The sequence below is a fragment of the Streptomyces sp. NPDC048590 genome, assembly GCF_043199535.1.
Taxonomy (GTDB): domain Bacteria; phylum Actinomycetota; class Actinomycetes; order Streptomycetales; family Streptomycetaceae; genus Streptomyces.
In genome coordinates this window covers 438,906-553,323 of the sequence record NZ_JBICWC010000005.1, presented here as the reverse complement: position 1 = coordinate 553,323, position 114,418 = coordinate 438,906, and the positions used below count along the sequence as shown (strand labels likewise).

General features: G+C 71.2%; 96 protein-coding genes and 1 tRNA gene (2 of these 97 only partly in view). 33 read left to right on the top strand and 64 right to left on the bottom strand.

What is annotated here, in order from left to right; translation table 11 throughout:
* The 8 genes from ACGFNN_RS18335 to ACGFNN_RS18300 all read right to left on the bottom strand — a co-directional run.
* Positions 1-633, bottom strand: the 5' portion of a protein-coding gene (locus tag ACGFNN_RS18335; RefSeq protein WP_393557014.1) for an AAA family ATPase. It extends 420 nt beyond the left edge of the window; the window shows 633 of its 1,053 coding nt (coding positions 1-633); it begins with the start codon at positions 631-633; its stop codon lies off the left edge, out of view.
* Positions 630-2,051 carry a hypothetical protein gene (locus tag ACGFNN_RS18330; protein ID WP_393557012.1) on the bottom strand — a complete coding sequence of 474 codons (1,422 nt, stop codon included), beginning with the start codon at positions 2,049-2,051 and terminating at the stop codon, positions 630-632. The genes ACGFNN_RS18335 and ACGFNN_RS18330 overlap by 4 nt, the downstream gene beginning before the upstream one ends.
* A gap of 255 nt (positions 2,052-2,306) precedes the next feature.
* Positions 2,307-3,314, bottom strand: a complete 1,008-nt coding sequence (locus ACGFNN_RS18325; RefSeq protein ID WP_393557010.1) for a LacI family DNA-binding transcriptional regulator — start codon at positions 3,312-3,314, stop codon at positions 2,307-2,309.
* Between the two features lie 214 nt (positions 3,315-3,528).
* Complete coding sequence (locus ACGFNN_RS18320) at positions 3,529-4,617, bottom strand: pectinesterase family protein (protein ID WP_393557008.1); 1,089 nt, start codon at positions 4,615-4,617, stop codon at positions 3,529-3,531.
* A gap of 184 nt (positions 4,618-4,801) precedes the next feature.
* On the bottom strand, positions 4,802-6,256 hold the full coding sequence (locus ACGFNN_RS18315; protein WP_393557006.1) for a family 43 glycosylhydrolase: 1,455 nt from the start codon (positions 6,254-6,256) through the stop codon (positions 4,802-4,804).
* The gene (locus ACGFNN_RS18310; protein WP_393557004.1) at positions 6,238-7,221 is read right to left on the bottom strand and encodes an arabinan endo-1,5-alpha-L-arabinosidase; all 984 of its coding nucleotides are present in this window, start codon (positions 7,219-7,221) and stop codon (positions 6,238-6,240) included. Before ACGFNN_RS18310 ends, ACGFNN_RS18315 begins: the two co-directional genes overlap by 19 nt.
* Positions 7,222-7,485: 264 nt before the next feature.
* Positions 7,486-8,709, bottom strand: a complete 1,224-nt coding sequence (locus tag ACGFNN_RS18305) for a cytochrome P450 (RefSeq protein ID WP_393557002.1) — start codon at positions 8,707-8,709, stop codon at positions 7,486-7,488.
* Positions 8,706-9,995 carry a cytochrome P450 gene (locus ACGFNN_RS18300; RefSeq protein ID WP_393557000.1) on the bottom strand — a complete coding sequence of 430 codons (1,290 nt, stop codon included), beginning with the start codon at positions 9,993-9,995 and terminating at the stop codon, positions 8,706-8,708. Before ACGFNN_RS18300 ends, ACGFNN_RS18305 begins: the two co-directional genes overlap by 4 nt.
* Positions 9,996-10,245: 250 nt before the next feature.
* On the opposite strand from ACGFNN_RS18300, the gene ACGFNN_RS18295 reads away from it, so the two are divergent.
* From ACGFNN_RS18295 to ACGFNN_RS18285, 3 genes are all read left to right on the top strand, one after another.
* Entirely contained in the window at positions 10,246-11,151 is a 906-nt protein-coding gene (locus ACGFNN_RS18295) for a hypothetical protein (RefSeq protein ID WP_393556998.1), read from the top strand.
* Between the two features lie 115 nt (positions 11,152-11,266).
* On the top strand, positions 11,267-11,626 hold the full coding sequence (locus ACGFNN_RS18290; protein WP_393557098.1) for a helix-turn-helix domain-containing protein: 360 nt from the start codon (positions 11,267-11,269) through the stop codon (positions 11,624-11,626).
* Between the two features lie 87 nt (positions 11,627-11,713).
* Positions 11,714-12,124: a VOC family protein gene (locus ACGFNN_RS18285; RefSeq protein WP_362550476.1), complete on the top strand. Its 411-nt coding sequence runs from the start codon at positions 11,714-11,716 to the stop codon at positions 12,122-12,124.
* 55 nt (positions 12,125-12,179) lie between these two features.
* On the opposite strand, the gene asnB is transcribed toward ACGFNN_RS18285, so the two are convergent.
* Complete coding sequence (gene asnB, locus ACGFNN_RS18280) at positions 12,180-13,745, bottom strand: asparagine synthase (glutamine-hydrolyzing) (protein ID WP_393556996.1); 1,566 nt, start codon at positions 13,743-13,745, stop codon at positions 12,180-12,182.
* Between the two features lie 79 nt (positions 13,746-13,824).
* On the opposite strand from asnB, the gene ACGFNN_RS18275 reads away from it, so the two are divergent.
* Positions 13,825-14,586, top strand: coding sequence for an IclR family transcriptional regulator (locus ACGFNN_RS18275; RefSeq protein WP_393556994.1), 762 nt, complete (start codon positions 13,825-13,827; stop codon positions 14,584-14,586).
* A 70-nt stretch (positions 14,587-14,656) separates the two neighbouring features.
* Here the strand turns inward: ACGFNN_RS18275 and ACGFNN_RS18270 are convergent, their stop codons facing one another.
* Positions 14,657-16,705, bottom strand: coding sequence for an FG-GAP-like repeat-containing protein (locus tag ACGFNN_RS18270; RefSeq protein ID WP_393556992.1), 2,049 nt, complete (start codon positions 16,703-16,705; stop codon positions 14,657-14,659).
* Positions 16,706-17,006: 301 nt separating this feature from the next.
* The gene (locus ACGFNN_RS18265) at positions 17,007-17,843 is read right to left on the bottom strand and encodes a DUF6461 domain-containing protein (RefSeq protein ID WP_393556990.1); all 837 of its coding nucleotides are present in this window, start codon (positions 17,841-17,843) and stop codon (positions 17,007-17,009) included.
* Between the two features lie 348 nt (positions 17,844-18,191).
* Here ACGFNN_RS18265 and ACGFNN_RS18260 point away from each other — a divergent pair, with 348 nt between their 5' ends.
* Positions 18,192-18,845: a YceI family protein gene (locus ACGFNN_RS18260; protein ID WP_393556988.1), complete on the top strand. Its 654-nt coding sequence runs from the start codon at positions 18,192-18,194 to the stop codon at positions 18,843-18,845.
* Between the two features lie 39 nt (positions 18,846-18,884).
* On the opposite strand, the gene ACGFNN_RS18255 is transcribed toward ACGFNN_RS18260, so the two are convergent.
* A complete protein-coding gene (locus ACGFNN_RS18255) occupies positions 18,885-20,204 on the bottom strand; it encodes an aminotransferase class I/II-fold pyridoxal phosphate-dependent enzyme (protein ID WP_393556986.1) in 1,320 nt (439 codons plus the stop codon).
* 77 nt (positions 20,205-20,281) lie between these two features.
* On the opposite strand from ACGFNN_RS18255, the gene ACGFNN_RS18250 reads away from it, so the two are divergent.
* Positions 20,282-21,598 carry an MFS transporter gene (locus ACGFNN_RS18250; RefSeq protein ID WP_393556984.1) on the top strand — a complete coding sequence of 439 codons (1,317 nt, stop codon included), beginning with the start codon at positions 20,282-20,284 and terminating at the stop codon, positions 21,596-21,598.
* Positions 21,599-21,607: 9 nt separating this feature from the next.
* Here the strand turns inward: ACGFNN_RS18250 and ACGFNN_RS18245 are convergent, their stop codons facing one another.
* Positions 21,608-22,300 (bottom strand): hypothetical protein, encoded by a 693-nt coding sequence (locus tag ACGFNN_RS18245; protein WP_393556982.1) that lies wholly within the window; start codon positions 22,298-22,300, stop codon positions 21,608-21,610.
* A gap of 173 nt (positions 22,301-22,473) precedes the next feature.
* Here ACGFNN_RS18245 and ACGFNN_RS18240 point away from each other — a divergent pair, with 173 nt between their 5' ends.
* Entirely contained in the window at positions 22,474-23,274 is an 801-nt protein-coding gene (locus ACGFNN_RS18240) for an SAM-dependent methyltransferase (protein ID WP_393556980.1), read from the top strand.
* A gap of 39 nt (positions 23,275-23,313) precedes the next feature.
* Here ACGFNN_RS18240 and ACGFNN_RS18235 read toward each other — a convergent pair whose 3' ends face one another.
* Entirely contained in the window at positions 23,314-24,333 is a 1,020-nt protein-coding gene (locus tag ACGFNN_RS18235; RefSeq protein ID WP_393556978.1) for an alpha/beta fold hydrolase, read from the bottom strand.
* Positions 24,334-24,664: 331 nt separating this feature from the next.
* Here ACGFNN_RS18235 and ACGFNN_RS18230 point away from each other — a divergent pair, with 331 nt between their 5' ends.
* Positions 24,665-25,225, top strand: coding sequence for a YbaK/EbsC family protein (locus tag ACGFNN_RS18230; protein WP_393556976.1), 561 nt, complete (start codon positions 24,665-24,667; stop codon positions 25,223-25,225).
* A gap of 73 nt (positions 25,226-25,298) precedes the next feature.
* On the opposite strand, the gene ACGFNN_RS18225 is transcribed toward ACGFNN_RS18230, so the two are convergent.
* Entirely contained in the window at positions 25,299-26,825 is a 1,527-nt protein-coding gene (locus ACGFNN_RS18225) for a hypothetical protein (protein ID WP_393556974.1), read from the bottom strand.
* A gap of 684 nt (positions 26,826-27,509) precedes the next feature.
* Between ACGFNN_RS18225 and ACGFNN_RS18220 the strand changes: the two genes are divergently transcribed.
* Both ACGFNN_RS18220 and ACGFNN_RS18215 read left to right on the top strand, forming a co-directional pair.
* Positions 27,510-28,388 (top strand): septum formation family protein, encoded by an 879-nt coding sequence (locus tag ACGFNN_RS18220; RefSeq protein WP_393556972.1) that lies wholly within the window; start codon positions 27,510-27,512, stop codon positions 28,386-28,388.
* A gap of 119 nt (positions 28,389-28,507) precedes the next feature.
* Complete coding sequence (locus ACGFNN_RS18215; protein WP_393556970.1) at positions 28,508-29,311, top strand: N-formylglutamate amidohydrolase; 804 nt, start codon at positions 28,508-28,510, stop codon at positions 29,309-29,311.
* Between the two features lie 6 nt (positions 29,312-29,317).
* Here the strand turns inward: ACGFNN_RS18215 and ACGFNN_RS18210 are convergent, their stop codons facing one another.
* From ACGFNN_RS18210 to ACGFNN_RS18185, 6 genes are all read right to left on the bottom strand, one after another.
* Positions 29,318-29,752 (bottom strand): VOC family protein, encoded by a 435-nt coding sequence (locus tag ACGFNN_RS18210; protein ID WP_393557096.1) that lies wholly within the window; start codon positions 29,750-29,752, stop codon positions 29,318-29,320.
* A gap of 234 nt (positions 29,753-29,986) precedes the next feature.
* Positions 29,987-30,376: a D-ribose pyranase gene (gene rbsD / locus ACGFNN_RS18205; RefSeq protein WP_393556968.1), complete on the bottom strand. Its 390-nt coding sequence runs from the start codon at positions 30,374-30,376 to the stop codon at positions 29,987-29,989.
* A complete protein-coding gene (locus ACGFNN_RS18200; RefSeq protein ID WP_393556966.1) occupies positions 30,373-31,311 on the bottom strand; it encodes a ribokinase in 939 nt (312 codons plus the stop codon). Before ACGFNN_RS18200 ends, rbsD begins: the two co-directional genes overlap by 4 nt.
* Positions 31,312-31,332: 21 nt before the next feature.
* Positions 31,333-33,297 carry a substrate-binding domain-containing protein gene (locus ACGFNN_RS18195; protein ID WP_393556965.1) on the bottom strand — a complete coding sequence of 655 codons (1,965 nt, stop codon included), beginning with the start codon at positions 33,295-33,297 and terminating at the stop codon, positions 31,333-31,335.
* Complete coding sequence (locus ACGFNN_RS18190) at positions 33,287-34,882, bottom strand: sugar ABC transporter ATP-binding protein (protein ID WP_393556963.1); 1,596 nt, start codon at positions 34,880-34,882, stop codon at positions 33,287-33,289. The genes ACGFNN_RS18195 and ACGFNN_RS18190 overlap by 11 nt, the downstream gene beginning before the upstream one ends.
* On the bottom strand, positions 34,879-35,895 hold the full coding sequence (locus ACGFNN_RS18185) for a LacI family DNA-binding transcriptional regulator (RefSeq protein WP_393556961.1): 1,017 nt from the start codon (positions 35,893-35,895) through the stop codon (positions 34,879-34,881). The genes ACGFNN_RS18190 and ACGFNN_RS18185 overlap by 4 nt, the downstream gene beginning before the upstream one ends.
* Before the next feature lie 283 nt (positions 35,896-36,178).
* Between ACGFNN_RS18185 and ACGFNN_RS18180 the strand changes: the two genes are divergently transcribed.
* Positions 36,179-37,942: a hypothetical protein gene (locus ACGFNN_RS18180; protein WP_393556959.1), complete on the top strand. Its 1,764-nt coding sequence runs from the start codon at positions 36,179-36,181 to the stop codon at positions 37,940-37,942.
* A 55-nt stretch (positions 37,943-37,997) separates the two neighbouring features.
* On the opposite strand, the gene ACGFNN_RS18175 is transcribed toward ACGFNN_RS18180, so the two are convergent.
* A tRNA-Leu gene (locus ACGFNN_RS18175) sits at positions 37,998-38,085 on the bottom strand.
* Positions 38,086-38,267: 182 nt separating this feature from the next.
* Here ACGFNN_RS18175 and ACGFNN_RS18170 point away from each other — a divergent pair.
* Entirely contained in the window at positions 38,268-39,569 is a 1,302-nt protein-coding gene (locus ACGFNN_RS18170) for a DUF2254 domain-containing protein (RefSeq protein WP_393556957.1), read from the top strand.
* Positions 39,570-39,592: 23 nt separating this feature from the next.
* Here ACGFNN_RS18170 and ACGFNN_RS18165 read toward each other — a convergent pair whose 3' ends face one another.
* The 18 genes from ACGFNN_RS18165 to ACGFNN_RS18080 form a co-directional block, all read right to left on the bottom strand.
* Positions 39,593-40,663: a sugar phosphate isomerase/epimerase family protein gene (locus tag ACGFNN_RS18165; protein ID WP_393556955.1), complete on the bottom strand. Its 1,071-nt coding sequence runs from the start codon at positions 40,661-40,663 to the stop codon at positions 39,593-39,595.
* Between the two features lie 41 nt (positions 40,664-40,704).
* Positions 40,705-42,102 carry an alkaline phosphatase family protein gene (locus tag ACGFNN_RS18160; protein WP_393556953.1) on the bottom strand — a complete coding sequence of 466 codons (1,398 nt, stop codon included), beginning with the start codon at positions 42,100-42,102 and terminating at the stop codon, positions 40,705-40,707.
* On the bottom strand, positions 42,099-43,274 hold the full coding sequence (gene eboE / locus ACGFNN_RS18155; protein ID WP_393556951.1) for a metabolite traffic protein EboE: 1,176 nt from the start codon (positions 43,272-43,274) through the stop codon (positions 42,099-42,101). The genes ACGFNN_RS18160 and eboE overlap by 4 nt, the downstream gene beginning before the upstream one ends.
* A 1-nt stretch (position 43,275) precedes the next feature.
* A complete protein-coding gene (locus ACGFNN_RS18150) occupies positions 43,276-44,124 on the bottom strand; it encodes a TatD family hydrolase (protein WP_393556949.1) in 849 nt (282 codons plus the stop codon).
* Entirely contained in the window at positions 44,124-44,747 is a 624-nt protein-coding gene (locus ACGFNN_RS18145; protein WP_393556947.1) for an EboA domain-containing protein, read from the bottom strand. The genes ACGFNN_RS18150 and ACGFNN_RS18145 overlap by 1 nt, the downstream gene beginning before the upstream one ends.
* A complete protein-coding gene (locus tag ACGFNN_RS18140; protein ID WP_393556945.1) occupies positions 44,741-45,604 on the bottom strand; it encodes a sugar phosphate isomerase/epimerase family protein in 864 nt (287 codons plus the stop codon). Before ACGFNN_RS18140 ends, ACGFNN_RS18145 begins: the two co-directional genes overlap by 7 nt.
* Positions 45,601-46,635 carry an SCO3242 family prenyltransferase gene (locus ACGFNN_RS18135; protein ID WP_393557094.1) on the bottom strand — a complete coding sequence of 345 codons (1,035 nt, stop codon included), beginning with the start codon at positions 46,633-46,635 and terminating at the stop codon, positions 45,601-45,603. The genes ACGFNN_RS18140 and ACGFNN_RS18135 overlap by 4 nt, the downstream gene beginning before the upstream one ends.
* A 23-nt stretch (positions 46,636-46,658) precedes the next feature.
* The gene (locus ACGFNN_RS18130) at positions 46,659-47,777 is read right to left on the bottom strand and encodes an inositol-3-phosphate synthase (RefSeq protein ID WP_393556943.1); all 1,119 of its coding nucleotides are present in this window, start codon (positions 47,775-47,777) and stop codon (positions 46,659-46,661) included.
* A 91-nt stretch (positions 47,778-47,868) separates the two neighbouring features.
* Complete coding sequence (locus tag ACGFNN_RS18125) at positions 47,869-51,576, bottom strand: ThuA domain-containing protein (RefSeq protein WP_393556942.1); 3,708 nt, start codon at positions 51,574-51,576, stop codon at positions 47,869-47,871.
* Positions 51,577-52,034: 458 nt separating this feature from the next.
* A complete protein-coding gene (locus ACGFNN_RS18120) occupies positions 52,035-53,039 on the bottom strand; it encodes a sugar phosphate isomerase/epimerase family protein (RefSeq protein WP_393556940.1) in 1,005 nt (334 codons plus the stop codon).
* A 13-nt stretch (positions 53,040-53,052) separates the two neighbouring features.
* Positions 53,053-54,267 (bottom strand): Gfo/Idh/MocA family protein, encoded by a 1,215-nt coding sequence (locus ACGFNN_RS18115; RefSeq protein WP_393556938.1) that lies wholly within the window; start codon positions 54,265-54,267, stop codon positions 53,053-53,055.
* Positions 54,268-54,314: 47 nt separating this feature from the next.
* On the bottom strand, positions 54,315-55,352 hold the full coding sequence (locus ACGFNN_RS18110; RefSeq protein WP_393556936.1) for a substrate-binding domain-containing protein: 1,038 nt from the start codon (positions 55,350-55,352) through the stop codon (positions 54,315-54,317).
* Between the two features lie 75 nt (positions 55,353-55,427).
* The gene (locus ACGFNN_RS18105; RefSeq protein WP_393556934.1) at positions 55,428-56,480 is read right to left on the bottom strand and encodes an ABC transporter permease; all 1,053 of its coding nucleotides are present in this window, start codon (positions 56,478-56,480) and stop codon (positions 55,428-55,430) included.
* A complete protein-coding gene (locus ACGFNN_RS18100) occupies positions 56,477-58,000 on the bottom strand; it encodes a sugar ABC transporter ATP-binding protein (protein WP_393556932.1) in 1,524 nt (507 codons plus the stop codon). Before ACGFNN_RS18100 ends, ACGFNN_RS18105 begins: the two co-directional genes overlap by 4 nt.
* A 296-nt stretch (positions 58,001-58,296) precedes the next feature.
* A complete protein-coding gene (locus ACGFNN_RS18095; protein ID WP_362544489.1) occupies positions 58,297-59,478 on the bottom strand; it encodes an ROK family transcriptional regulator in 1,182 nt (393 codons plus the stop codon).
* A gap of 195 nt (positions 59,479-59,673) precedes the next feature.
* Positions 59,674-61,215 (bottom strand): ArnT family glycosyltransferase, encoded by a 1,542-nt coding sequence (locus ACGFNN_RS18090; protein ID WP_393556930.1) that lies wholly within the window; start codon positions 61,213-61,215, stop codon positions 59,674-59,676.
* A gap of 175 nt (positions 61,216-61,390) precedes the next feature.
* Complete coding sequence (locus tag ACGFNN_RS18085) at positions 61,391-62,068, bottom strand: GntR family transcriptional regulator (RefSeq protein WP_393556928.1); 678 nt, start codon at positions 62,066-62,068, stop codon at positions 61,391-61,393.
* Positions 62,069-62,143: 75 nt separating this feature from the next.
* Entirely contained in the window at positions 62,144-63,094 is a 951-nt protein-coding gene (locus ACGFNN_RS18080) for a beta-ketoacyl-ACP synthase III (RefSeq protein ID WP_393556926.1), read from the bottom strand.
* 184 nt (positions 63,095-63,278) lie between these two features.
* Between ACGFNN_RS18080 and ACGFNN_RS18075 the strand changes: the two genes are divergently transcribed.
* Complete coding sequence (locus ACGFNN_RS18075) at positions 63,279-63,407, top strand: hypothetical protein (RefSeq protein WP_393556924.1); 129 nt, start codon at positions 63,279-63,281, stop codon at positions 63,405-63,407.
* Positions 63,408-63,414: 7 nt separating this feature from the next.
* Complete coding sequence (fdhD, locus tag ACGFNN_RS18070) at positions 63,415-64,263, top strand: formate dehydrogenase accessory sulfurtransferase FdhD (RefSeq protein ID WP_393556922.1); 849 nt, start codon at positions 63,415-63,417, stop codon at positions 64,261-64,263.
* 132 nt (positions 64,264-64,395) lie between these two features.
* On the opposite strand, the gene ACGFNN_RS18065 is transcribed toward fdhD, so the two are convergent.
* Complete coding sequence (locus ACGFNN_RS18065; RefSeq protein WP_393557092.1) at positions 64,396-65,415, bottom strand: bile acid:sodium symporter family protein; 1,020 nt, start codon at positions 65,413-65,415, stop codon at positions 64,396-64,398.
* Positions 65,416-65,535: 120 nt separating this feature from the next.
* On the opposite strand from ACGFNN_RS18065, the gene ACGFNN_RS18060 reads away from it, so the two are divergent.
* The 3 genes from ACGFNN_RS18060 to ACGFNN_RS18050 all read left to right on the top strand — a co-directional run bounded on the left by ACGFNN_RS18060 (position 65,536) and on the right by ACGFNN_RS18050 (position 69,476).
* The gene (locus ACGFNN_RS18060) at positions 65,536-66,429 is read left to right on the top strand and encodes a LysR substrate-binding domain-containing protein (RefSeq protein ID WP_393556920.1); all 894 of its coding nucleotides are present in this window, start codon (positions 65,536-65,538) and stop codon (positions 66,427-66,429) included.
* A 226-nt stretch (positions 66,430-66,655) separates the two neighbouring features.
* Positions 66,656-68,455 (top strand): AMP-dependent synthetase/ligase, encoded by a 1,800-nt coding sequence (locus tag ACGFNN_RS18055; protein WP_393557090.1) that lies wholly within the window; start codon positions 66,656-66,658, stop codon positions 68,453-68,455.
* 184 nt (positions 68,456-68,639) lie between these two features.
* Positions 68,640-69,476 (top strand): aldo/keto reductase, encoded by an 837-nt coding sequence (locus ACGFNN_RS18050; RefSeq protein ID WP_393556918.1) that lies wholly within the window; start codon positions 68,640-68,642, stop codon positions 69,474-69,476.
* Positions 69,477-69,595: 119 nt separating this feature from the next.
* On the opposite strand, the gene ACGFNN_RS18045 is transcribed toward ACGFNN_RS18050, so the two are convergent.
* On the bottom strand, positions 69,596-70,339 hold the full coding sequence (locus ACGFNN_RS18045) for a class I SAM-dependent methyltransferase (protein ID WP_393556916.1): 744 nt from the start codon (positions 70,337-70,339) through the stop codon (positions 69,596-69,598).
* Between the two features lie 67 nt (positions 70,340-70,406).
* Between ACGFNN_RS18045 and ACGFNN_RS18040 the strand changes: the two genes are divergently transcribed.
* On the top strand, positions 70,407-71,369 hold the full coding sequence (locus ACGFNN_RS18040; protein WP_362544517.1) for a LysR family transcriptional regulator: 963 nt from the start codon (positions 70,407-70,409) through the stop codon (positions 71,367-71,369).
* A gap of 18 nt (positions 71,370-71,387) precedes the next feature.
* On the opposite strand, the gene ACGFNN_RS18035 is transcribed toward ACGFNN_RS18040, so the two are convergent.
* From ACGFNN_RS18035 to ligA, 3 genes are all read right to left on the bottom strand, one after another.
* Positions 71,388-71,693 carry a 4a-hydroxytetrahydrobiopterin dehydratase gene (locus ACGFNN_RS18035; protein ID WP_393556914.1) on the bottom strand — a complete coding sequence of 102 codons (306 nt, stop codon included), beginning with the start codon at positions 71,691-71,693 and terminating at the stop codon, positions 71,388-71,390.
* 177 nt (positions 71,694-71,870) lie between these two features.
* Entirely contained in the window at positions 71,871-72,614 is a 744-nt protein-coding gene (locus ACGFNN_RS18030; RefSeq protein ID WP_393556912.1) for a DUF1275 family protein, read from the bottom strand.
* A 296-nt stretch (positions 72,615-72,910) separates the two neighbouring features.
* The gene (gene ligA / locus ACGFNN_RS18025) at positions 72,911-75,016 is read right to left on the bottom strand and encodes an NAD-dependent DNA ligase LigA (protein ID WP_393556910.1); all 2,106 of its coding nucleotides are present in this window, start codon (positions 75,014-75,016) and stop codon (positions 72,911-72,913) included.
* Positions 75,017-75,254: 238 nt separating this feature from the next.
* Here ligA and ACGFNN_RS18020 point away from each other — a divergent pair, with 238 nt between their 5' ends.
* The 3 genes from ACGFNN_RS18020 to ACGFNN_RS18010 all read left to right on the top strand — a co-directional run bounded on the left by ACGFNN_RS18020 (position 75,255) and on the right by ACGFNN_RS18010 (position 77,969).
* Positions 75,255-76,175, top strand: coding sequence for a DUF1996 domain-containing protein (locus tag ACGFNN_RS18020; protein ID WP_393556908.1), 921 nt, complete (start codon positions 75,255-75,257; stop codon positions 76,173-76,175).
* 103 nt (positions 76,176-76,278) lie between these two features.
* Positions 76,279-76,845 carry a DUF305 domain-containing protein gene (locus tag ACGFNN_RS18015; RefSeq protein WP_393556906.1) on the top strand — a complete coding sequence of 189 codons (567 nt, stop codon included), beginning with the start codon at positions 76,279-76,281 and terminating at the stop codon, positions 76,843-76,845.
* 68 nt (positions 76,846-76,913) lie between these two features.
* Entirely contained in the window at positions 76,914-77,969 is a 1,056-nt protein-coding gene (locus ACGFNN_RS18010) for a LacI family DNA-binding transcriptional regulator (RefSeq protein WP_393556904.1), read from the top strand.
* A 21-nt stretch (positions 77,970-77,990) separates the two neighbouring features.
* Here ACGFNN_RS18010 and ACGFNN_RS18005 read toward each other — a convergent pair whose 3' ends face one another.
* Together ACGFNN_RS18005 and ACGFNN_RS18000 are read right to left on the bottom strand one after the other, a co-directional pair.
* Positions 77,991-80,291 carry an alkaline phosphatase family protein gene (locus ACGFNN_RS18005; protein WP_393556902.1) on the bottom strand — a complete coding sequence of 767 codons (2,301 nt, stop codon included), beginning with the start codon at positions 80,289-80,291 and terminating at the stop codon, positions 77,991-77,993.
* Between the two features lie 87 nt (positions 80,292-80,378).
* Complete coding sequence (locus ACGFNN_RS18000) at positions 80,379-80,795, bottom strand: hypothetical protein (protein ID WP_362672530.1); 417 nt, start codon at positions 80,793-80,795, stop codon at positions 80,379-80,381.
* 181 nt (positions 80,796-80,976) lie between these two features.
* On the opposite strand from ACGFNN_RS18000, the gene ACGFNN_RS17995 reads away from it, so the two are divergent.
* Together ACGFNN_RS17995 and ACGFNN_RS17990 are read left to right on the top strand one after the other, a co-directional pair.
* The gene (locus tag ACGFNN_RS17995; protein WP_393556900.1) at positions 80,977-81,753 is read left to right on the top strand and encodes an MBL fold metallo-hydrolase; all 777 of its coding nucleotides are present in this window, start codon (positions 80,977-80,979) and stop codon (positions 81,751-81,753) included.
* A complete protein-coding gene (locus ACGFNN_RS17990) occupies positions 81,753-82,397 on the top strand; it encodes a VTT domain-containing protein (RefSeq protein WP_362672555.1) in 645 nt (214 codons plus the stop codon). The genes ACGFNN_RS17995 and ACGFNN_RS17990 overlap by 1 nt, the downstream gene beginning before the upstream one ends.
* Before the next feature lie 29 nt (positions 82,398-82,426).
* Here ACGFNN_RS17990 and ACGFNN_RS17985 read toward each other — a convergent pair whose 3' ends face one another.
* From ACGFNN_RS17985 to ACGFNN_RS17970, 4 genes are all read right to left on the bottom strand, one after another.
* Positions 82,427-83,452, bottom strand: a complete 1,026-nt coding sequence (locus ACGFNN_RS17985; RefSeq protein ID WP_362672524.1) for an MBL fold metallo-hydrolase — start codon at positions 83,450-83,452, stop codon at positions 82,427-82,429.
* Positions 83,453-83,465: 13 nt separating this feature from the next.
* Positions 83,466-84,704 carry an aminotransferase class I/II-fold pyridoxal phosphate-dependent enzyme gene (locus ACGFNN_RS17980; protein ID WP_393556898.1) on the bottom strand — a complete coding sequence of 413 codons (1,239 nt, stop codon included), beginning with the start codon at positions 84,702-84,704 and terminating at the stop codon, positions 83,466-83,468.
* Between the two features lie 191 nt (positions 84,705-84,895).
* Positions 84,896-85,744 (bottom strand): SMP-30/gluconolactonase/LRE family protein, encoded by an 849-nt coding sequence (locus ACGFNN_RS17975; RefSeq protein ID WP_393556896.1) that lies wholly within the window; start codon positions 85,742-85,744, stop codon positions 84,896-84,898.
* Positions 85,741-86,514, bottom strand: coding sequence for an IclR family transcriptional regulator (locus ACGFNN_RS17970; protein WP_362544559.1), 774 nt, complete (start codon positions 86,512-86,514; stop codon positions 85,741-85,743). The genes ACGFNN_RS17975 and ACGFNN_RS17970 overlap by 4 nt, the downstream gene beginning before the upstream one ends.
* 216 nt (positions 86,515-86,730) lie before the next feature.
* Here ACGFNN_RS17970 and ACGFNN_RS17965 point away from each other — a divergent pair, with 216 nt between their 5' ends.
* The 3 genes from ACGFNN_RS17965 (at position 86,731) to ACGFNN_RS17955 (ending at position 89,546) form a co-directional block, all read left to right on the top strand.
* Complete coding sequence (locus ACGFNN_RS17965) at positions 86,731-88,227, top strand: bifunctional phosphatase PAP2/diacylglycerol kinase family protein (protein ID WP_393556894.1); 1,497 nt, start codon at positions 86,731-86,733, stop codon at positions 88,225-88,227.
* 96 nt (positions 88,228-88,323) lie between these two features.
* Positions 88,324-89,133, top strand: a complete 810-nt coding sequence (locus tag ACGFNN_RS17960; RefSeq protein WP_393556892.1) for a methyltransferase domain-containing protein — start codon at positions 88,324-88,326, stop codon at positions 89,131-89,133.
* A 59-nt stretch (positions 89,134-89,192) separates the two neighbouring features.
* Positions 89,193-89,546, top strand: a complete 354-nt coding sequence (locus ACGFNN_RS17955; RefSeq protein ID WP_362544568.1) for a VOC family protein — start codon at positions 89,193-89,195, stop codon at positions 89,544-89,546.
* A gap of 33 nt (positions 89,547-89,579) precedes the next feature.
* Here the strand turns inward: ACGFNN_RS17955 and ACGFNN_RS17950 are convergent, their stop codons facing one another.
* From ACGFNN_RS17950 to ACGFNN_RS17910, 9 genes are all read right to left on the bottom strand, one after another.
* Positions 89,580-90,491 carry an arginase family protein gene (locus tag ACGFNN_RS17950; RefSeq protein ID WP_393556890.1) on the bottom strand — a complete coding sequence of 304 codons (912 nt, stop codon included), beginning with the start codon at positions 90,489-90,491 and terminating at the stop codon, positions 89,580-89,582.
* Positions 90,492-90,583: 92 nt separating this feature from the next.
* Positions 90,584-91,672 (bottom strand): glutamate--cysteine ligase, encoded by a 1,089-nt coding sequence (locus ACGFNN_RS17945; RefSeq protein WP_393556888.1) that lies wholly within the window; start codon positions 91,670-91,672, stop codon positions 90,584-90,586.
* Positions 91,673-91,821: 149 nt separating this feature from the next.
* On the bottom strand, positions 91,822-92,055 hold the full coding sequence (locus ACGFNN_RS17940) for a DUF1049 domain-containing protein (RefSeq protein ID WP_362544577.1): 234 nt from the start codon (positions 92,053-92,055) through the stop codon (positions 91,822-91,824).
* 117 nt (positions 92,056-92,172) lie between these two features.
* The gene (locus ACGFNN_RS17935; RefSeq protein WP_393556886.1) at positions 92,173-93,960 is read right to left on the bottom strand and encodes a CocE/NonD family hydrolase; all 1,788 of its coding nucleotides are present in this window, start codon (positions 93,958-93,960) and stop codon (positions 92,173-92,175) included.
* A gap of 138 nt (positions 93,961-94,098) precedes the next feature.
* Positions 94,099-95,040, bottom strand: coding sequence for an LD-carboxypeptidase (locus ACGFNN_RS17930; protein WP_393556884.1), 942 nt, complete (start codon positions 95,038-95,040; stop codon positions 94,099-94,101).
* On the bottom strand, positions 95,037-97,022 hold the full coding sequence (locus ACGFNN_RS17925; RefSeq protein ID WP_393556882.1) for a prolyl oligopeptidase family serine peptidase: 1,986 nt from the start codon (positions 97,020-97,022) through the stop codon (positions 95,037-95,039). The genes ACGFNN_RS17930 and ACGFNN_RS17925 overlap by 4 nt, the downstream gene beginning before the upstream one ends.
* Positions 97,023-97,115: 93 nt before the next feature.
* Entirely contained in the window at positions 97,116-98,459 is a 1,344-nt protein-coding gene (locus ACGFNN_RS17920) for a M20/M25/M40 family metallo-hydrolase (protein WP_393556881.1), read from the bottom strand.
* The gene (locus tag ACGFNN_RS17915; RefSeq protein ID WP_362544592.1) at positions 98,452-99,285 is read right to left on the bottom strand and encodes a M55 family metallopeptidase; all 834 of its coding nucleotides are present in this window, start codon (positions 99,283-99,285) and stop codon (positions 98,452-98,454) included. Before ACGFNN_RS17915 ends, ACGFNN_RS17920 begins: the two co-directional genes overlap by 8 nt.
* A 189-nt stretch (positions 99,286-99,474) precedes the next feature.
* A complete protein-coding gene (locus ACGFNN_RS17910; protein ID WP_393556879.1) occupies positions 99,475-100,476 on the bottom strand; it encodes an aldo/keto reductase in 1,002 nt (333 codons plus the stop codon).
* Between the two features lie 124 nt (positions 100,477-100,600).
* On the opposite strand from ACGFNN_RS17910, the gene ACGFNN_RS17905 reads away from it, so the two are divergent.
* Complete coding sequence (locus tag ACGFNN_RS17905) at positions 100,601-101,494, top strand: LysR family transcriptional regulator (RefSeq protein WP_362544598.1); 894 nt, start codon at positions 100,601-100,603, stop codon at positions 101,492-101,494.
* A gap of 77 nt (positions 101,495-101,571) precedes the next feature.
* On the opposite strand, the gene ACGFNN_RS17900 is transcribed toward ACGFNN_RS17905, so the two are convergent.
* Positions 101,572-102,615, bottom strand: a complete 1,044-nt coding sequence (locus ACGFNN_RS17900) for a chitinase (protein ID WP_393556877.1) — start codon at positions 102,613-102,615, stop codon at positions 101,572-101,574.
* Positions 102,616-102,908: 293 nt separating this feature from the next.
* On the opposite strand from ACGFNN_RS17900, the gene ACGFNN_RS17895 reads away from it, so the two are divergent.
* The 3 genes from ACGFNN_RS17895 to ACGFNN_RS17885 are packed head-to-tail and all read left to right on the top strand — an operon-like array spanning position 102,909 to position 106,668.
* Positions 102,909-103,304, top strand: a complete 396-nt coding sequence (locus ACGFNN_RS17895; protein ID WP_393556875.1) for a hypothetical protein — start codon at positions 102,909-102,911, stop codon at positions 103,302-103,304.
* Positions 103,304-105,529, top strand: a complete 2,226-nt coding sequence (locus ACGFNN_RS17890) for a bifunctional polysaccharide deacetylase/glycosyltransferase family 2 protein (RefSeq protein WP_393556873.1) — start codon at positions 103,304-103,306, stop codon at positions 105,527-105,529. Before ACGFNN_RS17895 ends, ACGFNN_RS17890 begins: the two co-directional genes overlap by 1 nt.
* On the top strand, positions 105,529-106,668 hold the full coding sequence (locus ACGFNN_RS17885; RefSeq protein ID WP_393556872.1) for an acyltransferase: 1,140 nt from the start codon (positions 105,529-105,531) through the stop codon (positions 106,666-106,668). The genes ACGFNN_RS17890 and ACGFNN_RS17885 overlap by 1 nt, the downstream gene beginning before the upstream one ends.
* Before the next feature lie 43 nt (positions 106,669-106,711).
* On the opposite strand, the gene ACGFNN_RS17880 is transcribed toward ACGFNN_RS17885, so the two are convergent.
* Complete coding sequence (locus ACGFNN_RS17880) at positions 106,712-109,174, bottom strand: MFS transporter (RefSeq protein WP_393556870.1); 2,463 nt, start codon at positions 109,172-109,174, stop codon at positions 106,712-106,714.
* Positions 109,175-109,373: 199 nt separating this feature from the next.
* Positions 109,374-109,817, bottom strand: a complete 444-nt coding sequence (locus tag ACGFNN_RS17875; RefSeq protein WP_362544616.1) for an SRPBCC family protein — start codon at positions 109,815-109,817, stop codon at positions 109,374-109,376.
* Positions 109,818-109,963: 146 nt separating this feature from the next.
* Between ACGFNN_RS17875 and ACGFNN_RS17870 the strand changes: the two genes are divergently transcribed.
* A complete protein-coding gene (locus ACGFNN_RS17870; RefSeq protein ID WP_393556868.1) occupies positions 109,964-111,007 on the top strand; it encodes an Rv2578c family radical SAM protein in 1,044 nt (347 codons plus the stop codon).
* Between the two features lie 127 nt (positions 111,008-111,134).
* Positions 111,135-112,706: an alpha/beta hydrolase gene (locus ACGFNN_RS17865; protein ID WP_393556866.1), complete on the top strand. Its 1,572-nt coding sequence runs from the start codon at positions 111,135-111,137 to the stop codon at positions 112,704-112,706.
* 131 nt (positions 112,707-112,837) lie between these two features.
* Here ACGFNN_RS17865 and ACGFNN_RS17860 read toward each other — a convergent pair whose 3' ends face one another.
* Positions 112,838-113,884: an NAD(P)-dependent alcohol dehydrogenase gene (locus ACGFNN_RS17860; protein WP_393556864.1), complete on the bottom strand. Its 1,047-nt coding sequence runs from the start codon at positions 113,882-113,884 to the stop codon at positions 112,838-112,840.
* Between the two features lie 151 nt (positions 113,885-114,035).
* Here ACGFNN_RS17860 and ACGFNN_RS17855 point away from each other — a divergent pair, with 151 nt between their 5' ends.
* On the top strand, positions 114,036-114,418 hold the 5' portion of the coding sequence (locus ACGFNN_RS17855) for a helix-turn-helix domain-containing protein (RefSeq protein WP_393556862.1). Its footprint extends 481 nt past the window's final position; the window shows 383 of its 864 coding nt (coding positions 1-383); it begins with the start codon at positions 114,036-114,038; its stop codon lies beyond the right edge, outside the window.

The window sequence follows — 114,418 nt, the reverse complement described above, 5'->3', positions numbered from 1 at the left end:
CTCGTAACTGCCGTTCTCCAGAACATGGAGGAGGTCGTTGGGCAGGTCGATGTCGCTCTTGTCCAGTTCGTCGACGAGCAGCACCCTCGGCCGCCCGTAGGCCAGCAGCGCCGTCCCCAGGGGGCCGAGGGTGAGGAAATCCCCCAGATCGGGTGCGCTCGCCGGTTCGCTCCCCGGCTCGCGGGCCTCCCCAGCACGCCAGGCGGCGATGGCCTGCGCACGGCCGATGGCATCGTACTCGTAGAGACCGCCGCGGAGCGTGGTCCGGCTGACGATGCTCCATGGCAGGACCCGGCCGAGCCCGAGCTCACGGGCGATCAGATAGGCCAGGGTCGACTTCCCGACTCCAGGAGGCCCTGTGACCAGCAGGGGACGGCGCAAGAGGATGGCCGCGTTGACCGCGTTGATCTCCTCCTCGCGTAACTGCGGCCCCTCCTGGACGGTTCCCAGCCGACGGAGCGCCGCAGCTGCGTCATCCGGGGGGCTGGACTGGAGCGGGCTCCCGGAGAACACCCTCCAGGGTGGTGGCTGCGGGAGGTCCGGTGCGGCCCCTGCCGAGGGCTGCCCTGTCGCGTGAAACACCCTCCAGGAGGGGGGCGTGACGGACCGCGCTGCCGAGGCCTGCTCGGTCATGCTGTCAACTCCTCGCAATCTACAAGGCGGTTGGGATCATCCCACAGGAGGGCGAGGTGCTTCCCCAAAGACCAGTTGTCCCGGTCCATTCCTTCGGCCTTCCTGCGAAGCGCACTCACCTTGGACGGAATCTGCGACGGCGGGTGGGCGAGCAGCAGTGTCAGCACCTCGCCCGACAGGTCAGGACTGTCCGTCCTGCGGTCCCAGGCTGCAAGGCCCACCCCCTGAGCGATCGCGGTGACAAGTGCGTCCAGGCCAAGACCTGGCAGTGCGGGAACATCGAGAATGACCGCGGTGAGATCTGGGTTCGCTATCAGCTTGGCACGCCAGCGGTCGAGGCGCTCCCCTTCTTCGCCATGCCAGCGATAGGACTCGGCCACACCCGCGCTCCTGAGTTGTGTCCATCGTTCCCGCCACAGAGGCAGATATCCGTCCCTTCGCGCGGACCGCATACGCTCGAGCGAACGCAGATGCACGTGGTAGCGGAGGCTGAGCGGCAATGAATCCCCGCTCCACGTGCCCATCTCCAACCGGGCCATGTCGTGGTTGAGCAGGGTGAACGGCAGTACGAACTCCACTTGAGGGGGCGGCTCGTTCTCCATCACCGGCAAGCCCGACCAGCGTTCCTGGCCGCGACCGACGGCACGTTCGACCTCGCCCGCCAGGTTGTCGAGGGTGGTGGTGCGCACGTCTCCGGCGACCGGCTCCCAGTAACCTGGCGCGGCGTTGACCCAGTGACGTACGTAGATGTCCGCAGAACTGTCGTCAGCCGGCTCCACCATCACGACGAGACAGCGTGCCACCTCCGGATCCGCCATCGGCAGCGCGGCTATCGCACGCCTGCGCTCCCGTAACGCCTCCACCGCATCCGTTCCGGCCTCTCGGGCCCAGGCGTCCGACCATCCCCTGAGCCCGTCGCCCAGCGCCGCCTGTTCCAGGAAGGCGGTGATCTCGACCAGCACGAGCGCCGGTGGGAGCCCGTCGGCCTGCGTGTTCAGTCGGCACAGGTGGTCGAAGCGCTGGGCGGGCGTCTGCCCGTACGGCACATCGACACCCAGTTCATGGTTGAGCAGGGCGTGCAGCCGCCCGTCGTCCACTCTGCGCACATCGGCCAGGAGCCGGTGGATCTCCCGGACGGTTTCCTCGGTGAACTCCGGTGACACACCGTTCGGCTTCTCTTCCCCGTGGGCGATCTTCACGAGTCGGCCGAGTTCGGCCGCGTACTCGTGGCCCGCGATCACTTCCACCGCGGTGGACAACGCGCGGAGGCCGTGCTCGTACTTGAGGAGCTCTCTCAGGAAGGAGAGCATGTCGGTCCTGGGATTCTTGCGCAGATAGGTTATCTCCGCATCGAGTTGCTCAGCCGCGAAGGACACCAGCTGGGCACATTGATCCCGGTCCGTGACGAAGTCCTGCACACAGAGGAAGTTGACCAGTTCTCCGATCAGCCGCGTCCTCGACTCGTCGGGCCTGTGCGACCCGAGCGGTGCGAATACCATCACCGACCACCCCCGTCGAGCCGGTACCAGCTAGATGACAGATCGCGAAGCTACCACGCGGGATCTTTGCCAACCAGGCTCACTTCAGGGCGTGTTGATCAGTTGTGACACTTGCCCCGCCGCTGGTACACGGAGGTCCGGGCAATGCCTGCAACCGCAACGGGTGCGTCCCCCTCACACCGGAGCCGGCCCCGAGCTGGCACGCACCGTCAGAACCGGCTCCAGCAGCTCCACTTCGTCCTCCTCCCTGCCCGCGAGCTTCGCCATCACTTGTTCCACCGCCCGGCGCCCCATCTCCTGGGCCGGGATGGCGACGGAGGTGAGCCTCACCGATGCCTGCGTGGCCACCTGTTCGGGGCAGACCGCGACGACGGAGACGTCCTCCGGCACGGCGCGCCCCTGCTGCTGCAGGAGGTTGAGCAGCGGCTCGACCGCCGCCTCGTTCTGGACGATGAAGCCGGTCGTCCCCGGGCGTTCGTCGAACACGCGGGCCAGCGTGCCCGCCATCGCGGCGTATCCGCCCTCACAGGGCCGGTGCAGGATCCGCACCCCCGCCTCCTGCGCCTTCGAGCGGATGCCGTCCAGGGTCCGCTCGGCGAAGCCGGTGTGGCGTTCGTAGACGGCGGCCGCCTCTCCGATCACCGCCACCTCCGTGTGTCCGAGGCCGGCCAGATGGTCCACGCACAGCGCCCCGGTCGCCTCGAAGTCGAGGTCGACGCACGTGACTCCGGAGGGGTCGACGGGCAGGCCGATGAGCACGGCGGTCCGGCCGGAGTCCCGCAGCAACGGCAGTCGCTCGTCGTGGAGTTCGACGTCCATGAGGATCATGGCGTCGGCCAGGGAGCTTCCCGCGATGCGCCGGACCGCCGCCGGACCCTCCTCGCCGGTGAGGAGCAGTACGTCGTACCCGTGCGTGCGGGCGCTGGTGGCGACGGCGATGGCGATCTCCATCATCACCGGGACGTACATGTCCGTGCGGAGCGGCACCATCAGCGCGATGATGTTCGACTTGCTGCTGGCGAGGGCGCGCGCCCCGGCATTCGGGTGGTAGCCCAACTGCTGGATACTGTCCTCAACGCGCTCCCGGGTGGAGGCCGAGATCGACCGCTTCCCGCTGAGGACGTAGCTCACCGTGCTCGCGGACACTCCGGCGTGCTGGGCGACCTCGGCAAGCGTGACCATTCGGCTTCTCCCCTACGGATGGTGCCGCAGGGAGGGCGAGTGAAGCGCTTCGACAGCGCGGCGCTGCGCTCCCCTTCGCACTCTGACATGCACAGACATCGTGGAGCCTAGACTCGCTCACAGACACTGTCCAGAGTCGCGTCGAAGCGCTTCGACCCATGGATTCGGTCTCGGTGCCGACTACCCGCTCGTGCCGTTCACGGCCCAGCGTGGGTCACGACGCGGAGGGTGTCCAGCCTGCCAGCCAGTCGGCGGTCTCCTGCCCCGCCGCCTGGGAGTCGCTGAGCTGCGGACGGTTGCTGCTCGCGGCGCCGGAGCCCGGACCGGTGTTCTTGTACTCGGCGAAGCGGTCGTCCTTCCACGAGAATCCGCTCATGTCCGTCCAGGGCGCGGACTTGACCGCGGAGCTGAGCGTGGTCTGACGGAAGGTGGCCATCGGGTCGAGCGAGGCGTCACCACCCGCGTGCCACGGGCGGCCGAGGTAGAAGGACGATGCCGAGACGTCGCCGTTGACGGTGGACCCGGTGAACAGGAAGCCCTTGCGGTCCGCGGCCGTGCTGGGTGCGGCGATGTAGCCGGCGGAGCTGCCGTCCCATCGCTTCTTCAGGGTGATGACCGACGAGTCGATGACCGCCGTGGCGCGTCCGAAGATGAAGTCGACGTTGCCGACGACGACGGAGTCGGTCATGTAGACACGGCCCAGCGTCGACTTGGAGGCGGTGTCGAGCAGGAGGGTGTCCTGGTCGCCGTTGACGGCCACCGACTCGAGGAAGACCTTGTCCGCCGCGGTGCGCAGGGCGACGGCCTGGCGGTCGCTCATGCTCTGGTTGGCGGCCTCGTCGAAGTCGTTGGAGATCGTGAGGTTGCGGGCCTGGAAGCCGTTGCCCTCGGCGGCGACCGTCGCGCTGCCGCTCGTCCCGTAGTTGCCCGAGCCGTCGGGCTTCTTCGTACCGGACGCGTTGTTGTAGACGATCACGGTGTCGCTCCGGCTGGAGCCGGTGCCCTGAAGGGTGACGTTCTGCTTGTCGGAGGGGATCTTCACCAGCTCGCGGTACGTGCCCGGCTTGATGGAGACGACGACCCGCGCGGTGTTCCCCGACGGGACCGCGTTGACCGCCGCCTGCACGCTGGTGTACTGCCCGCTGCCGTCCTTGGCCACGGTGATCGTGGTCGCCGCCTCGGCCTCGGACACCGACCCGATGGTCCAGAGGGAGGCAGCGGCCAGAAGCGCCGCCGTCCCGGCGGACACCGCCTTGTGAGGGCCGCGGTGGCGGGGGGTGGTGGTGCGTCGACTGGCTGCCATGGGCTGATCCGTTCATCGGGAAGAGGTGGGGTTCCGGGAAGTAGTCGCCGCCGTCCCGCCGAAGGTTGCCGATGGGTTACCTCAGGGCCGCAAGGCGCCGGCCCGCGCTCCTGGAACGCCAGGGCCCTCCGGCGGCCTGGGTGGCTTCCGGAGGGCCCGTGGGGTCTCGTGAGGCGGGGAGACCTCAGGAGACCGGGACCAGCTTGAACTGCTGGCAGGTGTTGTTCAGCCAGCTCCACTGACGGACGTCGGCGCCGTCGGCGGATGAGCAGTCCGCCACGTCGGCGACCTTCCCGGTGGCCTGGTTGACGATGCGGACCCACCCTCCGGCCTCGGTGGTGACGAAACGGAAGCGCTGACAGGTGTTGTCGAGCCAGGACCACTGGCGCAGATCGGCGCCGTCGGCCGAGGAGCAGTCCGCCGTGTCGAGCACCTTGCCCGTGGCGGCGTTCACGAGGCGGCTGGTGTCGTCGCCCCGGTCCTCGACGCGCCACCGCTGCTTCGCGGTGCCGTCGCACGTCCACTGCTGGACGTTCGCCCCGTCCGTGGTGGCGCCCGCGCTCACGTCGAGGCACTTGCCCGTGGCCCGGTTGACCACGGTGTAGGCGGTGGGGGTGGTGGCCGCCTCTCCGGAGGGCCCGGCGAGAGTGGTGCCGAGCGCGACCGGGGTACCCAGGTTCGGGGTGCCGTCGGAGTTCCAGCCGAACTTCTGCGCCCTCGCCGTACGGCCGTTGTCGCACCCGCCGGACGCCGAGTCGTTGGCGTGGTACACGATCCAGCTCTCCGTTCCGTCCGGGGAGGTGAAGAAGCCGTTGTGTCCGGGCCCGTACACACCTGCGGCATCGTTCCGCTGGAAGACCGGGCTCGACTTCTTCGTCCATGAGGAAGCGGAGAGAGGGTTGGATCCGGTCAGCGTCAGCAGGCCCAGCTTGTAGTCGGGGGTCCAGCATCCGCTCGCGGAGTAGACGATGAACGTCTTCCCGCCCCGCTGGAGCACCTCCGGGCCCTCGTTGACCGTGCCGCCCGACTTCTCCCAGTCCCGGGTGGGCGTGGAGATCGTCGAGAACGAGCCGCTGAGGGTGTACGGGTTGGACATCGGGGCGATGACGAGGTTCTGCGTGCCGCCGCCGCTCGCGCTGCCCAGCAGGTACATCGACCCGTTGACCGTGAGGACGCTGGGGTCCAGCATCCAGCTGCCGCCCAGTTGGCTCTTGTACGTGTAGGGGCCCATCGGGTCGGAGCCCGCGCTCTGGAGCACGTGCGTGCGCTGCGTGGGGTTGTAGTCGGCGATGTTCTGCCCGGCCACGTAGTACAGGTACCAGCGGCCCCCCGAGTAGTGCAGTTCCGGGGCCCAGATGTTGCAGCAGCGCGACGCCGCGTCACCCTGCCACACCTGGACACTGGGCGCGGTGGCGAGCCCGGCCAGCGTGGGCGACTTCCGCATGGTGATGACGTCGGTCCAACTCGTGGACACCAGGTAGTAGTTGCCGTCGTGATACGAGATCCAGGGGTCGGCGCCCTTCTGCGCCTTGACCGGGTTGGTGAACGGACGGCCCTCGGCCGCCGACGCGGAGGCCGGCTGGCCGAGGGCGAGCGCCAGCAGCAGGGCGCTCAGCAGGGTCAGTAGGCGACGGGCCATCCGCTGCTCCAGTTCAGAAGGTTGACGCCGAGCTTCGGGGCGCCGTTGTCCTGGCCGTCGTAGTAGTGGTAGACGAGGAGGTCACCGTCGGAGTCCGCCAGGATCGACTGACCGCCGGGGCCGATGTAGCGGCCGTGGGTCTCCAGGACGGGGGTCCCCCCGTTGCTGAGCATGCTGACGCCGTTCTTGTCCTTGTAGGGACCAGTGACGCTGGTGGCCCTGCCCACCTTGATCTTGTACGTCGAACTGGTGCCGGCGCAGCAGGTGTCGTACGAGGCGAAGAGGTAGTAGTAGCCGTTCCTCTTCACGATGTACGGCGCCTCGACCGCCTTGGTCCCGGTGGGACGGGAGGCGAGGGAGCGCCGGGAGGTGTCACCGGAGTACTGCTTGCCGGTCGAGGGGTCGATCCGGATCATCTTGATCCCGGTCCACCAGGAGCCGAAGGACAGCCACCACTTCCCGTCGTCGTCCACGAACAGGTTGGGGTCGATGGCGTTGTAGTCGCTGGACGAGTTCGACGTGTAGACGGTCCCGTAGTCGGTCCAGCTGCCCGCCTGGCCCGTGGTGGATCCGGCGAGGCCGATGGCCGAGGTGTTGGAGCCGAACGAGGAAACGGCGTAGTACATCAGGTACTTGCCGCCGTGGTACGAGATGTCCGGGGCCCAGGGGTCGGATTCCGAGGAGTAGTTCTTCCACCAACTCGGCTTGGTCGTGAAGGCGTTCCCGGAGCGGCCGAAGGCGGTGCGGTCGGTGGAGGTGCGCAACTGCAGCCCCTCACCGGTCGAGTAGAGCAGGTACTGGCCCGAGGTGCTGCGGACCATGCTGGGGTCGTGGACGACGATGTCGCCGTTGACGACTCCCGGGTTGGGATAGGCGGAGGCGCTGCCCGGCACGAGGGCCATCAGCAGGGCGACCGGGATCGTTGCGAGGGTTCTCCTCAGAGTGCGGCTCACGAGGACCTCCATGCGGTCGGGGGTGGGGGTGTATCTCGCAGTCGCCGCCGCCACCGCCCAGGTTGCCGAAGGATTCCTCATTTCTCCGATCGATCGGACGGCGTCCGGGATATCGAACGCGAGTCCCCGGAGATCTGCCGGTCCGGGAACTCTGTCCGGCGCCCGACCACTCGATACCGGAGCTGGGCCGGGGCGTCCCGACGGTCACGCCGTACGCCCCGGAACCGGGTCAGGGCGTACGCGGAGACGCGCGCCACCCAGCCCCGCCCGTGCCGCTCAGCCGTGCAGCAGTACGGGGAACGCCTCCATGTCGTTCTGCGTCATGACCGGCAGTTTGCGGATCTCGTCGTCGGCGACCGCGAGCTTCAGGTCCGGGAACCGGCCGAACAGCGCGGGGAGCGCGATACCCGCCTCGACCCGGGACAGGGCGGCGCCGGGGCAGATGTGGGGGCCGTGACCGAAGGTCATGTGCCGGATCGGGGTGGGGCGTGTGACGTCGAAGGCGTCGGCGTCCTCGCCGTGCTGGGCGGTGTCGCGGCCGATGGCCCGGTAGGAGATGACCACCCCCTCCCCCTTGGCTATCACCTGGTCGCCGACCTGGATGTCCTCCGTCGCGAACCGCATCAGCAGGTGCGTGGTCGGGGTGTCCCAGCGCAGCGTCTCCTCGATCACCGTCTCCCACGAGATCTCTCCGTCGAGCACCTTGCGCAGCTGGTCCGGGTGGGCGAGCAGCGCGCGGACGGCGTTGAGGATGAGGCCGATGGTGGTCTCGTGCCCCGCTGCCACCATGGCCTTGAGGTTGCCGACGACCTCCTCCTCGGTGAGCGGCCGTCCGCCCTCCTCGGCGAGGATCAACGCGCTGGTGAGGTCATCGGTGGGGTGCGCCGTCTTCTCCCGGACGAGTTCGGCGTAGAAGACGTCGAGTTCGGCAAGGAGTGCCAGCCGGTCCTCCTGCGGGGTCAGCATCGAGAAGAACGCCTTGTACTGCCTGGTCAGCATGGGGTGCAGTTCCTCGTCCACCCCCATGAGCAGACCGACCACCTTCATCGGCAGGGGCTGGGCGAAGACCGCCTTGAGGTCGACGACTCCGTCCTCGCCCTGTGCGGCGAGCGCGTCGAGCAGTCCCTCGGTGAACTTCTCGATGTCGGGCCGGATGGCCTCCAGCCGGCGGGGGGTGAGCGCCTGGGACGTCTTCGTCCTGAGCCGGCGGTGCTCCTCACCGTCCACGGTGAACATCGAGCGCCCCGCGTCGATCATGCCGATCAGCGGCCAGTCGTGGGTGACCTCCCCGCTCTGCCACAGGCCCCAGGCGTCCAGGTCCTTCACCAGCCGCGGGTCGACAAGGAGCCGGCGGGCCTCGGCGTGACGCGTGACGGTCCAGGCGGGGACCCCGAGGAGTTCGATGCGGGCGAGCGGGACGGACACCCTCAGCCGCTCGGTCTCACCGTCGAGATCCTGGACGAGCGGGTCGATCACCACGGTCGCGTGCGGGCAGGTCACAGCAGGTCTCCTGTCGTCTGTACGGGAGTGAAGCGGACGGGAAGCGCGTTCATCCCGCGCAGGAAGGCGGAGGGCCGTCGCACCAGGTCCTCGGCGGGCACGGCGAGCCGCAGGTCCGGCAGCCGGTCGAGGATCACCTCGATGGCGGTGCGGGCGATGGTCTCGGCGATCTCCTGCGCCGGGAAGGGGCAGCGGTACTCCCCGTGGCTGAAGGCCAGGTGTGCGCCGTTGCCCGTCCGGTGCCCGGGGCTGCCGGGGCCAGTCCCCTGGCGGACCAGCGGATCGGTGTTGGCGGCCCCGAGGCCGAGCAGCAGCATGTCGCCGGCCCGGATGGTCCGGCCGCCGAGCTGGGTGTCCCGGACCGCCCACCGGCCGGCGAGGATCTGGGTCGGGGTCTCCTCCCAGAGCACCTCGTTCATCGCGTCGCCGACGCTGCGGTGGCCGCCGGCGAGCGAGTCGGCGAACTGGTCCTCGGTGAGCATCAGGCGCAGCGAGTTGCCGATCCAGTCGGCGGTGGTCAGGTGGCCCGCGGCGGTGATCGCCATCAGGTCGAGGGCGTACTCCTCGTCCGTGAAGGGTGCCGGATCGGCGAGCATCCGGGAGATGACGTCGTCGCCGGGAGCGGCCTTCCTGGCAGCCACCAGCCGTGCCATGTGCTCACCGAAGCGCCCGTACGCCTCCTGCGCACCGGGTCCGCCGTCGGCCAGGTCCTTCAGGACGCGGGCGATGTCCCGGCCCTCCTCGTCGGGGAAGCCAACCAGTCGGGCCAGGACGAGTACGGGGAGCGGTTCCGCGAACTCCGCGACGAGATCGGCGGACCCGCGGGCGCCGATGCCGTCGATCAGCCGGTCCGCCAACTGCTCGCAGTGATCACGGATTTCGAAGGGATCCGCCGCCTCGAGGGCGGGTACCACCATCTCGGAGTGCCGCCGGTGCTCGGCGCCCGCGGTGAAGTAGATCGAGGGCATGGGTTGCCCGACCATCGGGAGCAGTGGCCAGTCAGCCGGTATGTGCTCCCACTGGTTCCACAGGCCGACGTCCCGGGGAAAGAGTTCGCCGTCGCTGGTGACCTGGTGGAGCTCGCGGTATCCGACCACGAGCCAGGCCGGGAAGCCGCCATGGAGCTCGACGGGCACCACCGGCCCGTGGGACCGGCGCATCCGCCGGTACAAGGCCTGCGGCTCGGTGTGGAATTCGGGCCCGCTGAGTCTCACCGGCGCGTCGGCGTGGCGCACGGGGCAGCCACCGCCCGCTGCGGACGCGGCTGGTAAGGGCTGGGTCGTCATCGTACGGACTCCTGGGAGACGGCTTCGCGCGTTGCGGCCATACGATCAACGCGGCACCACTATAGGGAGGTTGAGTGAAGCTTTGGGCACTGTTCGGCGTACCGGGGCGGTGCCGCGAAATCCGTACGAGGGCTGTCGCACACGCGGCTCGACCGCATCTGCCGCGCCGGTGGCTCCCGGCGTCGGTGCCTCGGCCGGCGTACGGACGTGCCCGTCCCCGGCATCGTGCCCTGGGATAGCCTCACCGACCATGCGCATATCGGTAACCAGGCCCGCCATCGGGGCCCTCGCTCTCGCCACGGTCCTGCTCACGGCTGTCACGGGCTGTTCCTCGGAATCGGACGCCGGGGGTGGTTCATCCGAACTCCTGACCGGCCTCGGCGCTCTCGCCGGTGACGCCGACGCAAAGCAGCTGACCTTCCTCGACGCCGCCGCCGTGCGCAAGCTGAGCAAGGACGACCCGGAGCGGTTCGCATTCGTCTCCCGGCCCAGCAGCCCTCTGCTGGGCTCGTACGGCCCTGGTCTCCTGGGGAAGGAGTTCGAGGAGACCCAGATCGAGACCGCCGTGGACACCGCCGAGGCAGGGCACTGGGAGGGGTCGTTCGACACCGACGCGATCACCGCGTCGCTCAAGTCCAGCGGCTACACGAAGAGCGACAAGGACGGTCAGGAGGTCTGGTCGCATCCCGAGGGCAAGGGGGTGACGCTCAAGGTCTCGGACGACTCGATCTCCTACTCCTCCCTGGATTCCGACCCGATGGCCGTCGTCAGCCCGGAGGACGGTTCGGCCCTGGCCGACGACAGCGACTTCCGGAGCGCCGCCGAGTGTCTGGGAGACGTCTACCGCGCCGACTTCAACCGGCCGGGCTCCTCCGGCCCCGTACGCCTCGCTTCCGCCGGCCAGCAGGCATCCTCCCCCTCCGAGAACACGGAGGTGCTCTGTTTCGTGGTGAAGGACGACGCCGCCGCCGAGAAGCTGCGGACGGACCTGGAGCAGACCGTGAAGAGCGACGCGCCGAAGTTCGACGGCACGAAGGTGAGTGTGCGGAAGGGCGATCGGCCGGTCGTCCGGGCCGTGGTCCCCGACACCGCCGAGCAGCGGCCGGGCCGGCTGGTCGTCAGCGACATGGCGCTGTGGATGGCTGCGGCCGGGTGACCACCCGGCACGCCCCACCCACCGGGCGGGTACGGCCGGTCCGGGGCTCAGACACAGGCGATCGGTGTGGTGGGATGCCTGTGTGAGCCGCAGCGTCGAGGAGACCAACCGCCGGATGCTCCGGGCACGGGACGCCATGGACCGCGCGTACGCGCGGCCGCTGGACGTCCCGGCCCTCGCCCGGATCGCCCATGTGTCCCCGGCGCACTTCGCCCGCACCTTCCGCGCCACCTTCGGCGAGACCCCCCACCGCTATCTGCAGCGACGGCGTGTCGAGCGGGCGATGTACCTGCTGAGGGAGAGCGACCGCAGCGTCACCGACATCTGTTACGAGGTCGGCTTCGGCAGTACGGGGACGTTCAGCCGCACCTTCCACGCCATCGTCGGGCGGTCGCCGAGGGCCTACCGCAAGGAGGCGGCGGCCGTGGACGTACCCACGTGCTTCACCAAGGCGTGGACGCGCCCGAGCGCCTGAACACACCGGTCACGGCTGCTCCGGACGGGCGCTCATCGAGCAGTTCCGGATAAGTTTCCAGCGGCCCCGGCCAGTAGCGTGAGTCACATGTTCAACGCGATCACTCACTCCCAGATCTACGTTCTCGACCAGGACGAGGCCCTCGACTTCTACGTCGGCAAACTCGGCTTCGAGGTCAACGCCGATGTCGACATGGGGTTCATGCGCTGGCTCACCGTCAACGTGCCCGGTAGCCCCGACCGGCAGGTCCTCCTCGAGAAGCCCGGCCCACCGGCACTCTCCGAGGAGATCGCCGCGCAGGTGCGCGACCTCGTCACCAAGGGTGCGATGGGCGCGGCGCTGATCCTCACCACGGACGACTGCCGCGGCACGTACGAGGCACTGAAGGCCAAGGGCGTCGAGTTCACCGACGAGCCGACCGAGCGCCCGTACGGCATCGACTGCGGTCTGCGGGACCCGTTCGGCAACCACATCCGCTTCACCCAGCTGAAGGGCTGAGCGGCGCGCGGGTGGCCCGGGGCACCGGGCCACCCGACGCGAAGCCGCCGAGGGGTCACGCCGTCGCGAAGCGCGTGAGCACCGCCTCCGGCCGGACACCCGGGAGGGCCCTGCGGAAGGTGCGGTAGTAGCCGAGTTCCTCCTTGCTGCGGAGCTCCGGAGTGCTGTCGCCGGTCACCGCATCGGCGAACTCCGAGTCCGTGATCCGGCTGTTCCACAGCGGGCCCAGGAGTCCCTCCGCCCCACTGCCGGTACCGAACTGCTCCTTGCGCCGCCACAGCAGGTGGTCGGGCAGTCGCCCGGTGAACGCGCGCCGCAGGTGCCCCTTCTCCATGCCGTCCGCCTCCAGGCCCTTCATCCGGGCGGGAAGGGACATGGCGTGGGCCATGACGTCGTGGTCGAGGAAGGGTACGCGCGCCTCCAGGCCGTGCGCCATGGTCACCCGGTCGCACCGCTGGAGGTTGAGACCGTGCAGCGAGCCGACCGTACGCCGCAGTTCGGCGTCCAGGTCCTCGGGTGTGCCGTGCTGCTCGTGGTAGTAGCCGTAACCGGCGAACAGTTCGTCGGCGCCCTCTCCGGTCAGCACCACCTTGACGTGCTGCGAGGCCAGTTCGGACAGGAACCAGTTGGGCACGGCGCTCCGGATGAGGCTGGCGTCGAAGGACTCCACACAGGTGACCACCTCGTCGAGCACCGCGTGCGACGCCCCGGCGTCCAGCAGGGTCTCATGGTGATCGGTACCGAGGAAGGCAGCGGTCTCGCGGGCTGCCAGCAGGTCCGGTGAGTCGGCCGTTCCGACGGAGAAGGTCTTCAGCCGGCGGCCCTGCCCGGCGTAGATCTCGGCGGCGACCGCGGCGACGATGCCGGAGTCCAGACCGCCCGAGAGGAACACACCGACCTCGACGTCCGCCATCAGATGCCTGCGTACCGAGTCCGTGACCGCCTCGGCCGTCGCCTTCTCGGCGACCCGTTCGTCCACCGTGGTCCAGTCGGCCCCGGCGTCGTGGGCGGGCACCGGCTCGGCGAAACGGTTCAGGCCGTCCCGCGGTGACCACCAGTGGCCCGGCGGGAAGATCTCGGCGCGCGGCTGGACCTCCGGTGCGAAGGCCCGCAGCTCCGACGCGAAGTGCACGCCGGTCCCGGTGCGCGCCCAGTAGAGCGGCTTGATGCCCACCGCGTCGCGGGCGGCGACGAAGCCGCCGGAGGGGGTGGCGGCGCAGAGCGCCCACATGCCCCGGAGCCGGTGCAGTCCCCTGGGGCCGTCGGTACGCAGGACCGCTAGGGCGGCCGCCGAGTCCGAGGAGGAGCCGAAGGCGGTGGCGGGCATCTCGTGCCGCAGTGCCTCGTGGTTGTAGATCTCCCCGTTGCAGACGACCGACCAGTCGTCGTCGCCGTCCGTGCCCCCCAGGGGCTGGTGTCCGCCTTCGAGATCGACGATGGACAGGCGCCGGTGTCCGAGCCAGGTGTGGCCCCCTACCAGGCGCGTCCCACTGTCGTCGGGACCCCGGTGCGCGAGCCGGTGGAGCATCTCCCCCACCCCGGCCCGCGGGGGCGCACCGTCGGCGTCGGTAGCTGTAAGGGCGTGGTGACTGTCGATGTGTATGGCTGCGATTCCGCACATGACAACCGACCCTAGGCCGGTCCGTGCGAGGGCGACAATGCGAGTTGCTCCATACGCACGCTCGCTCCACACTGGTGACATGCCGAGCGAGAGTCTGAGCAGCGTCCACCGGGCGCTGGACGTGTTGCGCGCCCTGGGCCAGGGCCCCATGGGCGTACAGGAGGTGGCCGATGCGGTGGGCCGCGAGAAGACCCAGGTGTCCCGGACCCTGAAGGTCCTGGCCCAGGAGGGGTTCCTGGAACGGGATCCGCGCAGCCTGCGCTACCGCATCGGCTGGCAGCTGCTGGCGCTGGCGTCGTCGGCGGGTGAGGAGAGGCTGCACCGGGAGGCCCCTCCGGTCCTGCGTGAACTGGTGCACCAGGTGGGTGAGCCCGCGTATCTGACGGTGCTGTCCGGGCACGGTGTGGTGACCGTGCTGACCGAACGGACCTCACGGACGCTCCAGGCCCACGAGTGGGTCGGGCGCACCTCACCCCTGAACTGCACCTCCGCCGGCCGGGCGCTGCTGTTCGGCCTCACCGAGGAACAGGCGGCGACCCTGCTGGCGACCCCCGAGGGTGTACGCCTGCCGGGCACGGAAGCCGCGCCCCGGGATGTGCCCTCCGTGCTGGAGCGGCTGCGTACGGAGCGTGCGCGCGGCTATGCGGTGGCCGCCGAGGAGATGGAGCCTGGGCTGATCGCCGTCGCCGCCCCGGTGCACGACCACCGGGGCGACGTTGTCGCGGCGGTCAACGTCTCTGCGCCCGTCTTCCGACTGCCGCCGGATGCCATGCCACAGGTGGTGGACGCGGTGGTCGCCGCCGCCCATGGGCTGTCGGCCCGTCTCAACGGGGCAGGGTGACGGGCCTGCCCGCCCGGGTGTGGTGCTGCGCCCCGGGCGGGCAGAGCTCGGATGGAGAGCGTCGAGAACGTCAGGCGCACCTGCCGTTCAGCCAGGACTTCAACTCCTTCGGCCAGGTCGTGGCCATCGGCACCGAGGTGGTCGGCAGGCCGTACCTGCTCAGCCTGTTCAGCCACCCGGCGTAGTTGCCGGAGGCCGCCGGTGCGGGCTCCTCCCAGCCGATCGTGTCGACCCAGCGGGGGTGGTTCGTGAGCGTGTCACCCAGGCCCGCCGCCTCGATGCGCTTCTCGAGTTCGGCCTTCAGCTCGGTGTTGTCACTCCCCGTGTAGATCATGATCTTCTGCGAGCCGACGCGTTCCTTGATCGGGTCGATGACCTCGTGCCACGCGGTATCGCGGATCGACGCACTGCCGTTGAGCAGGGACTGCCCGGCCTCGCCCTTGAGCTCCACGAAGGCGGCCATGTTCTGGCTCTTGGCGCTGTCGAGCCACTCACGGAAGGTGTAGACGGTCTCTCCGGCGTACGGACCGTGGTCGATGGTCCGGCCCTTGAGCTGGTCGGTGCCGGTGGCCCACCAGATCTTCGTCACGTCGGCCTTCGGCCCCGTCAGGCCCCTGGTTGTGCTGTTGTGCCACATGACGCCCTTGGTGCCGTCCTTGGTGAGCTGGAGATCCGCCTCGACACCCGCCGCTCCCCAGCTCTTCTGCTGAGCGAGCGCCTTGGGGTTGTTCGGCTGGCGGACCTGGTCGCGTTCCCAGGCGTCCGCCGCTGTGGGGTATCCGCCGTGACCGTAGACCGTGGGGCAGACGGGGAGCCCCTCCGAGTGACGCTCGATCAGGCGCATCCTGTCGAAGGTCCAGCCGTTCTCCGTCTCCCAGCCGTGCAGGTCCCCGGCAAGGGTTCCGTCGCCCTGGGCGATGAAGGTGATGGTCTTCACCGTCGGCAGCCGAAGGTCGGTGTATCCGTAGACCGTGGCGAGGTCGTCACGGCCGTCGCCGTTGTAGTCGCCGGTGACGATCTTCATACGGGACCGCTCGTACCAGCCCGCCGGCCTGTTGAGGATTTCGTGGCGGTTGCCGAAGGTGCCCGCGGCGTCGGAGTCGAAGCTGATCAGCGCGTCGTGCCCGTCGGCGTAGTCGTACCAGGCCGCGATGGAGTCACGGCCGTCACCGTCGAAGTCACCGGAATGCATCGTCACCCGGCTGAACGTCCAGCCGGTGGCGGACTCCCAGCCGCGCACCGGCTCGCCGAAGCCGCCACCGGCCCTGCCCGCGAAGGACATCAGCGTCACGGTGCCGGAGGCGTAGCCGTACATGGCACCCAGGTCGTCGCGGCCGTCACCGTCGAAGTCACCGGTGGCGAACTTCATGCGCCCGACCTCCCACCCGTCGGCGTCGGTGCGCGCGAAGGACGAGAAGGGGCTTGCGAATCCGCCGTCGGTTCGGGCGAGGAACGTGAACAGCTTGTCGTCGCCGTTGCGGTAGTCGTACCAGGCCGCGATGTCGTCGCGGCCGTCACCGTCGAAGTCCCCGGCCTCGGCGGTGATGGCGTCGAAGGTCCAGTTGCCGGGGTCCACGCTCCAGGAGGTGAGGCGGGTGCCGAACTTCCCGTCACCCTTGCCGAGCCAGGTGAAGAGGGAGACCTTGCCGTCGTCGTAGCCGTAGAAAGCGGCTACGTCTCCCGTCCCGTCTCCGTTGAAGTCGCCGGTGACGTACTTCATGTGCTCGGCCCAGTAGTTGCCGTCGGCCGCCTCCCATCCCTTGACGGGCGCCGACAGGCTTCCGTCAGGGCCGGCCGCGAAGGTGTGCAGGGCGTCGCTGCCGTCGGAGTAGTCGTACCAGTCGACCATGTCGCTGCGACCGTCGCCGTTGTAGTCATGGCGAGCACCGTCGGCAGCTGCCCGTACGGTGGCCACGCCGGCCCCGCCGTCAGCCGGGTCGGCCACCGTGGATGCGACGCCGACCTGCGGGAGTTCGGCGGTTCCCTTCACCGCAGTCCTGCCCGGAGCGATCGCCGCCGTCTCATCGCGCGCCTGGGCGCTCGCACTGCCGGCGCCCGCCTGCAGACCGAGCAGGGCGCACACGACAGCGGCGCAGACTATGCCCGTGGGTCGTTTCATTCGGTTGTCCATCCCCCTTGTTGCTGCTCACTGCTTCTGCCACTCGGGGAGGAGAGCGCACCCACGACCGCGGATGACCCCTCGCTCAGCCGCCCTGAGGCACCCCGCCCCAGCGGGAGCACTCACGTTCGATTCGGCTGCCCCGGAGCCGATTTGACCACCTGTACGCCACAACTGGCCAGTGCTTCGGGTCTCCGTGTCCTGACGATGGCTGAAGACCGACTGGCACCTGTGTCCGCCACGGAGGTCGTGAGCATCCCCGGACGCCGACGGAGCCGCTCAGCCGCCGTGCGCCCCTCCGCTACTCACCCGGCTCACGAGCAGAAAGATCCATGGGGGACGGATCGTTGTAGGTGATGACGACGGGCGCGTCAGCCGCCGCCCGTGCGCGCTCGGAAGCCTCCGCGATCTCCGCGTAGGTCCATTCCTTGTACAGGCGCTCCCCGTTGGCGTCGGTGATGTCGATGACCAGGCCGGTCCACTCCTCTGCGGGCTGCTCGGGGACCAGCCCGAGTTCGTATGTGGCGTCGCGGAGGAAGGACTCGGTGACGCGAACGCCCGTGAGCCTCTCGGCGAGCGCGAAGACCGCCGCCTTCCCGTCGACGTCCGGGGCGCTCTCGTCGTGCTCTCCCTCGGGAGTCAGGGGGAAGCCGACTGCGCGCAGCAGCGGGACCAGTTCGTCGGGGGTGCTTCCGTCGCGCGCCGAGGGGCCCTCGAACGTCGTACGGAGCTCACCGTCCTCGAACCAGTGGAAGAGGTGGATGGGCTTGCCGCCGTTGCTCGAGTGCACCACGACCCGGCCGCCCTCCGACAGCGTCTCCACGCGCGGCAACCCCAGCCCGCCGTCGAAGCCGAGGACGACCGTCCAGTCACCGTTGCCGCCCGGAGCGCTGAAGGCGCCGGCGACGTAGGACTCGTCCCAGTAGTCGTAGCCGGTCTCGGCGCGGTGGGCGTCGTCCGCCTCGACCAGTCCGGCCGTGCCCTCCCCGATCCCGCGGGGCTCCGCCTCGACCGCGTGCAACACCTCGCGTGGGCTCCGCCCTCGAATGAGCGTCAGGGTGTACCCGCTCTCCCTCATGTGCCGGATGAGCTGCGAGGTACGGATCCAGGAATGATCTTGCGCGGTCACCGAGTTCATACGGCGCAGTGTGCCCGAGGCCACTGACATCGATGACCCTACCGGGTGACGCCGAGCTGGAGCAGCAGCTGCACCCGTACGGCCGCTACCTTTTCATCCGGCTCCCGCGCCGCGCTGACGACGGCGTGGGCATGGGTGTGATCGACCTCAGTCATCCGAGGGCGGGAGAAGACAGGCGAGTACGACGTGTCGCTCGCTCGCCCGAGGGCGCGGAGCGAGGTCCTGATGGAGGCGGGTATCCGAGGCGCTTGACGACCGTTTTCACCGTGTGAAGGTTTGTTCGACGTTGGTCGGGTTCGTTGATCAAGGGTTGTGGGGCCGCGTTACGGGCGGGTAACAACGTGCCTCATGAACCTCTTCAGCCGCACTTCTCTGCTCCGCCGCCCGGAGACCCGCCCGGAGACAGCTCCCTCCCCGGCGGCCGCAGGTACCGCGGTTCTGCCCGATCCCGGCCTGGCCGCCCTCACCGGCGAGTGGATGATCGACCCCGCGCACAGTCGGATCGGTTTCTCCGTACGGCACGCGATGGTGACCACGGTGCGTGGCGCGTTCCTGGAGTACGAGAGCCGCCTGTACTTCGACGGCCGCAACCCGGCGCGCTCCCGCGCCCAGATCTCGCTGTCCACGGCGAGCGTCGACACCGGCGTGGAACAGCGGGACGCGCACCTGACCGGCCGGGACTTCCTGGACGCCAGGAAGCACCCGCGTATGACGTACACCAGCAGTTCAGTGCAGCTCATCGGCAAGGACGTCTACCGCATGACCGGGGACCTCACCATCAGGGGCATCACCCGACCCGTCGTCCTGGACCTCACCTACATCGGCCATGTCACCGACCCCTTCGGGTACGAGCGCGTCGGGTTCGACGGCACCACCACCATCAACCGGTCCGACTGGGGTTTGACCTACAACGCCCGACTGGCCGAGGGTGGCGCCATGGTGAGCGAGCGCTTGCGCCTGCAGTTCGACATCGCCGCCATCCGCACACCTGCGGCTCCCTGACCGCTGGTCGTCCCCGGTTGCCCGCTCGCCGCCCGGGCCTCAACCGCCGTAGACCGCCTGCGACTCCGCGAGCACATCCGCGAAGTCCTGTGCCAGGCGCACCGCCTCGGCAGGCGTGAGTGTCGCGGTGGTGACGCGCACGGCGGGCGGGGACATGATGCGGAATCGGGTTCCCGCAGCGGTCCACCAGCCCCGCGTGCGCAACCCGTTGACGACGGAGGACTCGTCGCGGACGGGCACCCAGACATTGAGTCCGCTCACCCCGTGCGACGGGATGCCGTGCGCCGAGAGCTCCTCGATCAGCGCCTCCCGCCGGGTGGTGTACGTGTCGGACGCTCCCGCGACGAGCCGGGTCACGGCCGGATCGGTCAGCAGCCCCTCGACGGTCGCCTGGAGGATGTGACTGACCCAGCCGGAGGTGAGCAGCATCCGGCCGTCGTGACGCGCCAGCGTCGCGGGGTCGCACGCCAGGGCCGCCCAGCGCAGGTCGATCCCGAGGTGCTTGGACACCGTCCGCACATGAGCCCAGCGGGGCAGTCCGCCTGACGCGAGGTTCACCGCGTCCGCGCCGGCGATGTCGGCGTTGTGATCGTCCTCCACGACCAGCACGTCGGGGAAGTCGAGCAGTACGGCGAGGAGTTCATCCCGCCGGGCGGGGGTGAACCGGGCACCGTACGGGCTCTGACCCCGAGGACTGCACACCAGGGCCCGGGCCCCCGAGCGCAGGGCCGAGCGCAGGGCCTCCGGGCGGATCCCTTCGTCGTCGACGGTCACCGGCGTCATGCGCAGACCCAACGCAGGTACGAGGTCCAAAAGATGATGGAAGCCTGGGTCCTCGACGGCTACCGAGTCACCTGGCTTGAGCTCGGTGGACAGCAGCCTGGCGATGCAGTCCAGGGCGCCATGGGCGAACGTCACTGATTCCGCGGGCACTTGATCGCGGGCGAACCACGCGCGGGCAGCCTCTTCCAGCGAGGCGAGCCGCGGTGCGGCGCGGTGCGACCCGGGAACGGGTTCGAGTCGCCCAGGCGGGGTGAGCACGGGCAGGTGGGCGGGGTCGGGGTGCCCTCCCGCGAGGTCGCGAAGCCCGGCGGGGACCCGGGGTGGGCGCCGCGAGTTGACGGCGGGCGCCGTGGCGACGACCGTGCCGCCACGGCCCAGGGTCACGACCACTCCACGTCCGCGCAGTTCCTTGTAGGCGGCGGCCACCGTGCCCGCGCTGACCCCCAGAGCCTCGGCGAGGCGTCGGACAGGCGGCAGCGACGCGCCAGGCCGCAGCGTGCCGTCGGCCACCCCGCTTTCGACCGATGCCGAAATCTCTCTGGCTGTACCGCCGACGATCCCATATTGTTCTGCCACAGACCAAAGACTGTACCAATACAAAAGTTCCGTCAAGGGGGATCCCGTTGCAACCGAAACCACGTCGCCTGTCGCCCGTGCGGCGCTTCGCCATCCCGGGAGGGGCGGACGGACGGCGGATGCTGGTCGTCTCCGTCATCGACAAGATCGGCACAGGCCTGTGGACCGGCGCGGCGACTCTCTACTTCGTCTACGTCGCGCATCTGTCGGTCGCACAGATCGGCCTTCTGATGGGCCTGTCGGGCGTCGTCGGGATCGCGGGCCCCCCGCTCGGGGGCCGGCTGGCGGACCGCTTCCCCGTGACGCGCGTCCTGGTCGTAGCCCAACTGGCCCGGGGCGCGGCTCTCCTGGCCCTGCTGACGACGGACGACTTCCCGCTTCTGGTGGCGTTCTCGGCCCTCGGAGCACTGCCGGACCGCGCGTCGAGTGTGCTGACCAAACTGTTCGCGGCTCGCGCTGCCGGCCCGGAGCGCGTCCGCTACCAGGCGATCCAGCGCACCGCGGCGAACATCGGGTGGGCCGTCGGGGCCTCGGGCGCCGCCGCCGCGCTCACCGTGGGCAGCGCCACGTCCTACCGGGTACTGCTGCTCGCCAACGTCGTCTCCTACGCGGTAATGGCGATACTCACCCTGCGGTGCGCGGAGCCGCCCGCGCCCAGTCGCGTCGTGACCGGGACCGACCGCCCTGTGGCACGGGCCGGCGCCGGGAGCCCGTGGCGGGACCGCCGCTACCTCTCGTTCACGGCGACGGAGGTCTGGCTCTTCCTGGACGACAGCATCCTCCAGGTCGGCTTCCCCCTGTGGATCGTCCACGCGACCACCGCACCGGTCGGCCTGGCGCCGCTGGTCCTCGTTCTCAACAGCGCGCTGGTCGTCGCGCTGCAGGTACCGCTCTCCCGCTTCGGCACGACGACCGCGGCGGCTCGCCGGCTGCTCCTCCCGATCGGCGCCGTCCTCCTCGTGGGAGGGGCGGCACTCGCGGCCTCGGCATCCGGCGGCCCCTGGTTCTCCACCGCCGCCGTACTCCTCGCGGCGGTGGCGTTCACACTCGCCGAGATCCTGCACTCGCTCTCGTCGTGGGAGCTCTCGGTCGCCCTGGCACCCGCAGAGGCACAGGGTTCCTACCTCGGCGTGCACGGTCTTGCCCAGTCGGCGCAGCGCAGCCTCGGTCCCGTCGTCGTCGGGGCGGCCGTGAGCCTGGGCGCGATCGCCTGGCCGGTGCTGGGCGCCACGCTGGCGGTGACCTGTCTGGTGCAGCACCGCCTCGTCGGGCGTTCCGCCCGGACGGTCCCGCCGTGCCTCCCTCCGCCACCGTGCGCACCCGCGCCGGGGAACACACCGGCCGGACTTCGGCCGCGCGCGGGCGAGGAAGCCGAACTGCCTCGCACGCCCTGACGCAGGCGGTTACCCGATGTCGGCGGTGTCCAGCGTGTCCTTCGCCGGTGGAGCCTGGATCCCGAGTGGCTCGTCGAACGCGCCGAAGGTGGTCGTACTCCTGAAGTCGTCTCCCTTGTAGACGACTTGCAGGAGGTACGGCTTGCCTTCCGTGGCGACGTAGAAGGTGTAGGTTGCCTTCGCCTCGGTCACCTCCAGGCGCATGGCCCGGCGTCCGGCGACCTCGGCGGGTTTGCCTTTGACGGGAGTTCCGAAGGCACTGAACGGCCAGGTGCAGTCGACCAGGCCGTCCTCCGGCTTCGCGTCCGAGACCGGCGCCTTCGCCCAGCGCTTCTGCTCGCCGTTCGCGGAGGTGTCCCGACCGGACCATTTCTTCAGGTAGGCACGATCGGGGCGGACGTAGTCGGTGGCCCCGATGCGGATCTGTTCCAGCGTGCCACCCCCTTCGGACCAACTGACCTTGCTCGTGCACGTGCCGACGAGATCGGTGGTCAGACGACTGGAGCGCACCCCGCTTCCGGCTGTCCTCACCGACGAGAGGATCGTGACCGACTCCAGGTCGTTCATCGTCTCGTACGCCTCGTCCAGCATCTGATCCGCCGAGCGCTCCGCCTCCGACCCTCCGCCGGCGCAGCCCGTCAGCGCCGAGCCGAGCAACAGGCCTGCCACCATCACTGCCGCGGCATTCGAGAACGCGCGCACTCCGACCCCCAGTTCGTGAACGACTCAGAGTAGGGCACGGCCTTCCCCCGCCTCCTGGGCGGGCCACAGCCTCCCGCTCACGTAACTGACGGGTAATCAGAGAAGCGTCATCGGGGTACCGTTGCCGAACACGAGTCCGCCCTGGCCGTGCCGGTCGCACGAGGTGACGAACGATGAGCGATTTCCCGCAGCCCATGCCCCATCCCGCCGACGCGCACCCGGCTCGCGTCTACAACGTGTGGCTGGGCGGCAAGGACCACTACCCGGTGGACCAGGAGGCGGCCGAGCTGGCCGCCGCGGCCAATCCGACGATCGTGCCGTCGGTCCGGGCGAACCGGGCCTTCCTCGGCCGCGCCGTGCGTCACCTCGCGGCGGCCGGGATCCGGCAGTTCCTCGACATCGGTACGGGTATCCCCGCGGCGGAGAACACGCATGAGGTGGCCCAGCGGGCCGCCCCCGAGTCCCGTGTGGTGTACGTCGACAACGATCCGATCGTGCTCACCCATGCCAGGGCGCTCCTCGTCAGCGGACCGGAGGGCCGGACGGACTACGTACAGGCCGACGCGCGGGACGTGGACACCATTCTCGAGGCGGCCTCCCGCACCCTCGACCTGGACCGGCCGGTCGGCCTCATGCTGGTTGCGGTCCTCCAGTACATCAAGGACGCCGAGGACCCCTGGGACATCACCCGCCGTCTGCTGGAGCGCCTCGCGCCGGGAAGCTACCTCGTCCTCTCCCACCCGGCCGCCGATGTCACCGCCCCCGAGGTCGCGGAGTCGATGCGGATCTACAACGAGCGCGCCGCGAGCCACGCCTCTGCCACACCTCGTACGGACAAGGAGGTGGAGCGCTTCCTCGACGGCCTGGAGATCCTGGAACCGGGCGTGGTCACCCTGACCCGCTGGCGCCCCGAGCCGTCCGACACCCCTGACGACACGCTCCCGATGTGGTGCGCGGTGGCCCGCAAGGTGTAGCCGTCCCCGTAAGTGGGGGGAGGTACCAGCCGGGCGATCCTACGTAGCGCTGCGCTCGCTCGCCTCCCGCAGGTCCCGCTCCACCGCCCGTTCGAACGCGGGGTCGGCCGCACCGGCCGTGGTACCCGGGCGCCCGGCGCGGAGGTGTTCCCTCCAGCGTTCCTGACTCCAGTCCGCGGGGGCCGTGGTGTTCATGAAGTCCTCGACCAGGGCGCGGAAGCGCACAGGGTCGGTGTGGAAGGGGAAGTGGCCGGCCCCCTCGAAGATCTCCAGCCTGCTGCCCGGCATCGCCGCGTGGGCACCGTACGCGTGCTCCACCGGGACCACGCTGTCCCGCGAGCCCCAGAGCAGCAGGGTGGGCATGCCCTGGGCCAGGTAGCAACGGTCGAGCATGGTGACCACCTGGCCCCGCCAGTCGACCACGGCTCTCAGGGTGCTGATGAAGGCGCTGCGGGAGGTTCCGTCCGGGAGTGCGTCGACGAGGTCGACCAGTTCACCGGCGTCCTGTCCGAGATCGGTGTCGAGGATCCGCATCAGCCGGGTGAAGAGGCCGACCTGGCTGCGCATGCCGGGCAGGCGCAGGGTGGAGAGCATGAGGTCGGCGCCGGGCAGGGACACGGCGCGCAGCACCGGGTTGACCTCACGTCCCACCCCGCCGGCGCTCACCAGGATCAGCCGGTCGGTGCGTTCGGGGTACTGGTAGGCGAACTGCATGGCCACACCACCGCCGAGGGAGTGGCCGACCAGGGTGGCGCGTTCGATGCCGAGGACGCCCAGCAGGTCCCGGATGCCGTTGGCGTAGGCGGCCACCGAGTAGTCGGCCCGTGGTTTGTCGGAGGCCCCGTGGCCGAGGAGGTCGGGGGCGATCACCGTGTGGTTGCGGGCCAGCTCTGGGATGAGGTCCGCCCAGGTGGCGGAGGAATCGCCGATGCCGTGGATGAGGAGGATGACGGGCCCCTGCCCAGCCATCCGGTAGGCGCGGCGATAGCCGTGGATGATGCGATGCGACAGCCCCACACTGTGCTCGGCCTGTCGTCGCGATACTGGTGCGCCGGCCACGGCACCGCCTCCGTCTGCTGCTCCGACGATTCCCGAGCGAGGGTAGAGAACTCCCGCGCCGAGCGGATTACCGGGACGTTTCAGGCGGCACCCGGTGGAATCCGGATGGTGTCAGCCGGCCGGCTCTCGGCCCTCCCGGCATTGGTAGCACGCGTTCGGGCGGTCCTCGCGGACGACGCGCCCTATGATCATCGCGGTACCGGCCCACCGCAACGCCGGTGCACCGGGCACGGTTTCGCCGCTTCGCGGGAAGCCGTCAGGTGCGTCGGCCTCGGCGCGGCGGTGACCCCCGGCGGCTGCCGGGCGAAATTCCGACGGAGGACGGGTCCACATGACCGAACAGACCGGCTCCGGCCCGCAGGGCCAGGACGGCACGACCGGTGTCGACGCGTATGCGCGGCTCATCTCCCTGCTGGACGGGATCGGCGCACGCTATCGCGTGATCGATCACGCCCCGGAGGGCCGCACCGAGGAGGTGAGCCTTCTTCGCGGGCACCCGGTGGCACAGGGAGCGAAGTGCCTGGTCGTCATGGTGAAGACGGGCAAGCGCACCAAACGGTACTTCCTCGCCGTCGTCCCGGGCGACGCCCGCGTCGACCTTCCGCGGCTCAAGGCCCTGGCGGAGGGGAGCTATGTGTCGTTCGCGTCGGCGGACCGGGCGGAGGCGTTGTCCGGGAGCGTGAGCGGCACCATCCTGCCCTTCAGCTTCCATCCGGACCTCGAACTGATCGTTGATCCCGGCGTGCTGGAACATGCGGAGATCTACTTCAACGCGGCGCGGCTGGACCGTTCCCTGGCACTGAGCGCCGAGGACTACCGCGAGTACCTGAACAGCACCGGCGCGCGTGTCCATCCGGTCGCGGCGTCGGCCCCGGAGACAGCTGCCAGGTGACGCAGCGAGGCGCGTGATCGGCCCTGGCGCCTTCCCTGGTGGACGGGTCGGCGGGGTTCGCCGGCTCCCGGCATCACCCGGCAGGCGCCGCGGACGCCGCTGTCGCTTCCAGCGCCGGGCCCGGCAGCAGGCGAAGCAGGCGGGACTCACGCCCGAGCCGCAGCAGCATTGTGCGCGAGCCGTCGGCGGCTGAGGCGGTCTCCGCGTCCCCGGGCGACAGAACGGCGGTCGGCACCTCTCGTGCGAGGGCACGGAGTTCTTCGGGGGTGATGCCGGCGTCGTGGCCGTCGGTCTGCCGCGAGGCGCATCCCGCGTAGTAGGCGATGGGCACGGCGTCGTCTCCGCTGATCACGCACGGCGGGCGCAGGCCCAGGCCGTTCAGCGTCCCGGCGACCGCGGCGAACTCCTCGGTCGTGGCGCGGCTGGTGCGGACCACGTGGCTGAGCGTGGACAGCTGGACGGTGAGATGCGCCGCCATGGCCAGCGTCAGCGCCGCGAGGCCGGCCGGGCGGCGGGCGACCCGGGTCCGTGCGACGAGGTCGGCGAGGTACTCGGCGACCGGTACGGCCAGGAGGGCGTAGGCGGGGAGCAGGAACCGCGGTGCGGCGTACTCGACCAGGAAGAGGTACGGGACGGCCGTCGACGCGCCCGTCGCGGCGGCCAGGACCGCGGTGGTCCCCCGGCCGGCGCGTCGCGCCGCAGCGATCCCGCCGGCGACGAGAAGGGGCATCAGCAACCACCACACCGCGGTACCCGGGCCTTCCCAGCCGATGTCGCAGGGCCGGCACAGGGTCCGGCCCGCGAGCGCCCGGAGGTGGTCGTCGACGGCGAAGTTCCAGCCGAGTCCGCCCTGGATCTCCCCCGCGCGGTGCAGCCGGGCCGGGAGCCCTCCGTAACGGGCGTACGCCTCGGCGATCCACGGCGCGCAGCCCGCCACCAGCCCCGCGACCAGGGCGGCGGAAGTACGCAGCCGGCGCCGGCCGGGCAGCACCGTGGTGGCGAGCACCAGCGGCAGGGCGAGCCAGAATCCGTCGGCGGGCCGCATCAGGGCGACCAGGGCCACGGCGGTTCCCGACCCGGCGGCCGGCATCCGCCCGGTGTCCCCGCGCAGGGACCGTGCCACCCAGCCGGCCGCCGCCAGGGAGCCCAGGGCGCACCACAGGTTGGGCATGGCGGCGGGGCCGTAGAAGAGGGTGGGCCACAGCCCGGCGAACAGGAGGCCCGCACCCACGAGTACACGGGTGGGCAGGGTCCGGCGCCAGACCCACAGGGAGAGGAACAGCGCCGTGCCGGACAGCAGGGCGAGGTAGATCCGCAGGGCGGTCGTGGACGCCGTGAACATGGCCACGGGAGCCACCAGGTAGGAGATGCCACGGGCGCGGGGGGCGCTGAAGTAGGCGGGAGGAGCGTTGCCGCCGACCTGGCTGACATACACCGTCTCGTCCCAGGCGAGTCCGGAGCCCGGTACGACGAGGACCAGTTGGACGAGGACGAACGCGGCCGCGACCGCGGCCAGCGCCGGCAGCGGCCCCACCCGTCCCGGGGCCGGCCGGCCGGTCGGGGCAGGGGGACGCGTGATCACCGGCGGGCACTCGTGCACAACCGCTCCTCTCGGCTCCGGCGCCGCGGGACGGAGGAAGCGCGGCCTGGGGCCGCGGTGCTCGGCGTACGCACGCGGGGCGAACGCCGCCCGTCGCGGCACTGGGTCAACGAGAGGGCCGCCCGGGAGTCACCCGGACGCCGCCGGGCGTGAGCCGAAGAGGCCGGCCATACAGGCCGCGCCCGCCGTCGAGGCCGCAGGTGCCACCGCCTGAAGGGTGCTCAAGAGTGCTCCCGGTCGGGGATCGAGAACGACTGGACGGCAACGGTTTTTGAGAGAGCGGTGGTTCAGGACAGTGCGCTCGGCGGCAAGTCGAGGAGCGGCGCAGGGCGCGCCTCGGCCGTCCAGGCCCTGCCCTACGGCCCGACCACACGCGTGGGAGGCCGAGCCCGCTGACATGCCCGATGCCCTCCCGTCGGCCACACCCACTGCCGGGCATGCCTTCGATCCCGCACCGGGCACGGCCGGATGACTCACCGGCCTTCACCGTGCTCCAACAGAATGCCAGTCGTTGACTGGGTTCACAAGCTTTTTGTCCATGCACAACTTCGTAACGAAACGGCACCGGATCCGGTCGCAGAGCCTGGAACGGGCCGAGAATCCCCTGGGTACAGAACTGTCACATCCATGCCATACGATGCCCACACCTGTTCACACCTCCTTCCGTTTGAGGATGCCCACGTCATGTTTCTCGGTGTCACGTCTCGCTCAGCCCGCGGCATATCCGCCGCCGTAGCCCTGCTCGCCATCGGCGCGGTGGGCTGCTCCGACGCCATCGACAGCGCCAAGGCCGGCGCCAAGAAGGTCGTACGCCAGCGTTCGGTCTTCTCCCTCGACACGGGTGACTGCTACAACCCGAACAACGGGGTCACCGACACCGAGGAGGTCAGCGTCGAGGTCGTGCCCTGCGGGGAGGCCCACGCGGGCCAGGTCGTCGGCGACTTCAAGATCGAAGGGGAGTCCGCGTACCCCGGCGACGAAGGGGCGTCCAAGATCGCCGACAAGCGCTGCCCGGTCGAGTCGGGGAAGTTCATCTCCGACACGTGGGCGGTGCCGGAGGGTGTCGGGCTCTTCTACTACTACCCGACGAAGGAGAGCTGGGCGACCGGCGACCGCGCCGTGAGCTGCACCTACGCCAAGGAGTCAGGCACCTTCTCGGGCTCGCTCAAGAACGCCTCGCTCAACGCCGACCAGCAGGCCTACCTGAAGGGCGCGAACGCCGTCTACGACGCCCTGTGGGCCAACCAGCCGGAGGCGGAGCAGCCCGAGGACGACCTGGCCGCCTACAAGAAGCAGGCCAAGGCCGTCTCCACGGCTCTGAACTCGCACCTGACGAACCTGAAGACGGTGAACCAGCCGGAGACCTCCAAGCTCCGCGAGAAGCTCGGCGATGCCGCCAAGGCCTGGGAGGACGCCGCCTCCGCGGGCAGCACGGACGACTTCTACATCGCGTACGACATGGCGTTCACGGGCATCGACCCGAGCAAGACCGTCGAGGCGCGCAAGGAGCTGAAGCTCGCCACCACCGTCCCGGCCGACGACGCCGAGGTCTGGGCCGGCTGACCCGCCCGCCGCACGATCCGGCGCGCCCGACCGTCCCGCACGGCCGGGCGCGCCGGCGGTAGCCTGCCGGCCGAAGGCCCGGCGGGACACCGCGGGTTCGAGCAGACGAGGAGCAGCCGGTGAACCCCAGCCACCCCGCACCCTTCGGGCTTGTACCGGGAGCGGCCGGTTCGCCCGTCCTGCTGCACGTCCCGCACTCGTCGCGGACCGTGCCCCACGACGTACGTGAGGGCATCCTGCTGGACGACGAGGCTCTGGAGTCCGAGCTCGACCGGATCACGGACTCGCACACGGCCGACCTGGCCGCCAGGGCGTCGACCGCCTGCGCGTCGACGCCCTGGCGGTTCGTCAACGGCCTCTCCCGGCTGGTCGTCGATCCCGAGCGGTTCCCCGACGACCGGGAGGAGATGCTGGCCGTCGGTATGGGAGCGGTCTACACCCGCACCACCCTCCGAGAGCCGCTGCGTCCGCCGGGGGCGGATCCCCAGCCGCTGCTCGACCGCTGGTTCCACCCGTACGCCCGGGCGATGACCGCGGCCGTGGACGAGCGGCTCGCCGCCACAGGGCGCGCGGTCGTCATCGACGTCCACTCCTATCCGTCGGCTGCCCTCCCCTACGAACTGCACGGCACGGGGCCGCGCCCTCCTGTCTGCCTGGGCACGGACGGGTTCCACACCCCTCCCGGGCTACTGGCCCGGGCGGAGGCGGAGTTCGCCCGCTTCGGCGGCACCGAGCTCAACAGCCCCTTCCCCGGCACCTACGTGCCGCTGAAGCATTACGGAAAGGACGCGCGGGTCAGCGCTCTGATGATCGAGATCCGGCGCGATCTGTACATGACCGAGCCCGGCGGCCCCGCGGGCCCCGGGCTCGGCATGCTGGCTTCGGCGCTGGCAGCCCTGGTGGACGGGCTGACCGACGAGTGACCCGGACTACCGGGGGCGCGCGTAGGGCCGGGTCATGATCTCCATGTTGTGGCCGTCCGGGTCCTCGAAGTACGCGCCGCGTCCGCCGAAGAGCCGGTTGATCCGCCCCGGTTCGGTGTGCCGTGGGTCGGCGTAGTACGTGACTCCGAGCGCATCGAGGCGGGCGGTCATGGCGTCGAACTGCGCGTCGGGGACGAGAAAGGCGTAGTGCTGCGACTGCACCGGTTCGTCCCGCAGTTCGTAGTAGTCGAGGGTGACGCCGTTCCCGAGGTCGACGGGCAGGAAGGGCCCGAAGGGGGAGCCGACCTCCAGTCCGAGGACGGTGGCGATGAACTCGGCCGAGAGCCGGCGGTCCCTGGCGTACACGGCGTGGTGGTCCAGTTGGACGACATCGACGCCCCGCTCGTCCGTGTGTGCGTACCGCTCCCGTGTTCCTGACATCTGTGTCATGTCTCCATGTCGTCGATTCTGCTGGGACAGGGCGCCTCGTACGGGCGCCTGGCAGGGGAACACGACATGGCGGCGGGCCTCGCGCCCGCCTCGGGCTCACTCGGCAGCCGGGCGCCGCTCTCGTCCATGGCCCATGGCCGACCCGGCAGTCACGGTGGCGATCCTACCGGGCGGCCTCCCCGTCCGGGGTGCCTGTCAGCAGGACCACCACCGGTGTGGTCGCCGTCAGAAGAAGACCCCGCACCGCAGCAGGACGTTGGCGTAGGGGCGTGCCTCTCCTGTACGGACCACCAGACGCGCCGTGGTCGAGAGCGTCTTGAGCTCCTCGTGGGACACGTGTGCGAGCTCGGGCAACCTGTCGGCCAGGAGACGGGCCGTCTCCGGGTTGGCCTCGCACACCTCTTCGGCCGCAGTCGCGCCTTCCACGACCAGTTCCTCGAGCAAGCCCTCCAGGACCTCGGCGAAGGAGGGGGTGCCCGCCCTGAATGCCAGGTCGACCACCCGGGGCCCCGCCGGGACCGGCATGCCGACGTCACAGACCAGCACACCGTCCCCGTGGCCGAGTTCGGCCAGGGCACCCGCGAGACGGCGGTTCAGGATTCCGGATTTCTTCACAGCGCCGCCACCTCCTCACGGGTGGGGAAGGATGCCTGCGCGCCCTGCCGGGTGACGGCCGCCGCGCCGACCCGCACGGCGAACCCGGCGGCCGTGGCGAGGTCGTCGCCCAGGCCGAGGCGCCAGGCGAGGGCGGCCGTGAACGCGTCGCCCGCGCCGGTGGTGTCCACCGCGTCCACGCGCGGACTCGCCACGGTGACGGCTTCGCCGCCGCGCGTGTCGCAGACCAGCGCGCCCCGCGCGCCGAGGGTGATCACCACCGATCGGGGGCCGAGCGCGACGAGCTGCCGTGCCCATGCCTCAGGGGTGCTGCCCGCGCCTTCCCCGAGGATGGAACGCGCCTCGTGCTCGTTGACCACCAAGGGGTCGCAGGCGGCGAGCACCTCCTCGGGAAGCGGCGCCGGCGGAGACGGGTTGAGCACCAGGCGCGCGCCCGGCCGAACGGCGCGCGCCGTCTCCGCCACGGTCTCCAGCGGGATCTCCAGCTGTACGGAGACGACGCGGGCAGAGGCGAACAGCGCACCCGCGGACCGGATGTCCTGCGGCGTCAGGTGGGCGTTGGCGCCCGGTGAGACGACGATGCTGTTGTCACCGGACGGGTCGACCGTGATGAGGGCGACCCCGGTGGGCGCCCCGCCGGCCAGGACGCCTCCCGTGTCGACTCCGGCTTCCTGCTGCGAGGCGCGCAGCAGACGCCCGTGGGCGTCGTCGCCGACGCGGGCCAGCAGCGCCGTACGGGCGCCGAGGCGGGCGGCGGCGACCGCCTGGTTGGCGCCCTTGCCGCCGGGGTGGACCACGAGGTCCGATCCTAGGACCGTCTCCCCCGGTCCTGGCCGGCGTTCGACACCGACGACCAGGTCGGCGTTGGCCGATCCCACGACCAGGAGGTCGTACCGGGAGGAGTCGGCGGACGCGGACCCTTCGTTCCCGAGCATCTGGTCAGTTCCTTTCCGTGATCAGGAGAAGTCGGCGACGTTCTGCCGGGTGACGACCTTGACCGGCACCTTCACGGTGCTGTCGACCTTCTTGCCGTCGGCCGCCCGGAGCGCGTTGCGCACGGCGACCCTGCCCAGCTCCTCGGGCTGCTGTGCCACGGAGGCGTACAGCGTGCCCGCCTCGACGGCGGTGAGCCCGTCCGGGGTTCCGTCGAAGCCGACGACCGGGACGGACTTTCCGGCCTTGCCGCCCAGGGCCTTGACCGCGCCGAGCGCCATCTCGTCGTTCTCGGCGAACACGCCGTTGACGCCGGGGTGGGACTGGAGCAGGTTGGTCATGACGTCCAGGCCCTTGGTCCGGTCGAAGTCGGCCGGCTGGGTCGCGACGATCTTGATGCCGGGGTAGGCCTTGATGCCGGCGGCGAAGCCCGCCCCGCGCTCACGGCTGGCCGAGGTTCCCGCGGTGCCCTGCAGGACGATGATGCTGCCCTTGCCGCCGAGCCGGTCGGCGAGCGTCTTCGCGGCGAGCTTGCCGCCCGCGACGTTGTCGGAGGCGACGAGAGTGGCCGTCTCCGCCTTGTTGACTCCGCGGTCCGCGGCGATCACCGGGATACCGGCCTTGTCGGCACCGCGGACGGCGGGGCCGACCGCGTCGGAGTCGACCGGGTTGACGATGACCGAGTCCACACCCGAACTGGTGAAGTTCTCCAGCTGGTTGGCCTGCTGGGACGCGTCGTTCTGGGCGTCGGTGACGGTGAGGTCGACTCCCGCCTCGTCCGCCTCCTGCTGGGCGCCCTCCTTCATCTGGACGAAGAAGGGGTTGTTCAGGGTGGAGAGCGACATGCCCACCTTGGTGGGTCCCGCCGCGGTGGAACCGGACTTGAAGTAGGTCACGGCAGCGATGACGGCGGCCACGCAGACCAGCGCGATGCCTGCCTGCACCGCGCCCCTGCGGCCCCCTCCGGGCGCCCCCGGTGCGGCGGACGCACCGCCGGCGGACGCGCCCGAACCGGCCTTGCGGCGCAGTGTGTCCAGCAGCACCGCGAGGGCGATGACGACGCCGATCACGACCTGCTGCCAGAACGCGGAGACGGAGAGCAGGTTGAGGCCGTTGCGCAGCACGGCAAGGATCAGCGCGCCGATCAGGGTGCCGGACGCCTTGCCGACGCCGCCGGCGAGGCTGGCGCCGCCGATGACGACGGCGGCGATCGCGTCGAGCTCGTATCCCTGTGCGGCCTGGGGCTGCGCGGAGACGAGTCGGGAGGCCAGGACGATGCCGGCCACGGCGGCGAAGAGGCCGGACAGGGCGTAGATGGCGAGTTTCTGCTTCTTGACGCGCAGTCCGGAGAGCCTGGCCGCCTCCTCGTTGCCACCGATGGCGTACATGGAGCGGCCGATGTACGTCCGGGCGAGGACGAGGGCCGCTATCAGGCCCATGGCGATCATCACGAGGACGGGGACCGGAAGCCAGCCGCCGATCGTGTCACCGAGCACGGAGACGGAGTCGGGGAAGGGGATCGGCCGGCCCTGGGAGATGACCAGGGAGAGTCCGCGCGCCACCGAGAGCATCGCCAACGTCGCGATGAACGAGGGCAGTTTGCCGTACGCGACGAGGGCACCGCTGACGAATCCGCAGGCCAGTCCTGTGGCCACGGCGAGGACGACCGCCAGCCAGACCGGTAGTCCCGCGGACGTCGCCGACCAGGCGAGCACGGTCGCGGAGAGCGCGGCGACGGAGCCGACCGAGAGGTCGATGCCCGCGGAGACGATGACGAAGGTGACTCCGAAGGCGAGGATCGCGGTCACGGCGGCCTGGACGCCGACGTTCAGCAGGTTCTGCGTGGTGAGGAAGTCGCCGGAGAGCAGCGACATCGCCACCAGGAGGACGACCAGGGCGCTGAGTGCGCCGTTGTCGAGCAGCAGTCGGCGGAGGCCTTGTCCGGCGCTGCCCGCGCCTGCCTTGCTCGGGTGCGTGTCAGTGGCCACGGGGGCCCTCCTCCGGGGTCTCGGTGTGCTGGGTGTTCTGGGCGTGCTGGGTCTTGCCGGTGCGCGCGGCGCTATCGCCGGGTGCGGGTGTTCCGGGGCCGTTGCTGACGGCGAGTGCCATCACGGCGTCCTGGGTCGCTTCGTGGGCCGGTATCTCGCCGGCGATGCGGCCCTGCGCCATGACGAGGACGCGGTCGCTCATGCCGAGGACCTCGGGCAGGTCGCTGGAGATCATCAGGACGGCGTGTCCGGAGGCGGTCAGCTCGTTGATGAGCTGGTAGATCTCGACCTTGGCTCCGACGTCGATGCCGCGCGTCGGCTCGTCGAGGATCAGCACCCGGGTGTCGGCCAGCAGCCACTTGCCGATGACGACCTTCTGCTGGTTGCCGCCCGACAGGGTGCGGACGTGCTGGCCGAGGCCGGACATGCGTACGCCGAGCTGCTCGGCGATCCGCGCCGCGGCGGCGCGCTGCCCCTTGACGTCGACCAGTCCGGACCGGGTCGCCGAACGGAGCGTCACCAGACCGAGGTTCTCCTGCACGGAGGCGTCGAGCACCAGGCCCTGGCCCTTACGGTCCTCGGGGACGAGTCCGATCCCGGCGCGCATCGCGGCGGTCACGTCGTGCTTGCCCAGCCGCTCACCCCGTACGTCGACGGTGCCCGCGTCGTAGGGGTCGGCGCCGAACACGGCCCTGGCGACCTCGGTGCGGCCCGCTCCGACGAGACCCGCGAGGCCGACGACCTCACCGGCCCGCACGTCGAAGCTGATGTCGTGGAACACGCCGTCCTTGGTGAGTCCTCTGACGGAGAGCAACGGCTCCCCCGGGTGCGGGCGTTCACGTGGGTACTGCTGCTCGATGCTGCGTCCCACCATGAGCTGGACGAGCTCCGCCTCGGGTGTCGAGGCGGGTACCTGGTCGATGCTCCGACCGTCGCGCAGGACGGTCACACGGTCGCCGAGGGCGGCGATCTCGTCGAGGTGGTGGGTGATGAAGACCACGCCGACGCCGTCCGCACGCAGGTTCCGGACGATACCGAAGAGCTTGTCGACCTCCTCGGTGGTCAGGACGGCGGTCGGTTCGTCCATGATCAGCACTCGGGCGTCCAGGCTGAGCGCCTTCGCGATCTCGACCATCTGCAGCCGTGCGATGCCCAGTTCACGGACGCGCGCCCGTGGGGAGACGTGGAGGCCTACTCGCCGCAGCAGCACCTCCGCGTCCGCCTCCATGCGCCGCCGGTCGATCATGCCCAGCCGGCGCGGCTGGCGGCCGAGGAAGATGTTCTCCGCGACCGTCAGGTCGGGCACCAGGTTGAACTCCTGGTAGATCGTGGCGATCTTCAGCTTCTCGGCGTCCTGCGCCCCGTTGATCCGCACCTCCTGCCCGCCGGCGAAGATCCGGCCCGCGTCGGGTCGGTAGGCGCCGGAGAGCATCTTGATGAGCGTGCTCTTGCCCGCGCCGTTCTCCCCGAGCAGTACGTGCACCTCGCCGCTGCGCAGGTCGAAGTCGACGCTGTCCAGGGCGACCACGCCGGGGAAGGTCTTGCGTACGCCCTCGATGCGCAGCAACTCGACCGATTGACTCACTCGTTGCTCCCTGGGGTGGTGGTGCGCTCGCCGCAGGAGCTGCGTACGACGAGGCGGGCGGGCAGGGTGACGGACTGTGGGGGGCGCCCCTCGACGATGTCGACCAGGGCGCGTACGGCCGCACGGCCGAGTTCGCCCGTCGGCTGTGCGATCGCGGTGATCGGCGGACCGGTGTGGACGAACCAGGGGATGTCGTCGAACGCCGCGATGCCGATGTCCTCGGGGACGCGCAGGCCGCGTGCGCGGATGGCGTCGAGGGCTCCGAGTGCCATGAGGTTGTCGGCGGCGAAGACGATCTCGGGGGGCTCGGGCAGCGACAGGAAGTGCTCGGTGGCCCTGCGGCCGCTGTCGGCCTGGAAGTCCCCCTGCCCGATGTAGGTGTCGGGCAGGACGAGCCCGTGGCCGCGCATCGCCTCACGGAAGGCCTCGACACGCTCGTTGCCCGTGGTGGTGGCCGCCGGTCCCGCGATGATCGCCAGCCTGCGGCGGCCGAGCGCGTACAGGTGGGCGACCAGGTCCTGGATGGCCCGGTGACCGTCCGCGCGTACGACGGGCACGTCCACGCCGGGCACCCAGCGGTCGACGAAGACCATCGGGGTGCCGGTGCGGGCGACGTCGAGCAGCAGCGGCGACTCCCCGTCGGCGGGTGAGACCAGCAGCCCGTCGATCCTGCGGTCCAGGAGCGTACGCACGTGGTCGTCCTGCTGCTCGGGCCGTTCATCGGCGTTGCCGATGATCACGCTGTAGCCCAGCGCACGCGCCTCCTCCTCGACGGAGCGGGCCAGCGCGGTGAAGTACGGGTTGAGCACGTCACTGATGACGAGGCCGAGCGTGCGCGTCTGGTCGGTGCGCAGTGACCGGGCGACGGCATTGGGCCGGTAGCCGAGGGCCTCGACGGCGGCGAGGACGCGTCTGCGCGCGTCCGGGCTGACGGAGGGATGGCTGTTGAGTACGCGGGAGACCGTGGCGACGGAGACTCCCGCCTGGGCCGCGACATCCTTGATGCTCGCCACTTCCGGACCACCTCCTTGTGGTTTCCGTGAGCCTCGAGACCAGTGGCTTTTGAGCCGTGGAATCGATTACACGCAGGATTGAAATCGATTACACGGCTGGAAACAAGGGTCTGGGCACAGCGAATGGCGGAATTGTGACGCACACCTCTTCTTGGCGGCCCACCCACTCCTGGCCGTAATTCGTCTGCGGAGACAACGCCGAGACGGCCGGGAGAGCGCCCGCCGTTTCCATCTCCCCGGGCTCGGAGCCGCCGAAGCAGCAACACGAGGCACTGGAGGTGCGATGGACAGCGGGTCGGCGAGACGCACCGCGCGCAGGCGCGGACCGGAGGAACGCGGCCGGGGGAACAGACGGAACCGGCCGCCGTGGTGGTCCCGCTGCGCCGTACTGGCCGTGGCCGCGGTCGGCGCCGCGCTCCTGACGGCCCCCTCGGCGCAGGCCGCGCCCGCCGCGGCCACGGCAGAGACGGCGCCCTGCCCGCAGACCCCGTGCGAGGGCGCGGACCCGGGGCAGGTGACCACATGGAAGTCCGGCGGCGCGCCAAAGGTCCTGAAGCAGACGACCCTGGCCTCGGGCACCAAGATCATCCAATACACGGGCACTCCCGCCTGGGACTCCGGCCGGCCCTACACCTGGGCCGAGGTGCAGTTCGGATCCGGGGTGGAGAAGGGCCGGCTGTGGCTGCGCGCCACGGACGACTGGGGCGACGGCATCAAGACCATCAACTCCGTCCAGCACCCGCGCGCCCACCGCGACACCACCGGCACCACCGGCATGTTCCTGTATCTGGCCGTCGCACCGGCCCGCGGCGCGTTCGCCAACGGCGCCTGTGCCACGGACGGCGTGGAGCGGGGCTGCCTCGACCAGTACGCGGCGACCGTCGTCCCGGCCGGGCCGTGCGAGGCCTGGTGCCCGGAGGTCGCCGATCCGGGCGCCGTTCCCGCGTCGGACTGGAGCTACGTCGACCGCACCTCCTACCGGCGGGTCGAACTGCCCTCCGGGGCCTCCGTGCAGAGCGTGCGGGGGAATCTGAAGCAGGGCACGCATCTGAACTGGGCGGAGGGTGTGCTGCCCGCGGGCGGCAGGTTCTGGCTGGAGGCCTGGCAGGGGCAGGGCCGCTGGGGCCAGGTGTACTCCGAGTTCACCCGTCCGGGAGCCAGTCGCACCACCACGGGTTCGACCCGGGCCTTCTCCTGGTCGCCCGAGCTGCGAGCCTGCGTCAGCGACTCCACCGGGGCCAAGTGCACCGCGGACAACGACTATCCGGCCACACCGTCACCCCAGGCACCGTGCGCGACACTGCCGTGCTCGGGGATCGATCCCGCGAGCGTCACCGAGTGGATGCCCCTCTACGACGGTGACGTCGTGGAGGACGCCAGCATCTATCTCGGCGGCAGGCTCAAGATCCACCAGGGCCGCCCGGCCTGGGACCCGTACCACATGTACTACTGGGGCGAGGCGGAGCTGCCACCGGGCCGTCCCGGTGTGTCGGCCACGCTCATGACACACAAGGCCGACGGACCGGACTCCCACCGGACCGGCCCCGAACCGGTACCCGGCGCCACCCTCACCGCCTCCGGCACCACGACGATGGTCGCGATCGACCCGCTCTCCGACGAGAAGATCGCCGGTTTGGTCGTGGACGGCCAGAAGTGGGCGTTCGTCACCCAGCAGGACAACACCATCTACCAGGAATCCGTGCAGGGGACGGTGGGGCCGTGCGCCCCCGTCACGCTCTGCCAGGACGTGGCGCCGGCCTCGGTCCCCACCTGGGGCTCACAGCGGACGGACTGGGCAACGGCCTCTCTGCCGAACGGCGCCCGGGTCACCCTGGCCGGTGGCCGGCCGGACTGGTCGGCCACGGACTTCTACGCCTGGGCCCACTCGGACAGCGCGGGGGTGACAGCCTGGCTGGAGGACAAGCAGCCCGGCGGAACGTACACCGAAGTCGCCGACGCGGACCTGATGAAGGCGACGGACGGGCGTTACGTACGCGCCTGCCTGAGCGACGGCACGACGACGAAGTGCACCCAGCCCATGGGGTGAGACCTCTGGCGTGAAACGCGAGGAACCCCAGCGAATCCGCTGGGGTTCCTTCGTGTGGTGTCCGAGGGGGGACTTGAACCCCCACGCCCGATAAAGGGCACTAGCACCTCAAGCTAGCGCGTCTGCCATTCCGCCACCCGGACAAGGTGTCTGTCGTTCACGGGGCGTTCCCCCCGCGGCGACAAGAGAAACAATACCAGGGGTTCGGACCGTCTCTCACCTGCGTTTCCGATGGTCAGTGGGGTGCGGCGCCCCGTCGACGACGCGACATCACGTTCCGTGGCGTGCCGCGTACCGCGTGTGCTTCCGGGCTACCTTCGCGGGCATGAGTGGCAAGAGGGAGCGCGGCGGAGGGCGGCTGCGGGAGGACCTGCGCGACAGCTTCTGGTTCGTGCCGGCGGCGGGGCTGGTGGCCAGCGTCGTGGCCTGGCTGGGCCTGTCCGAGGTGGACACCATGATCGTCTCCTACCTCCAGGAGGAAGGAGCCTACGAGGAGCTCGGGGATCTGCTCTCGCTCGCCGAGGACACCAGGACGCTCGTCACCACGGTCAGCTCGGCGATGATGACCTTCATCGGTGTCGTGTTCAGCATCTCCCTGGTCGCCGTGCAGATGGCGAGCGGCCAGCTCACCCCGCGCGTGGTGCGGATCTTCGTGCGCAGCAGGATCAGCAAGCTGACGCTGACGGTGTTCCTCGCTACGTTCACCTTCTCGCTGCTGGTGCTGACCTCGTACGAGGGCGGGGGCGACCCGGATCCCCGGCGGGTGACGTCGGTGCCGCTGCTGCAGAGCCTGGTGACCCTCGTACTGGTGGGCCTGAGCCTTCTCCTCTTCGTGGCCTACGTCTCCTCGACCCTGCGGCTCATGCAGGTGGGGCCCGTCCTGGACCACATCGCACGGGAGTCGCTGCGGGAGCTGGAGCGGCAGCCCGACACGCCCGCGGGCGCGCTGTCCCCGGGGCCGGTGACGGCGCACGTCGAGCACCGCGGGCGGGCGGGGGTGCTGCGCGGCGTCAGGGTGGGACCGCTGGTGCGGGAGGCCCGCCGGCGGGGCGTCGTACTGCGGCTGGTGCCCCGCGTCGGGGACTTCGTGGTGCCGGGTACACCGCTGCTGACCGTGCACGGGGGTTCCGCTGCGCCCTCGCGGGCGCTGAGGCGCGCCGCTGTGGTGGGGGTGGAGCGCACCCTGCATCAGGATCCGGCGTTCGGCCTGCGGCAGTTGTCGGACATCGCGCTGCGCGCCCTGTCGCCCGCTGTGAACGATCCGACGACCGCGGTGCAGTGCGTGGACCGGATGGTGCAGCTCCTGTCGGTCGCGGTACGGCTGCCGCTCGGCCCGGTGCACCACCGTGACCGGGCCGGACAGGTACGTCTCGTGCTGGAGGCGCCGGGGTGGACGGATCTGGTGGACCTCTCGTTCGAGGAGATCCGCCGGTGCGCGGCGGGGAGCCCGCAGGTCTCACGACGGCTCGTCGCCGCGCTGGACGATCTTCTGGTACTCGCGCCCGAGGAACGCGGGCGGCCTCTGCGCAGGCATCGCGCCCTCCTGGTGGAGGCGGTGGAGCGCACGGTGCCCGAGGCCGCCGGGCGGGTGTTCGCGCTGCGCCCGGACCGTCAGGGGATCGGCTGACGGTCCGGGCGCGACGGTGCGGGTCAGTCTCCGCAGCGGCCCGTGCGGAGGGAGTGGAGGTGCTCGCTGGACTTGCGTGCGAAGGCGAAGGACTCGACCGGGTTGTCGTGCTCGGTCTGCCAGTGGTGGTAGGTGCGGCCCTGGCGGGTGCGGGTGGTGACCCGGTTCAGGAAGTTCTTGTAGTCGATGTCGCCGTCGCCGACGTCCGTCATGTCGTAACCGTCGCGGGCGGCGTCGTTACGGGTGCCGTCCTTGACGTGGAAGAGCGGGTAGCGGTGGGGCTGCTTGAGCACGTAGTCGATGGGGTTGAACGGCGCCGGGGTGCCGTCCGCCCGCTTGCCGAAGCGGAACTGCGCGCAGAACGCCCAGTAGATGTCCATCTCCAGATAGACCAGGTCGGGGTCGGTCTCGGCGAGCAGGACGTCGTAGAGGCGGACCTTCGGCTGGTCGGTCGCGAAGGAGAACTCCTCGGCATGGTTGTGCTGGTAGAACTTCATGCCCCGCTTGCGGGCCTCCGCACCGTAGGTGTTGAAGTCCTCGGCGGCCCTCTTCCAGCCGTCCACCGTGGAGCCGTAGCGGAAGGGGCCGGAGGCGGTACCGATGTGCTTGAGGCCGAGGGCAGCGGCGTCGTCGAGGACCTTGTCGAGGTTCTGCGCGAAGGTGTACGCGTCGGGGTTGTTGTCGTCGTAGTAGCCGACGTGGCTGCCAATGGGGTTCAGGCCGTGGTCCCGGGCGAGCTTCTTGAGCTGGGCCAGGGTGATGGCGCCGGCCGAGCCCTGGGTGTATCCGGCGAACTCGATCTCGTCGTAGCCGTACTCCTCGAGTTCGGCGAACACCGGGGCGAATCCGAGCGTGGAGACCTTGTCGCGGAGGCTGTAGAGCTGGATTCCGAGCCGGCCGGTGGGCAGGACCGGGCGGCCCTTCCCGTGGCCGTCGCCATGGCCGTGGCCGTGGCCGTGGCCGTTGCCAGGGCCGGAGGCCTGCGCGGCCGCGCCGCTGAGCAGGGTCGCCGCCGTGGCTCCGGCGGCGACGCCCAGGATGTTGCGGCGGCTCAGTCTGCGTGCGAGCTCGGGGTCCTTCGGGGTGCGGCTCATGATCAGACATCTCCTAGTGAAGGTGCGGGCGGTGCGGGGCGTCAGTGCAGTCCGGCGAGCCGGAGAAGCAGTGACTTCACTTCGGTGGCCTGGACCCGGCCGTCGAAGGCGTCGGGGGCGGAACAGAGGATGAGCGGGCCCTCGTCCTCGCTCGTCGGGAGGCGGCCGTGGCTGCCGCGGATGGGCGAGGGGTCGAGTGGGACGACCGCCATGCGGTAGCGCATCCCCAGCTTCTTGCGGGCGACCGCCGACGCGGCCTTGACCCGCACATAGGGGTCCTGGGGGTCCATGAAGAGCTCCACCGGGTCGTAGCCCGGTTTGCGGTGGATCTCGACGAGCTGCGCGAAGTCGGGCGCCCGGTCGTCGTCGAGCCAGTAGTAGTACGTGAACCAGGCGTCCTTCTCCGCCACCGCAACCAGTTCGCCGGAACGCGGGTGGTCCAGGTGATGGGCCTTCTTGCCCTCGTCGTCGAGGAGCTCCGCGATGCCGGGCAGGTCCGCGAGGGCCTCCCGGGTCACTTCGAGGTCCTCCGGCCGGCGTACGTAGACGTGGGCGAGCTGGTGGTCGGCGACGGCGAAGGCACGCGAGGCCATCGGGTCGAGGTACTCCATGCCGTCCTGGGTGTGGACCTCGAGCAGGCCGGCGCGCCGAAGGGCGCGGTTGATGTCGACCGGCCGGTCGACGCGGGTGATGCCGTACTCGGAGAGGGCGACGACGGTGCGTCCCTGCGAGCGTGCGTCGTCCAGCAGCGGCGCCATCGCGCGGTCCAGGTCGGCGGCGGCCCGATGGGACCGTGGGTCGTCGGGGCCGAAGCGCTGGAGATCGTAGTCGAGGTGCGGCAGGTAGCAAAGGGCGAGGTCGGGGGCGCGGGTGGCCATGATGTGGCGGGTGGCGTCGATGATCCACTGCGAGGAGACGAGGTCGGCGCCGGGGCCCCAGAAGTGGAAGAGGGGAAAGGTACCGAGTTTCCCGGTGAGCTCGTCGTGCAGGGCCGGGGGGCGCGTGTAGCAGTCGGGTTCCTTGCGGCCGTCGGCGTAGTAGACGGGGCGTGGGGTGACCGTCCAGTCGGTGTCGGCTCCCATCGCGTACCACCAGCAGATGTTGGCGACGGTGTAGCCGGGGTGGGCGCGCCGGGCGGCGTCCCAGAGTTTGTCGCCCTCGACGAGGCCGTTGTGCTGGCGCCACAGGAGTACGTCCCCGAGTTCGCGGAAGTACCAGCCGTTGGCGACGATCCCGTGTTCCGAGGGGGCCGTACCGGTCAGGAAGGTGGACTGGGCGGCGCAGGTGACCGCGGGGAGGACGGTGCTCAGGGGCGCCTTCGAGCCTGCCATGGCACGAAGGCGGGGCATGTGAGTGAGCAGTTGGGGGGTGAGGCCGACGACGTCCAGGACGAGGAGCGGGGTGGGGCGCGGGGCGGGGTCGGTGTCGGGGTCGGTCAAGGGAGCTCCTTCAGTCCGAGGTCGACGAGGAGGTCGCGGGCGAGGGTGAGTTCGGCGGCGATGCCGTCGGCGAGCTGGGTTCGGGTGCGTGGCCGGAGCTCGGGAGGAAGCGCCTGCCAGGTGTAGGTCTCGACCTCGAGGTGCCGGGTGAGGGGCACGGGGCCGCCCACGAGCCGGGCCAGTACCCGCTGGAGCACGGGCAGCGTGGAGGTGAGCGGTGGTGCGGGCGGCGCGTGGAGCGGTACGTGGAAGTGGGAGCGCCAGGGTGTGCTGTCCGGGAGCGACCCGCCGGACACCGCCTCACCGAGGTCGTCGGTCCCGCGGAGGCCCGAGGCCGTGAGGGTGCGCGTCTGGTGCAGGAAGCGGGGTTCGGCGAACGCGCCCAGCGCTGCGCGCACCTCAGGCAGGTGGGGGTGTTCCGCGTGCAGGGCGGCGGAGAGCTGGGACTTGGCGACGGGCACGCGGGCGGCGGCCAGGGCGTCGAGCGCGGTGTCCGGGTCCTCGAAGGAGGTTGCGAGGTGGCAGGTGTCGACGCAGATCCCGATCCGGTCGTGGGCGATCGCGGTGAGGGAGGCGATGGCGTCCGCAGTGGTCTCCACGGTGCAGCCCGGTTCGGGTTCCAGTCCGATCCTGATGGATTTGCCGGTGAGTTCGTGCAGGGCGTCGAGCCGCTGTGCGAGGGCGGTGAGGGCGTTCCGCGCGGTGGCGGCGGCTGTGGGGTCCCCGTCGTAGGGGGTGCGCCAGGCGATCGGCAGGGTGGAGATCGTGCCGCCGGTGACGTCGTCGGGGAGCAGCGCGGCGAGGAGTCTGGCCAGGTCGGTGGTGTGGGCCAGTCGCTCGGGCGCGGTCCAGTCCGGTGTGTACACCCGGTACTTGACCTCCTGGTCGCCGAAGCCTTCGTAGGGGAAGCCGTTGAGGGTGACGACCTCGAGGCCGCGGCCCTCCAGTTCGGCGCGCAGTGCCCGTTGTGCGGCGGGGTCGTCGGTCAGTGCCCTGGCGGCCTTCCTGGCGAGCCAGAGTCCGATGCCGAGGCGGTCCCGGCCGAGTCGCCGGCGTACGGGCTCGCAGTGGTCCCGCAGCTGGGCGCGTACTCCTTCGAGGGTCTCCGCGGGGTGGACGTTGGTGCAGTAGGCGAGGTGGACGGTGGAGCCGTCGGGGTGACGGAAGCGCATGTCATTCCCCGCCGCGGAGGATGGAATTGCCCTCGTGGAGCTGGCCGTTGGAGGCGGCGTCGAGCTGGAGGCGGCCGCTCTGCCCGTAGAAGGCGACGGGATTGCGCCAGAGCACCTTGTCCACGTCGTCCTCGTCGAACCCGGCCTTCAGCATGGCGTCGGCGACGGCCCGGGTCTTCAGCGGGTCGCTCCTGCCCCAGTCCGCGGCCGAGTTGACGAGGATCCGGTCGGTTCCGTGGTCGCGCAGGATGGTGACCATGCGGTCCTCGTCCATCTTGGTGTCCGGATAGATGGAGAATCCCGCCCAGCAGCCGCTGTCGAGTGCCGTCCGCACGGTCGTCTCGTTGAGGTGGTCCAGCAGGACCAGTTCCGGGGCGAGGGCGGATTCGCGGACCACGTCGATGGTGCGTCGCAGGCCGGCGAGCTTGTCACGGTGCGGGGTGTGGACGAGCGCGGGGAGCTGGTGCTCGGCGGCGAGTTGGAGCTGGGCGGCCAGCGCGAGGTCCTCGGCCGGGGTCATCGAGTCGTAGCCGATCTCACCGACGGCGACCACGGAGTCCTTGACGAGGTAGCGGGGCAGGGCGTCCAGGACGGCAGCGCAGCGGGGGTCGTTCGCCTCCTTGGGGTTGAGGGCGATGGTGCAGTGGTGGGCGATGCCGTACTGGGAGGCGCGGAAGGGCTCCCAGCCCAGCAGCGCGTCGAAGTAGTCGTAGAAGCTGTCGGGCGACGTGCGGGGCTGGCCGAGCCAGAAGGAGGGTTCGACCAGGGCCCGGACCCCGGCCTCGTACATCGCCCGGTAGTCGTCCGTGGTGCGGGAGGTCATGTGGATGTGGGGGTCGAAGATACGCATCAGGAGTCCTCCGTGGGGGCGGAAGCCGGGGCCGTGAGGGCGAGTACGGTCGGCAGGCCGGCGGGTACGTCACGTCCCGCCGCGGTGCGCTCTGCCGCGAAGTCACGCAGCATGCGGGCGAGTTCGACGTCACCTCCGGCGCGCTCGGCCAGGCGGTCGAGGGCTTCCACGGGCACCTCGGTGAAGAGGCATTTGAGGACGGCGTGCCGCCAGCCGTGCGCGTCGAGGTGTGCGGACCCGTAGGGCCCGACCGCCGCGGCCACCAGCCTGGTGTCGTTGGTGCGAAGGGCGTCCTCGACGAGCGGCAGTGCGGAGGCGCCGAGTTCGAGCCGGTGCAGGGCGAGCAGTACGGCACGGCGCTCGGCGGCGGTCCCCTGTCCGTAGAGCCGGGTCACTGCGGGCAGCCCGGCCGCGGCCTCGATGAGCAGCAGGACCCTCACGGAGTCGGCGTTCTCGGGCCCGCAGTGGCGTCCGGCCGAGGCGAAGCGCAGTTCCCAGGGCGGGTTCCCGGTGTTCGCCTCGGGGTGGGCGGCGGCGTGTGCCGCCTCGGCGAGCGCTTCGTCGAGCCAGGCTCTCGCGGAGCCCCGGAGCCGGTCGTCGAGCTCCTTGCGGTCGGTCAGCACGGTGCGGCTCCGTTCACCGCGCCGGAGGCCCTTCGCAGGAAGTCGATGGAGCTGCGGGCGAGTTCGGGGCCGGCGTGGGAGTGGCGGGGCAGTTCGACGACGGTGAGGCCGGTGTAGCCGGTGGCGTCGAGCGCTTCGAGCACCGGTGGGAAGTCGATCTCGCCGTCGCCGAAGGGCAGGTGTTCGTGGACCCCGCGGCGCATGTCCTCGATCTGGACGTGGCGCAGCCAGGGGCCGGCCTCCTTCACGCAGTCGGAGGGAGACGCCGGTTCCAGGCACCGGCAGTGGCCGATGTCGAGGGTGAGTCCGAGGGGTTCCGGGTCTCCGAGGAGGGTGCGCAGGTGGTGGAAGTCGGCGAGGGCGGCGAGTAGGTGTCCCGGTTCCGGTTCGATGGCGAGGGGGATGCCCGCACGGTGGCAGGCGTCCAGGACCGGGGCGAGCGCGTCCGTCAGCCGGTTCCATGCGGTGTCCGGGGTGGTACCGGGCGGGAGGATGCCGCTGAAGCAGTGCACGGCGTGGGCGCCGAGTTCGGCGGCCACCTCGACGGCTGTCAGGAGGAGGCCGACGCGGGCAGCGCGGCCGTCCGGGTCGGGGTCCAGGAGCGAGGGGCCGTGCTTGCGCCGTGGGTCGAGGACGTAACGTGCGCCGGTCTCGACGGTGACCCCCAGTCCGAGGGCGGTGAGCCTGCGGGCCAGTCGGCGGGTGCGGGCGGGCAGGTCGTCGGCGAGCGGGTCGAGATGCATGTGGTCGAGGGTCAGGCCGACCCCGTCGTATCCGAGGTCGGCGAGGAGACCGAGGGCGTCGTCGATCCTGAGGTCGGTCAGACCGTTGGTGCCGTATCCGAGGCGGAGGGTCATGTGGGGCTCACCTTCCGTGCGAGGGCGCGGGCCAGTGGGACGAGTCCGGAGACGGCGAGTGCGCTCAGCGGCGTCCCGGATCTGCCGGCGAGTGCCGCCTGCAGCGGGATCATGGCCCGGATTCCGGCTCCGACGGCGCGTTGGGTGAGGGGTGGGGAGGGGTTGAGCGCGGCGTGGAGGAGGGGTACGCCCGTGGTGCGGAGATAGCTCCCGGTGAGGGCGGACAGCAGCAGCCGGGACGCCGCGCTCGGGCGGTGTCCGTCCGTCTCCTGCGACGGCCCGCGGCGCAGCACGGCGGCGCTCAGCGCGGTGACACCGGCCAGGGCCGCGAGGGGTGCGGTGGTGGAGCCCCCCTGCGCCTCGTGCCGGGAGACGGCGGTGACGGCGTAGGTGTGCGCGCCGAGGACGAGGGCGGCGGGCAGTGCGGTCGCGCCGGTGGTCACCGGGGCGTCGTGCCCTCGTGCCTCCGCTGGTGCCGGACCGGTGGCCGTGGCACCGAGCAGTACGTCGAGGGCGCGTGCGGAGGCCATGGCCGCCGGACCCAGTCCGGTGTGCTTGAGGCGCAGGTCGTAGGCCCAGACGGTGGCCGCCAGTGCTGAGGCGACGGCGAGGGCGGGGCGGCCGGCCCTCGCGGCGAGGGCCAGTCCGGCGGCGGTCAGCACGCCCGCGGCGGCCAGGGCCGCGCCCGGTGCGACGCGGCCCGAGGGGATGGGGCGGTGGGGGCGGTCGACGGCGTCCTCCTCCCGGTCGGCCCAGTCGTTGAGGGCCATGCCCGCCTCGTAGAGGCACAGGGAGGCGCCGACCGCGAGCAGGGTGCCGCGGCCGGGTCCACGCCCCGCGGCCGCGGCACCGGCGAGCGCGTCGCCCGGCACGGTGAAGAGGGCGGAGACCCTGAGCAGTTCCGCCCAGGCGCGGACTCGTCCGAGGGGCCTGTCCGGTGCGGGCGCAGTCCCGCCCGCACCGGACAGACCGGCTGAGGGGGCCGGGGCATGGGCCGTCAGGGCCCCGGCCGGCCGTGGGCCCGCGAACATCCGCCGGACAGACACCAGAGGCCTCACCGGGCGGCCCGCAGGCGTTCGGCGAAGGCGAGCAGTTCCGCGTACTGCTCGGAAAGTGCGGCGGGCCCGCCGTCCGGGTCCTTGAAGTAGAAGCCGAGTTCGGGGCGCGGGCCGGTGAGTCCGGCCTCGTGGGAGCGGGCCAGAAGCCTGGCCAGGTCGAGGACCAGGGGGGCTGCGAGGGCCGAGTCACATCCCTGCCAGATGGTCTGGAGGATCATCCGTGAGCCGAGGAACCCGTCGAAGGCGATGTGGTCCCATGCGGTCTTCCAGTCCCCCATCGCCGGTACGTCGTCGATGTGGACCTCGCCCTCAGGGGCTGCCCCGAGGGTGTCGGCGAGTACCCGCTCCTTGCCCGCGTTCTTCGCGGCCGCGGCGGCCGGGTCGGCGAGGGCCGCTCCGTCGCCTCCGCCCAGCAGGTTGGTGCCGGACCAGGCCCTGACCGGCAGCGCCCGCTGGACGAACATCGGTGCGAGTACGGAGCGGAGCAGTGTCTGGCCCGTCTTGCCGTCGCGTCCGGCGTACGGCAGCGCGCAGGATTCGACGTCTTCCCTGAGGCTGGGGCTGCGTAGGCCTGTGGACGGGGTGAAGTTGGCGTAGGCGCAGCCGGCGCGCAGCGCGGCGGCCGCGTAGAGGGAGCTCGCAGGGAGCCGTGAGTCGCTCTCCCCGGGCGCAGGTTCGGTCGAGGCGACGTTGATGACGACGGTGCGCGCGAGTCGGTGACGGTGGGTGAAGTCCTCGATGTCCGCGGCGAAGGCGGTGATGAGCTCCTCGTCCGTGCGGGTGTCACCGGGAAGCGGTCCGCCCGGTCGTATCTCCTCGTCCACGGCGGCGAGTTCGGCCTGCACGGCCGATGGCAGTCCGTGCGGAAGCACTCCCGCTGCCGCGAGTGCCTCGGCCCGCTTCGGCAGGGGGCAGTCGACGGTGTCGTGGCCGCCGAGGACGAGGGAGGTCAGCGGTGGCAGTCCGGCGCCGCTGAAGGGTGGAGTCTCGGTGACCATGCCGGTCGGTGGGTGGAGCCCGGCCGCGATGGCCGCGCACCCCGCGGTGGCGGTGGTGGCCACGGAGCCGCGTGCTCCGATGAACCAGATTCCGGTACGGACGGCAAGTGCGGTCACGGGCTGCCTCCCTGGGGGGATGAAGAGGAGTGGTGGGCGGTGGGCGGGGAGTGCGCTTCCCCGCCCACCGCCGGCGCAGGAGATGGCCGCCCTACGTCGAGGGCAGTTCCTTCAGCTGGATGTCACGGAAGGACACCTGGTCGTCGGCTCCGTGGTTCTGGAGGCCGATGTATCCGTTCCTGAGGCTGCGGGCCGGGTCCTTGTTGGTGAAGTCGTTGATCTTCACCCCGTTGAGGAAGACCTGGAGCCGCTCCCCCTGGACCTTGATCTCGTAGCTGTTCCACTGGCCGGGCGGCCGCAGGACACGGTCGCGGGCCTTGAGGTCGGCGGACTTGAAGGTGTAGACGGCCCCGGTGGTGCGGTCCGCCGCGTCGGTGGCGTCGATCTGTACCTCGTAGCCGTTGTTCACCGCCGACCACGGGTCGTCCGACTCGGGGAAGCCGACGAAGACACCGGAGTTGTCGTCGCCCGCCAGCTTCCAGTCGAGCTTGAGGGAGTAGGAGTTGAGCTCCTTGGCCTGGTAGGTCAGGAGTCCCATGCCGCCCTCGGAGCGCAGTTCGCCGTCGGTGACGGTGAACTTGCCCGGGCCGGCCTGCTTCCAGCCCTCCAGCGTCTTGCCGTTGAAGATGGACCGGTAGCCAGTGTCCGGCTTGCAGTCGGCGCTGACCTGGCCTGCCGCGTAGCGCAGTCCGCCCAGGAGGTGCTGGCGGAAGGCGGGTTCGGCGTAGGACTCCTTGGTGTGTCCGAGTCCGGTGTAGAAGGAGCGTCCGCCCTGGTAGGCCTGGCACCAGGAGATCGGGTGGTCGCCCTTCATCGTGCCGCCGGTGTAGGTGGTCTCGTCGAGGGTGGCGAGTACCTGGGCCTTGTCCCGGGGGTTGGTGCGGTAGTTGTACCACTCGTCGGTGCGGTCCCAGGCCTCGTCCAGGTGGGCGGTGGCCGGGTGGTCGTGGTTCTCCACGCGGACGGTCGCGGGCTGGATCTGCGGGTGGGAGTCGAAGTAGGCGCCGACCAGGCCGCCGTAGAACTCCCAGTCGTACTCGGTGTCGGCGGCCGCGTGGACGCCCATGTAGCCGCCACCGGTGGCGACGAAGTTCTCGAACGCCTTCTGCTGGTCGGCGTCGAGAATGTCACCGGTCGTCGAGAGGAAGACGACCGCGTCGTACCGCGCCAGGTTGCTGGTGGTGAACTGGGCCGCCTCCTCGGTGGAGTCGACGGTGATGTTGGTGTCCTTGCCCAGCTCCTTCAGCGCGGTGATGCCCTCCGGGATGGAGTCGTGGCGGAAGCCGCCGGTCTTGGAGAAGACCAGCACCCGCTTCGCGGTCCGGTCGACGGGGCTGTTCGAGAGTTCGAAGTCGTCCACGTCGTACAGCGCTCCCGCTCCGCCCTTGAAGACGAGGAAGAGTTGCGTGGCCTTCTTCGGCGCGCCGCGCAGCGGCACGTCCACGTCCTGGAAGGAGTCCCAGCTGCCGGTCACCGGGACGGGCGCCGAGCCGAGGATCTTGCCGGTGGGTGAGCCGGCCCGGACCTCGAGGAAGCCTCCTGCCCCCGCGGACGACGTGCGGGCGGTGAGCTTGGTGGAGCCGTCGAGGATGTACGGGGTGAAGGAGATCCAGTCGCCGTTGTCGATGTCCCCGACGGTCCTGCCGCCGTGGGCGCTCGTCTTGCTCGGTGTGGAGATGCCGGAGGAGTCGTCGAAGTGCTCTGCCTGGCGGTGCCTGGGCTGGAGCTTGGCCGCGTCACGGCCGGTCAGCGCGGCCTGTCCGCCGCCTCCGCCGTCCGTGTAGGACGCCGAGATGCCGCCGTAGATGTTGGCGTTCGGGTCGTGGCCGCCCTCCATGGCCGTCTTGATGGTGCCTTCGCAGCCGTGCTCGGTGGTGATGTCGTGGCCGTGGCTGTCGTGGCCGAGGGTGAACTTGACCTCGACCTTGGAGCAGTCGATGGTGCCGTCCTCGGGATCGGTGACGGTCACCTTGAAGGGCACCTCGTCACCGAACTCGAACGGACGCCCGTCCGAGGGGGCCTGCATCACGACGGTGGGCGCGGTGTTGCCGACGGTGATGTGCACGCTCGCGGATCCGGTGCGGCCCGTCGGGTCCTCGGCGGTGACGGTGGCGGTGTAGGTGCCGTTCTTCTTGTACGTGTACGTCGGGTTCGCGGCCGTGGACGTGCCGCCGTCACCGAAGTCCCAGGCGTACGTCAGGGTGTCGCCGTCCCCGTCGGTGGTGCCGGCGGAGGAGAACTTCACCTTCAGCGGTGTGGTCCCGGACGTCTTGTCGGAGGACGCCTCGACGATGGGTGAGCGTCCGCCGGTGGCGTTCTCGATGCGGTACAGGGCGGAGTGCTCGTCGCCACCGAACCAGGAGAGCCCGTAGTCCAGGACGTACAGTGCGCCGTCCGGTCCGAAGGCCATGTCCATCACCTGGGTCCCGGTCCACGGGATGTCGTTGATGGACTGGACGGCGCCCTCACCGTCCTGCTCGATGCGCTTGATCCACTGCCGGCCGAACTCCCCGGCGAAGAAGTCGCCGTCGTACTCCTCGGGGAACTTGACCGGCGAGTCCAGGTCCGCGTCGTAGTGGTAGACGGGCCCGCCCATGGGGGACTCGGAGCCGGTGCCGAACTCGGGTACGGACGCACCGTCGTACGGGATCCACGCGGCCTGCGCGGGCGGCAGGTCGACGAGGCCGGTGTTGTGGCGCGAGTCGTTCTTCGGTGCGGCGCAGTCGAAGCGCGCCCCGGAGGTGCCGGTCGCGAAGTCGTAGTCGTTGAAGGCGTCGTTGTCGCCCGTGCAGAACGGCCAGCCGAAGTTGCCCGGCTTCGTCACCCGGGCGAACTCGACCTGTCCGGCGGGTCCGCGGTTCGGGTCCGCCGCGCCCGCGTCGGGACCGTAGTCACCGACGTAGAGGATGCCGGTGGCCCGGTCCACGCTGAAGCGGAAGGGGTTGCGGAAGCCCATGGCGTAGATCTCGGGGCGCGTCTTGTCGGTGCCCGGCGCGAAGAGGTTGCCGTCGGGCACGGTGTACGAGCCGTCGTCGGCGACCTTGATGCGCAGGATCTTGCCGCGGAGGTCGTTGGTGTTGCCGGAGGTGCGGCGGGCGTCGAACGCGGGGTTGCGGTCGGCGCGGTCGTCCAGCGGGGAGAAGCCGTCGGAGGCGAAGGGGTTGGAGTCGTCGCCGGTCGACAGGTACAGGTTGCCCTGGGCGTCGAAGTCGATGTCGCCGCCCACGTGGCAGCACATGCCGCGGGTGGTCGGGATGTCGAGGACCTTCTTCTCGCTCGACATGTCGAGGGTGCCGTCCTCGGCGAGGACGAAGCGGGAGAGCCGGTTCACGCCGTCGAACTTCGCGAAGTCGGCCGCGGTGCCGTTCTCGGGGGCGTCGCCGGCCGGGGTGTCGAGTGGGGGCGCGTAGTAGAGGTAGACGGCCCGGTTCTTCTCGAAGTCCGGGTCGACGCCTACGCCTTGGAGGCCTTCCTCGTCGTGCGAGTAGACGGGGATGGTCCCGGCGATCCGGGTGTTGCCCGCGCTGTCGGTGATCCGCAGCTCGCCGCTGCGCGAGGTGTGCAGCACGCTGCGGTCGGGAAGCACCGCCAGCGAGATGGGTTCGCCGGTCTCGGCGGCTCCCTTGGCGAGGGTGACCTGCTGGAAGTCCTCGGCCGCGTCCTGCGCCGCGGAGGCACGTGTGGCGTCGGCGGTGGCGGCGGGTGAGGAACCCAGGGTGAGGGTGGCGGCGGCGAGCAGTCCGCCGGTGAGGAGAGCGAGTGTCTTTTTGGCGCGGAGCCGTCTGCTGTCCTTGTGCACGTGCGTCCTCCGGGGGTGCCGGTTGTTCGGGCGGGTGCGGTCTGCCGTTCCGCGCGGGGACTGCCGCGCTCGTCACCGGGGCTTGCGGGCCCCGGGTGACGCGAGTCATGTCGTGTACACGGAAGGGACCGTAGCCGGGTTCGTCCGGCTCGGAAAGCCCTTGCGCAGGGATCTGATGGAACTTTTCCCTGTGGCAGGACAAAGGCGCTCAAGGGCATGCCGAATCGCCCCGGGGCGGCCTGCGTGCGGGCGCCTGCGAGGCTCGCCCAAGGGCTCCGGAGCCCCCTTGCTGCGGCTCTCCGGGGGCCGGATGTGTGCGCGGCGACGGGGTCGGTCGCGGGTGCCCCGGCCAGGGTCTGTGCCGGGGGGTGCCCCGTCCGGGGACCCGGCAGGGTCAGGGAGTCCTGCCGGGTCCGGACGGGGGTGTGCAGTGAACGGAAGGGGTCAGCGGTCCGCGATCAGTCACCGCCCCCGAAGGCGGCGTCGAAGGACGCGCTCGGCGGGTCGAAGTCGAACCGCTTGAGCGAGGCCAGCGCCTCCGGTGCGCCCGCCAGCCGGTCCATCCCCGCGTCCTCCCACTCGACGGAGACCGGCCCCTCGTAGCCGATGGACCGCAGCATGCGGAAGACGTCCTCCCACGGCACGTCACCGTGGCCGGCCGAGACGAAGTCCCAGCCTCGCCGGGGGTCGCCCCACGGCAGGTGCGAACCGAGGCGGCCGTTGCGGCCGTCGAGACGCTTGCGTGCCTCCTTGCAGTCCACGTGGTAGATCCGGTCCCTGAAGTCGTACAGGAAGCCGACCGGATCGAGGTCCTGCCACACGAAGTGGCTCGGGTCGAAGTTCAGCCCGAAGGCGGGCCTGTGCCCCACCGCCTCCAGGGCGCGGTGCGTCGTCCAGTAGTCGTACGCGATCTCGCTCGGGTGCACCTCGTGGGCGAACCGCACCCCCTCGGCGTCGAAGACGTCCAGGATCGGGTTCCAGCGCTCCGCGAAGTCCTCGTACCCGCGCTCGATCATGTGCGGTGGGACCGGGGGGAACATGGCGACAAGGTGCCAGATGGACGAGCCGGTGAACCCGATGACCGTGTCCACCCCGAAGGCGGCCGCCGCGCGGGCGGTGTTCGCGATCTCCTCGGCGGCCCGTCGGCGCACCCCTTCGGGCTCCCCGTCCCCCCAGATCCGGGCGGGCAGGATTCCCTGGTGGCGTTCGTCGATCGGGCTGTCACAGACGGCCTGGCCGACCAGGTGGTTGGAGACCGCCCAGCACTTGAGACCGTACTTGTCGAGCAGTTGGCGGCGGCCGTCGAGGTATCCGGGGTCGGCCAGCGCCTTGTCGACCTCGAAGTGGTCGCCCCAGCAGGCGAGTTCGAGGCCGTCGTAGCCGAAGTCCCGCGCGAGCCGGCAGACCTCCTCCAACGGAAGGTCGGCCCACTGGCCGGTGAAGAGGGTGAAGGGTCGGGGCATTTGCGCGGACCTCCTAGAAGGCGACCGGGGTGTGGACGGAGTTCTTCGCGGCACTCTCCTCGACGGCGGCGAGCACCCGCTGCACCTGGAGCCCGTCGGCGAACGACGGTACGGGGGCCAGCCCTTCGGCGATCGTGCGCACCACGTCACGCGCCTGATGGACGAAGGTGTGCTCGTACCCCAGGCCGTGCCCGGGCGGCCACCAGGCCTCCAGGTAGGGGTGCTGGGGTTCGGTCACGAGGATCCGGCGGAAACCGGCGCTCGTGGAGGGCTCGGTGTGGTCGTGGAAGGAGAGCTCGTTGAGCCGTTCCAGGTCGAAGGCGACCGATCCCAGCTCGCCGTTGATCTCCAGACGCAGGGCGTTCTTGCGGCCTGCCGCCATCCGGGTCGCCTCGAAGGAGGCGAGCGCTCCCGAGGCGAGCCGCCCGGTGAACACCGCCGCGTCGTCGACGGTGACCGCCCCCCGTGCGGTACCGTCCGCGGCGCCGGACAGACCGGCGCCCGGACCGGCGAGTACCGGCCGCTCCCGTACGAACGTCTCGCTCATCGCCGAGACCCCGACCAGGGGCTCCCCGGCAAGGTACTGGGCGAGGTCGACGATGTGCGCCCCCAGGTCCCCCAGGGCGCCGGAGCCGGCCCGGTCCTTGTCCAGCCGCCAGGTCAGGGGCGACTGCGGGTCGACGAGCCAGTCCTGGAGGTAGGTCGCTCGGACATGGCGCAGGGTGCCCAGCCGACCCTCCTCGATCATCGTGCGGGCGTAGGTGAGGGCGGGCACCTTGCGGTAGTTGAAGCCCACGATCGCCACCTGGCCTCGGGCCGCGGCGCGTTCGGCGGCCTCGGCCATGGCCTCGGCCTCGGCCACCGTGTTGGCGAGCGGCTTCTCGCACAGCACGTGCTTGCCCGCCTCCAAAGCCGCGATGGCGATCTCCGCATGACTGTCGCCTGGCGTGCAGATGTCCACCAGCTGCACGTCGTCCCGGGCGATCAGGGCACGCCAGTCGGTCTCGGCCGCCGCCCACCCGTGCCTGGCTGCGGCGGCCTCGACCGCCGTACGGTCGCGTCCGCAGATCGCCGCGAGGACGGGTCTCACCGGCAGGTCGAAGACGTGTCCCGCGGTGCGCCACCCCTGGGAGTGGGCGGCGCCCATGAACGCGTATCCGACCATGCCGACACCGAGGGTCGGCGGTGGCGCCCCGGTCTCCTGCTCCGACTCTTCCCTACGGACCATGCGGACTTCCTCCTCGTCGGTGGTTCGGTGGCGGCGGTGGTGTGGGATCAGCTGAAGCCGGTCGGCAGGTACTGGTCGATGTTCTCCTTGGTGACCACGGCCGAGTACAGCGTCAGAGAGGTCGGGATCTCCATCTCGGCGAGGCCGGCGACCCCCTTGTTCTGCCCGAGGGCGCGGGCCAGGTCGATGGCGGAGGCGGCCATCGTGGGCGGGTAGAGCACGGTTGCCTTCAGTACCCCGTCGTCCGCCTTGATGGCGTCCATCGCGGACTTGGCTCCGGCGCCGCCGACCATGATGAACTCGTCACGCCCAGCCTGCTGGATGGCGCGCAGCGCGCCCACGCCCTGGTCGTCGTCGTGGTTCCACAGCGCGTCGAACTGCTTCTGCGCCTGGAGCAGCTGGGCCATCTTCGCCTGGCCCGACTCCACGGTGAAGTCGGCTGCCTGACGGGCCACCAGTTTGACGTTGGAGTAGTTCTTGAGGGCGTCGGCGAAGCCCTGGCTGCGCTGCTTGGTCAGTTCCAGGTTGTCGATGCCGGCGAGTTCGACGACCTTGGCGTTCGGCTTGTCCTTGAGCTGCTCGCCGATCCAGTGGCCGGCGTTGAGGCCCATCCCGTAGTTGTCCCCGCCGACCCAGCAGCGGTAGGCCTGGGGCGAGGCGAAGATCCGGTCCAGGTTGACGACCGGGATGCCTGCCTTCATGGCTTCCAGGCCGACCTGGGTGAGTGCCTTGCCGTCGGCGGGCAGGATCACCAGGACGTCGACCTTCTTGTTGATGAGGGTCTTGACCTGGCCGATCTGGGCCGCGGTGTCGTTGGACCCTTCGGTGATCTCCAGGGTGACCTCGGAGTACTTCTCCGCCCTGGACTTCGCGTTGACGTTGATGGCGTTGAGCCAACCGTGGTCGGCCTGGGGTCCGGCGAAGCCGATGGTGACCGGTGAGCCGGGCTGGTCGTCGGCGGCGGGCTGGTCGCTCGATGCGACCGCCTTCTCCTTGGGTTCGTTGCTGGTGCAGGCAGTGAGGAAGGCTCCCGCGGAGACGGCCGCGGTGCCGAAGAGCAGTCCTCTGCGGCTGGTTTCTGGCATGGCTGTCTGACCCTTCATCCGGTGCGTGTGTACGGAACAGCGGGTGGGTGTTCGTGTGGGAGTTGCGGCAGGGGCTCAGGTCTCCCCGCCCCGCAGCGTGCGACGCTGGACGAGGACGGCGGCGACGATGATGGCGCCCTTGGCGATCTGCTGTACGTCGCTCTGCAGATTGTTGAGGGCGAAGATGTTGGTGATCGTGGTGAAGACCAGCACGCCGAGGACCGAGCCGACGATGGTGCCCCGGCCGCCGCTCAGCAGGGTCCCTCCGATGATCGCGGCGGCGATCGCGTCGAGCTCGTACAGGTTGCCGTTGGTGTTCTGGCCCGATCCGGAGAGGATGACGAGCATGAACGCGGCGATTCCGCAGCACAGTCCGGAGAGCAGGTAGAGGTAGAGCCGCTGGCGGCGTACGTCGATGCCGGCGAGCCTGGCCGCCTCCGCGTTGCCTCCGACGGCGACGGTACGGCGTCCGAAGGTCGTCCTGTTGAGGATCAGCCAGCCGGCCACGGTCACCGCGGCGAAGACCAGGACGAGCGGCGGGATGCCCAGGACGTAACTGTCGGGCAGCCCGAGGTCCAGGACGGACTGGACGGTGACGATCTGCGTCTTGCCGTCGGTGATCTGCAGGGCCAGGCCGCGCGCCGAGGCGAGCATCGCCAGGGTCGCGATGAACGGCACCATCTGGCCGTACGCGATCAGCACCCCGTTGACGAGGCCCGCGACGAGCCCGACGACGACCGCTGTGAAGAGGATGCCCGCGAATCCGTACTCCTGGGTGGCGAGCGTCGTCGCCCACACGGAGGCCAGCGCGACCATCGCACCCACGGAGAGATCGATCCCCCCGCTGATGATCACGAAGGTGACGCCGACGGTGACGACCCCGATGACGGAGGACTGGGTCAGGATCAGCTGGAGATTCCCCGTGTCGAGGAAGGCGTCCGGTTCGGTGAGGCCGCCGACCGCCACCAGCACGGCGAGGACGCCGAGCAGCGACAGGTTGCGTACGTCGGCGCGAAGACCGAGCGCTCGCAGGCCGCCGTCGCGCTTCGGGGGCGAGGTGGCAACGGGGCCGGAGGCGGTTCCCTTCTCCGGCCCGTGGTGCTGCGCCGACGGTGCGGGCTGTGTCATGACGTCGGGCTCCCTTCCATGACGAGGTCGAGGACACGGTGCTCGTCGAGCTCACGGGCATCGGCCGTGTGGACGACACGGCCTTCCCGGAGCACCAGCACCCGGTCGGCGAGGCCCAGCACTTCGGGCACTTCGCTGGAGACGAGCAGAACGGCGAGGCCTTCGTCGGCCAGCCTGCGGATCACGGCGTAGAGCTCGGCGCGGGCGCCGACGTCGACACCGCGGGTGGGTTCGTCGAGCAGCAGGACCCGGCACCCCCGCAACAGCCAGCGGGCCAGGACGGCCTTCTGCTGGTTGCCGCCGGAGAGGGTGCGGACGGCGGCGTCCGGGTTGTCGGGCCGCAGGGAGAGCTCACGCGTCGCGGTCCGCGCCGCCGTGCGCTCGGCTCCCCGGTCGAGCCAGCCCGCGCGGGCGAATCGGGACAGCGAGGAGACGGAGACGTTACGGGTGACGGACTCCGTCAGCAGCAGCGCCTGCGCCTTGCGTTCCTCGGGTGCCAGGCCGATGCCGGCCGCGACGGCGGCGCGGACGCTGCCGGGCCGCAGCGGTGCTCCGTCGACGAGGACTCGGCCCGCGGTCGGCTTGCGGGCACCGTAGACGGTCTCCAGGACCTCGGAGCGTCCGGAACCGACGAGCCCGGCGAGTCCGACGATCTCACCCGGCCGCAGTTCCAGGTCGACAGCCTCGAACTCGCCCTCGCGGCACAGCCCTTCGAGCCTCAGAACCGGTTCGGCGGCCGGCCGGGCACCCGGTGCGGGACGCTCCGGGAAGACGTACTCGACGTTACGGCCGGTCATCATGGCAACGATGTCGCGCGTGGGGGTGGACTTGGCGGGGAGCCCGACCGCGACGGCCCTGCCGTCCTTGAGCACGGTCACCCGGTCCCCGATGCGGCGGATCTCCTCGAGCCGGTGCGAGATGTAGACGACCGCCACCCCGTCGGCCGTGAGGCCGTCGACGATACGGAAGAGGTTGTCGACCTCGTCGGGGTCGAGCGCGGCGGACGGCTCGTCCATCACGATGAGCCGTACGTCGTGCGACAGGGCCCGCGCCATGGAGACGATCTGCTGATGTGCGGCGGAGAGGTCGCCCACGAGTCGGGCCGGGTCGATCTCGGGGTGCCCCAGGCGCTTCAGGAGCGCCGCGGCGGACGCGCGGGCCTGACGGGCCCTCACCACGAAACCGGCGGTGGTGGGTTCGTGCCCGAGGAAGACGTTCTCGGCCACCGACAGCCCTTCCACCAGGTCGAGTTCCTGGTAGATGGTGGCGATGCCCAGCCGCATCGCGGCGATCGGTGAGGACAGCCGGACGGGCTCTCCGCCCCAGGTGATGGCGCCGCCGTCAGGCTGGTGGGCCCCGGCGAGCACCTTGATGAGGGTGGACTTTCCGGCGCCGTTCTGGCCGAGGAGGCAGTGGACCTCGCCCGCCTGCACCTCCAGGTCCACGCCGTCCAGTGCGCGTACACCGGGGAAGGACTTGGTGATGCCGGACATCGTGAGCAGGGGTGGTTCTGGTGCCATGACGGATCCCCTCGGCGAACGAGGACTCCCCTCGCCCCGGGCGGAGACCGGAGCGCGAACAGGAGGCCGGTGAGCGGGCAGGGCGCAGTGCCGGCGGTGCCGTACTGCTGACGGAACGGCTGGTGAGGTGCGGCGGTGCTCGTTCTGGTGCTGCTGTGGTGCTCGTTGCGGCGGTGCTCGTGCTGGCGCTGTGATGCTCGTTGCGGCGGTACGGCGTGCGGTCGTGCGAGCGGCTCGGGCGGCTGTCCGCCGGACGGATCGCGGAGCACGACCCGGTCGGCGGATCCGGCCGGACGTCAGGCGGGCGAGAACAGGTGGTCGCTGATGAGCCTGGCCGCGCCGGTGACGCCGGCGACCGGCCCCAGTTCACCCAGGACGATGGGAAGGTTGCCCGTGGCCAGCGGCAGTGACTTGCGGTAGACCTGGGTGCGGACGCTGGCCAGCAGGTTGTGACCGAGCCCGGTCACCCCGCCGCCGATCACGACCAGGCCCGGGTTGAAGAAGCTGACGAGTCCCGCGATGACCTGGCCGACCCGGTTGCCTCCCTCGCGGATGAGGTCCAGCGCGGTGGGGTCACCGGCCGCCGCGGCGGCGGCGACGTCGATGGCGGAGAGCCTGCCCGCCGCGTCCAGCCGGGAGGCCAGCTCGGCGGAGAGACCGGAACGCGCCGCCTCCTCGGCGTCACGGGCCAGGGCCGCGCCGCTGAAGTGTGCTTCGAGGCAACCCTGGTTGCCGCAGGCGCAGGCACGCCCGTCGGGTTCCACCTGGATGTGGCCGATGTCGCCCGCGCTGCCGGTCGTGCCTCGGTACACCTCGCCGCCCACCACGATGCCGCAGCCGATGCCCGTGCCGATCTTGACGCAGAGGAAGTCGCCCACGGAGCGTGCGACCCCGGCGTGCTGCTCCCCCAGCGCCATCAGGTTCACGTCGTTGTCGACCATGACGGGGCAGCCCAGTTCCTGGCTGAGCGCCTCGCGGACCGGGAAGCCGTCCCAGCCGGGCATGATCGGCGGTGCGACCGGCACCCCCTCGGGGAAGCGGACGGGTCCCGGTACACCGATGCCCGCGCCGTCGAACCCTTCGGCCAGCCCGGAGGCCCGCAGTTTCGCCGCCATCTCAAGTACGAGTTCGAAGACGGCGACGGGTCCTTCCCGCACGTCCATCGGCTGGTTGAGATGTCCCAGCACCTCCAACTCGGCGTTGGTGACAGCCACGTCGACGGAGGTGGCGCCGATGTCGACCCCGAGGAACCGGAGTCCGGGTGCGAGCCGGATGTTGTGGGAACGGCGTCCGCCGCGGGACGCGGCGAGTCCGTCCGCCACCACGAGTCCGGTCTCCAGGAGCCGGTCGACCTCGACCGCGAGCTTGGAGCGCGAGAGGTCGATCTGGTCACCCAGCTGGGCACGCGAGTTGGGCCCTCCGTCACGCAACAGCCGCAGCAGTCGCGCCTGGTGCGTGTTCGCGGGTCGTGCCGTCATGCGTCTCACGCGTCCCTCCCCCGCCACATCGGTCGGTCCGTCTGGCTTTCGAGGGGAACGTAGCAGCGGTTTACCCGACTGGGAAGAAGTTGAGCATGAATCCGCTCCAACTTTCTCCACACTCAGGACAAAGGTGGGTCGGAAGCCCGGCCCGGGCTCCCGACGGGCAGACCGGACGCCGCCGGATGCCTGCCCTCATCCGTAGGTGCGCAGTTCGGACCACATCGCGCCCCAAGGGCGCCGGGGCTCCGTGCAGACGTAGACGTGACCTCCCCATTCGACGTTGTGCACGCCCGCGGGGTTGGAGAGGGTGGCCGCCACCCGCACATGCCGGAAGTACCGGTGCAGACGGTCGGCGTAGCCGTGGGCCTGGTCGGGGCCGGGAACGATGGCCACAACGGTTGTGGCCTGCGGGTTTCCGGGCCCCCACCACCAGCCGGAGTTGTGGGCACTCACGGCGGTGGGCAACCCGCTGCCGCGGCCGAGCTCGTTGACGGCGCCGGCCTCCCCGTAGTCGGCCGCGAAGATCACCGCGTCGGCGCGCTGACGAGCCGGGATCTCCGTCCACACCCGCTGTACGGCGCCGACGAGCTGGGGCCAGCCGATCGAGTTCCCCGAGTTCGCGTTGATGCCGTAGGTCCAGCCCACGGCGGAGGCGGGCAGCACCGGCAGCACCACCACGGCGAGCACCGCGCTCGACACGGCGGTCGCGGTCATCAGCCCGCGCATCCGGTCCGGGTGGGCGTGCAGCCATCCGTCGAGCCCCACGGCCCCGGCGGCCAGCAGGCACACGTAGAGCCCGCCCAGGTAGTACACCTGGGCGCCGGTCGTCACGGCGAACAGGACGAACAGGACGGCGTACGCGGTGACCAGGCACTGCCACAGGGGCCGGCCCGACTGCCAGAGGAAACGCAGGCCGGCCGCCCACAGCAGCACCATCGCCACGCAGGTCATGCCGAGTTGCCCGACTGTCCAGGTGACGATGTTCCCGGGGCCGCCGTTCTCGTCGTTGAGGGCCCGCGTCATCTCGAACATGGCCCAGCCGTGCCGGGCCTGCCACCACAGGTCGGGCAGCACGAGCAGCACGGCGATCACGGCACCCACGAACAACCGGCGGTCGGCCACCGTCCGGCGGGCCGGGCCGATCAGCACGGTGGCCAGCAGGACGATCCCGAAGATCGCTGCGAGGTGGTTGAACTCCGAGCCGACGCCGACCAGCGCACCCGCGGCAAGCCACCACCGCGTGTCGCCGGTTCGGCCGATGCGTACGACCACGAGCGCGATGGACGCCCACGCGAGCACTTCGTAGGACGTGGTGTTGGCGATGTGCCCGCCGCCCAGCAGCACGGGCATGGTGCCGGTCGCGATGGCCGCGAGGAACTGGGTCCGCCGGGCTCCGCCGAACTCCCGCGCGGTCAGGCCGCCCACGACGACGGTGCCGGCCGCGGCAAGGGCGGGCCACAGCCGCAGACCCGCCTCCGACACCCCGAACAGCGACAGCGAGACCCTGGCCAGCAGTGGTGCCAGCAGCGGCTGATCGACGTAGCTCGCCTGGAGGTGCCGGGCGGAGTCGAGGAAGTACAGCTCGTCGATGTGGAAACCGTAGCGGGAGGAGAGCGCCATCAGCAGGGCGAGAACCGCTCCCGCGACGCCGAACACCCTCCGGTCCAGCGGTGCGATCCCCCTGCCGGCCTCTCCGGCCTCGCTCGCCGTCCTTTTCGGCTGATCGTCGGCCATTCCGCCACCCCCCGGGTCCCGGCCACGGTCGCGTCACCGGCGACCGGAGCAGGCCCGGTGCGCACGGCTGCCGAGCCGCCCGCACCCTACGCCCGCGACCTGTGGATCCCGGAGGGGGGAGAGGCCGGACTCCCCCGACCGTCAGGACGTGCCTGCCCGGCGCGGCGGGTGGTGGTCAGCCTCGCTCGCGCTGGTGGTACGTCCGGCGTGTGTGCTCGGTGTGTTCCCGCATCACGGCCGTGGCCCGCTCCTCGTCCCCGGCGGCGATGGCCGCGATCAGCTCGCGGTGCTCGATCCAGGACCGGCTGCCGCGCTGACGGGCGACCGGCGTGTAGTACCAGCGCACACGTCGGCCCACCTGCGCGGCGAGTTCGGACAGGACGACATTGCCCGCCAGCTCCATAACCTTGGCGTGGAAGGCGGCGTTGGTGGCGACGGCGAGGTCCACCTGGTCGGCGGCGACGGCCCGTTCCCCCTGGGCGCACAGCTCCTCCAGCGCCTCGATCCCCGCCTGGCCCGCGTTGGCGGCCGCGAGACGTGCGGCCTCCGCCTCCAGCAGCGTGCGGACCGACAACAGCTGGTCCGCCTCCTCCTCGGTGGGCTCGTGGACGAACGCGCCCTGCGCGGGCCGCAGGTCGACCCAGCCCTCGGTGTTCAGCCGCTGGAGCGCCTCACGCACCGGCTGCCGTGACACACCCAGGTGCCCGGCCAGTTCACTCTCGACGAGATGCTGGCCGGGACTGAGCGCGCGGGTGGTGATGAGCTCCAGGAGAGCTTCGTAGACGCGCTCACGCAGCGGCCCGGGCCGCTCCAGCTTCGGCACCGACCCCTGCGGCAGTCCTGCGGACAACATCGCGTTCCCCCTCCGAGCGCCAAAGCGATTGCTTATCGTCTACAGTCTACCGAGCTCGATGCCGGGCAGGTGAGGTCAGGGGCAGCGGATCACCTGACCCGCGTAGGAGAGATTCCCTCCGAAGCCGAAGAGCAGGGCCGGAGCGCCGCTCTCCACCTCGCCGCGTTCCACCAGTTTGGAGAGCGCCATCGGGATCGACGCGGCCGAGGTGTTGCCGGAGTCGACGACGTCCCGGGCGATGACCGCGTTGACGGCGCCGATCCTTCGGGCGACGGGTTCGATGATCCTGAGGTTGGCCTGGTGGAGCACCACCGCGGCGAGTTCCTCGGGCGTGACTCCGGCCCGCTCGCAGACCTTCCGGGCGATCGGCGGCAGTTGCGTCGTCGCCCAGCGGTACACCGACTGTCCCTCCTGCGCGAACCTCGGGGGCGTGCCCTCGATCCGTACGGCGTTGCCCATCTCGGGCACCGAGCCCCACAGGACCGGCCCGATACCGGACCGCTCCCCGCCGTCCGGCTCGGCGCTCACCACCGCGGCGCCCGCCCCGTCGCCCATCAGCACGCAGCTGCTGCGGTCCGTCCAGTCGACGACGTCCCCCATCTTGTCGGCACCGATCACGAGAGCGCGGCCCGCGGCCCCGGCCCGGATCGCGTGGTCGGCGGTGGCCAGCGCGTGGGTGAAGCCGGAGCAGACCACGTTGATGTCCATGACCGCCGGCGAGCGCATCCCCAGACGCGCCGCAACCCGGGCGGACATGCTCGGCGAGCGGTCGACGGCCGTGGAGGTGGCCACGAGGACGAGGTCGATGTCGGCCGGCTGCAGCCCGGCCGACGCCAGAGCCTTGGCCGCGGCGTGCGCGGCCAGCTCGTCCACGGGCTCGTCGGGGCCTCCCACGTGCCGGGTCTTGATCCCGACCCGGCTGGTGATCCACTCGTCACTGGTGTCGACCATCGCCGCCAGATCGTCGTTGGTGAGGACCTTGGCAGGCTGGTAGTGGCCGAGCGCCACGACACGTGAGCCGGTCATGTAAGGGTTCCCCTCGCTACGTTTGGCAGGAACTATCCAGTCTTGGTTGCTACCGACCGGTACAGGGGCACGTAACCCGACAGGAATACGAGCCCAGGGTTGGAGCGTCTCGAACAGCTCCCGGGGAACTCCGACGACACTCCGGCGGCCCCTCCGGAATCACGAAACGGAGGCGGTTCCGGGGGTGCGCGGCCGTCCGTGCGGGTACGACGAGACCTCCGAGGCCACCTCGCCGCACGCCGGGCCGGTGACCCGTGGCAACCTCTGTACGAAGGGCCGTTTCGGCCTCCGGCACGTACAGAATCGGGATTGAACGGCTAATGGGACGGGTCACCGAACGTCGCCGCACCATCCGCGTCCGGGACGGGGCGGTCACCACGCGCCCCGACACCCTCGTCGCCGAGGAGCCTCTGGAGATCCGGCTGAACGGCAGGCCGCTCGCCATCACGATGCGCACCCCGGGCGACGACTTCGCCCTCGCGGCGGGCTTCCTGGTGAGCGAGGGCGTGATCGGCGAGGGCTCCGAGGTGCAGTCCATCGTCTACTGCGCCGGGGCGACGGCGGACGGTGTGAACACCTACAACGTCGTGGACGTGAAGCTCGCGCCGGGCGTCGCCGTCCCCGACATCACCCTGGAGCGCAACGTCTACACCACCTCGTCCTGCGGGCTGTGCGGCAAGGCGAGCCTGGACGCGGTCCGCACGGCGACCAGGCATCCGGTCGCGGACACTCCCCCGGTCCTGGTGACGCCCGCACTGCTCTCGGCCCTCCCCGGCCGTCTGCGCGAGGCGCAGCGGGTGTTCGACCGGACCGGCGGCCTGCACGCGGCCGCGCTGTTCTCACCGGAGGGCGAACTCCTCGACGTACGGGAGGACGTCGGGCGTCACAACGCCGTCGACAAGCTCGTGGGCCGGGCCCTCACCGACGGCCGGCTTCCGCTGTCGCGGTCGGTGCTGCTGGTGTCGGGGCGCGCGTCGTTCGAACTGGCGCAGAAGGCCGTCATGGCCGGGATCCCGGTCCTCGCGGCGGTCTCGGCGCCGTCGTCGCTGGCGGTGGACCTGGCGGCCGAGAGCGGACTGACGCTCGTCGGTTTCCTGCGGGGCTCGTCCATGAACGTGTACGCGGGCGACCACCGCATCGTCTTCGGGGCCGAGGCCGCCCTGGACTGAACCGCTCGCCCGCCGCGCAGTCGGTACCGCACAGGGGGCAGGGCCGCGGCCGACGGGCAGCACCCCGGTGCGGCGGCCGCGCGCCGCTCGGCACAGCGGGCGGCGCCCGTGCCCCCGTGCGGCGCTCCCGCCTCAGCCCACCGTGGCGGACTGCTGCGAGGTCGTCTCGTCCTCGGGGAGCGGATCACGGGAGCGGCGCTTGGCGATCACCGCGCAGACCATCAGCTGCATCTGGTGGAAGAGCATCAGAGGGAGCACGGCGAGACTGGCGTGGGCGCCGAACAGCACGCTGGCCATGGGCAGTCCGGCCGCCAGGCTCTTCTTCGACCCGGCGAACTGGATGGATATCCGGTCCTCGCGCCCGAATCCGAGCCGCTTCGCCCCGTACCAGCTGATGCTGAGCATGAGCGCGAGCAGCACGGCCTCGGCGGCGAGCAGCGCTCCGAGCCGGAGCGGGGTGACCTGGTGCCAGATCCCCGCCACCATGCCTTCGCTGAACGCCGTGTAGACCACGAGCAGGATCGAGCCGCGGTCGACATAGCCCAGTACCTTGCGGTGCCGGCCGATGAAGCCCCCGACCCAGCGGCGCAGCAGCTGTCCGGCGACGAAGGGCACCAGCAGCTGGAGGACGATCTTCACCAGTGAGTCGGCGGAGAACCCTCCCCCGCTGCCGCCGAGCAGCAGGGCGGCAAGAACCGGGGTGACCACGATGCCCGCGATGCTCGAGAAGGAGCCCGCGCAGATGGCCGCGGGTACGTTCCCGCGTGCGATCGAGGTGAAGGCGATCGAGGACTGGATGGTCGAGGGGACCAGGCACAGGAAGAGGAAGCCGTCCTGGAGCTGGGGGCTGAGCACATGGGGGACCAGTCCGTGGCTGGCGAGACCCAGCAGCGGGAACACCACGAAGGTGCAGATCAGGACGGTCAGGTGGAGGCGCCAGTGCTTCAGCCCGTCGAGCGCCTCGGCCGTCGACAGACGTGCCCCGTAGAGGAAGAAGAGCAGGGCCACCGCGCCGGTGGACGCGCCGCCCGCCACATCGGCCCCGGTGCCCGAGACGGGCAGCAGCGCCGCGAGTACCACGGTGCCGATCAGCGCGAGGATGTACGCGTCGACCGGCAGCCAGGAAGGCAGCGTGGGGATACGGCGGCTGATACTCATGTGCTCCGTGCTCTCTGGGTGATGTCGCGCCCCACCATCGTGCCCGCGAACACCTCCATCGGGAATCCCGTATACCGAACTGACTGTCATCACGTTTCGCGATAGCCTGCCCGTATGTACGACCCCGTCCAGCTCCGCACCTTCCTGGCCGTCGCCCAGACACTGAGCTTCACGCAGGCCGCGCGCCGGCTGGGCGTCCGGCAGTCGACGGTCAGCCAGCACGTCCGCAGGCTGGAGTCCGAAGCGGGCCGGCAGCTCTTCAGCCGCGACACGCATCGTGTCGACCTGACCGAGGACGGCGAGGCCATGCTGGGTTTCGCACGGACGATCCTGGAGGCCAACGAGCGGGCCGCGGCCTTCTTCACCGGCACCCGGCTGCGCGGACGGCTCCGTTTCGGTGCTTCCGAGGACTTCGTGCTGACCCGCCTGCCGGAGATCCTGGAGTCCTTCCGTCGCGAGCACCCCGAGGTCGAGCTGGAGCTCACGGTGGAGCTGTCCGGCGCCCTGCACCAGCAGCTCGCGGCGGGGCGGCTCGATCTGGTGCTGGCCAAGCGCCGCGCGGAGGACACCCATGGCGAGCTGGTCTGGCAGGACAGCCTGGTCTGGATCGGCGCCCCGCAGCTGAGGGTCGACCCGGACCGCCCGTTGCCGCTGATCGCCTTCCCCCCGCCGGGCCTGACCCGGGCACGTGCGCTGGAGGTGCTGGAGCAGCACGGCAGGGCGTGGCGCTTCGCGTGTACGAGCGCGAGTCTGAGCGCCCTGGTCGCGGCCGCCCGCGCGGGCCTCGGGGTGATGGCACACACCCGGGGACTGATCCCGCCCGGCCTCGCCCCGGTGCCCGCCCGGGCCGGGCTCCCGGAACTGGGAGATGTGGATTTCGTGCTGCTGCACGGACACCGCCGGGACACCGCCCAGGAGGCGGCGGACGCCCTCGCGGCGGCGATCCTGGCGGGCGGCGACCGCCTCCACCGCGGCCCCGTACTGCCCTCGCACCCGGACTCCGGGTAAGCGCTGCGTACAGATTCGGTGGAGATTCCCTCCCCCGCTGCTTACTCGGTGGTCAGAAGTACGCCCGAGCCTTGCCCATCTGGCCCGATTTCTACGGCGGCCCTGGCCAGATGTCACGTTTTCCGGAGACTTCGGACTCTCCCGCACACCCGCTCGGTGAGGTAGCGTCGCGGCGCCGTGCGGAGCCACAAGGAGCAGGTCGTTGCGTGAGTTCACTGTCCCACCCATGGCCGCCGCCCCTCAAGTCGGCGGCCTTGCCGATACCGTCTTCGACTACGCGGAGGAAGACCCCCGAAGGACGGCTCTCGGCCGCAAGGACGCGGAGGGCCGCTGGCACGACGTGTCGGCCGCCGCGTTCCGTGACGAGGTGCTGGCTCTGGCGAAGGGCCTGATAGCCCAGGGCATCAGGTTCGGCGACCGGGTGGCCCTGATGTCCCGCACCCGGTACGAGTGGACGCTCTTCGACTTCGCCCTCTGGACGGTGGGCGCCCAGTCGGTGCCCGTGTATCCGACGTCGTCGGCCGAGCAGGTCCTGTGGATGCTGCACGACGCCGAGGTCGCCGCGGTCGTGGTCGAACACGAGGACCACGCGATGACCATCGGTTCGGTCATCGACCGGCTGCCCCGTCTGCAGCGGCTCTGGCAGCTGGACGCCGACGCGGTCGGTGAGCTCACCGAGGCCGGGACGCTGATCGACGACGAGGTCGTCCACCGGCATCGCCGCGCGGTGACCCCCGAGTCGGTGGCGACCGTGATCTACACCTCCGGCACTACAGGGCGCCCCAAGGGCTGCGTGATCACCCACGCCAATTTCATGTTCGAGGCCGACACCATGGTCGGCAAATGGCACCCGGTGTTCCTCTCCAAGGCGGGAGAGGAGGCCTCGACCCTGCTCTTCCTCCCGCTGGCCCACGTCTTCGGCCGCATGGTGGAGATCGCCGCGCTGCGTGGAAAGGTGAAGCTCGGCCATCAGCCGGAGCTGTCCGCGAAGGCGCTGATGCCCGACCTGGTCGCCTTCCGCCCCACCTTCATCCTGGCGGTGCCGTACATCTTCGAGAAGGTCTTCAACGGCGCGCGGCGCAAGGCGGAGACGGAGGGGCGCGCCGGGGCGTTCGACAAGGCCGTGGAGATCGCGGTGAAGTACGCGGAGGCGATGGAGGAACGGGCCTTCGGCACCGGCCCCGGCCCGTCCGCCGGACTTCGGATGCAGCACCAGTTCTTCGACAAGGTGGTCTACCGCAAGGTCCGTGACGCGATGGGCGGCCGGGTGCGGCACGCCATGTCGGGAGGCTCCGGCATGGAACGCCGGCTGGGGCTCTTCTTCGCGGGCGCGGGCGTCACGGTCTACGAGGGTTACGGGCTGACCGAGACGACCGCCGCGGCCACCGCCAACCCCCCCGAGCGCACCCGTTACGGCACCGTGGGCCGGCCGATCCCCGGCTCGGCGGTGCACATCGCCCAGGACGGCGAGGTCTGGGTGCACGGCGCCAACGTCTTCTCCGGGTACCTCGGCGACCCCAAGTCGACCGACGCCGTGCTCCACGAGGGATGGCTGGCCACCGGCGACCTGGGCTCGCTGGACGAGGACGGCTACCTGACCATCACCGGGCGCAAGAAGGAGATCCTGGTGACGTCAGGCGGCAAGAGCGTCGCCCCGGCGGGCCTGGAGGAGCGGGTCCGCGCCCATCCGCTCGTGGGGCAGTGCATCGTCGTCGGCAACGACAGACCCTACGTCGCCGCCCTGGTCACGGTGGACCACGAGGCGGTCGAACACTGGCTCGCCATGCAGGGGCGTACGCCGATGAGCCCCGCCGACCTGGTGCGCGACCCCGATCTGGAGATGGAGGTGCGCCGGGCGGTGGTCGCCGCGAACACCGCGGTCTCCCAGGCGGAGTCCATCCGTACGTTCCGCATCCTGGCGCACCAGTTCACCGAGGAGCACGGCATGCTCACACCGTCGCTCAAGCTGAAGCGGAAGGCGATCGAGACGGCGTACGCGGCCGAGGTGGACGCCCTCTACCGGTGAGCGGGTCGCCGGATGGCGGCGGCAGGCGGCAGGCGGCAGGCGGCAGGCGGCAGGCGGCAGGCCCACCTGACCTCGGATCAGGTGCCGAATCCGGTCCTTCCGGATCTCGTCGGCCGGGAATGCCTGAGGTGCGCCGAACGTTGTCCCCTCGAGTAGCAACCGACAACGTTAGGATCGACCGCTCGTGAGCCAGGTCCCCACCATCACGCTCAACAACGGCCTCGAGATGCCGCAGCTCGGCTTCGGTGTCTGGCAGGTGCCGGACGACGAGGCCACCGCTGCCGTGACCACGGCCCTGGAGGCCGGGTACCGGAGCATCGACACCGCAGCGATCTACGGCAACGAGGCCGGCACCGGGAAGGCCATCGCCACCTCCGGTGTGCCCCGTGAGGAGCTCTTCGTCACCACCAAGCTGTGGAACGCGGATCAGGGGCACGACTCCACGCTGCGCGCGTTCGACGCGTCGCTGGACAGGCTGGGTCTCGAGTACGTCGACCTCTACCTGATCCACTGGCCGATCCCCTCCAAGGGGGCCTACGTCGACACGTACAAGGCGTTCGAGCGGATCCTCGCCGACGGGCGCGCCAAGGCCATCGGCGTGTCCAACTTCCACGCCGATCACCTGGAGCGGCTGCTGGGCGAGACCTCCGTGGTCCCGGCGGTCAACCAGATCGAGCTGCACCCGCAGCTCCAGCAGTCCGCCCTGCGCGCCCTGCACGCCGAGCACGGCATCGTCACCGAGGCCTGGTCGCCCCTGGGTTCGGGCCGTGGCCTCCTGGACGTCCCGACGGTGGCCGCCGTCGCGCACAAGCACGGCCGGACGCCCGCGCAGGCGGTGCTCCGCTGGCATCTGCAGACCGGTCACGTGGTGATCCCCAAGTCCGTGACCCCGTCGCGGATCGCGGAGAACATCGACGTCTTCGACTTCGAGCTGGACGCCGACGACCTGGCCGCGTTCGCCGCGCTCGACGAGGGCAAGCGGCTCGGCCCGGACCCGGCCGTGTTCGACGCCGGCGCCTGAGCCGATCCCGGACGCGCGAAAAGGCGCCCCCACCACGTGCGGTGGGGGCGCCTTCGCGCGCGGTACGGGCGGGGCGGAGGGCGGCCGGCTCGACGAGGGCTCCGGCCTGAGCCCCGTGGTCACGGCCGTACGCTGAACGCCATCAGGCGGAACTCCGGGTCGCGGCGGGCCCGGTCGGGCTCGGGAAGCGAGTCGAGCTCCGCCGCCAGCCGCTGTGCCGCCTGCCCGGGGAGCGACAGCCGGGACGCGTAGTCGCCACGCAGCACCGCCCGCGCGGCACGGCGTGGCGTGCGGCCCAGACCGCGGCCGGTGAACACGGCTTCGCCTGCCGGCTCCAGCCCGCAGCCGTCGGCGTACTCGGTGACAAGGGCTACGTCATCGGCCGGCCTGCGGCTGAGGAACGGGGCCTGGGCGGCGTCGATGTCACTTCCCACGTCGTGGCCGGCGTCCTTGTCGACGGTCGTGACGAACACCCCGCCGGGCCTCAGCACCCGGGCGGCCTCCGCCACCACGTCCCGGACCACGCCTTCGGCGCGCAGCAGGTGCAGCAGCCAGACCGCGGTCACCGCGTCGACCGTACTGGAGGCCAACGGCAGGCGCCGCACGTCGGCCAGGGCTACCGCGCCGGTCCGCTCGTGCGCCAGCCGCGCCATTCCGTAGGAGGCGTCCACGCCGGCCACCTGGAGCCCCGGCCGTCGGCGGGCGATCAGCTCGGTGACCGATCCCGTCCCGCATCCGATGTCCAGCAGTCTCCGTGCGGACCCGGGCACGAGCCGGAGCACCGCGTCGGCCGCGGCGCCGGCGCGGGGTGTTCCCCCGCGGGTGGAGTCGTAGCGCGCGGCCTGTTCGTCGTAATCCAGCACAAGGCAACCCTACGGGCTGTCCCGTCGGGGTATTGCTCATGTCAGCCGCCACCCATAACGTGCGCGCATGGAGCTGGAGTTGCGTCATCTGCGCACGGTAAGGGCCATCGCCGACACCGGCAGCCTCACCAAGGCGGCCGCGGCGCTGGGGCTCGCGCAGCCCGCGCTCAGCGCCCAGTTGCGGCGGATCGAGAAGGCGCTGGGCGGTCCCCTCTTCGACCGCGACCACACGGGCGCCAGGCCGACGCCACTCGGAGAACTCGTGCTGGAGCGCGCACGGGTGGTGCTTCCCGCGGTGAGCGGGCTGCAGGAAGAGGCGGTGCGCTTCGCCAACGCCTGGGCCACCGTGGAACGCTTCCGGCTCGGCGGCACCCACGGCCCGCTGCTCGGTGGTCTCGTCGACCGGCTCGCCAGCGCGCATCCGACGGCTCCGGTGACCACGTACACCTCGTGGTCGGTGGCGGAGATCGCCTCGCTGCTGATGGACGGGAGGCTCGACTTCGCCCTGATCGGCACCTGCGGCGAAAGCCCTCCGCCGATGGCCGACCGTCTGGTCTGGGAGGTGATCGGCGTCGACCCGGTGTTCGTCATGCTCCCCGAAGGGCATCCGCTGGCGGACGAGGAGGAGCTGGAACTGTCCGCGCTGGCGGACGAGTGCTGGGCCGACGTTCCCGGCGACGGATGCTTCGCAGACTGCTTCACCGCCGCGTGCGCCCGTGCGGGGTTCACCCCGGCGTCGGTGTACGAGACGGACACCGTCTCCGTCGTCCATCTGGTCCAGGTGGGCCGGGCCGTCGGGCTCTGCCGCGCGACGTTCCCGCCGACGCCCGGCGTGGTGACCCGTCCTCTCGCAGGGTCCCCGCTGAGCTGGCGTCACCTGCTGGGCAGGCATCCGCGCTCCTCCACCGCGGGGGCGGCCGCCGCCGCGGTGACCGGGCACACCCGGTCGGCTTACACGGAGGCGGTGCGGCGGAGCGACAGCTACGCGCGCTGGCTCGCCGCACACCCCCGTTTCGGCCCGGCTCCCTGATCTCCCCGGTGTGCGGCTCTACTTGGCCCCGTGTCCGGCGGCGACCGCCTCGACGCGCCCGGCGAGTTCGATGTCCTTGTGGGTGACGGCTCCGCCCGCGTCGTGCGTGTGCACGGACAGGCCCACGGTGTTGTAGCCCAGAGTCAGGTCCGAGTGGTGGTTCAGCTCGTCCTGGATCCGGGCCACGTGCATCGTCAGCGCGGCAGCCGCGAAGTGGGAGGGCAGCCGGTAGGTGCGGGCGATCCGGTCGCCCTCCAGCTGCCAGCCGGGCAGCTCGCGGAGCCCGGCCTCGACGTCGTGGGCGGACAGCGGTTCGGTGGGCATGCGTGGCTCCTCGGCATATCGGTGCGGTCGGGCGGTCGGTGCACAGGTGCGGTCGGTGCCCCGTGACGTTACGGTCCGCGCGCCCGGGCTGTCGCGTCCGACACGGCGGCGGGCGCGCGCCGCACACCTCGCACACCCGGCGGTCGTACTCCGCCTTCGCAGCTCTGGCGTGCCCGCTCAGCCGCCCGCACTCGGCGCCGTCCACGGCGCGTCACCGCGTGCCAGCAGGAACGCCACCGCGCTCGTCCCGGCCAGGATGACCAGTGCGAGCAGCAACGGCAGGGCCGGGTGCCCGCCGCGCACCGCGAGCGCGCCGCCGAAGGCACCTGCCAGCAACGACAGGGCGGAGAGTCCTCTGCGCCCCGCCCTTCCCCCCGGCCCCTTCACCAGCCGGCTGTCGGCGACCGCGCCCGTGAGAGTGCGGGTGAGGACGGTGGTGGTGAGGTCGGGAACGGCCAGCGCCCGGACGGCGGCGTTCTGCACTCCGAGCGCGAGGCCGAGCAGGGCGATGAGCCTGAAGCGGACGACGCCGGTGTAAGGCGCGTGCGAGACCAGCACCAGGATCACGGCGACGGCGACGAAGACGGTCTCGACGAGCAGGGCACGTCGCAGCAGCCGGCCCCGGTGCTCCGCTGCCCGATGGGCGACGGCTCCGCCCGCGAGCGCTCCCACCACGAAGGAACCGAACGCCAGAAGGGAGGCCAGCAGCGGGAAGCCCTGAGCACCGGCGAGGGCGAAGCCCGTGAAGACGACGTTCCCGGTCATGTTGGCGACGAAGACCCGCCCCAGGACCAGGAAGCTGAACGCGTCGACCAGCCCGGTGAGCACGGTCAGCACGAGCAACAGCGGCGGGAGCGGTCCCTGGGCGCCGGTCATGTCGGGCAGCAGGGTGGCTCTGGCCTCACGCAGCACGGCGTACATGAGCGGCTCACTCCGATCCCTGGATGTGATCAGGGATTCTGCCGCAGTCCTGGCGCCGCACCGTCCGTACGCGCCGGGGTCCGGGTACCGCACCGCCCGTACGCGCCGGGGTCCAGGCCCGGGCACCCGAACCGTCGCGGCAGGGCGGACACCCCACCCGTACGACCGGTGGATCGACGCCCGGAGCCCGGACTCCGTTCGTGGGTGGCGAAAACCGGCACCGCCGGCCCGCACCGCCCCGCGTCCGCAGGTGCCTGAGCCCCGCACGCTGCCGGAGCTCAGGCTCGTGCGCGCCGTCAGGCTTCGGAGGCCGTCACCAGATGTGCCTCCACCAGCTCGGCGAACTCCTCCGGTGTCACTGTCCTGACGCCCAGCTCCTCGGCCTTGGTCCGCTTGGACCCGGCCTTCTCCCCCGCGACGAGCAGACTGGTGCGCTTGGAGACGCTGGACGAGGACTTGCCGCCGGCCCGCTCGATGAGTTCGTTCATCTGATTGCGCGACAGCGGCTCGAGGACCCCGGTCATCGCACCTGTGACCACGACCGTCATACCGGTGAGCGGCAGCGCGTCCTGCGCCACGCCCTCGGTCGCGCCGTCGCCCGTCTCCGTCCCGGGTTCGGCCGGCGGGGTCGCGCCGGGCTCCGTCATGTTGACCCCGGCGGCCACCAGCTTGCCGATCAGAGGCGCGAGCTCGGCCAGTTCGGAGACGACCGCCGCGGCCTTCTCCTTGCCTATGCCGTCGACCCGCTGCAACGCCTCGGCGTCGGCTGCCACGATCAGCTCCATCGAGGCGAAGTGCCGGGCGATCCTGCGCGACATGGACCGACCCGTCCCACGCACGCCGAGGGCACAGAACACCCTGGACAGCGGGCGGGTCCTGGCGACCTCGATGGCCGCGAGGAGATTGTCCGTGGACGTCTCCCCCATCCTGTCCAGGGAGAGGAGCTGCTCACGTTCCAGCGTGAACAGATCCGCGAAGTCCTGGACGAGACCTGCGTCGACGAGCTGGACGACCCGGGTGGCACCGAGCCCTTCGATGTCCAGCTGGTCGCGTCCGGCGGCGTACGAGACGGAGGCGACCAGACGGCAGTCCCGGCCCCGGGTGCAACGCCAGCGCTGCTCGCTCGTGTCGATCTCCGAGCCGCACTGCGGGCAGGCCTCGGGGAATTCGATCGGCCGCTCCTCACCCGTCCGCAGATGGGCGACGGGCGCCTCGATGCGGGGAATGATGTCACCGGCCTTGTAGACCATCACATGGTCGCCCAGGCGCAGATCGCGGCGGGTGATGTCGGCCGGATTGTGCAGGGTGGCGTAGCCGACGGTCGAACCGTCGATCTCGACCGGTTCCAGCACGGCACGGGGTGCGATGATCCCGGTCCTGCCGACGTTCCATTCGACGGCGAGCAGCCGGGTGACCTTCTCCACGGCCGGCAGCTTGTAGGCGATCGCCCATCGGGGCGCCCGTGTCCCTGTCCCCGCGTCCCGCTGGTCGGCGGCCAGGTCCGCCTTGATCACGATGCCGTCGATCCCGAACGGCAGGGTGGCACGCCGCGCGGCGATGTCCTCGACGCCGGCCAGCACCTCCTCGGCCGTGGTGACCGTCCGCGGGGCGACATCGGTGTCCGCCGCCGTGTGCACGCCGAGCCCGGCGACGTAGGTCAGGACCTCGCCGTGCGGGAGCGCGGCCAGCGTCGCGGTCAGGTCACCGGAGTCCTCGAGGGCGAGGGCGCCGTACGCGAAGAAGGTCATCTCGACCCGGTACGGACGGTCCTTGGCCCGCAGGGTGCCCGCGGCGCCGTTGCGCGGATTGGCGAAGGGGGCGGCGCCGTGCTCCGTGCGCACCGCGTTGGCCTGCTCGAACTGCTCGTCGGTCATGAGGATTTCGCCGCGCACCTCGAGAGTGACCGGCTCGCCCAGCCGGTCGGGCAGCCCCAGGACCGTGCCGATGGCGTGGGAGACGTCCTCACCGGCCGCCCCGTCACCGCGGGTGATCAGCCGCTCCAGACGGCCCTGACGGTAGCGTGCGGCGACGGCCAGGCCGTCCAGCTTGGGCTCGACGCTCCAGGCCGCGACAGGCCTGCCTATGCGCCGCTCGACGGATGCCGTCCAGGTGACGAACTGCTCGGCGGAGAAGACGTTGTCCAGCGAGAGCATCGGAGCGGTGTGCGGCACGTCCCCGGACGCGGCCCCGCCCGCGACCTTCCCGGTCGGCGACGCGTCCAGCACCTCCTGGGGGTGCTCCTCCTCGTACGCCGCGATGCCGCGCACGAGCCGGTCGTACGCATCGTCGTCGAGAGGGCTCTCACCCGCGGTGTAGTACGCGGCGGCGGCACGCTTCGCCTCCTCCACCGCGGCGGCGTAGGAGGCGGTATCGGCGAGCACACCCGTTGAGTTCGTCGTCATGACCGTCATCCTGCCTGCCACCACTGACAATCGGTTCCGCCGCCGGATCGACTCCTCGCAGGAGAGAGCGCTCTCCCATGATCGGACAACGAGAACGCGTTCAAACCGCAGGCATACAGCACCCTTGTTCAGAATATTGACATGCTTGCGTCACGCTTCTACGTTCATCGAGAGAGCGCTCTCTACCCTGGCCGGACAACCGGCCGGAGGAACCCCACTTCCTCGGAACAGGAGTGCCGTGCCCTTCCACATCAGACGCACGACCGCACGACGCCGCAGATCACTGCCCCCGTGGCGCTACCGGATCGCGGGGCTGGCCGCAGCCGCGCTCACCCTGGCCTTCCTCCAGCCCGGCACGGGAACCGCCGCCGGGGACCAAGGCACGAAGGCCACCGCCGACGTGGTGCGGGTGGCCGAGTTCCTCGCGGAATGCCCCTACACCCACCGCCTCCCCGACGACCCGATCGTGCTCCCGAAGCTGCCCGGCGCCTCGCACATGCACAGCTTCTTCGGCAACGACTCCACCGACGCCCACTCCGATCTGGCGTCGCTGGAGCGGGCGGGCACCAGCTGCGCCCCCACGACCGACCTCTCCTCGTACTGGGTTCCCACCCTCTACGACGGTGACAAGGAGGTGGAGCCGACCGGCACCACCTTCTACTACCTCGGTGAGGGCGTGCGGGACGACATCATCCGGACGATCAAGCCGTTCCCCCGCGGCCTCCGGATCGTCGCGGGCAACGCCAAGGCCACGGGGCCCGACGACAACACGATCTCCCGCTGGTCCTGCCTGCACCACGGCGAGGTGAACCCGTCCCACGACTTCGTCAACTGCCCCGCGGGCTCCATGCTGGAGAGTTACCTGGACTTCCCGCAGTGCTGGAACGGCACGGATCTCGACTCGGCCGACCACAAGAGCCACATGGCCTATCCGGTCGGCGGGGAATGTCCGTCGACACACCCGGTCCCGGTACCCAAGCTCCGTCAGGTGCTTCGCTATCCGGTCAACGGGGACCCCGCCCGCCTCCGGCTGGCGTCGGGACGGGGTTACACGATGCACGGCGACTTCTTCAACGTGTGGCCCGAGGCCGAGATGGCGCAACGGGTGCGCGACTGCATCAACGCGATCATCAAGTGCGGTGCCGACGGCACTCCCTGACAGTGGCTCAGCACATCTGACGGCCGTACGCACACCCCCTCTCCGACAGCGCCCGTCCGGACTTCCCGGTCCGGACGGGCGCCTGTGCGCAAGGACGACACCCATGACCGTTCGACGCCTCGCCGCCCTGCTCCTGCTCCTCGCCCTCCTGAGCTCGTGTGCCGGGGAGGGCGGGACGAGGACCGTCCCCCTGTCAGGTCCGGCGTCCGGCTCCTCGGCACCGGCACCCTCCACAGGCCCGACGGACTCCGCCTGGGTGCAGTTGATGATTCCCATGGACGACTCCGCGGTGGCGCTCCTGGACCTGGCGGCCGAGAGGGCCACCCGCACCGGGCTGCGTTCCTGGGCTTCCCGCCTCCGCGAGGACATGGCCACCGAACTGGCCGGGCTGCGAGCGCTTCGGGACGGGATGAGGCTGCCCGACACCGACGTGCACCAAGGCCATGACATGCCCGGGATGGTGACGGCGACGGATCTCGAAGCCGCCCGGTCCACCCGGGGCGAGGCGTTCGACCGACTGCTGGTGACACAGATCCGGGACCATCTGCGCCAGTCGGAGCGGGTCTCTCGCTCCGAGACCTCCGAGGGGGAGGCGCCGGAGGCGAGGGCGCGGGCCCGGACGCTCGTGGCCGACCGCGGGGAACAACTGGCGGATCTGGCCGGGCTCTGAACCCGACGGGGCCGCTGACGTGCCGGAACCCTTCGCCTGCCCGTCGGATGACCCGGTATAAAGACTGCATGACTGCCGATGTCTCGCCGCCCGTACGCCCCGCGACCCTGGAGGACGTGGCCGCGGTGGCCGGTGTCTCGCGGGCCACCGTGTCCCGGGTGATCAACGGCGCGACCACGGTCGACCCGGCGCTGCGGCGCGTCGTGGAGGAGGCGGTGTCCACCACGGGCTACGTCCCCAACCGCGCGGCGCGTTCCCTGGTGACACGGCGCACGGACTCGATCGCCCTGGTCGTGTCCGAGCGGGAACGGCGCACCGTGTCGGAGCCGTTCATCGGCCGGATGTTCTCCGACCCGCACTTCGGGCGCGTCGTCGACGGGCTGATGGACGTCCTGCGCCCGGCCGGCATCCAGATGGTGCTGATGCTGGCCGACGACGAGGCGTCCCGCAACCAGTTGCTGTCCTATCTGCGCCAGGGCCATGTCGACGGGGTGGTGCTGATCTCCTCGCACGCCGACGACCCGCTCCCGGAACTGCTGCACGACACCCGGCTGCCCGCCGTCCTGGCCGGACGCCCTCGTAACCCCTCACCCCTCACCTACGTCGAGGCGGACCAGAGGGCCGGGGCGCAGATGGCCGCCGACCACCTCGCCGGTCTGGGCCGACGGCGCGTCGGCTCGGTGACGGGCCCCCAGGACATGCCTGCGGGACAGGTGCGGCTGACCGGTTTCCTGGACGCGCTCGAACGGCACGGGATCGGGGACGTGGTGACCGCCGAGGGCGGCTTCACCCAGGCGGGAGGGGCATCGGCCATGCGCCGACTGCTGGCCGAACGCCCGGACCTGGACGCGGTGTTCATCGCTTCCGACCTGATGGCTCTGGGCGCGCTGCCCGTGCTGCTGCGGGCCGGCCGCGAGGTTCCCGGCGATGTGGCCGTGGTGGGCTTCGACGACAGCAACGCGGCGGTCGCCTGCGACCCGCCGCTGACGACCGTCCGGCAGCCGGTGGAGGAGATGGCCGCCGAGATGGCCCGGCTCCTCCTCAAGCAGATAGGCAAGCCGGGCAACGGCCCCGCGCCCTCGGTGGTGTTCCATCCGACGCTGGTGCGGCGCGAGTCAGCCTGACGGCCGGACTCCCGGCCGCTCTCAGCCGCGTGTTCCCGGGACGGCGTCATCGGCGTCCGCCACCGCGTCACCAGCACGGTCGCCCTCGGGAGCGGGCAGCGGTTCGACCGCACGGACCGGCCGCGCGGCGGGCCCCGGTGCGGCGCCGTGGGCCGGTACGCTCACGCCGGCGGACGGACCGGGGAACGGCGCGTCGGCCGGACCGGCCCCGGTGAGACCCTCCTGGCTCAGGGGCACCTGTGGGCCGGAGAGCTCCCGCAGCCAGTGCGCCAGCACCCTGTGCACCGCCTCCGCACCCACCGGCCCGGCCGGACCTGACGCGTGCGGGGCCTGCGCCGCCAGGACGTCGAGCGGGTCCGTCAGAGTGCGGGGCCACAGCAGGAACGGCCGTGACTGTTCACCGCCGAGCCCGCCGTGCGAACCGATCTGCTCCTCGAAGGCGTGCACCCGGCCCGTCTCGGGGTCGTACATCGAATTGACCATCACATCCGCGACGTGCGGGAACCCGTCGGTACGCCGGACGGCGTCCGCCGCGCCGTCCCCGAAGGGTGCGAGCGGTCCCTCGCCGTCCGTCAGTTCGGCGACCGGGATCTCGGCCCCGCCCCTGCCCAGCACCACCGAACCGTGCTCCTCGCTGCGCACCAGCAGGAAGCCGATCCCAGGATGCGAGGCAAGGGTGCCCAGCAGTGCGGGGTGACGGCGGTCCAGCTCCTCGCGTGAGGCACGGCCGTCCATGTCCGGGAAGGACAGCAGCCCGAGGTTCCCTGAGGCGAGCACGACGGGGTCGGAGGCCTTGGGGTGCTCGGTCTCGTGGTCCCCGGCGACCGGCCGGTGCAGCGCGATGCGCACGGCGTCGCGGGCCTCCGAGGCACTGCGGGTGCGCTGGGCGCTGCGCGGTACGGGAAGCCCGCAGCCGGCCCGTACGAGGTCCTTGAGCGTGAGGCCGTACCGTCCGGCGAAGGTCTCCCCCGGGCTCTGCCCGTGGTCCGAGAGCAGCACGATCCGATAGGCGCGCGGGGTGTGTTCCGCGATCTTCAGGATGAGCCCGAGAGAGCGGTCGAGACGGGTCAGGACCTTCTCCGCGTCCCTGCTGTGGGGTCCGGAGTGGTGGGCGACCTCGTCGTAGGCGACCAGGTCGGCGTAGACGGCGGTACGTCCGGCGAACATGTCACCGATGACCGCGGCGACCACGACGTCGCGTTCCACGACCGTCGCGAACGCCCTGATGAAGGGGTAGAGCCCCCCGCGCTTGATCCGGGGCGACTCCTTGCGGACCCGGGCGCGGACCGACTGGCCGATCTCACGGCCGACCTCGGCGGCGAAGGAGAGCGCGGTGCGGACGGCGTTGGCGGGATCGGAGAAGTACGCGAAGTAGCCCGCGCGCGAGCGGCGTCCCTTGCCCAGCCGGGCGGCCATCGACAGGACCAGGGCGAGCTGGTCCGCGCCCCCGCTGAAGAGGTTGCCCCGGCTGGCGCCGTCGACGGTGAGCAGGCCGCCGTCACGGGTGCGGGCGATCGCCCTGCGCTGCAGTTCGAGGGCGCTCGCGGGCCTGCTGGACACCATGACGGTGCCGGTCTCCTTCTCGTACCAGCGGAAGGCGGGTACGTCGAAGTTGCTGCCGTGCAGGAGGGCGAGCTGACTGGCTCCGGTCTGGCTGGACCAGTCGGTGGTCCACGGGGTCAGCCGGTGCCCTGCCTCGTCGGCGAGCAGACCGGCCACCGTCGGCATGAGTCCGTCGGCCGCGGCCCGTTCGAGTACGTCGTGGCCCACGCCGTCGAGCTGCACGAAAACCATGCCCGGCGGGCCGTCGCGCCCGCCGTCCGGGCTGTGGGGGGTTCCGCTGCGTCTGCGGCGCCGGTCGGCGAGGCGGGAGAGTCTGCGCCGGTAGGCGTCGTCGTCCCGCACGGCGAGGGCTGTGGACACCGCCGAGGCGACCGCGGACATGACGGCGGCCACCACTACGGCGGTCTCCGGGTTGGCGTCGCCTCGTCCGTCCGGGATGAGCCGCAGCGCGAGGAGGAGCAGTGAGCCGTTGAGGAAGAAGACCAGGGCGCCGAGGACCAGGGCCGGCACGATGAGGAGTGCTCTGACGAGGACCGGCCACACCAGGGCGGAGAGCAGGCCGAAGGCTCCCGCGCCCCAGGCCGCGGTGAAGGCGGTCCTGGTGACGGTGTCGCCGTCGTCGGCCTGGAGCTGGAAGTCGGGGAGGATTCCGGCGAGCGCCAGCAGGGTGAGGGAGGAGACGACCCACACCGACACCACGCGAAGGAGGGTGCCTCCCGCTCTACGCCATCGCCGGTCACTCACGCCGTTCCACCTCATGTCCGGGCCCCTTGTCCGTCGTGGGCCCGCTTCAAGCGTGTCACAGGCCCTCCTGGCCCCTTCGGGGCCCCGGGCCCTGCGGGCGGGTCAGCAGCCGTCGTACCCTGCGGTGGGCATGGACAGCCTGCGGTGGACACCGGCCTTGGCGGGTGCGGTGTAGACGGGTTCCTCCAGGCCGGCGTACTCGAGCCGTACGCCTCGGCGCTCGCACTCGGCGGCGAAGTCCGGCACGGAGCGGAGTGCGCGCGCGAGCACGCGGTCGTTGGGGGCGACGAACAGCTCCACCTCCCCGGACTCGACGCCCGACCACAGCGCCTGGTGATCGGGGCGCAGACCGTGGACCCGGAGCTGCCGGGTGACGACATATCCCTGGTCCTCGGCCCAGCGGACGCACATGGCGTGCTGGCTGCGGGTGTCGACGAGGAACGGGTCACCGTCGAGCTCTTCCAGAGGTGTGAGGCTGGCGATGGCCGCCACCCGTACGTCTGCTGCGACGTCGCCCATCGACGGATCCCCCCGTACGCGGATGCTCCCCCGACCCTACCCCGGCTGTCGCGCTCCGTAGCCGCCGGTCACCCCTCGGGTACCGGCGCACAGGAGCGCACCGGCGTGGTGGGGGCGCTGAGCGCCTACCCTCGTACGCGTACGGGAATGTCGGCGACGTGGACGAGGAGGCGGGGCGGCGGTGGAGGTCACTTGGTGGGGGCATGCCACCTGCACCATCGAGGACAGCGGAGTACGGGTGCTGACCGACCCGCTGTTCGCGCGGCGCCTCGCGCATCTGCGCCGGCGCCGCGGCGAGGTCCCGCCGCCCGGTGCGGCGGTCGCCGACGCGGTGCTGATCTCCCATCTGCACTCCGACCACCTGCATCTGCCGTCCCTGGCCCGCCTGGCGCCCGGCACCCTGGTGATCGTTCCCCGGGGCGCGGTCCGCGCGGTCCCCGGCCTCCGCGCGCTGCGAAGGCTGCGCGGGCTGCGGATCAGCGAGGTCACTCCCGGAGATGTCGTGAAGGTCGGTGAGGTGGCGGTCCGCGCGGTTCCGGCCCTGCACGACGGACGCCGCCTGCCGGTCGGCCCGCACCGGGTGCCCGCGCTCGGGTACGTCGTCGAGGGCGAGGCGCGCACGTACTTCGCCGGCGACACCGGGCTGTTCGACGAGATGGCCGAGGCGGTGGGACCGGTGGACGTCGCCCTGTTGCCGGTCGGCGGCTGGGGACCCAACCTGGGCGACCACCACCTGGACGCCGGGCGCGCGGCTCAGGCGCTGGCCATGCTGGGCCCCCGGTCGGCCGTGCCGGTGCACTACGGCACGTACTGGCCGATCGGACTGGACGGGATCAGGCCGCACGAGTTCCACTCCCCGGGCGACGAGTTCGCGCGTCAGGCGGCCCGGGTGGCACCGGACGTCGCGGTGCACCGGCTGGGCCACGGCGAGTGTGTGAGACCGGAGGCCCGCAGGTGATGGAGGAAGTGCTGCGGCAGCTGCCGACGGAGTCGACGCAGCAGGCCGTCGGCTACCCGACGCTGTTCCTGCTCGTGGCGGTGGGAGCGCTGCTGCCGGTGGTGCCCACGGGTGCGCTGGTGAGCACGGCGGCCGTGGTGGCGTTCCATCAGGGCTCACCGGTCGCCCTGCTCGTGGTGTTCGCCGTGTCCTCCGCGGCGGCTTTCCTCGGGGACCTGTGCCTGTACTGGCTCGGCAAACGCGGGGTGGGGTCGCGGAACGGCTCGAAGTGGCTGGAGGCGATCACCCGCAGAGCGGCGCCCGAGCGTCTCGCGCAGGCCCGGAGGAAGCTGGACGAGCACGACACCATGGTGCTCGTGCTGTCCAGGCTGATTCCGGCCGGGCGCATACCGGTGATGCTGGCGTGTCTGCTGGGAGGTATGCCGCTGCGGCAGTTCGCCCGTGGTGACGTGCCCGCCTGCCTGGCCTGGGCTGCGACGTATCAGCTGATCGGCATCCTGGGCGGCTCGCTCTTCGCCGAGCCGTGGGAGGGTGTGCTCGCCGCGGTCGTGCTGACGGTGCTGATCAGCGGGACGCCGGCGCTGTGGCGGCGGCTGCGGGCACGTCTGGCGGCCCGGGACCGCCCTGCGCCGCCTCCGGCCTGACGGCGGGGCCCGGTGCCCCGGGCCTGGCATCAGGCCGCCAGGACCCGGGAGCCGCCGACGGGCAGGTCCCAGAGGTCACCTCGCGGATGCCCGGCGCGCAGCCAGGCGGTACGGAGCCGGGTCAGCGGTTCCAGCACCGGTTCGGCGGAGAGCAGGAACGTCGCCCAGTGCATGGGTGCCATGGCCCGTGCCCCGAGGTCCTGGTAGGCCTGCACGGCCTCCTCGGGATCGGTGTGCACGTCCGAGAGCCACCAGCGCGGCTCGTAGGCGCCGATCGGCAGCATGGCCAGGTCGAGGCCGGGGTAGCGGCGGCCGATCTCCTCGAACCAGTGCCCGTACCCGGTGTCACCGGCGAAGTAGATGCGCCGCCCCCCGGAGTCGCCGAGCACCCAGCCGCCCCACAGCGACCGGCAGGTGTCCAGGAGGGTGCGCTTGGACCAGTGGTGGGAAGGGACGAAGTCGAAGCGCACGTCGCCCAGTTCCACCGACTCCCACCAGTCGAGCTCCGTGACGCGGGTGAAGCGGCGGCGCCGGCACCACCGGCCGAGGCCCGCGGGGACGAGGAGGGGCGTGTCCCTCGGCAGTCTGCGCAGGGTGGGGGCGTCCAGGTGGTCGTAGTGGTTGTGGCTGATGAGGACGGCGTCGATGTGCGGCAGGTCCTCCCAGCGCACCCCCACCGGGGTGATCCTGGCGGGGGTGCCGAGGATACGGCGCGACCAGACCGGGTCGGTGAGGACGGTGAGTCCGCCGATGCGGACGACCCAGCTCGCGTGTCCGGCCCAGGTGACGGCAAGCGTGGAGGCGTCCGCGGCGGGCAGCGGCTGGGGGGCGTACGGCAGCCGGTGGATGCCCCGGAGCCCCTCGGCGTTGGGCCGGAGAGCGCGCTCCCTCGCCAAGCGAGTCATGCCCCTGACACCCGGGAGGGGTGCGGTGAGCCGGTCGGCGAAGGTACGGGGCCAGCTCCGGATCTCGCCGGGACGGCGCGGCGTCGCGGCGGGGCGGCCCGGAGGCGCGTGGCCGGCCCCGGCGAACGGACGCTCGGTCTGTTCCGTCATCGAGAGGCTCCTGTCATCGGAGTTCGTCGAGGGCTGCTGCGAAAATGCTCAGTGCTCGGGCTACGTGGGGCAATTTCAGGGGCTCCACCGCAGTGAGGGACTCCGTCTGCTCCTCCGGGGTTGAGCCGAGGAGGGGTCCGGTGCTCAGCCGGACCCGCAGCGACCCCAGCTCGTCGCCGAACCGGTGTCCCCCCGGGGCCGGGGCACCGAGCCGTCTCGTCAGGTGATCCTCCAGCTCCATGGAGTCCGTGACCCCGCGGGCGGCCAGCCGGGAGCGCAGCGGGCCGAGATCGGCGTAGAGGTGCCGCCCGGCCTGCGGGGGCCTGGCCAGGGCTCCGGCGGTGAGCACCGCGCGGTGCGCGGCGGAGGCCACCTGGCCCTGGAGCCGCGCGGCCCGACGGATCCGGTCCGCGACCGCGTCGGGTTCTCCCAGCGCGTGCGCCGCGGCCCTGGCCACGGGCTCCGCGACGAGGGCTCCGAGCGCGGTGAGGAAGTCGAGGACACGGGCACGGCGTGCGCCGGCCCGGGCGGTCGCCGGGAATCGTGCGACGGCCACCGGCCAGGCGGCGGGGGTGAGCGCCCCGGCGAGGTCGGTCAGGACGGTGACGTCGTCCGGGCACATTTCCGCGGGACTCAGCAGCACGGTCTCGCGCGGCCGGTGCAGGGTGTCGCGCCAGGTCTCGTCGCTGACGATGTGCAGCCCCTCGGAGACGGCCGCCTCGCAGGTCTCGCGGAGCAGTTCCGGCGGCGCGAGGGTGGCCGTCGGGTCGTCGGCCACCGAGATCAGGAGCAGCCGGGGTCTGCCGCCCTCGGCACGGACTCTGCGTACCGTCTCCAGCAACGCGTACGGATCCGGGATGCCGCCGCACTCGGCGGGCGTGGGCACGTGGTAGGCGGGCCGGCCGAGGAGGCGGGCCTGCGGCATCCACGAGGCGGGGCAGGGCCGGGGCATGAGCACATCGCCGCCGTGCGCGGCGATCAGCGCCGCGAGCAGGGGCTGGGCACCCGGGGCGGCCGCGATGTCGTCGGGGGCGCAGTGCAGCCCTCTACGCTGCCAGTAGCCTCCCGCCGCCTCCCGCAGGATCGTTCCTCCTCCAGGAGGCTCCGGCCGGGTCCAGGCCGCCGACGCCGCCAGCACGCGGGCGAGTTCCGGGAGCACCGGAAGACCGGGGTCGGGCGCGGGCGGCCCGTACCTGACCGGGCCGTGGCCTTCGTCGGAACGCTGGGGCCGCGTCCGTTCGCTCCCGTACATCCCGGGGCCTCCCTACGCCGGCGTCGCCCTCAGGCCCCTTTATACGGAGGTTCCCCCGGGTCCGCCCGCGCACCGGCGCGGGAACGAGCCGGAAATACGCATCCCGGCGCACGCCTCGCGCGTACGCCCTCATCGTTTCCGGCCGGCCCGGTCACCTGCCCACCGGCCAGCCGGCCGCCAAGGTCACCCGGTCACCCCGCGAACGGCGTCCCCGCCGTTCCGTGCCCGGCGTCCGGCAGTACGAGCAGGGAACCCGACAGCGGGTGGGGGGCGTCCAGGCCGGTGCGGGCGGTCGATATGTACAGGTCCCGGAGGCCGGACCCGCCGAAGGCGCACGCCGTGGGTCGGCGTACCGGCAGTTCGACGGTCCTGTCCAGACGGCCGTCGGGGGTGTACCGCCGGACCGCCGCACCGTCCCACAGCGCCACCCAGACGCAGCCGTCGGCGTCGACCGTCAGCCCGTCGGGCCATCCGGCGCCCTGCTCGACGGTCGCGAGGGTTCGCCTGTTCAGGACCCGCTCGCCGTCCACGTCGAAGACGTCGACACGACGGGTGGGCGTGTCGATGTAGTACATCAGCCGGCCGTCGGGGCTCCATCCGGTGCCGTTGCTGATCGTCACCCGCTCCGGAACGAGGCTGACCGTGCCGTCCGGCGCCGTACGGGAGAGGCTGCCGCCCCCCTCCGCCTCGTCGTACCGCATGGTGCCGGCCCAGAGCGCGCCGTCCGGCGCCACGGCCGCGTCGTTGCCCCGGCGCCCGGGGACGGGGTCGTGGACGAGCCAGGAGAAGGAGCCGTCGGCGTCGTGGAGTCCGATGCCGTCCCGGAGGACGACCACCAGGCCACCGCCCGCCCGCGGCTTCGCCGCGCCGACGTGCTGGCCCGTGACCATCACGGTGCGGCTCCCGGTCGAGGGGTCGTAGGTGTGGACACGGGAGGAGAGGATGTCGACCCAGATCAGCCGCTGCGCCTCCGCGTCCCAGGTGGGGCCCTCGCCCAGCACGGCCTGCTCGCGCACGGCCACCTCGGCCCGGGCGCTCACAGCTGGCTCCGGTGGTGGCCGAGGCGGCCGGACAGCGCGTCGGCCCCGCCTGCCGCGAGCTGGGCGAGCTCCGCCTCACGCTCCTCGCTCCAGCGGATCATCGGCACCGAGATGGACAGCGCGGCGACCACGCGTCCGGACCTGTCCCGGACGGGGGCGGCCACACAGCTGACGTCCGGATTCGATTCACGGTGCTCCACCGCTATGCCCCGCTTGCGGACCACCGCGAGCGCCGCCCTCAGCTCCTCGCCGTCGGTCAGGCTGTTGTCGGTCATGGCGACCAGCTCGCGTCCCTCGAGGCGGGCCTCGAGCTCCGCCTCGGGAAGCGCGGCGAGCAGGAGCTTCCCGACGGATGTGCAGTGGGCGGGGAGCTTGCGGCCCGCGGCGGAGACCATGCGGACGGCGTGGGTCGAGTCCACCTTGGCGATGTAGATGACCTCGGCGTCCTCGAGGATCGCCACGTGGACCGTCTCACCGCAGGTCTCCGCGACCTCCCGGGCCACCTGCTGCCCCTCGGCCGCGAGGTCGAGCTGTTCGGCGTAGCGGCTGCCCAGCTGGTACGTACGCACGCCCAGCCGGTAGCGGCCCGGCTGTTCGGGCACCGCCACGAGGTAGGAGCGCGCGGCGAGGGTGGTGAGCAGCTCGTGGACCGTGGTCCGGGGCAGTTGGAGCTTGCGGGTCACCTCGGGGGCCGAAAGCGTCCCCTCCCCCTGGAGGAAGAGCTCGAGAACATCCAGTGCCCTGGTCACCGCAGGGACGAGTCGCCCCATGATCGCCCGCCAATCCCGTTCGACACTCCGGCCAATGACCGGAATCACGAACGCAGGCTAACGGCAGGAAACTTGTCCGGGCAACGCATTCGGCCCCACGAAGCAGGCGGTGCGGGGGCGTACCATCAGATATCACCCTAAGACAGGCGGTCTCCGACGGGGCCCGCCGCGCGTGCCTCCTGGTTCACCGGCCCGTCTCAGGGTATTCGCTGTCGCATGTCGACATCGAACAGTCTGCCGTCCCCCGGCCGCTGGCGGGCCTGGTTCCATCAACGCGATCTCGCTGTCTTCCAGCGGGTGGCCGAAAGACACTGGCCCGGCGCCGAGCCGGTCCTGCCGCGACTGAGCCGCAGCGCCAATCACGGCCTGCTCTGGTTCGGGGCCGCCGCGGGCATGGCGGCGCTGGGCTCCAGCGCCCGCTCCCGCAGGGCCGCCCTGCGCGGGGTCGCCTCCCTCGCCGTGGCCTCGGCCGCGATCAACACCGTGGGCAAGGGGGCGGTGCGCAGGGAGCGCCCGATAGTGGATCTGGTCCCGGTCATGAGGCAGTTGAAGCGGCAGCCGTTCACCACCTCCTTCCCCTCCGGGCACGCGGCCTCCGCTGCGGCGTTCGCGACGGGCGTGGCCCTGGAGTCGAAGGGCTGGGGCGCGGTGGTGGCGCCCGTGGCGGCCGCCGTGGCCGCGTCCCGCGTCTACACCGGGGTCCACTATCCGAGCGACGTGGTGGCCGGTGCGGCGCTCGGCGTCGGTGCGGCGTTCGCGCTGCGCGGCGTCGTACCGACCCGCGGCCAGCTGCCCGCACCCGGAAGGCCCCCGGCCTCGGCCCCGGCCCTGCCCCAGGGCAAGGACCTGGTGGTGGTCGTCAACAGGGAGTCGGGCTCCGCGACCGCCGCGGCGGGCCTCATCCGCGACGTACTGCCGCTCGCGGAGACGGTGGAGTGCGCGCCCGACGATCTGCGGGGATGCATGGAGAAGGCGGCCCGGGAGGGGAAGGCCCTGGGGGTGTGCGGAGGCGACGGGACCGTCAACATGGCGGCGGCCGTGGCGGCTACCCACGGCAGGCCTCTCGCCGTTTTCCCGGGCGGCACGCTCAACCACTTCGCGTACGACCTCGGCATCGAGACCGTCCACGACACGGCGGCCGCCCTCACCTCCGGGGATGCCGTGCGGGTCGATGTGGGACGTTTCCGGCCGGGCCCGAACGGGCCGGACGGGGCACCCGGCTACTTCCTCAACGCCTTCAGCCTGGGTGTCTATCCGGAGCTCGTACGGACCCGGGAGCACTGGTCCCCGAGGATCGGCGGATGGCCCGCAGGGGTGCTGGCGGCCTTCGAGGCGCTGCGCGGCAGCCGGCCGCTCACGGCCGAACTCCAGGGGCGGCGACGCCCCTTGTGGCTGCTCTTCGTGGGCAACGGCATGTTCCGGCGGGTGGGCCCGGCACCGGGCCGCCGGCACAACCTGGCGGACGGACTGCTGGACGTGCGTGTCGTCCACGGCGGACGCACCCCGGGGCTCCGGCTTCTCGCCGCGGCGATCGCCGGCCCGCTCACCCGGTCACCCGTCCACGCCGCGGTACGGCGCCGCAAGGTCCGGATCGCGGGACTCGCACCGGGCACGCCGTACGCCTTCGACGGTGAAGTGGCGCACTCCGGGACCGAGTTGCTCATCGACAAGCTGCCGGAGGCGTTGACCGTGTACTGCCCGATGCCCATCTGATTGTCCATATAGCAAGACGTCGATCTCAAGATACGACATCCCGGCGTACCGTGGAGGCATCGCCTGCGACTGAGGTCCACGAGAGGACGTACGGCCATGCCGAAGGAAACAGCGGTCTACACCCACGGCCACCACGAGTCGGTTCTGCGCTCGCACCAGTGGCGGACCGCCGCCAACTCGGCGGCCTACCTGATCGGTGAACTCCGGCCGGGCCAGACGGTTCTGGACGTCGGCTGCGGACCGGGCACCATCACGGCGGATCTCGCCGCCCTGGTGGCGCCGGGACGTGTGACGGGCGTCGACGCCAGTGGCGAGGTCCTGGAGCAGGCCGCCGCGGCTGCCGCCGAACGCGGCCTGGACAACGTGGAGTTCACCACCGCCGATGTCCACTCCCTGGACTTCCCGGACGATTCCTTCGACGTGGTCCACGCTCACCAGGTCCTCCAGCACGTCGGCGATCCGGTCCAGGCGCTTCGGGAGATGCGGCGGGTGTGCCGACCCGGTGGTGTCGTCGCGGCCCGCGACAGCGACTACGCGGCGATGGCCTGGTACCCGGAGGTACCGGGCATGAGGGAGTGGCTGGAGCTGTACCGCAGGGTGGCCCGGGGCAACGGCGGCGAGCCCGACGCGGGCCGCCGGCTGCTGTCCTGGGCCCGTCAGGCCGGATTCACCGACATCACCCCGACGGCCGCGTCCTGGTGCTTCGCGACCCCGGAGAACCGGGCGTGGTGGAGCGGCCTCTGGGCGGACCGGACCACGGCGTCGGTCTACGCGAAACTGGCCGTGGAGGGTGGACACGCCGACGAAGGGCAGCTGACGGCGATCGCGGACGCCTGGCGCACCTGGGGCGAGGACCCGGACGGGTGGTTCATGGTCCCGCACGGCGAGGTGCTCTGCCGGGTCTGACCGGGTCCCGGCGGGCGAACCGATCACATCATCCGGGGGTGGCAACTACCCTCAAGTGCATGGAGATCCTGGGAACCACGCTGCGCATCTGTGTCGACGACCTGGAGGCCTCGGTGGCCTTCTACGAGGGCCTCACCGGCACTCCGGCACTGCGCTTCGAGCGCGGCGGGGTGTCGGTCGCCGCCATCGGCTGCTTCCTCCTGATGAGCGGGCCGGAGTCGGAACTGGAGGTCCTGCGCAAGGTCTCGGCGACGATCGCCGTCAAGGACGTGGACGAGGCCCACGCCGCGCTGACCAGGGTGGGCGCCAGGGTCGTCGCGGGCCCGGTGCCCACGCCGGCGGGTCGTAATCTCATCGCCCTGCATCCGGACGGTTCGGTCTTCGAGTACGTCGACCGCAACGTGCCCGCCTGAGGGAGCGGGCACGTCGACGGGCGTCAACGCCCGTCAGGGAGCCTCCCCTTCGCCTTCGGTGAAGGCGCCGACGACCAGGTCGGTCAGGAGGTCGCCCGCTGTGCCCTCCGGGTCGAGATCGGGGTCGTAGATGGTGACGTTGAGCCCCACGCATCGGGGGGAGCGGACCAGCGGGGCGAGGAGAGCGGCGAGTTCACCGGGCGACAGCCCGCCGTCGTCCGGGCTGTCGACGGCGGGCATCACGCTCGGATCGAGTACGTCCGCGTCGAGGTGGACCCAGAAGCCGTCCAGGACATCGGCCTCGAGCGTCTGAACGACGGCGCGGGCGATCTCGGCCGGCCCCCACTCCCTGATCTCTCCCACCGTGGCGTGGGTGATCTTCAGTGCGGTCAGCTCGGCACGGTCCTCGTCACCGTCACGCATGCCGAAGAGCCGGACGTCCTCGTCCCGCAGATAGGGCCCGATCCCTTCCAGGTCCGTGAGGTCGGTCTGTCCGCGCCCGGTGGACAGGGCGAGTTCCTCCCCGCCGGCCGCGCCGATACGGTCGCTGTTCCCCGGATGGCGGAAGTCCGCCGATCCGTCGATCGCGGCGAGTCCGAACCGCCCGATCCGCCTCAGGGCGAGCGCCGCGCCGAGCTGGATGGAACAGTCCCCACCCAGGACCACGGGGACTTCACCCGCCCGGACGTGGCCCTCGATGCGGTCGGCGAGCGTGCGCGTGTAGCGGGCGATCGCCGCGGCGTTGAAGACTCCGTCACCCTCCCGCCAGTCCCCGCGGTCGTAGCGCGGGGGCACGACCACGCCGCCCTCCAGCGCTCCGAGCCGCTGGACGATGCGACGCTCGCGGAGCGCGCCGGCCAGCTTGTAGCAGCCGGGCACCGTGCCGGGGGCGGGGGGCCGAAGCCCCAGGTTGGACGGGGCGTCGAGGACCACACGGGTACGCATGCGCCCCATCCTCACCGCACCGGCCACCGCGTGTCAGCGTGTTCGGCCGAAAGACCGTGAACACGCGCCACCGCGCGGATCGGCTGCGCGGATCAGCCGCTTGTCCTGGCGACGCACTCCCTCACCACGGCGCGCAGCCCCTCCGAGCCGGAGAGCAGCTCCCGCTGGGTCCGGGCGCCGGTGCCCCGCGTGAGGACGGCGCGCAAGGCCTCGTCCGCCTGCCGGGAGTCGCCGCTGTCCTCCAGCGCGTCGCTCACATGCGTGAACAGGGCGCGTACGACGTCGGCCGCCGGCTCGGGCCGCATGGTGACCGGATGGAGCAGCCGGCCGTCCACGCCCGAACGGGCGGCCTGCCACGTGGCCATCCGCAGGACGCCGACCGGGACGGGGGCGGGCGGTTCACCGGCCTTCCAGGCACGCGCGGCCGTCTCGACCAGTGCGCGGGCGAGGGTGGCGAGCAGCACGGTGTCGGCGGGGTCGAGGCAGACGTCCGCGACCCTGATCTCCACGGTGGGGTAGCGGTGCGACAGACGTGCGTCGAAGTAGATCATCCCCGCGTCCCGCAGCACCTCCGTGTCGATCAGTGCCTGGACCTCCTGGTGATAGCGGTCCGCCGATCCGAACACCTCCACGGGCCCCGCCGAGGGCCAGCGCCCCCAGACCATGCTGCGGTAGCTGTCGTACTCGCTGTCCTGGCCTTGCCAGAAGGGGGAGTTCGCACTGAGTGCGAGCAGTACGGGGAGCCAGGCCCGCACCCGGTCCAGCACGGCCACGCCCTCGTCGTCCGACTCCACCGACACGTGGACATGGCAGCCGCAGGTCAGCTGCTCCTGGGCCGTCAGACCGAATTTCCGCGCGAGCCACCGGTAGCGCTCGCCTTGGCCTATCGCGGGTCCGACCGGCAGCGGCGAGGTCGCCAGGGCCGCGACCGCGGCGCCCGCGTCAGCCGCGCTCCGGGCCGCCTCCGCCCGCCACCGGCGGATCTCCTGCGCCAGGTCGGCCATCGAGTCGCGTGGCTCGGTCGCGAACTCCAGCTGCTGATCGTGCAGTTCGGTCTCGAAGACCGAGGCGCCCTCGGTCCGTCGCTCGGCAAGGGCCAGTACCGCCGTGGACAGGGCCTGGGGTTCGCCGTTCTCCGCGTCGACGAGCAGGAGCTCTTCCTCCACTCCGACAGTCCGCACGTACTCATCCTCTCCGTCGCCCGCGGACGTCCGGTGCGTCTGTACCGTGTGTGGAGCCCGCTGACCCCCGCGTACCCCCGGCGGCACCGTTCAGGCCGGTTCCGTGGCGGAACGGCGGGGCACGGGGTGGAGCGGGGAGCGGGCCCCGGCTATCGCTTGGAGCGACTGCGGAAGAGGTAGGCCCCGCAGAGCCCTCCTGCCACGAAGACTCCCAGCAGCGCGGCCCAGAGCGGCATCGTGACCTTCGGGATGATCACGCGGATGGTGACCTCCGCGGTGTTCACGCAGATGAAGACGATCGCCAGTACGGCCAGCACGATGACGGCGATCCTGGCAGGGGCGAAGGCGCCCTTGGTCTCGCTGGACACATCCTTGGGACTCATGACGGCCAGCCCTTTCGCCGGTTCCTGGTGCCGGGTCCGGGAACAGCGGTCCCCGGACCCCAGGATGACTCGACCAGGGGTCCGGGGTGCTGCGGAGCAGGGCCGTACGGGTGACGGTCAGCCGACCACGGGAAGCTCCAGGACGCCGGTGTCCTGCGGGGCGCTGACCACGGTCACCGGCTTGATGCCCCGGTTGCCGAAGTAGGCCGTGTCACTTCCCGCGATCACGAAGCGCAGCCGGTGTCCGGCCTCGTACCGGTGCACGATGCCGGGCAGCTCGACGGTGAAGGGGCGGGTGACGTCGGGGACGCGCACCGGGGCGACCAGCCGGTTCACCAGCTTCTGAGTGCCGTCGGGTGCCACGTCGTACACCTTCGCGAAGAGTACGAGCTTGTCCGCCGCGTCCCCGCTGTTCTGCACCCGCTCCGTCTTCGGCGAGACGACCTTCAAGGTCGCCTTCGGCGCTCCGACGACGTCCACCGGCGAGGTCAGCGGGGCACTGGTCCAGGCGAGGTGGGTGCCCTTGGTGTCGTACGGGGCCGGGTCCGACAGCCCGATGAGTCCGGCGAGGGAGCTCTCGGAGTGGCTGGTCGGCAGCAGCAGGTTGGTGTACTGGCGACTGCCCCGGGTGACCTTCGAGCGGCTGTCCACGAGCGAGCCGTCGCCCGAGAGGTACATGGCGCGGGACAGGGCCGGCACCGAGGCAGCGGTGCCGTAGCCGCTCGCCCAGTCACGGTAGTAGGCGAACTCCGGTCCGGTGCCCGCGCTCTCGTCGTGCCGGAGGTAGCGGTCGAACCAGGAGAGGATCCGCTGCCCGACGTAGCTCGTCTCCAGATTGCCCTGGCCGAGGTCGAGTTCTCCGGGCACCGAGCCACCGCTGTGGCCCCAGGCCTGCCAGATCATCTTCGTCTCGGTGCCCTGGGCCTCGAGCTTCCGGTAGGTGGCGGTGGCCTCGTTGAGGTTGAACAGGCTGTCCGCCTGGCCCTGGACGAGCAGCGTGGGCGCGGTGACACCGGACAGATAGGAGGCGGGCGAGACGCTCCGCGCGTACGTCAGCATCTCCCGGGCGGCGGCGTCCGGGTAGCGGCCGGAGTTCAGGAGCCGGATGGTGTCGCAGGCCTTCGCCGCGAAGTGGAGGCAGGAGAGGCTGCCGAACCGGGAGGGGTCGAGGCTCGGCACCAGCAGGTGCTGCCCTTCTCCCATCAGGTAGAAGCCGTTGGTCCACTGCCATTTGAAGACCCCGGGCGTGTCGGAGGAGACACCGCCGGTCGCTCCGGTCGCGTTGGGGGCGAGCGAGTAGGAGAGGTCGTTCCAGGTGATGAGCGGTACGAGGGCGTCCACCCGGTGGTCGGTGGAGGCCGTGGCCATCTGGATGGCCCCGCCGTAGGAACCGCCGATCATCCCGACCACCGGGTCGCCCGGTCCGTCGGAGCTGACGTAGTCGGCCCTGGTGCCGTCGTCGGCGGCGCGGGAGCCCGCGAGGAAGTCGACGAGCCCGGATGCTGCCCTGCCGTCGATCGCGGGGTCGTCCAGCGTGATCAGGCAGCCGGACTTGCCGAATCCCAGACCCGAGTAGACGAGGGATACGTAGCCCCGCTCGGCGAAGGAGGCGCCGATGACGTCGGTGGAGCCGTCGTCCTTGCTGCCGCCGAAGCCGTTGGTCGCGAGGACCGCCGGGGCGGGATGCCCGGCGTCGACACCGTCCGGCCGGTAGAGGTCGGCGTCGACGACGCAGGTACGGTCACCGGCGCGAACGGTGAACTCCAGCGGGGTGACCGTGTATCCGTCCGCCGCCGCGGCGGGCTGAGCGGCCGTCAGGGCGAGCGGGACGAGCAGCGCCGCCCCGGCGATCAACGTGAGTGGGCGGCGGAATCTGGGCACAGCGCGCGACACATGGACCTCCACACCGAGGACACCCTACCGACCGGTAAGTACCGGGCCCGGCCATGCTGTGACACACCTCATACCGCTGTCAACGCACAGGACCGCACTTTCCGCGGGGTGTTGCGCCGGCAGCCACAGGACCGCCGGCGGCACCGACCCTCACACCAGCGCGGGCACCTCGAAGGTGAGCGTGCACCGGCCGTCGGCCGGGGCGTCCAGCACCGCGGGCACGCCGAGCGGGACGGTCAGCGCGGTGGGGCCGTGCCCAAAACCCAACTCCTCGACCACCGGGATCCCGAGGCCGCCGAGCCGGTCGGCGAGCACCGCCCGCACCCCCTCGTAGGGCCCGCACCCTTCCCAGGAGCCGCACACCACCGCGGCCACGCCGTCCAGGGCGCCGATGCGCAGCAGCCGGGTGAGGATGCCGTCGAGCCGGTAGGGCTCCTCCCCGATGTCCTCGATCACCAGCAGCCCGCCCTCGGCCGAGGTCCGCGCCCCGGGGGTGCCGGCGTCCGCCGCGAGCAGGCTGACACATCCGCCGTAGGTGACCCCCCGGGCGGTGCCCGGCACCAGCGCCGCCGCGGTGTCCAGGCCGACGGTGCGTACCGCCTCCGGCTCGAACAGGGTGGTGCGGAGCGACTGCTGGGTGGGGGCGTCCTTGAGGAAGACCTCCGTCCCGACCATGGGGCCGTGCAGGGTCGAGAAGCCGGCCCGCAGCGCGAACGCCTCGTGCAGCACGGTGATGTCGCTGTAGCCGACGAAGACCTTCGGCCCGGCGGCGCGGATGGCGGTCCAGTCGAGCAGATCGACCATGCGGTGGGCGCCGTACCCTCCCCTGGCGCACAGCACCGCGTCCACCGACGGATCGCACCACGCCTCCTGGAGGTCTTCGGCGCGGTGTTCGTCCGTCCCTGCCAGGTGCCCCAGCCGTGGGTGGGTGTCCCGTGCGTGCGGTGCCACGACCGGGTCGAGGTCCCATCCACGCAGGAGGTCGAGACCTCGCTCCAGGCGGTCGGCCGGTACGGGTCCGCTCGGCGAGACGACCGCGACCCGGGCACCGGGCCGCAGTCTGGCGGGGCGGGCCAGGGGCTCCAGGGTCACTTCCTCAGCTCCAGCCGGGGGACGTCGGGGCGGTCGAGGCCGAATGTCTGTGCGTACAGGGAGAGTTCGGCCTCCAGGGCGCTCCTGACGGTGTCGGCGCGACGGAAGCCGTGTCCCTCCCCCTCGAAGGCGAGATAGGCGTGCGGGATGCCCCGTCCTTCGACGGCGGCGAGGAAGCGCTCGCACTGGACGGGCGGGCAGATGGGGTCGTCAAGCCCCTGGAGCAGGACGAACGGCGCGGTGAGGCGGTCCGTGTGATGCACGGGTGAGCGTTCGTGGTAGCGCTCGGGCACCTCGGCGTACGGGCCCACGAGTGACTCCAGGTACTGGGACTCGAAGTCGTGCGTCTCACCGGTCGCCCAGCCCGCGAGGTCGAGGATCGGGTAGCTGATGGCGCCGCAGGCGTAGACGTCGGTCTGGACGAGGGACGCGGCGGTGGTCCAGCCCCCGGCGCTCCCGCCCCGGATCGCCAGCCGTGCCGGATCGGCCGATCCCTCCTCCGCGAGCCCGGTGGCCACGGCAGCGCAGTCCTCCACGTCGACGACGCCCCACTGCTCGCGGAGCCGTTCGCGGTAGGCGCGGCCGTAGCCGGTGGACCCGCCGTAGTTCACCTCGGCGACGCCGATCCCGCGGGAGGTGAAGTAGGCGACCTCGAGGTCGAGTACGAGCTGTGACCGGCCGGTGGGGCCGCCGTGCGCCCAGATCACGTAGGGCGGCAGGTCCCCCTCGGGTGCGGTGAATCCGGGATGCCGCGGCGGGTACACATGGGCGTGGATCTCCCGGCCGCCGGGTCCGGTGAAGGTGCGGATCACCGGCTCGGGACAGAGGGCGGGGTCGACGGCGTCCTGGTGGGGCGCCCCGATGGCGCGGGTGTGTCCGGTGGCGGTGTCCAGTTCCACGACCTCGTACGAGGTGTGAGGGCTCGCGGCGATGCCCACGACCCTGGTGTCCTGGACGGCGATCGTCTCGACCCAGGCGGTCCACGGCCCCACGGCGTCGACGAGTTCGCCAGTCTCCGGGTCGAGCACCCCGAGGGTGGTGGTACCCCGGCCGTGGATGACCGCGATCAGGCCGTTGTCCAGGAGGTGGAACCATCGCAGGCCGATCCTCCAGAGCGGCCCGCCGAACTCCTCGTTCCGGCCGCCGCAGATCCTGTCGGCGGGCGCCGCCGCGTCGGGCCTGATCCGGTGGAGCTCCCACCAGCCCGCCACGTCCGACACGAAGAGCACGGACCCGTCACGGTCCCATTCGACCTGCACGACCGACTCGTCGGCGCCCCCGACCAGCGGACGGACGTCCGTGAAACGGCCTTCTCGGACGTCCGCCACCATCGCGACGGTGCCGTCCCACGGCATCCGCGGATGGTCCCACGCGATCCAGGCGACTCGCCGGCCGTCGGGGGAGAGTCGGGGGCCGGTGACGAACCTGTGGCTGTCGTCGGTGAGTTCACGGACGGAGCCCCGGTCGTCCGCGGCCGATCCGTCCAGGGGTACGGCGGCGATCACCCGCCGGACGTCGGTCGGCGACGGTCCGGTGAACTCCTCCAGCACACACCACACCTCGCCACGGCCGAGGTGCAACTGCGGGTCCACCCAGCGCAGTCCGCCGCCGGGACCCGACTCCGGGGTGAGCGGCCACGGCTGGTCGGGGCCGTCCGGCGCGTAGGCGTAGAGCCGCTGGTCGGGGAAGTGGACGAAGACGACGAGCGGTCCGCCTTCCTCCCGCTCCGACCCGGCCCAGGGGGTTCCGCCGTACTCGATGACCCGGCTGCGCGGATTCCACGGTTCGGGGAGCGCAGACCGGATGGTGCCGTCGGCCGTGCGGCGCACGAGGGCGCGGCGGCCGCCCTCGGCGGGGCGCGGCTCCGTCCACCACACCTCGTCGCCGACCGTTCCGACGAACTCGGGCCGCCCGTCGTGCGACGCGGCCAGCGCCGCGTCGATCGGTGACGGCCAAGTGCCGTACGCCGCTGTGGACACCATGGTCGGGTTCCCCCTCTTCGGTCGGGCGGTGCGCCGCTGGTGGGCGCACCGCCGCGGTGCGGTTTCGGCCGGGTCGTGCGGGTCCGGTCCGGGTCAGGCGTGACGCAGGAAGTGGTCCAGGACCCTGACACCGAAGTGCAGGGCGTCGACGGGGACCCGCTCGTCCACGCCGTGGAACAGCGCCTGGTAGTCGAAGCCGACGGGCAGCTTCAGCGGTGAGAAGCCGTAGCCGGTGATACCGAGGCGGGAGAACTGCTTGGCGTCGGTGCCGCCGGACATGCTGTACGGGACGGCGTGCGCGCCGGGGTCGAAGAGCTCCACGGCCGCGCGCATCTTCGCGAACGTGGGTGAGTCCACGGGCGCTGTGAGCGGGATCTCCCGATGCTCGAACTCCCACTCGACCCCGGGGCCGGTCAGCCGGTCGAGCGTCTCGTGGAACTCCTCCTCACCGCCCGGCACCATCCGTCCGTCGATGCGGGCGGTGGCGTGGCCTGGGATGACGTTGACCTTGTAACCCGCTTCCAGCATCGTCGGGTTGGTGCTGTTGCGCACGGTCGGCGCGATCAGCGCGGCCGCGGGCCCCAGCTTCCCGAGGACCTCGTCGACGTCGAAGCCGGGAGCGTCGGGGTCCACCCGGATGTGGTGGAGGGCCGCGATCTCGACGAGGGCGGCGCGGACGGTCGGGGTGAGCCTGACGGGCCACTCGTACTCACCGATCCGGGCGACGGCGGCGGCGAGCCTGCTGACGGCGTTGGCCCTGTTGACCTTGGATCCGTGACCGGCCCTGCCCTCGGCGGTCAGCTTGAGCCATCCCGTTCCCCGCTCCCCCGCCGCGATGGGGTAGAGCGACATGCCGGGTCCGGCGTGGAAGGTGAAGGCCCCGGACTCGCTGATGCCTTCGGTGCACCCGGCGAAGAGGTCACGGTGCCGGTCGGCGAGGAATCCCGCCCCGTCGCGCGCGCTGGCCTCCTCGTCGGCCGTGTAGGCGATGACGATGTCGCGGCGTGGCCGGACACCCGCGCGCGCCCAGGCCCGGACGACGGCGAGGACCATGGCGTCCATGTTCTTCATGTCGATGGCGCCGCGCCCCCAGACGACGCCGTCGCGGACCTCGCCCGAGAAGGGGTGCACCGTCCAGTCGGACGCCTCGGCGGGCACCACGTCCAGGTGACCGTGGACCAGCAGGGCGTCCGCCGACGGGTCGGTGCCCTCGATCCGCGCGACCACGTTGGTCCGGCCGGGGGTGCGCTCCAGGAGAGCGGGCTCCACCCCGGCCGCGGCCAGCCGCTCGGCGACGTACTCGGCGGCGGGGCGCTCCCGGCAGCTGTCGTCGCCGCGGTTGGACGTGTCGATGCGGATGAGCTCGGAGGTGAAGGTGACCGATTCGCCGAGCGCCTGCTCGTCGACGGGTCCGGTGGGGTGGTCCGCCTCAGCCATACTGTTCCTCCACGGCGGCCGACACGATCGTCGTCACCGCCTTGAACGTGCGAATTCCTTCGTACATCGTCCCGCTGGTGTAACCGACCCGGCGCTCGCCGCACACCGCCACGCCCGGGACCACGGTGGCGGCGCCCGCCAGATGCTCGGCGTCGAACTCCAGCTCCACCCGGTAGGAGCCGCTGGTCACGGGCGGGCGGCGGACGGCCAGCGGGGCCGCCTCGGCGGCGGCCGCCCTGATGTCCGCCGCGGTCCGTGCCGGGGTGCGGCACACCGCGGCGTACCGCGAGACGTAGTCCTTGACGGCGACCGTGCGGGCGTCCGGGGCGTAGCCGGCGGCGTCCACGCAGGTCAGGTCGTCGCCGGTGACCAGGACGACCGGGACTCCGTACTCCGCCGCGACATGGGCGTTGAGCAGCCCCTCGCTCGCGCGGACACCGTTCAGCCAGACGCCGGTGATGGAGTTGGCCAGGTAGGTGTGGGCGAGCACGCCCTCCGTCCCGGCGCCCGTGTGGTAGCCGACGAAGGCGAGGCCGTCGACGTCACCGTGCTGGATGCCCTCGACCATGGAGAGCGTCTTGTGTCTGCCGGTGATCATCTGGACCCGCTCGTCGAGCTGCTCCAGGAGGAGGTTGCGCATGCTCCAGTGCGCCTCGTTGACGAGCACCTCGTCCGCGCCGGCGTCGAGGAAGCCGAGGGCGGCGGCGTTGACGTCGGAGGTGAAGAGGGAACGGCACCGCTCCCATTGCGGTGTACCGGGCAGCACGTCGGCCGGCCAGGTGACTCCGGTGGCGCCCTCCATGTCGGCGCTGACGAGGATCTTCACGGTGGGCGGTCCTGTCGCTGGTCGGTCGGTCCCCCGTCCGTCGCCGGCCGGAGGATCTTCGTGCCGGATCACCGTACGCGCCGGGACAGCGCCGGGCCAGGGCCTCGATGATCTGTCACTGGTCCAGTCCGGTGAAGCCTTCCGCCGCACGGTAGGCGCGCGGCGGAAGGCCCGGGACCGCGCGGCCCGTCAGGGGCGGGCGGTGCCCTTGACGAGCTCCGCGATGCGGGCGAGCTCGTCCTCGCCGAACTCCAGCCCGCGCACCGCCTGGACGCTGTTCTCCAGCTGGGCGACGCTGCTCGCGCCGACGACCGCGGAGGTGACCCTGCCTCCGCGCAGCACCCAGGCCAGCGCCATCTGGGCGAGGGACTGACCGCGTTCACGGGCCAGGTCGTTCAGCGCGCCCAGCCGGCCGACCAGGTCGGGGGTGACGGCCTCGGCGGAGAGGAACGGGCTGGTCCCCGCCGCGCGCGAGCCGTCCGGGATGCCGTTCAGGTAACGGTCCGACAGGATGCCCTGTTCCAGCGGGGAATACGCGATGGAGCCGGTGCCGAGCTCGTCGAGGGTGTCCAGCAGTCCGTCCTCCACCCAGCGGTCGAGCATGGAGTAGCGCGGCTGGTGGATGAGGAGGGGGGTTCCCAGCTCGTTCAGGATGCGGGCGGCCTCGCGGGTCTGCTCGGCGGAGTAGTTGGAGATTCCCGCGTAGAGCGCCTTGCCCTGCCGCACCGCCGTGTCGAGGGCGCCCATGGTCTCCTCGAGCGGGGTGTCGGGGTCGAAGCGGTGCGAGTAGAAGATGTCGACGTAGTCGAGACCGAGCCGGGTCAGGCTCTGGTCCAGCGAGGACCGCATGTACTTGCGGGAGCCCCATTCCCCGTACGGGCCCTCCCACATGTGGTAGCCCGCCTTGGTGGAGACGACGATCTCGTCACGGAGCCCGGCGAAGTCGGTCCTCAGGGCGCGCCCCATGGCGATCTCTGCGGAGCCGGGGGGCGGGCCGTAGTTGTTGGCGAGGTCGAAGTGGGTGATGCCGAGGTCGAAGGCCCTGCGGAGGATCTCGCCCTGGCTCTCCGGGGTCCGGTCGCCTCCGAAGTTGTGCCAGAGGCCGAGCGACAGCGCGGGCAGCAGCAGGCCGCTGCGTCCGGTGCGCCGGTAGGGCATGGCGTCGTAGCGGTCGGCGGACGGAAGGTACATGCGGGCACTCCACGGGACACGGTCCAGCGCTCCAGGTCAGGAGCTCGTGTCCAAGACTGTCGGAGAAGGATCCAGCGGTCCAACAGGAGATTCCGCTGGGATTGATCGGATAGATTGCTGAATCATGGAACTGCGTCAGCTGGAGCACTTCGTCGCCGTCGCCGAGGAGCAGCACTTCACCCGGGCGGCCGAGCGGCTGGCGGTGTCCCAGTCCGGCCTTTCGGCGTCGGTGCGCGCACTGGAGCAGGAGCTGAGGACGCCGCTGTTCAGCCGCACCACGCGTTCGGTCCGGCTCACCGAGGCCGGGGCCGCGCTGCTGGTCGAGGCGGAGCGCACCCTGGCGGGCGCACGCGCGGCGCGGGACGCCGTGGACGCCGTGCGCGGGCTGCTCCGCGGCACCCTGACTCTGGGGGTGGAGCAGTGTGTGGCCGGGGTCAGCACGGCCCGGCTGCTCGCGGCCTTCCACCGGGAGCACCCGCACATGGAGATCCGGCTCAGGCAGGAGGGGACCTCCAGCCTGCTGGAGGGCGTCGCGGGCGGGCGGCTGGACCTCGCCTTCGCGGCGACCGTCAGCCCGCCGGAGTGGCGGGGCGGACTCGTCCCGCTGGCACGGGAACCCATGGTCGTCCTGTGCGCCCCCGGCCACCGCTTCGCCCAGGAGGGCACCCCGGCGGGATGGGAGGACCTGCGCGGCGAGTCGTTCATCGACTTCCACCCGGACTGGGGTCCCCGCCGGGCGGCGGACGAGGCCTTCGCCGCGGCGGGGGTGCGCCGCACCGTGGCGCTGGAGGTCAGCGACGTGCACAGCCTGCTGGAACTGGTGCACGAGGGCCTGGGGATCGCCGTGGTGCCGCACCACTTCTGGCGGAAGCCGGAGGCGGACGGTCTGGTCGCGGTCGAGCTGGAGGGATCCCACCGACCGTTCTACGAGAGCGTGGTGGTGCTCCCGCCCGCAGGTGCTCTGAGCCCGGGGGCGCGGGCGCTGATGACGCTGGTCCGGGAGTCCGGGCCGCACTGAGCGGCGCCTGCCGTCGCCGCTCCGTTCCCCACCGGGCGGCGGGTGCGCCGTCCCGAGTGTGCGAAGAACACCGACTGTCAGCCGCCGAGCGCCTCGGCGAACGCGCCGGCTTCCTGCCGGACTCCGCTGCAGGTGTCCGAGGCCTTCGCGGCGTTCACACCCGGCGCGCACTGCTGGTCGCGGAAGGACGCCCACATGGAGAGCGCGCCGACGCCCCGACGGGTGGCGTAGGAGCGCAGGGAGGCCGCGTCCGCGAGGGTGAAGGTCTCCCCCGCCACGTCGTTGACCCCGATCATCACCGTGATGTGCAGCGCCTTCCACGCGTCGTCCCGCGACAGCCCGAGGACCTCCACGAGCTGGTCGTGGGCGGCCTGCGCGGCGCTCTCCGCGTAGTCGCCCATGTCGCCGTCGTGGGAGGTGCTGTAGTTCATCGCCATGATGTTCACCGCCGCGATCTCCACCCCCTGGTCCACCGCGTCCCGGAGGAGGGCGGTCCCGGTGTCCTCCAGGCCGTCGGGCATCACGGGCAGGGTGTAGGTGACATCGAGGTCGCGCTGTTCCTGGAGCAGGGCGACGGCCTCGTTGCGACGGGTGACGGAGGCGGTGTCGGTGAGCGCGTCACCCTCGATGTCGAAGTCCGCAGCGGTGGCTCCGACGGCGTCGAGCGCCTTCGCGTAGGCGTCCGCCAGCTCCTGGGCGCTGTCGCAGGCCAGCGCCGCCTCGGTGCCCGCGGCGCCGCCGAAGGAGACCCTGACGTCAGCCCCGGCGGCGGTCAGCTCGCCGACGCGTGCCGCGACCGCCTCGGAGGTGAGCGCCGTGGAGCCGCCCCAGAGGGGCGAGCAACTGGAGGCGTCGGAGGTGACGAAGGCCAGGTTGTAGGTGTCGGGCGCACCGGCACGGTCCGTCGTGGCGGCGGTCGTCGCACTGACGTACGGCGCGTAGCGGGTCTGTGCCGCCGGTGGCGAGGGGGCCCCGCCGGCCTGGTCGGCGACACCGCCCGCAGAGCAGGCCGAGCAGGCAAGGCCGAGCGCGAGCAGCCCGGCCAGGGCGGATCCTCGTGGGCCCGCGAAGATCCGCCGGACAGACCCCTGGGCCGTGTGGGCCCGAGCGCGCCTTTGCATGAGTGTGTGCACCTGTCCTGGAGGGGAGTCCCGGGGCAGCGGTGGATGCCACCCCGTCCGCTCGAACCTCTCACATCACGGGGTCACGCAACGACACAGAGAACTCATGGGACGGCATCCCCGGACTCTTTTCGAATCCCTCAACTCCCTTTCGAATAAGGGTTCGTGGAGCTACCGGTGGATCCGCCGCACCGCGCCTCACTCTCAGTGACCCGACAGGTTCGCGCTCCCCTCACAGCCGGCGGCCAGAAAGGCTCAAGCCTTCTCACATCAGGCCTGGCGACCATGCGCACATGCAATCCGACCCCGTCATCGAGAACATCCCCGCTCCACGCGGCCGACGCAGGGCCCACGCCGCCCCGTCCCGCTCCGCAGGCCACCCCCAGGGAGGCCCCGTCTTCGTGGACAGCTCCGGACGGCGGGCGAAGCTGCTCCGGCGCGCCGGCCTGCTGCTCGGCACCCTGTGCCTCGGGTACGCCGGGGTGCTGGGCCTCGCCTTCATGGGCGGCATATCCCTGACCCCCTCACAACTGATGCCCTTCGACGGGGACGCGGAGGCCGGACCGGGCGCCGGCTACCGGCCGGGTCAGGGCACCACGCCCCCGAGCGGCGCGCCCGCACCGCCCGGATCCGGCGGGGCCCTCCCGTCCGGTGAAGCCTCGGCGCCCGCGACGGGCGGCACGGACTGATGGCCACGTCACGACGCCGCCACGCCACCCCCCGCGGAATCGGCCGGATGGGCCGCCAGGCCGTCCCCCGGCCCCGGGTGATCATGGCCCTGGTGCTGCTCCTCGGGCTCGTCGTCACGATGCTCCTGGACGGCTATCTGCGCGCCGAGGTCGGGAACGACCAGCGGGTGCGCTCGGACGCCTCCGCGAAGACGGTGCCCGACGAGGTCCTGGAGGGCGGGCCCATCCTGAGTTTCCCCGGGGGCACCGCCCGTACGCAGTCCGTGCCGGACAAGACCATCGTGCTCACCTTCGACGACGGCCCGGACCCCGAGTGGAGCGGGAAGGTGCTGGACATCCTGGACGAGAACGACGTGCCGGGCACCTTCTTCCTCGTCGGCTCGATGATCTCCCGCTACCCCGGCACCGTCCGCAGGATGGTCGACGAGGGCAACGAGGTCGGCATCCACACCTTCACCCATGTGGACCTCTCGTACCAGAGCGAGGCCCGGGTGAAGCGGGAGATCGCCCAGTCGCAGCTCGCCCTCGCCGGTGCGGCCGGCATCACCACGACCCTGTTCCGCGCTCCGTACTCCTCGAAGACCGAGGCCATCGACGACTACAGCTGGCCCGTCTACGAGCGCCTCGGCGCGATGGGCTACACCAGCGTGTTCATCGACACCGACAGCGAGGACTGGCAGCAGCCGGGCGTGTCCAAGATCGTCGAATGGGCGACGCCGAAGAACGGTGAGGGCGCGTCCGTCCTCTTCCACGACGCGGGCGGCGACCGGTCCGAGACCCTGGCCGCCCTGCCGCGCTACATCAAGAAGATGAAGGCGAAGGGGTACACCTTCACCACGGTCAGCGGCGCGCAGCGCCAGGGCGCCTCGACCGCGGTGCGCGAAGAGGCCGGCCCCGCCCCCGCGGGAGCCGCGGAGGGTGACCCGGAGCAGGCCGCCCATCGCGCGGCGGACACCGCGAGCCTCTGGGAGGGACGGGCCCTGCTGGCCGCGGTCGCCGTGGCCGAGTGGAGCGTGCCGGGCCTGGCGGCGGTCCTCGCCGTCGTCGGGGTCGCCGTCCTGGCCCGCTTCGGCATGATGCTCGTGCTCGCCCGGCGCCATCACCGGCAGCGCAACCGGCGCGGCTTCAGCTGGGGGCCCGAGGTGACGGAGCCGGTCAGCGTGATCGTCCCCGCCTTCAACGAGAAGGAGTGCATCGCCGGCACTCTCAACTCCCTTGCCGTGAGCACCCATCCGATCGAGATCCTGGTCGTCGACGACGGTTCGACCGACGGCACGGCGGAGATCGCCGAATCGCTCGGGCTGCCGAACGTCAGAGTGATCAGGCAGGAGAACGCCGGCAAGTCGGCTGCGCTCAACAACGGCGTGCGCCAGGCCCGGTACGACATCGTCGTGATGATGGACGGAGACACCGTCTTCGAACCGGACACCGTGCACCGCCTCGTCCAGCCCTTCGCCGATCCCGAGGTGGGAGCGGTCGCGGGCAACGCCAAGGTCGGCAACCGGTCCACGCTGATCGGCGCCTGGCAGCACATCGAGTACGTGATGGGCTTCAACCTGGACCGCCGGATGTACGACCTGCTGCGCTGCATGCCCACCATCCCCGGCGCCGTCGGCGCGTTCAGCCGCCGGGCCGTGATCGAGGTGGGCGGAATGAGCGAGGACACCCTGGCCGAGGACACCGACATCACCATCGCACTGCACCGCGCGGGCCGTCGGGTCGTCTACGCCGAGCACGCCCGGGCCTGGACCGAAGCCCCCTCCTCGCTCGGGCAGTTGTGGCGTCAGCGCTACCGCTGGAGCTACGGCACCATGCAGGCGCTGTGGAAACACCGCCGGTCCGTCACCGACCGGGGACCGTCCGGGCGCTTCGGCCGGGTCGGCATGCCGCTCGTGGTGCTCTTCCAGATCGTCACACCACTCTTCGCTCCGCTCATCGACGTGTTCACCGTCTACGCGATGATCTTCGTGGATCTCCGGGCCTCGCTGCTCGCCTGGCTGGCGGTGCTGGCGGTGCAGCTGTTCTGCGCGGCGTACGCCTTCCGGCTCGACCGGGAGAAGTACCGCTATCTGCTGATGCTCCCTCTGCAGCAACTGGCCTACCGGCAGTTGATGTACCTGGTGCTGATCCACTCCTGTGTGACGGCTGCGACCGGCGGCAGGCTGCGCTGGCAGAAGCTGAAGCGCACCGGTGAGGTGGGCTCCTCCCGCGTGGGGGCGCCGTAGTGGCGGGCGCACACCGCAGGACGGCCGCCCCGCCGTCCCCCGCGGCGCCCGCCACGGCTGCGGGAAGGGACCGGTACTTCGACGTACTGCGGGCCGTGGCTCTGGTCAGGGTGGTGACCTACCACACCTTCGAGTGGCCCTGGCTGGGGTACGTCTTCCCCTCCATGGGCGTGATGTTCGCACTCGCCGGATCCCTGATGGCCCGCTCGCTGCGGCGGCCACCTGTCGCCGTGGTCCGCGGCAGGCTGCGGAGACTGCTGATCCCGCTGTGGCTGTTCGGCCTCGTCCTCGGGGCGGCGATGCTGTCGCACGGCTGGTCCCCTGGATGGGACGCAGCGCTCTGGGTGCTGCCGGTCGGTGATCCGCCCGGCGACGCGTGGGGGGAGCAGGCGTGGGCGGTTCTGTGGTATCTGCGCGCCTATCTCTGGTTCGTCCTGCTCTCGCCCGCGCTGCTGCCTCTCTTCCGGCGGGCACCGCTGCCCCTTCTCGCCCTGTCGCTGGTACCCGCGCTGCTGCTGGGGACCGTCCACGACGCGCCGGAGGGCAGGGTCGGGAGCGCGGTGAGCGACGCTTCGGTCTTCCTGTTCTGCTGGCTGCTGGGCTTCGCCCACCGTGAGGGTGTGCTCGACCGGCTCCCGCGTGCGTACGTGGCAGCGGTGGCGGCGCCGCTGATGGCCGCGGGGGCCTGGTGGGCGGCCGGGCACCCGGTGGACGGTTCCTTCGACCTGGACGACATCCCTCTCGCACAGACGCTGTGGTCGGCGGGGTTCGTCCTGCTCCTGCTGCGCCTTCGGCAGTCCCCCGGCCGGCGAGGAAAGGCGGCCGGAGCGGCATGCTCCGCACCGGGCCCCGCCGGGCCGCCGGAACACGCGCCGGTACTCCGCCGGGCCGCCGCCCGAACCGTCACGGTGTTCAACGCCCGGGCGGTGACGGTCTACCTCTGGCACGAGGTGGCGCTGATGGCTTCGGTACCGCTGATCGACCTGATGTGGCAGGTGCCCGCGCTGGAGCGGCACCTGCCGCTGGAGAGCGTGTGGCTCCAGTTCGGTGTCGCCTGGGTGCTGATCACGGTCGCGGTGGTGTCGCTCGGCTGGGTGGAGGACGTCGCGGCTCGACGCAGGCCCCGCCTCCTGCCGTGACGCCGGGGGTGTGCGGGCGCCCGCACACCCCCGCAGGCTCCGCTCAGTCCTCGTGACCCAGTTGCAGATCGCGCTCGGTCCGTCCGCCCCCGGGAAGCTGGAGCACGGTGGCCACGGGCGGATAGCCGGCGGCGATGACGGTGTACTCGCCGGTCGACAGGTCCACGAACCGGAAGGCCCCGTCGGCTCCGGTGGTGAGGGTGTCCACCACGTTGCCGGCCGCGTCCAGGAGCGTGACCCTGGCGTCCTCGACGGCACGCCCACCGGGGGCACGGACGACGCCGCGCAGTACGGCTCCGCCCGCCAGCTCGATGTCCTGCCGGGTCTCCCGGGCCGCCTGCACGCTCACCGGGAGCGCCGCGGGACGGAAGGCCGGGGCACTGGCGGCGAGGGTGTACTCCCCCGCGATCAACTCGGAGATGACATAGGCGCCCTCACGCCCCGTGCGGGTGGTCGCCACGACTTCGCCCCGTACGTCGGTGAGGGTGACCGCGGCGTCCCTGACGGGGGCGCCATCGGGGGTCAGGACCGCCCCGGCGAGCCGGCCGGCTCCGCCCAGGACGACGTCGAGATCCACCGGGCGCTCGCCGACCGTGACGCTGACGGCCTGCGGCTGATGGCCCCCGGCCGCGGCGATCAGCACATAGGCGCCTGCGGCCGGGGCGTTGAGCGCGTACTGTCCGTCGTCGCCGCTCGCGCCGCGCCCGACCTGCCGGCCCTGACCGTCGATGAGGGTCAGGGCGGCCCTGCCCACCGTCGTGCCGTCGGAGTGCTGGACGCGTCCGCACACCGGGACACCGTGGAGCGGAACGGGCTGCGCCGGGCCGGAATCGGTGCGGGCGGCGGGGATGGCCTGGGTCACGGACGGATCGGCGTCCGTGTGGGAGGTGGGGTGGGACACCAGAGGTTTCTCCTTGAGGAAGAAAGCGAGGAAGAGGCCGAGCAGCAGCACCGGCACGAGGTAGAGGAAGATCCGCGGCATCGCGTCGGCGTAGGCCTGGATGTACGCGTCGCGCAGCGCCGGTTCCATGGTGTGGACCAGCTGCGGGGTGATCGACTCCGCGTCCGGCAGGTCGGCACCGGAGGGGAGACGCACTCCCAGCGCGTCTGCGAGACGCCCCGCGAACAGGGTGCCGAAGATCGCGGCTCCGACGCTTCCGCCGATCTGGCGGAAGTAGTTGTGGGCGCTGGTGGCGGTGCCGAGGTCGGACGGTCGTACGGAGTTCTGCACGGCCAGCACCAGGATGGACATCACGAGCCCGATCCCGATGCCCAGGACGGCCTGCCAGACGCCGTACTCCAGCGAGGAGGTGTCGGTGTCCAGCCGGGAGAGCAACCACATGCCGACGGCCGAGACGGCCGCGCCGACGAGCGGGTAGACGCGGTAGCGGCCGGTACGCGAGACGAGTTGGCCCGAGACGACCGAGGAGACGACGATGCCGCCCATCATGGGCAGCATCAGCAGCCCCGACTCGGTCGCCGAGACACCCTCGACCATCTGGAGGTAGCTCGGCAGGTAGCTGGCCGCCCCGAAGAGCGCGACCCCGATCACCGCGCCCACGAGCGAGGTGACGTTGAAGACCGAGTCGCGGAACAGCCGCAGGGGGATGACCGGTTCGGCGGCACGGCGTTCAACCGCAAGGAAGAGCAGGGTCGTCACGACGGCTCCCGCGGTGAGACCCACGATGGTCCTGGAGCCCCAGGCGTACTCGGTTCCGCCCCAACTGGTCAGCAGGACGAGGCAGGTGGACGCGACCGCGAGCAACAGCGCGCCCATCACGTCGAGACGGGGCCTGTCCGTCGGCTTGGGGAGTTTCAGTACGAGCGCGATGACGGCGAGGGTGACGATGCCGAAGGGCACGTTGATGTAGAAGCACCACCGCCACGAGGCGTGGTCGGTGAAGAACCCGCCGAGGAGCGGCCCGGCAACCGAGGCCAGCCCGAAGACCGCCCCGATGAGGCCCATGTAGCGGCCGCGCTCCCTGGAGGGGACGATGTCGGCGATGATCGCCTGGACCCCGATCATGAGTCCGCCGCCACCGATGCCCTGGACGGCCCGGAAGGCGATGAGTTCGTCCATGGTGCGCGACCAGCCCGCGAGGGCGGAGCCGATGACGAAGACGATGATCGCGAACTGGAAGACGCCCTTGCGGCCGAAGAGGTCGCCGAGCTTTCCGTAGATCGGCAGGCCGATCGTCGAGGCCAGGAGATAGGCGGTGACGGCCCAGGACATCTTGTCGAGGCCGTGGAGTTCACCGACGATCTTCGGCAGAGCGGTGGCGACGATCATCTGGTCGAGCGCGGCCAGCAGGAGGGTGAGCATCAGCCCGAGGAAGACCAGCCTCACCCTGCGGGGGCTGATGTCGGGGGACGGCGCGGCCGGTCCGGCTTCGGCCGGCGGTGCGGGTGGTCCGGACTCCGGTCCGCCCGGTTCCTCGCGCACCTCACCGGGCGTCCCGTATTCGGTACCGCCCTCGTCCTTCACCAGAGTGATCCCACCCACCACGTGACGCTCCCCTCGTCGCAGCTGCGCCGCTCATTTCTCGCATCGGTGAGCAAGAAGGGGCAAACGCGACCGGGCGCACGCTGGGCGCACTCAGAGGGCTTATGCGCCGGTGGGAGGCGCTAAGGCGCACAACCGGCCACTCCGGAAAACCACCCGTTCCGGTGAGGCCGGCGTGACGCCAACAGGGTTACGAGCGGGGCTACTTCTCGACCTCGCGGGCCAGGTTCTCCAGCAGTTCGTCGTAGATCCGGCCGAGGCCCTTGGGCGCGAAGGTCTTCTCGAAGAAGCCGCCGATGCCACCCGCGCCCTTCCACACGGTCGTGACGACCGCCTTGGACCTGCCCTCGCCGGCCGGGGTGACCGTCCAGGTCGTGACCATCGTGGAGTTGCGGTCCTTCTCGACCAGCTGCCCGTCCGTGGGCTCCGTGACGTCGAGCAGGCAGTCACGGACCCGCTTGCTGGTGGCCTGCAGCTTCCAGTGGACGAGGGTGCCTTCGCCGTCCCCGCCCTCGCGCACCTCGTACTCGCTGAAGTGCCCGGGGAGCACCTTGCCACGGACCTCCTTGTAGTCGGCGAGCGCGTCGAACACCGTCTCGGCGTCCGCCGCGATGATCCGCTCCGTAGTGGCCTCGACCTGCGCCATGCCTGCTCCTCCAGCACTCGGTTCTTCGGGTGCTGCTGAGCCAACCACCTCGGGCACGGACCCTCAAAATCGTGCGCCGGCCCACCCGCGCACGATCAAGGGAACACATGTTCTATTCTCTGCGGAGTGCTACGGAGGAGGCGTTCATGCGCTGGGACAATCTCGCCGAGAACACCACAAATGAAGGCAACGGTGCGCTCTTCGCCGCGGACGCGGTGACGACGCGTACGTTCGACACCCCCGAGTTCAGGGGGATCACCTTCCATGAGATCCGGGCCCGCTCGATCGTGAACCGGGTGCCCGGGGCCTCCCGCATGCCGTTCGAATGGACCGTGAACCCGTACCGGGGCTGCACCCACGCCTGCGTGTACTGCTTCGCCCGACGGACCCACAGCTATCTGGACCTGGACACCGGCCTCGGCTTCGACTCCCAGATCGTCGTCAAGGTCAACGCCGCCGAACTGCTGGGCCGCCACCTGGCCTCGCGGCGGTGGCACGGCCAGCACATCGCGATGGGCACGAACGTCGACTGCTACCAGCGGGCAGAAGGCCGCTACCGGCTGATGCCCGGCATCATCACGGCCCTGCGCGACCACGCGAACCCCTTCTCCATCCTCACGAAGGGCACCCTGATCCTCCGGGACCTCGACCTGCTCCGGCAGGCCGCCGCGGTCACCGAGGTCGGCGTCTCCGTGTCCGTCGGCTTCACCGACACGGAGCTGTGGCGCTCGGTCGAGCCCGGCACGCCCTCCCCCGACCGCCGGCTGGACGTCGTACGCGCCTTGGCGGACAGCGGGATCGGCTGCGGCGTACTGATGGCCCCGGTCATCCCGTTCCTCGGCGACAGCCCGGAGCAGCTGCGCGACACGGTCCGGGCCATCGCCGAGGCGGGGGCGACCTCGGTGACCCCGCTCGTGCTCCATCTGCGCCCCGGCGCGCGTGAGTGGTACATGCAGTGGCTCGGGCGGCACCACCCGCACCTGATCGAACGGTACGAACGGATGTACGCGGACGGGGCGTACGCGCCGACCTGGTACCAGCGGAGCATCACCCGCCGGGTGCACGAGCTGGCGGCCGAGTTCGGCATCGGCCCGGCGGACCGCAGCGATGCCCGCAGCGTCGCCCGCGGGACGCCGACGGCTTCCGCGGACGGCCCCGCACCCGGCCCCACCCAGCTGTCGCTGCTCTGACCGCACGGGTCTCCCTCACCGAACGGGTCAACTCTCGCGGACATGTGTCCTCAGGCGCCCGGACCCGGGAAGCATGCGGCGGGGGCTGTGCCACCCACAGCCGCGTTGCCCCATCACGGGAGGCCCTATGACGAAACGTGCAGGAATTCTGGTCGCGGTCGGCGCCACGGTCGCGGGTCTGGTGACCGCCGCGCCCTCCGCCCCCGCGGCCGCGGCGGGTCCCGCGGCCACTCCGCTCAAATGGACCGCCTGCGGGACGAAGGCGTACCCCAGGCTGCAGTGCTCGACGGTCACCGCCCCGCTCGACCATGACAACCCGTCAGGCAGACCGGTAACCCTCGCCCTCTCCCGCATCCCCCACACGGCGAAGAAGTCACAGGGACCCCTGCTGGTCAACCCCGGTGGGCCGGGAGGCAGCGGGCTCTCCATGGCGGGCTTCGTCGCGTCCTCGCTGCCGAAGAAGCTGGCCGCCCAGTACGACGTGATCGGCTTCGACCCCCGCGGGGTCGGCAAGAGCCGGCCGGCCCTGGACTGCCTGCCGAAGTACTTCGCGCCGGTGCGCCCCGACTCGGTGCCCGACTCCCTCGAATCGGAGCGGACGGCTCGCAACCGTGCCGCCTCGTTCGCCGCCGCGTGCGGCGAGAAGCACGGCGACCTGCTGCCGTACATGGACACCGTCAGCGCCGCGAAGGACCTCGACGTCATCCGCAAGGCACTGGGGGCGAAGCGGATCAACTACTTCGGGTACTCCTACGGAACCTACCTGGGCGCGGTCTACGCCAAGCTGTTCCCCGAGCACGTCCGTCGCCTGGTCCTCGACTCGGTCGTCGACCCGGACGGGGTCTGGTACGAGGACAACCTGGCGCAGGACCACGCGTTCGACGCCCGCCACAAGGCCTTCGCCGCGTGGGTCGCGAAGAACGACGCGACGTACCGCCTCGGCAAGGACCCCGCCGGCGTGGAAGCCGCGTGGTACCGCATGCGCGACGCGGTGAAGCGGAACCCCGCGGCCGGCAAGGTCGGACCGGGCGAGCTCGAGGACACCTTCATGCCGGGCGGGTACTACAACGGCTACTGGCCGCGCCTGGCTGAGGCGTTCGCGGCGTACGTCAACGACAAGGACGAGGACGCGCTCGCGACGGCGTACAAGGACTTCGCCGAGGTCGACCGGAGCGGGGACAACGGTTACTCCGTCTACACGGCGGTGCAGTGCCGGGACGCCGGATGGCCTCAGGACTGGAGCGCCTGGCGTGGCGACACCTGGAAGGCGCACGCCAAGGCGCCCTTCATGTCGTGGAACAACACCTGGTACAACGCACCGTGCGCCACCTGGCCGGTGGAACCGCTGGAGCCCCTGCGGGTCACCAACGACGAGATCGGCCCCGCCCTCGTCCTCCAGGCCACGGACGACGCGGCGACTCCGTACGAGGGCGGCGTCACCATGAGCCGGCAGCTCAAGGGCTCCGGCCTCGTCGTCGAGCAGGGCGGCGGGAACCACGGCATCACCCTGAGCGGCAACGACTGCCTGGACAAGCACCTGGTGCGCTACCTCACCGACGGCACGCTCCCGGCAGCACCCGGGAGCGGCCCGGACGCGGTCTGCGCCGCCCTGCCGGAGCCGAAGGCGGCCGCGGCCACGAAGGCGGGCGCGAACACGAAGGGCAAGACGCTGCACGGACTGCTGGGGTTCCGGGGCTGACGAGCGCCGGACCCCGCACCGGGGGCGTACGGCGGGACGGACCGTGTGAACCACGGCCGGCTCCCCGTACGCCCCCGGGCGTGCGTGCCTGCCGCCGGTGACCTGGTCCCGGGCTCCGGGGCTCCGGCGGTTCAGATGGTGGCGGTGTCGATCACGAAGCGGTAGCGCACGTCGCTGGCGAGCACCCGCTCGTACGCCTCGTTGATCTGGTCCGCCCGGATCAGTTCGATCTCCGCGCCGAGGGCGTGCCGCGCGCAGAAGTCGAGCATCTCCTGCGTCTCGCGGATCCCGCCGATCCCGGAGCCCGCCAGGGTCTTGCGGCCGCCGATGACGGAGAACAGGTTCAGCGAGACCGGCTCCTCCGGCGCTCCGACGTTCACCATGGCGCCGTCGGTCTTGAGCAGCGCGAGGTACGCGTCCAGCGGCAGGGGTGCCGAGACGGTGGAGATGATCAGGTCGAACGAGCCCTTGAGCTGCTCGAACGTCTTGGGGTCGCTGGTCGCGTAGTAGTGGTCGGCGCCCAGCTTCAGCCCGTCGGCCTCCTTGCGCAGCGTCTGGCTGAGCACGCTCACCTCGGCGCCCAGTGCGTGCGCGATCTTGACACCCATGTGTCCGAGGCCACCGAGGCCGACGATCGCGACCTTCTTGCCGGGGCCGGCCTTCCAGTGGGCGAGCGGCGAGTACGTGGTGATGCCCGCGCAGAGCAGCGGTGCCGCCTCGTCCAGGGCGATGCCCTCGGGGATGCGCAGGGTGTAGTTCTCGTCGACCACGATGTGGGTGGAGTACCCGCCGTAGGTGGGTTCGCCGTCCTTGCCGACGGCGTTGTACGTGCCGATGTTGCCCTCGGAGCAGTACTGCTCCAGACCGGCCAGGCAGTTCTCGCACGTGCGGCACGAGTCGACCATGCAGCCGACGCCGACGCGGTCGCCGACCTGGAACTTCGTCACGCCCGATCCGACCTCTGCGACGACGCCCGCGATCTCGTGGCCGGGCACCATCGGGAAGATGCCCTCGCCCCAGCCGTTGCGTGCCTGGTGGATGTCCGAGTGGCAGATCCCGGCGTACTTGATGTCGATCAGTACGTCGTACTCGCCGACCGGGCGGCGCGGCACGGTCGTGCGCTCCAGCGGGGCCTTGGGTGCGGGGGCGGCGTATGCGGCGACGGTGGTGACAGTCATCCGGAAAGGATCTCCTCAAAGGTGGGGTGGTTCTCATCCACTGTGCCTCGTACCCCGGCATTCGCCCAGGTCCCAGCTGGGCCTACGCCTGTCGTGCGTACCACTGGCAGGGTCACGCTGGCCGTCGTGGCGTACCCGGATACTGGAAGGCATGGACCAGCGCGCCGAACTCAGCGAATTCCTCCGCAGCCGCAGGGCCCGGCTCAAGCCCGGGGACGTCGGCCTGCCGGACGTGGGGCGAGCCCGCCGGGTCCCGGGGCTGCGCCGCGAGGAGCTGGCGCAGCTCGCCGGGGTGTCCGTGGCGTACTACACGCGTCTGGAGCAGGGAAACAGCGGGAACGTCTCGGGGGAAGTACTGGACGCGGTCGCCCGGGCTCTGCGCCTGTCGAACACGGAGCACGCCCACCTCACGCATCTGGCGAACCCGAAGACGAAGAAGAAGCGGGCCGCTGCCGCCCGTCCACAGCGGCTGCGAGCTGAGCTCCAGCACCTGATCGACGCCATGGAGAGTGTGCCGGCGTACGTCCTGGGGAT

What these genes read in the sequence shown, in the direction of transcription:
- ACGFNN_RS18325 (WP_393557010.1), bottom strand. Translation starts at nt 3,314, where the DNA reads ATGGTCACGCTTGCCGAGGTCGCCCAGCACGCCGGAGTGTCCGCGAGC.
- ACGFNN_RS18320 (WP_393557008.1), bottom strand. Translation starts at nt 4,617, where the DNA reads ATGGCAGCCAGTCGACGCACCACCACCCCCCGCCACCGCGGCCCTCAC.
- ACGFNN_RS18315 (WP_393557006.1), bottom strand. Translation starts at nt 6,256, where the DNA reads ATGGCCCGTCGCCTACTGACCCTGCTGAGCGCCCTGCTGCTGGCGCTC.
- ACGFNN_RS18310 (WP_393557004.1), bottom strand. Translation starts at nt 7,221, where the DNA reads ATGGAGGTCCTCGTGAGCCGCACTCTGAGGAGAACCCTCGCAACGATC.
- ACGFNN_RS18300 (WP_393557000.1), bottom strand. Translation starts at nt 9,995, where the DNA reads ATGACGACCCAGCCCTTACCAGCCGCGTCCGCAGCGGGCGGTGGCTGC.
- ACGFNN_RS18295 (WP_393556998.1), top strand. Translation starts at nt 10,246, where the DNA reads ATGCGCATATCGGTAACCAGGCCCGCCATCGGGGCCCTCGCTCTCGCC.
- ACGFNN_RS18290 (WP_393557098.1), top strand. Translation starts at nt 11,267, where the DNA reads ATGCTCCGGGCACGGGACGCCATGGACCGCGCGTACGCGCGGCCGCTG.
- ACGFNN_RS18285 (WP_362550476.1), top strand. Translation starts at nt 11,714, where the DNA reads ATGTTCAACGCGATCACTCACTCCCAGATCTACGTTCTCGACCAGGAC.
- asnB (WP_393556996.1), bottom strand. Translation starts at nt 13,745, where the DNA reads ATGTGCGGAATCGCAGCCATACACATCGACAGTCACCACGCCCTTACA.
- ACGFNN_RS18275 (WP_393556994.1), top strand. Translation starts at nt 13,825, where the DNA reads ATGCCGAGCGAGAGTCTGAGCAGCGTCCACCGGGCGCTGGACGTGTTG.
- ACGFNN_RS18270 (WP_393556992.1), bottom strand. Translation starts at nt 16,705, where the DNA reads ATGAAACGACCCACGGGCATAGTCTGCGCCGCTGTCGTGTGCGCCCTG.
- ACGFNN_RS18265 (WP_393556990.1), bottom strand. Translation starts at nt 17,843, where the DNA reads ATGAACTCGGTGACCGCGCAAGATCATTCCTGGATCCGTACCTCGCAG.
- ACGFNN_RS18260 (WP_393556988.1), top strand. Translation starts at nt 18,192, where the DNA reads ATGAACCTCTTCAGCCGCACTTCTCTGCTCCGCCGCCCGGAGACCCGC.
- ACGFNN_RS18240 (WP_393556980.1), top strand. Translation starts at nt 22,474, where the DNA reads ATGAGCGATTTCCCGCAGCCCATGCCCCATCCCGCCGACGCGCACCCG.
- ACGFNN_RS18230 (WP_393556976.1), top strand. Translation starts at nt 24,665, where the DNA reads ATGACCGAACAGACCGGCTCCGGCCCGCAGGGCCAGGACGGCACGACC.
- ACGFNN_RS18220 (WP_393556972.1), top strand. Translation starts at nt 27,510, where the DNA reads ATGTTTCTCGGTGTCACGTCTCGCTCAGCCCGCGGCATATCCGCCGCC.
- ACGFNN_RS18210 (WP_393557096.1), bottom strand. Translation starts at nt 29,752, where the DNA reads ATGTCAGGAACACGGGAGCGGTACGCACACACGGACGAGCGGGGCGTC.
- ACGFNN_RS18200 (WP_393556966.1), bottom strand. Translation starts at nt 31,311, where the DNA reads ATGCTCGGGAACGAAGGGTCCGCGTCCGCCGACTCCTCCCGGTACGAC.
- ACGFNN_RS18180 (WP_393556959.1), top strand. Translation starts at nt 36,179, where the DNA reads ATGGACAGCGGGTCGGCGAGACGCACCGCGCGCAGGCGCGGACCGGAG.
- ACGFNN_RS18170 (WP_393556957.1), top strand. Translation starts at nt 38,268, where the DNA reads ATGAGTGGCAAGAGGGAGCGCGGCGGAGGGCGGCTGCGGGAGGACCTG.
- ACGFNN_RS18165 (WP_393556955.1), bottom strand. Translation starts at nt 40,663, where the DNA reads ATGAGCCGCACCCCGAAGGACCCCGAGCTCGCACGCAGACTGAGCCGC.
- eboE (WP_393556951.1), bottom strand. Translation starts at nt 43,274, where the DNA reads ATGCGCTTCCGTCACCCCGACGGCTCCACCGTCCACCTCGCCTACTGC.
- ACGFNN_RS18150 (WP_393556949.1), bottom strand. Translation starts at nt 44,124, where the DNA reads ATGCGTATCTTCGACCCCCACATCCACATGACCTCCCGCACCACGGAC.
- ACGFNN_RS18140 (WP_393556945.1), bottom strand. Translation starts at nt 45,604, where the DNA reads ATGACCCTCCGCCTCGGATACGGCACCAACGGTCTGACCGACCTCAGG.
- ACGFNN_RS18135 (WP_393557094.1), bottom strand. Translation starts at nt 46,635, where the DNA reads ATGTTCGCGGGCCCACGGCCGGCCGGGGCCCTGACGGCCCATGCCCCG.
- ACGFNN_RS18120 (WP_393556940.1), bottom strand. Translation starts at nt 53,039, where the DNA reads ATGCCCCGACCCTTCACCCTCTTCACCGGCCAGTGGGCCGACCTTCCG.
- ACGFNN_RS18115 (WP_393556938.1), bottom strand. Translation starts at nt 54,267, where the DNA reads ATGGTCCGTAGGGAAGAGTCGGAGCAGGAGACCGGGGCGCCACCGCCG.
- ACGFNN_RS18110 (WP_393556936.1), bottom strand. Translation starts at nt 55,352, where the DNA reads ATGCCAGAAACCAGCCGCAGAGGACTGCTCTTCGGCACCGCGGCCGTC.
- ACGFNN_RS18105 (WP_393556934.1), bottom strand. Translation starts at nt 56,480, where the DNA reads ATGACACAGCCCGCACCGTCGGCGCAGCACCACGGGCCGGAGAAGGGA.
- ACGFNN_RS18100 (WP_393556932.1), bottom strand. Translation starts at nt 58,000, where the DNA reads ATGGCACCAGAACCACCCCTGCTCACGATGTCCGGCATCACCAAGTCC.
- ACGFNN_RS18095 (WP_362544489.1), bottom strand. Translation starts at nt 59,478, where the DNA reads ATGACGGCACGACCCGCGAACACGCACCAGGCGCGACTGCTGCGGCTG.
- ACGFNN_RS18090 (WP_393556930.1), bottom strand. Translation starts at nt 61,215, where the DNA reads ATGGCCGACGATCAGCCGAAAAGGACGGCGAGCGAGGCCGGAGAGGCC.
- ACGFNN_RS18085 (WP_393556928.1), bottom strand. Translation starts at nt 62,068, where the DNA reads ATGTTGTCCGCAGGACTGCCGCAGGGGTCGGTGCCGAAGCTGGAGCGG.
- ACGFNN_RS18080 (WP_393556926.1), bottom strand. Translation starts at nt 63,094, where the DNA reads ATGACCGGCTCACGTGTCGTGGCGCTCGGCCACTACCAGCCTGCCAAG.
- fdhD (WP_393556922.1), top strand. Translation starts at nt 63,415, where the DNA reads ATGGGACGGGTCACCGAACGTCGCCGCACCATCCGCGTCCGGGACGGG.
- ACGFNN_RS18060 (WP_393556920.1), top strand. Translation starts at nt 65,536, where the DNA reads ATGTACGACCCCGTCCAGCTCCGCACCTTCCTGGCCGTCGCCCAGACA.
- ACGFNN_RS18055 (WP_393557090.1), top strand. Translation starts at nt 66,656, where the DNA reads ATGGCCGCCGCCCCTCAAGTCGGCGGCCTTGCCGATACCGTCTTCGAC.
- ACGFNN_RS18040 (WP_362544517.1), top strand. Translation starts at nt 70,407, where the DNA reads ATGGAGCTGGAGTTGCGTCATCTGCGCACGGTAAGGGCCATCGCCGAC.
- ACGFNN_RS18035 (WP_393556914.1), bottom strand. Translation starts at nt 71,693, where the DNA reads ATGCCCACCGAACCGCTGTCCGCCCACGACGTCGAGGCCGGGCTCCGC.
- ACGFNN_RS18030 (WP_393556912.1), bottom strand. Translation starts at nt 72,614, where the DNA reads ATGTACGCCGTGCTGCGTGAGGCCAGAGCCACCCTGCTGCCCGACATG.
- ligA (WP_393556910.1), bottom strand. Translation starts at nt 75,016, where the DNA reads ATGACGACGAACTCAACGGGTGTGCTCGCCGATACCGCCTCCTACGCC.
- ACGFNN_RS18015 (WP_393556906.1), top strand. Translation starts at nt 76,279, where the DNA reads ATGACCGTTCGACGCCTCGCCGCCCTGCTCCTGCTCCTCGCCCTCCTG.
- ACGFNN_RS18010 (WP_393556904.1), top strand. Translation starts at nt 76,914, where the DNA reads ATGACTGCCGATGTCTCGCCGCCCGTACGCCCCGCGACCCTGGAGGAC.
- ACGFNN_RS18005 (WP_393556902.1), bottom strand. Translation starts at nt 80,291, where the DNA reads ATGAGGTGGAACGGCGTGAGTGACCGGCGATGGCGTAGAGCGGGAGGC.
- ACGFNN_RS18000 (WP_362672530.1), bottom strand. Translation starts at nt 80,795, where the DNA reads ATGGGCGACGTCGCAGCAGACGTACGGGTGGCGGCCATCGCCAGCCTC.
- ACGFNN_RS17990 (WP_362672555.1), top strand. Translation starts at nt 81,753, where the DNA reads ATGGAGGAAGTGCTGCGGCAGCTGCCGACGGAGTCGACGCAGCAGGCC.
- ACGFNN_RS17985 (WP_362672524.1), bottom strand. Translation starts at nt 83,452, where the DNA reads ATGACGGAACAGACCGAGCGTCCGTTCGCCGGGGCCGGCCACGCGCCT.
- ACGFNN_RS17980 (WP_393556898.1), bottom strand. Translation starts at nt 84,704, where the DNA reads ATGTACGGGAGCGAACGGACGCGGCCCCAGCGTTCCGACGAAGGCCAC.
- ACGFNN_RS17970 (WP_362544559.1), bottom strand. Translation starts at nt 86,514, where the DNA reads ATGGGGCGACTCGTCCCTGCGGTGACCAGGGCACTGGATGTTCTCGAG.
- ACGFNN_RS17965 (WP_393556894.1), top strand. Translation starts at nt 86,731, where the DNA reads ATGTCGACATCGAACAGTCTGCCGTCCCCCGGCCGCTGGCGGGCCTGG.
- ACGFNN_RS17960 (WP_393556892.1), top strand. Translation starts at nt 88,324, where the DNA reads ATGCCGAAGGAAACAGCGGTCTACACCCACGGCCACCACGAGTCGGTT.
- ACGFNN_RS17955 (WP_362544568.1), top strand. Translation starts at nt 89,193, where the DNA reads ATGGAGATCCTGGGAACCACGCTGCGCATCTGTGTCGACGACCTGGAG.
- ACGFNN_RS17950 (WP_393556890.1), bottom strand. Translation starts at nt 90,491, where the DNA reads ATGCGTACCCGTGTGGTCCTCGACGCCCCGTCCAACCTGGGGCTTCGG.
- ACGFNN_RS17940 (WP_362544577.1), bottom strand. Translation starts at nt 92,055, where the DNA reads ATGAGTCCCAAGGATGTGTCCAGCGAGACCAAGGGCGCCTTCGCCCCT.
- ACGFNN_RS17925 (WP_393556882.1), bottom strand. Translation starts at nt 97,022, where the DNA reads ATGGTGTCCACAGCGGCGTACGGCACTTGGCCGTCACCGATCGACGCG.
- ACGFNN_RS17920 (WP_393556881.1), bottom strand. Translation starts at nt 98,459, where the DNA reads ATGGCTGAGGCGGACCACCCCACCGGACCCGTCGACGAGCAGGCGCTC.
- ACGFNN_RS17910 (WP_393556879.1), bottom strand. Translation starts at nt 100,476, where the DNA reads ATGTACCTTCCGTCCGCCGACCGCTACGACGCCATGCCCTACCGGCGC.
- ACGFNN_RS17905 (WP_362544598.1), top strand. Translation starts at nt 100,601, where the DNA reads ATGGAACTGCGTCAGCTGGAGCACTTCGTCGCCGTCGCCGAGGAGCAG.
- ACGFNN_RS17900 (WP_393556877.1), bottom strand. Translation starts at nt 102,615, where the DNA reads ATGCAAAGGCGCGCTCGGGCCCACACGGCCCAGGGGTCTGTCCGGCGG.
- ACGFNN_RS17895 (WP_393556875.1), top strand. Translation starts at nt 102,909, where the DNA reads ATGCAATCCGACCCCGTCATCGAGAACATCCCCGCTCCACGCGGCCGA.
- ACGFNN_RS17890 (WP_393556873.1), top strand. Translation starts at nt 103,304, where the DNA reads ATGGCCACGTCACGACGCCGCCACGCCACCCCCCGCGGAATCGGCCGG.
- ACGFNN_RS17875 (WP_362544616.1), bottom strand. Translation starts at nt 109,817, where the DNA reads ATGGCGCAGGTCGAGGCCACTACGGAGCGGATCATCGCGGCGGACGCC.
- ACGFNN_RS17870 (WP_393556868.1), top strand. Translation starts at nt 109,964, where the DNA reads ATGCGCTGGGACAATCTCGCCGAGAACACCACAAATGAAGGCAACGGT.
- ACGFNN_RS17865 (WP_393556866.1), top strand. Translation starts at nt 111,135, where the DNA reads ATGACGAAACGTGCAGGAATTCTGGTCGCGGTCGGCGCCACGGTCGCG.
- ACGFNN_RS17860 (WP_393556864.1), bottom strand. Translation starts at nt 113,884, where the DNA reads ATGACTGTCACCACCGTCGCCGCATACGCCGCCCCCGCACCCAAGGCC.